Origin of the sequence: Sphingomonas sp. Root710 (genome assembly GCF_001429065.1) — a bacterium.
In the GTDB taxonomy this organism is placed as follows: domain Bacteria; phylum Pseudomonadota; class Alphaproteobacteria; order Sphingomonadales; family Sphingomonadaceae; genus Rhizorhabdus.
The window spans coordinates 1,464,211-1,577,241 of the sequence record NZ_LMIB01000001.1 but is presented as its reverse complement, the minus strand read 5'-3'; the positions used below and the strand labels follow the sequence as shown (position 1 = coordinate 1,577,241).

Sequence of the window (113,031 nt, the reverse complement as noted above, 5' to 3'; positions counted from 1 at the left end):
CACCAGCGCCCCTCCGATCGAGCCCGGGCCGACGATCAGATTGAAGACGCCCGGCGGCATGCCCGCTTCTTCGTAGATAGCGGCCAGCGTGGCGGCGATGGCGGCGGTATGGCTCGCCGGTTTCATGACGACCGTGTTGCCGAAGGCCAGCGCCGGGGCACTCTTCCATGCCGGAATCGCGATCGGGAAATTCCACGGGGTTATCAGCCCGACCACGCCGAGCGGATCGCGGAAGGTCTGTACGTCGACACCGGCCCGCACCGAGTCCAGCGTCATGCCATGGCGGCGGATCGCCTCCCCCGCGAAATAGCGCAGGATCCGTCCCGCCCGCACGACCTCGCCGATCCCTTCGGCGAGGGTCTTGCCCTCCTCGCGGCTGAGCAGCCGACCGAGATCCTTGGCGCGCGCCAAAACCAGCTCACCGGCCTTGTGGAGGCAATCGGCGCGAAATTCCGGGGTCGCATTCGCCCAGAGCGGTTGCGCTGTGCGCGCCGCGGCGACGGCCTGATCGACGATGCCGACATCGCTTGCGGGTAGGGTGGCGACCAGCTCGCTGGTATCGGAGGGATTGGTCCGCGCTTCGCCCCCAGCCGAACCGAGCCATTCGCCCCCGATAAGATGCCGGACCTGGATCGCCGCTTCGCTCATATGTTCCTCAATCCTGTATATATGTTCACGGGCCCGTCGCTATGGCCGCAGATTATGAATCGCGCTCAGGCGTCCTCGGGTGCCGTCAGCGGATAACCCCGGCTCGCATAATCGAACCCGCCAAGTTCGAGCGCCGACAGCGAGCCGTCCTGGGGGGAGGCATAATAGGCCCTGATCTCCTGGATCAGGCCGCGTTCGGAGAAGATGTACCATTCGTCGCCGCGCAGCATGACGTTGCTGTGCCGCTTGAAATGCGTCCATTCGATCACCGCGCGCCGGGTTTCGGGCTCACAGATCACATGGTCGACCGTCCAGAAGGAGCCCAGCGTCTCCACGGCGGCGCGCCAGCGGCGGGCGATGACGTCCGCCCCCACGAAGGGGCCCTCATACATTCCGGGCGGGAAATAATGGACACCGTCCGGTTCGAAATAGGCGGCGATCCGCGCCTCGTTACCCGAATTGCAGGCATCGAAATAGTCGCGGATCCACCGCTCCATGCCGTCCTTGGTCAATCTTTCCACGCGCTCTGCTCCTGCAGCACTAATTCACTGATAGTGGTTGTATTCATGATAGAGGAATGATAGCCGCCGTCTTCGAGGCTGGCAAGGCGCTCTTGAAAACTTGCCGGACCTCGATCGTGGGGAGGCTCGTGGATGCGGTTGGCAAGCTTTCGGTATCGGGGGCACATCGGTTTCGGCGTGGTCGAAGGCGACGGGATCATCGACATCTCGGCCCGCTTTCCCGGCACGACCCTCCGTGGACTGTTGCCCGAGCCGGACCGCATCCGGGACGCGAGCGCGCATGGCGAACTGTTCCCCGGCGGCGCGATCGAATGGTTGCCGCCGGTCACCGATCCGGGCCGCATCTTCTGTGTCGGACGGAACTTCAAGCGGGCGATGGCGACGCTAGGCCTGGAGCGGCCGGACTACCCGATCCTGTTCACCCGCTTCGCCTCGTCGCATGTCGGACATCGCCAGCCGATCGTGCGCCCGGCGGTGTCGGAACAGTTCGATTATGAAGGTGAGCTGTGCGTTGTCGTGGGCAAGGCCGGGCGACACATCGCCGAAGCCGATGCGTTCGATCACGTCGCCGGATATAGCTGCTACAATGACGGGTCTGTCCGCGACTATCAGCGGCACACGTCGCAGGATACGCCCGGCAAGAATTTCTGGCGATCGGGCGCGGTCGGCCCCTGGATCGTGACACGCGACGAGATCGCCGATCCCGCCGAGCTGTCGCTCAAGACGACCCTGAACGGCGAGACCGTCCAGTCCGACCGGCTCGATGACCTGCTGTTCACTGTGCCGAAGCTGCTCGCCTATCTGTCGCGCATCGCACCGCTCGAGCCCGGCGACCTGATCGCCCTCGGCACCCCGCTCGGTTCCGCGATCAACAGCAATCCGCAACGCTGGTTGCGCCCGGGCGACGAGGTCTCGGTCACCATCGACCGGATTGGCACGCTGACCAACCGGGTCGTGGACGAGGCCGAACTCGTCGCGGCCGCCTGACATCCCAAAAATGTCGATACCGACAAGGAGAAGGCAATGAATGACATGACCGCACCCGCGCTTTCGGAGATCGGCAAGTCCGTGATCGCGAAGGGGTTGAAGACCAATTATCTCGAAATGGGCGAGGGCAAGCCGATCATCCTGATCCACGGCTCGGGACCTGGCGTCAGCGCCTATGCGAACTGGCGTCTCGTGCTGCCGAAGATCGCGAAATATGCGCGCGCCATCGCCGTCGACATTGCGGGCTTCGGCTTCACCGAGCTCGAGCCCGGCGCGCACTACACGCTCGACTATTGGCTCGAGCACCTCACCTCCTTCCTCGACGCGCTGGGGATCGAGCGCGCCTCGTTTCTCGGCAATTCATTCGGCGGCATGCTCGCCACGCACCTCGCGCTGCGCGATCCTGCCCGGGTGGAGCGGATCGCGATGATGGGATCGAACTTGATGTCGTTCGAGATAACCCCCGCGCTCGACAAGCTGTGGGGGCAGCATGAGCTGAGCCGCGAGGTGATGACCGAGCACATGCGCTTCTTCCCCTGGGACAAGAGCATCATCACCGATGACCTGATCACCAGCCGCCTCAACGCCTGCGCGCGCCCCGATTATCAGGCGGCTTTCGCCTCGATGTTCCGGGCGCCTCGCCAGGAGTCGATCGATGCTCTGGCGCTCAGCGAAGAGCAACTGGGCCGGCTCGAATGCGAGGCGCTGCTGATCCATGGCCGCGAAGACGTCGTCGTGCCGCCCGAGGTGAGCATCCGCGCGCATCACGCCATTCCCCGGTCGCAGCTCCACATGTTCGGCCAGACCGGCCATTGGGTGATGATCGAGCAGACCCAGGCTTTCTGCGCCCTGATCGAGGAATTCTTCAGCAAATGAACTTGCCGGGCCGCGGGCATGACATGCTCGCGGCCCCGCAGCATGGGAGCCGTTTATGGACGCAGAACGCCAGGCCATTCTCTGGGAAGAGCGCGGCATCACCAGGACCCTGCTACGCTTCGGGCGCTCGCTCGATACCGGCGATTGGGACTCTTACCTGACCTGTTTCACCGAGCTGGTCAGCCTGAACTTCGAGCGGCTCACGGGCCATGCCGAGGTGCGGATCGAGACGAAGCTGATGTGCCGCTGGGCCGACCTGTTCCTGTCGCCGACGCGGCGGCATCACAGTTACAGTAATTTCGACATCACGCTGGATGGGCAGCGCGCCCATGCCAAGGTTTATTTCACCGCCCGCCATTGGAAGGCGACCGACCATGGCGAAAGCAGCAACACCCAATATGGCTGGTATGATTTCTGGCTGACAAAGGCTGGCGAGGACTGGAAGATCCATCGTATCAAGCACGACTTCCAATGGGTCGACGGCAATGGCGCGCTGTTCGACGTGACCGAGCCCGAACTGGCGCGGATCGCACAGCAGATCTTCACGGACGAGAATAAGCGCGCGGCGGTCGCCGCGCTGGCGGTTTAGCGGCGCCGAGGGGGCGGACGGCCTCTGGCCGTCCGCGATCCTCATAACAACCCTGCTGCCCGCATCTCCGCACCCAGCCGGGCGATTTCCGCCTCGCCCTGGGCCAGCGCCTCGGCGCATACATGTACCGAGTGGCTGCCGAGATGGAGCGGATGGGGCGACCGGTGCGCCGAGCCGATGATGAAGCCCGCGCCGTCGTCCGTGTCGAAGTTCAGCGGCGCGGCGCCGTCCTCGAAGACCAGCAGGTCGCCGGCAGTGGCATGCACGTCGCCATAGCGCAGGCTTCCCGCATATATCGCGAGCCAGCATAGCTCCTGGCCTTCCGGCGGCGTGAAACTCCACCGCTTGCCGGCCGGGAGCGATGCGTCGAGCAGGGTCGCGCCCGGTGCCGACGGGACCGGGCTGGTAAGACCGTCCCAGGCCCCGAGCAGGACCCGGACGCCATCCTTCCGCGGGATGGCCGCATCCGCGAAATGGGTGCTGGCGGGGGGCAGCAGATCGCGTCCGGGCGGCAGCAGCATCCAGAGCTGGAAGCCCTTGAGATTCTTGCTGCCCACCGGGGCGGCCGCGTGCCAGACGCCCTTGCCCGACGCCATCCACTCGACGCCGCCGGGCTTGAGGCCGCCATGGGCGCCGGTGGTCTCTCGATATTCATTCTCGCCGTCGATGATGATGGTCAGCGTGGCGATCCCCGAATGGGGATGCCAGCCGAAGCCGCCGCCGGGCCGGGGCGGGATGTCGGCGAGGTCGAGGAAGACGAAGGGCTTCAATATTTCGCCGAGGTCGCCCGGGCTGACGAGGCGCGTGATCGGCCCCAGCGACGTTCCGCGCGTCCGCAGCCGTACGCCGCGATCTGCTGTGGTCATGGCCTTGCTCCTGTCGCTCAAAGGTTCAGCGCGTCGAAATCAGCGGCGGCATGCCGCTCCAGCAGGGTGGTGCCTTCCGGGCCCGGGCGGTTGACGATCCGCCCGCGTCTGACGGCGTCGCGCGCGGCGATCCGGTCCGCCCAGCGGCGCAGATTGGGATATTCGTGCGCCGACAGGAATTCCGCCGCATTATAGGTACTGGTCAGGATCGCCCCATACCAGGGAAAGATCGCCATATCCGCGATCGTATATTCGTCGCCGACGATGAAGCGCCTGTCCGCCAGATGCGTGTCGAGGACATGGAGCTGGCGCTTGGTCTCCATCGTATAGCGGTCGATCGCATATTCGATCTTGATCGGCGCATAGGCATAGAAATGGCCGAAACCGCCGCCCACGAACGGCGCCGACCCCATCTGCCACATCAGCCAGTTCATCGTTTCCGCCCGTCTATAATGCTCGGTGGGCAGGAAGGCGCCGAACTTCTCCGCGAGGTAGAAGAGGATCGACCCGCTTTCGAACAGATGAGTCGGCGGATCGGTGCTGCGATCCACCAGCGCCGGGATCTTCGAATTGGGGTTGATCGCGACGAAGCCGCTGCCGAACTGATCGCCCTCGCCGATCCGGATCAGCCAGGCATCATATTCGGCGCCCGCATGACCAGCGGCGAGCAGCTCCTCCAAAAGGATCGTTACCTTCGCCCCATTGGGCGTGCCCATCGAATAAAGCTGCAACGGATGCTTGCCGACCGGCAGCACCTTGTCGTGCGTCGCGCCCGAAACCGGCCGGTTCAGGTTGCCGGACTGGGGCTTCCAGGACCAAATCGCCGGAGGGACATAGCCTGGCGGCTGGTTCAGCGAGGCGTCGTTGCCGGGCATCAGGCCGCTCGCGCCACCTTCAGCGCCCGGGTCCACCAGGACAGCTCGTCGAACAGCTCCTTCGCTCCTGCTTCGAGGTGTGGCAGCGGCACTTCGGAGAAGGGCTTGCGCTGGATGAGCAACTGGTTGGCGTCGGCCCCGGCGATGTGCACCCCGAAGCGCATCGGCGCCATTTGCAGTTCGACGCACATCTGCCGCAAATGCTCGACAGCGCGTGCCGCGCCCAGCGAACCATAGCCGAGATAGGCCGCGGGCTTGCGCGCCAGCTGGGGCCCGGTCCAGTCGAGGGCGTTCTTGAGCGCGCCGGTGATCGAGCGATTATATTCCGCTGTGACGAACAGATATCCGTCGAAACCCGCAATCGCTTCCTGCCAGGCGAGCGCAACCGGGTTCGTCACCGGCGCGCGCATCGGCGAGGTTCGGCTGTCGAACAGCGGCAGGTCATAATCACGCAGGTCGACGATCGCGAAATCCATGTCGTCGCGCTGCGCCGCGAGCCCTTCGATCCACGCGGCGGCCGACGGGCCGAAGCGGCCTTCGCGCGTCGTGCTGATGATGATCGCTATGCGGGGCTTCTCCATGATGGTCTCCAGTGATGATGGCTATGCCTGCGCCGGGCGGGGGGCCGTGCCGCGAGCGAGTGATGAGGGGCGCGGAATCGGTTACCAGGCGGTGGTGCCGCCATCGATCGCGAAGTCGGCGCCGGTGACCCAGCGCGCCTCATCCGACGCGAGATAGACGGCGGCGGGCACGACATCGGCGGGGGTGCCCGCGCGGGCCAGCATGATCTTGCCGATCATCGCCTCGGCCCATGCCGGGTCGGACATTTTCCGTTCGGTGGAGGGTGTCAGCACCAGCCCGGGGCTGATCGAATTGACGCGGATGCCATGCGGCCCGCCCTCCATCGCCATATGCTTCGACATCGCGATCACGCCGCCCTTGGCCGCGCTATGGGCGACTGCGGGCAGGACCTTGTAAGCGATCTTGCCCGAGACCGATCCGACATTGATGATCGATCCGCCGCCATGCTCGACCATGGTCGGCCAGACCGCGCGGACCGCGAAGAAGATGATGTCGAGTTCGTTGCGGATCGTGAACGACCAGTCCTCGGCGGACATGTCGGGCAGCCACGCCATCCGCACACCCCCGCCATTATTATAGAGGACGTCGATGCGGCCGCCGTGCGACAGCGCGAAGGCGGCGAGGGCGGCGGCGTTCTCCTGGGTCGAAAGGTCGAGCGGGTGCAGCGACTCCATCCTGCCGCCCTCGGCGCGGACGCGCTCAAGCGTCTGCTGGGCGGCATCGGCGTCGACGTCGCAGCCGATGACCAGCGCACCTTCCCGGGCGAAGACGAGCGCGGCTTCGCTGCCCATTGCGCCGCCGGTCCCGGTGATGATGCACGTCTTTCCGGCCAGCCGACCCGCCATGGTCCATCCTTCCCTTTTTGCGCTCGCGCGCTGCGGGCGGGAGGAGGCGATCCTTCCGGCCTGTCGCGCCTGCGTTCAATCCGGCTTGCATGATGTTCATGTTACAGTGTACTGTCAAGTTAGTGGTTGGAGATGCCGGGCAGGAATTTTGCCCTGGGTCGACCGACCGTGAGAGACATATGCTTCGGGGGCGGGCCCCGGACGCCCCGCCCCGAGGAGAGGCCGATGACCGACGCCGAAAAGTTGCAATGGCTTTATGACCGAGCCAGGATTACCGACGTGGTCAACCGCTTCGCCATCGCGCTCGACAGCCGCGACTGGGCGCTCCACCGCACCTGCTTCGCGGAGACGGTCACCTTCGATTATCCGCTCGCGGGCGGCCACCGGGTGCTCAAGGCGACCGATCTGGCGCGGACCTCGCCCCCCTTCTTTGAATGCTTCGACGCCACCCAGCATATCGCCGCCAACCATCACATCGAGATCGACGGTGACGAGGCGCTATGCGTCTCGACGCTGCACGCGCAGCATTTCCGCGCGGATGCGGAGGGCGGGCCGCTGCAAAAGCAGATCGGCGTCTATCGCAACCGGCTGAAGCGTGAGGGTGACGACTGGAAGATCTTTCACACCCAGCAGGTCGTCGGCTGGATGGAAGGTAATCAGGCGATGTACGAAGCCGCCCTCGCCGAACGTCGCCGGAAGATCGGGCCTGCCGGAGGCGACGCGTGATGATCGCCCGCCCGGCCATGTCATACAACGTCATCCACGCGGGATAAACATATGCAGACTGTGAGCGGGACGCATGACGAGGCTCAGGATCCGGTCGGGCGCGAAGCCTGGACGGTGCTCATCCTTCTGACGATCGCCAATTTCTTCAACGCGCTCGACCGGACGTCGCTGTCGCTGGTGCTCGAACCTATCAAGCACGAATTCGGCGCGTCGGACACCATGATGAGCATTCTTGCGGGCTTCGCCTATGCCGCGACCTATGGCGTCGCGGCGATCCCGCTGGCGGTACTGGCCGATCGGGGCGCGTCGCGGCGGGTGCTCGGCTTCTGCCTCGCGGTGTGGTCTGGCGCCACGCTGATGTGCGGTTTCGCGCAACGCTACACCCAGCTTCTCGTCGCGCGGGCGGCGGTCGGCATGGGCGAGGCGGGCGGCATACCTGCCTCGCTGTCGCTGATCTCCAGCCATTTCCCCAGCAAGCGGCGCCCCTGGGCGATGAGCATCTTCTACAGCGCCAACGGTCTCTCGCTGTGCATCGGGGTGCCGATCTTCAGCATGATCGTCGCGACTTGGGGCTGGCGCGCGGGATTCTACGTGTCGGGCGCCGCCGGTCTCCTGTTCGTGCCTTTCCTGTTCCGTTTCGTCCGGGAACCCCGGGCGCCGGTGGATGCGGGCGCGCAAGCCGACGCACCGCGCGAGAAGGTCATCCCCGCCCTTCGCGCAATGTGCCGCAACAGGCCCTTCGTCTTGGTCCTGCTGTCGCATTTCCTGGTGTTCACCGGCGTGGCGGCGAATACGACCTTCACGGTCGCCTATTTTATCCGCAACTATGGCCTCAGCTATGAGCAGGTGGCCGCACTTAACGGCGTGCCGTTCGGTGTCGCGGGTGTGGTCGGCGGTTTGGCGGGCGGGGCGCTGGTCGCGCGTCTCGTGCGGCGGTCCTCGGACCCCGATTGGATGAACCGGATATCGGCGGCTTCGGCGATTGCTTCCGCACTTTGCCTGGTGGTCGGCTTCTCGGGTCTGTCGCTGCCGATTAGCGCCGCGGGCTGCATCTTCGGCTATTTCTTCATCATGGCACGCTACGGCACCTCCTATGCGGCGGCGCTCGAATATGTGCCGTCGGGCTCCAAGGGCGCGGTCGGGGCGGTGCTGGTGATCATCCAGAGCGTGCTGGCCGGGTCGATCGGGCCGCTGCTCGTCGGGCTGGTCAGCGATCATCTGCGGCCGGTCCATGGCGAGCAACTCGCGCTCCAGATCGCGATGCTCGCAATCTGTCCGACCACGATGATCATCGGCGCGCTGTTCGGATTTCAGCCGCTGCGCGGCCATCGGCCGGAAGACCGGCCGGTCTGATCCGCGCGGGACAGGCCGGTCAGATCCGCAGCAGTTTCCGGGCGTTGCCTGCCAGGATGTCGGCGCGGGTCTCGGGCGACACGTCCAGGCCTTCGATGCTGGCGATCGCGTTGCGCGTGAATATGCCCTCGGCATGATCCATCGGCGCATCGGTCCCGAACAGCAGCCGCTCGGGCCCGAAGAACTCGGCGGCGCGCGCTAGCATCGGCGTGTCCACGCCGAAGGTCGCGGTGTCGCAATAGAAGTTTCGGAGATGATCGAGATATGGTGCCTCGACCACCGCGCCGATATCCAGTCCCATCTTCGCCTGGGTGAGGAACACGGTTTCGATCCGCGTGGTGTAGAGCGGGACGAGCGCGCCGCAATGATGGGCGATGAGCTTCAGCTTCGGGTGCCGGTCGAAGACGCCCGACAACGCGATGCGCAGCATGGCCGAACTGGTGTCGGACAGCCAACCGAAGATCTGCCACTCCTGATATTTGGAGCGCTGCTCGCCCGCATAGTCGGGCCAGAAGGGCGGGCGCGAGGGATGCAGCCACAGTGGAACGTCCAGTTCCTCCGCGCAGGCGAAGATCGGAGCCAGCGACGGCGCGTCCATCGGCACCGCGGTCGGCCCTACCGGCAGCACGCCGCCTACAAAGCCAAGCTCGCGGACCGCGCGACGCAACTCGTCCGCCGCACCATCGGGATTTGCGCTGGGCAGGACGGCGATGCCGAACAACCGTTCGCGATCGACGCCGATGTCTTCGGCGAGGGCGTCGTTGCCGATGACCGATGCCTCCAGGGCGCGGTGCGGGTTGCTTGCGACCGGAGGAACGACCTCGAGCCAGGGGATAGGTGAAAGAACATTGGCATCGACGCCGAGCCGATCCATCAGCGCCAGTCGCGCCTGCGCATCATAGACTTCGGGAAGCGATTTGAAGACGGCGCTGAACGGGCCTGGGCCACCCATCGCCTTTTCCAGATACCGATTGAGGGCGAGCGGCGCGAAATGCGAATAGGCGTCGATCCGGGTATAATTTCGCATGCTTTGTTCCTTATGACAGTATACTGTAACGTGAGTCGCGCCAGGGGTAAAGTGGTTGTCGAGCGGAGAAGCCGTGGGCTAGGACTGCCGGCGCGGGAGAACAGGAGTTGCTGTGGCGGGGAACGATCTATCGACGGGGGACGGCGAAAACCTGCCGGACTACCAGAACGCACTCGGCTTCCTGGTGCGCCAGCTCTATCAGATCGTCCTGGCGCTGTTCCTCGAAGTCTCCTCGGATATCGACGTCACGCCGGTGCAATATGCTGCGCTTCAGGCGATACGCGACAATCCCGATAATGATCAGCGGCTGATCGGCGGGCTGATCGCGGTCGATCGTACCACGATCAACGTGGTCAGCCTGCGCCTCGAGCAGAAGGGGTGGATCGTGCGCCACGTGATCGGCGGACGCCGTCTCCATCTCGAATTGACCCAGGCCGGCCGCCAGGTGCTGATCGACATGGCGAAGGTCATCCCCGCCCATGCCGAAAGGATTCTCGCGCCGCTCGAACCTGCCCAGCGCGACAGCTTCATGGCGATGCTCAAGACGCTGGTCGAACAGAATAACGACCTCAGCCGCGCTCCCCTCCAGGGCCAGGCGGCGGCGCACGCCAAGCGGACGAAAAGCGGCCGGAAGACCAAGGAGAGCTGATCGATTTCCGCGGTCGACGGTCCGGATCGCGTTGTGGAGGATGATGTGCAGAACCCAACCGACGACAAGACATGGGTCGTCGATTTCTTTCGGGATGTCGATGCGATGGATCGAGACCGGATCGGCCCATGGCTTAGTCCGAATTATGAAACCCGGTTGGGCAACCGGCCCGTCGTCCGCGGCAAGGAGGCCGCGCTTGATAATTCCGCACGCTTCTGGGCGACGCTCCGGTCGATGCGGCATCAGATCGAAGAGATCGTGATCGATGGCGACAAGGCGGTTTCGCTCGCGATCGTCACCTATACCCGGCTCGACGGCAGCGCGGTGAGCATGCCGGTCGCAACCTATTTGCGGCGCAGCGGTGAGCGGCAGGTCGACCGCGTCCAGGTCTATATCGATCTTGCCCCGTTGCTGGGGACATGAACCAAAGAGGGAGAACTCCAATCCTCCCCTGCTAGGCTTAGGGACGATTGTGGTTCAGGGCACCGGGCTCTGGCGTGCGACGCGGACGCCCGCCTGATGCTGGCGGACGATGCGGATATAGGAATCGACCAGTTCCTGATTAACCTGGTCCCAGCCGTAACGTTCGCTCGACTTCAGGCCCGCCTCGCCGATCGAGCGGCGCAGTCCGGCGTCCTCGCAATAGGTCTGCAGCGCGTCGGCGAAGGCGTGGGTGCGGCCCGGCTGGATCAGCCGCCCGGTAATGCCGTCATCGATCAGGCTCTCACTGCCGGTCGCGCGCGCGGCGACCACCGGCAGGCACGCCGCCATCGCCTCCAGCGTCACATTGCCGAAGGTTTCGGTGACCGACGGGTTGAACAGCATGTCCATCGACGCAACCGCGCGGCCCAGATCCTCGCCCTTCTGGAAGCCTGCGAAGATCGCGTCGGGCAGACGCTTCTCGAACCAGTCGCGTGCCGGGCCTTCGCCCACCACCAGCACCTTGTGCCTTATCTGGCGGCGCTGCAACTGATCGATCGTGTCGGCGAAGACGTCGAGGCCCTTTTCCATGACGAGCCGCCCGACGAAGCCGATCACGACGTCGTCGGGCGCGATGCCCAGCGATTGCCGCCATGCGTCGCTGCGCCGCTCGGGCTGGAAGATCGTCCGGTCGATGCCGCGCGACCAGATGCCGACGTCATAGCTCATCCGCTGTTCGCGCAGCAGTTGCGCCATCGATTCCGAAGGCGCGAAGATCGCGTCGCAACGGCGATAGAAACGGCGCAGCAGCGCCTCGACTACCGGTTCGAGGAAGGCGAGCCCATAATAGCGGAAATAGGTTTCGAAGCGGGTGTGGACCGATGCAACCACCGGCAGCTTGCGGCGCAGCGCCAGGCTCACCGCGCGATGGCCCAATATCTCCGGGCTGGCGACGTGCAGGATGTTCGGCGCGAAAGCGGTGATGTCGCGCCGCACGCGCCGGGGGATGCCAAGCGGGAAATGATATTCGGCGCGGCCCGGCACGGGCAGCGAAGGAATATGGACCAGATCACCGGTCGGCTGAAAGGCGGGCTGTGCCACCGTCGGAGAATATACGCGCACCGCCGCGCCCTGCTTGAGCAGATAGCCGACCAGTCGGTTCAGGGCCTGGTTCGCTCCGTCGCGGACATAATTATAGTTGCCCGTGAACAGGGCGACGCGAAGCTGAGATGCATCCATCGGCAGGCCTCTAGCCGCTCAGTTCCGAAAAGGCCAATCCGGAACAGCCGGGCGCGCCGGATGTTGTCGGACGGAAGAATGCCGTCATGCCGAACATGTTCCGCAAAGGCCAGAAGATCAGCTGGAAATGGGGTGCGCACAGCGCCCATGGCCATGTCGTCGAGCGCTTCGAGCGGCGCGTCCAGCGCACGATCGAAGGCGCGCGGATCGTCCGTCGGGGTAGCGCCGAAAATCCGGCCTATCTTGTCGAGACCGATGACGGCAAGAAGGCGTTGAAGCGCGGGTCCGAACTGACGGCCGCCTGAACGAAGGAAAGCCGATGGATCAACTGTTTACCAGGATCGCCGCCAGGATGGCCACGGCGGTGGGGCAGCCGCTCGCCTTCATCATCGCGGCGATCGCGATCGCTTTGTGGGGCGCGAGCGGGCCGATCTTCGGATTTTCAGATACCTGGCAACTGATCGTCAACACGACGACGACGATCATCACCTTCCTGATGGTGTTCCTTATCCAGAACGCCCAGAACCGTGACGCGGCGGCGATGCAGGCCAAGCTCGACGAACTGATCCGCGCGATTAAAACGGCGCGGAACGAATATATCGGGATCGAGCATTTGACCGAAAAGGAGCTTGAGAAGATCCGGGCCGCGATCGAGGAGGAATGCGCGCCGGCAGAGAATGGCCGGCCGCATCATACCGACAGCATCGCCCATCTGATCAGGCGGCGCTGACGTCCGCCATCCACGCCTTCAGATCCTCGCCCGCGCGTTCGGCGAACATCGCCTTGCGGTCGGCCTTGCGCTTGCGTCCGCCGCGCGCGCCCTCGACCGGCGGGAACAGGCCGAAATTGACGTTCATCGGCTGATAGGTGGCCGCATCTGCGCCGCCGGTGATATGGCCTAACAACGCGCCCAGCGCGGTGGTCCCGGGCGGCGGCGCGATCGGCTGGCCGAGCAGTTCGGCGGCGGCGAAGCGCCCGGCGAGCAGGCCGATCGCCGCGGATTCGACATAGCCTTCGCAACCGGTGATCTGTCCGGCGAAGCGGATATGCGGGCTGCTCTTCAGCCGCAACGTCGCGTCGAGCAGCTTGGGGCTCTGGATGAAAGTGTTGCGGTGCAGGCCGCCGAGCCGGGCGAACTCGGCATTCTCCAGGCCGGGAATGGTACGGAAGATGCGCGTCTGCTCGCCATGCTTCAGCTTGGTCTGGAAGCCGACGATGTTCCACAGCGTGCCCAGCGCATTGTCCTGGCGTAGCTGCACCACCGCATAGGGCCAGCGGCCGGTGCGCGGATCATCGAGGCCCACGGGTTTCATCGGTCCATAGCGCAACGTGTCGACGCCGCGCTCCGCCATCACCTCGATCGGCATGCAGCCGTCGAAATAGGGCGTGTCCTTTTCCCATTCCTTGAACTCGCCCTTCTCACCGTCGAGCAGTGCCTGATGGAAGGCGAGATACTGCTCCTTGTTCATCGGGCAGTTGATGTAATCCTTGGTTTCGCCCTTGTCCCAGCGCGAGGCCATCCAGGCGACGTCCATGTCGATCGAATGCTTATGGACAATCGGCGCGATCGCATCGAAGAAGGCGAGCGCGTCGGCGCCGGTCGCGTCGCCGATCGATCCCGCGAGCGCCTCGCCGGTCAGCGGGCCGGTCGCGACGATCGTCGGGCCGCTGCCCGGCAGAACATCGATCCGCTCGCGAACCAGTTCGATATTGGGATGGGTTTCGATCGCGCGGGTGACGCCTTCGGCATAGCCCTCGCGGTCGACCGCCAGCGCTGATCCGGCGGGGACGCGGTGCGCGTCGGCGGTCTTCATGATCAGCGAGCCGAGCGTTCGCATCTCGGCATGGAGCAGGCCCACCGCGTTGTTCGGGTCGTCCGACCGGAAGCTGTTCGAACACACCAGCTCCGCAAGGCTGTCGGTCTGATGTGCCGGCGTCGCTTCTATTCCGCGCATCTCGGACAGCCGCACACGGATGCCCGCTTCCGCCAATTGCCACGCGGCCTCCGACCCGGCCAGCCCGCCGCCGATCACATGCACCTGATAATCCATGCCAGCGCTCTAGAGCGCGATCGCCTGCGGAGGAAGGGTTTTGCTTATTGAGGTGCCGTGGCGATGGCGATCGGCGCGACCGTCGCGGACGTGGGCTCCGCGATGGCGGTCGCCTCAGCCTCGACCGGCGCATTGCAATTGTGCCGCGTCAGGAAGCGCGCGCGGATTTCGGTGGCCTGGGCGAAGCTGACGCCCTTTGCGGCGAGCGCGCGGCCGAACTGGGAAATTTCCACCCGCCGCGCCTCATCGCTGGGCAGGAATTGCGGGCAGACGAAGGCTGCATCGAGTTGGCGCAGCGTGGTGGCGAGCCCCGCGCGTGTCTGTGCCGCTGCGACGGCGGGGTTGATGGCGATGATCGCCGCTGTCAGCAGCCCCAGTCGTGTCGCGTGCATGTCCGGTCTCCCTGTCGCCCCCGGCGCAGACAACTATCGGAGGGGATGGGGGTTTCCCGGGAATCGGAGATTAAATCTCGGAGCCTTTCATTTGCACCCGGTCCAGGCCGAGCCACGCCGCCATCAGGTCCAGTTCCTCACCGAGTTGATCGATCGTCTCCGCGGGCGCGCCCTGCTCGAGATGGCGGGACTGGACCAGCAGCTGTCGCGTCTGCCGGTCGGCCTTCAGGTCGACGCGGGCTACCAGCCGGTCGCCGAGCAGGAAGGGCAGGACATAATAGCCGTGCTGGCGCTTTTCGGCGGGCGTGTAGATTTCGATCCGGTAGCGGAAATCGAACAATCTTTCGGCACGCGCCCGTTCCCAGATCAGCGGATCGAAAGGCACCAGCAGGGCGCGGGCCGAGACCTTCCGGGGAAGGCGTGCGTCGCGGTGCAGCCACGCCGGTTTGCGCCAGCCCTTGACCGACGCGGGGAGGAGCACGCCCTCTTCGGCGAGTTCCGTTATCGCCGCCTTGCTGTCGGCGACCCCGGTGCGGAAATAGTCGCGCAGGTCGCCCTCGGTTGCGATGCCGAGCGCCCGCGCGGCGCGCTCGATCAGGGCACGGTGGGCGGTGGCCTTGCCGGGGGTGGGAAGGGCCAGGATGCTTGCCGGGATCACCCGCTCGGTCAGGTCATAGACCCGTTCGAAACTGTTGCGGCGGGTGGCGGTGGTGATGTGGCCTGCCCAGAACAGCCATTCCAGCTTGCGTTTGCTGTCGCCCCATTCCCACCAGCCGCTGCGGCTCTTGCCCTCCTCGAAGTCCGAAGCGGCGAGGGGGCCTTCCCTGCGGATACGGTCGAGCACCGCCTCGACCTCTCCGCGCCGTTCGGTGGCGAACGGACGCAGCCCGGTCCAGCCGCGCTCGCCGCGGTCGGCCTCCGCCATGCGCCAGCGCAGCAGCGGGTGGAGATCGAGCGGCAGCAGCGACGCCTCGTGCGCCCAATATTCGAACATCCGCCGCGCCCGCTTCGGGCCCCAGGCGGCATGATCGAGCAGCGCGCGGTCATAATTCCCCAAGCGGGAGAAGGCGGGGAGATAATGGGCGCGCGACAGGACGTTGACGCTGTCGATCTGGTGCAGTGCGAGCCGCTCGACCGTCCGCTTGAGATGGGCCTGACCGACCGTCCTCGGCCGGGCCGCGCCGAACCCCTGCGCAGCCAGCGCGATCCGGCGCGCTTGCGCGGGCGATAGGCTTTCGGTCAAGACCGGCCCATGCGCGCCGCCGCCCAGGCATAATCCTCGGCGGCCTTGCGGTCGGCGGGATTCTTGAAGGCGCGGTCGGGATCGGGCGCGCTGCCCAGCGCGTGAAGCAATATCCACAATGCGAAACGCCGCCCCGAATCGCCCTCGGTGCCGAAGGCGATCATCGCCCGTTCACGCCCCGCCTCGATTGCGTCCTCGTCGAGCGTGTCGAGATCGTCAGTGCCGAAATAATGGAGAAGCAAGGAGTCCAGATCCATGCCGCCACCGATGGCGGCGCTTCTCCCGGGGTGCAAGCTCGATCTGAGGCTCCGGGGGAGAGCTACGCGCCCTTGAAAAGCTCCAGCACCTGATCGGCGAGGGTCATCGGGTCGAACGGCTTGGTGATAACGCCCAGCGCGCCCTGGGCGATATAGGCCTGGACGTCCTGCGGCCGGGCGCGGGCGGTCACGAAGATGACCGGCAGACCCGCAGTGTCGGGGTCGGCGCGCAACTTGTCGAGCAGTTCCGGGCCGGTCAGCCCCGGCATCATCACGTCGACCATCATCAGGTCGGGCCGCCAGCTGTCATTGTGCAGCATCTCATAGGCGGCGTCGCCCGAGATCGCGGTGCGCACCTCGACGCCGGGACGCAGCCGCAGCGCCATTTCGACGATCATCCGGATGTCGGCCTCGTCGTCGACATAGAAGATGCACAGGGTGTCGCTCATTGCGGGCCTCCATGACGGTCGACGATATCGAGCACGGTCGATGCGAGCTTGGGAAGCGCGCGGCGCGACTTGATGATCACCGCATCGGCAAGCGCGCCCGCCTTCTTGTCGACCTCTTGGGCCGAATACAGGATGACTGGCAAGGGCTGGTCCGATCTCTTCAGTTCGACGAGCAGATCCTCCCCGGATCCGTCGGGCAGGCCGAGGTCGAGCACCACCACGTCGGGGCGCCGCGCGGCCAGGATCGTGCGGGCGGCGGCGAGGCTGGCGGCGCTGAGCAACAATCCGCGCCCGGCCAGCGCAGTCGAAAAAAGCTCGCGCGTATCGTCGTCGTCGTCGACATGGAGGATCACCGCCTTGCGGGCGCCGGCGCGACGTAGCGCGCGCTGGATCAGCTGGATCAAGCGCGGCGGATCGAACGGTTTCTGCAGCCAGCCGGCATAGCTGTTGCTGTCGATTTCGCCGGTCGGCGGGGTGCCCGATATAACGATCACCGGCAGTTGCTGCGTTCCCTTGTCGGCCTTCAGGGCGCGCATCAGGTCCGTTCCATCGGAATCGGCAAGGGTCAGGTCCAGCAGCACGGCTTTATAGGTCTGCGAGCGGGCATGAGCGATGCCGTCGCGCACCGTGGTCACGAGGTCGCTGGCATAGCCATGAGCGGTCAGGATCGACTGGATGGTGAAGCCCGCGTCGCTGTCGTCCTCGCAAATCAGGAGACGCGCCGAACGGTCTCCCTCGACGACCTGGGCGCTGTCGCGCGGCACGCTGAAGGCGAAGCGCGCACCGCCTTCGGCCCGATTTTCGAAGGATATGTCGCCGCCATGGTTGCGGACGATCTCGCGCGATATGGCGAGGCCGAGGCCGGTGCCCGCGATCATCTTGCGGTCGGGCCGGGCGCCCTGGGCGAAGCGGTTGAAGATATGGCGGGCAAAGTCGGGATCGATGCCGGGGCCACGGTCGGTGATCTGGATGATGTGATCGTCGCCCCCGCCGATCAGGTCGAAGGTGATCGCCGATCCCTCGGGTGAGAATTTGATCGCGTTGGACAGGAGGTTGCTCGCCACCTGGATGAGGCGTTCAGCATCCGCGCACGCCATCACCGGTTCGTCGGGCATGGCCATGGCGATCTTGATGCTCCGCCGGTCCGCCAGCCCCTGCATCGCCTGGACGGTTCGCGTCATCACGTCGCGCAGGTCGACCACAGCATAGTCGAACGCCATGCGTCCTTTACGGATCTGGTCGATGTCGAGAATGTCGTTGATCAGGCGGATCAGCCGCTGGCTGTTCGTCTCGGCGATCTCGGCCAGCCGCTGCGCCTGCGCGGGGAGCTCGCCCGCCGCGCCGCTGCGCAACAAGCCCAGCGAGCCGACCACTGATGTCAGCGGCGTGCGAAGCTCATGGCTGACGGTGGAAATGAAATCGTCCTTGAGCCGGTCGACCTCCTTGCGGCTCGCGGCGTCGCGCAGCGCCGCGATGATGTGAAGGCCGTCGGGCAGGCGCATCGTCCCCAGGGTGATGTCGACCGACAGGGTCTCGCCCTGGCTGTCGCGGCCGGATACATCGAGCATTTCCGTCTTGCGCAGTCTGCCCTTGTCGATGCCTATCCGCTCCAGGAACGGGCCTTCGCCGGGCGCGATGTCGATCAGCGTGGAAATGTCGCGGCGAAGCAGGTCATCCGGCTGGAAACCGAACATCTGTTCGGCGGCGGGGTTGATCGTCTCGATGCTGCCGCTCGGGTTGATCACGATGATCGCGTCGGTCGTACCTTCGAAGATTGCGGTCTGGCGCGTCGCGGCCTCCTGATACTCCTGCCCCAGCCGGTTACGGATCCGCATCCCTCTGCCGATCAGCAGCCCGGCGATGGCCGCGGAAAGCGCGGTAATCGCGACATAGGCCCAGATCACCATGCGCGTGCGCTCGCTTCGCGCATTCTGATGGTTCTGGATGGCGTGCAGGTTGGTTCGCCCGCGCTTCTCGATGCGGGCGAAGATGGCGCGGATCTCGTCCATCAGCCCCTTGCCCACGCCAGCGCGCAGGCGTGTCGCGGCGGCGGCCGGGCCCGTACGGTCGTGAAGGTCGATCAGCGCCTGCATTTCGGTGAATTTCGCGTGGATCAGCCTGTCCGCCCGGCGCAGGTCGTCGGCGTCCGGCCCGTCGGCCGGGGTCAGCCGGATGACGTTGGCCCATTGCTCCCGGAAATGGCTGCGCGCTTCGATGTAAGGCGCGAGGAAAGCCTTGTCGCTGCTGATCAGATAGCCGCGCTGGCCCGTCTCCGCATCCTTGAGCAGCGACAACAGCTCCGCCACGGCCAGATTATATTCGACCGATTTGCCGGCTGCGACGCCAGCATTGCGAGCGCTCCTGATCTCGCCGCCCAGAAACAGAGCCATCACCGCCAGCAGGGCGGGCCCGATCAGGGCGAGCAGCGCGACAAACCGCCAGCTCGGACGGATTCGGGGGCTGGGCGGCCGGGCAAGGATCATGAAGGTTCGAGCAGCGGCCGCATCATCAGGATCGCCTGCGTCCGGTTGGTGACCCCCAATTTCCGGAAGATTGCCGAAAGGTGCGCCTTGATCGTGGCTTCGGACACACCGAGGTCGGCTGCGATCTGCTTGTTGAGGTCGCCGCTTGCCAGCGCCAGCAGCACGCGGCGCTGAGCGCCCGACAGGCTATCGAGCTTTTTGCGCAGTTGATCGACCTGCGCGTCGGGGCCGGCGGACGGCGGAAAGACCCGGCCGCCGTTCAGGATTATCTCGATGCCGGCGATCGTCATCTCGAGCGGTTGACGCTTGGACAGGAAGCCTGCCGCGCCGACCGCCTGCGCGGTCGACACCATCTGCGCGGTGTCGTGGGCCGAGATGATCGCGATCGGCGTCCGCCCCAGCAGGTGCTGGAGCTGGAAGAAACCGCCGAAGCCGTTGGCGTCGGGCAGCTCATAGTCGAGCAGCAGCAATCGATAGCGGCCATGCCGCTCGATCAAGGCCTGCGCCTCCGCGATGGTTCCCGCGACGTCCACCACATTGCCAGGATGACGCGCCCTTATGGCGAGCTGAATGCCTTCCTGGATCAGCGGATGGTCGTCCGCGATCAATATCCTCCCAGTAGTCACCCCGATCTACCCCGGCGATCAACATGGCCGAGACTAGGCCCCGGCACTTCCATCCACAAGCGCCCCCTAGCGACCGGTGGAAAAGCAGTTAAACTTTTGCTAATAAACAGTCTTGATCGCGGGAATAGCGATGGAAAACTCCGGGATTCTCCTAGTCGATGACGAGCCGGCCTACCGGGCCATCGTCGCCGCGCTGCTCCCTGCCATCGGGGTCGTCGACATCGCCGGCAATGGCGCAGATGCGGTCGCGGCGGTCCGCGCGCGGCGCTATGACCTTATCCTTGCCGACATAGAGATGCCGGGCCGGGACGGCTATCAGGCCGTTGCCGATCTTCGGGCCGCGGCCGATTGGGCGCGGGAAATCCCCATCATCGCCTTCACGACCCTGGGGCCCACGGCCGGGGAGCAGCATTTCATCGATCGCGGCTTCGATGGCCTGTTGTCGAAGCCCTTCGCCGCGAGCGACCTGATCGCGCTGGCCCGGCGCTGGTTGCCGGTCGAGCTGCCGGTTATCCCGGAAGGCGACCGGGCTTCGCAGCTGGCCGATCTGCTCGGCCGCGAGGCGGCCGACGCGATGATAGATCGGATGCGGATCAATCTCCTCGAAGCGGTCGAGGCGATCGATGCGGGCGGCGACGAGCGGGCGCTGGGGCATCGCCTGGGCGGCCTGGCGGGGACGCTGGGCTTTCCCGCGCTCAGCGCGGCGTGGCTCGCGCTGGAACATGGCGGCATCGCGCTATGGCCTACCGCGCGCGCGATCACCGAGGAAACGATCGTGCGGCTCGCTGTCCGTAACCAGGCAGGCTTTCCGGCCTGACGTAAGACTTTGGTGGCAAAAGCCCCGGCAAACGGCTCTTCCGAAACGCCAGGTTAAATAATCCATGGCCTGACGGCCCCGGCGTTCGAACGGGGGCTGTGATGGAAAAGATCAATCGGAAAGAGCGGGCGAAGATTCGCGCCCTGAAAGAGGCCTTGGCCGGACGCGCGATGAGCGATCTGCCCTGGCGGCCTGAGGCGGATCATCGCCTTGCTCTCTATCGTACGCCCGCAGGCGACCTGATGTGTCTGGCGCGCTGCGGCTCGCTGTCGAGCGAAACTCCCGTCACCATAGCACGCTGCGGCACCGCCCAGGGTTGCAATGGTGTCTGGCAGTGTCTCGCGATCAAACAGATCGGGTCGGCCGTCCAGCGTTGATTCCGTGCCGCTTACGTCGCGAATATACGACCAAAGAATATTCTCTGTGACTTAAGTATAACCGATCACAAATAATATAACCCGCTATTAAATACAATATTTACGCTCCTGAGCGATCAGCAAGACGCGTTTTTAATACGGGTATTTCCTAATTTACGAGGGTTTTTGTTTTGCGTTCTCGCGTGAAATTCAATCGTCTGACCTGTGCTTGTCGCACCGGGGTCTGCGCGGCGGGGGCGGCTACTGCTGCGGCGATCGCTGCGGGGGCCGCGACCGCCGCGATGACCCCGGCGGGTACGACGATCAGCAATGTCGCGCGCATCGAATATAGCCTCGGTGCCGGGGCAGTGTTGCGATCGTCGAACCGGGTCGACATCCGGGTGGGGGAGATCATCGATTTTTCGGTGACGCCCGCGCCGGCCTGCGGGCGCGCGACGGCGGCCGGCGTGGTCGCGGTCGGCTTTCGCATAACCAATCTCGGCAACGGACCGGAGGCTTTCATGCCCGGTTCGCCCATCGTGACCGGCGGCAGCAATTTCGTGGCCAGCGGCGTCGTGGCCGACAGCAACGGCAATGGCTGCTACGACCCCGGCGTCGATCAGCCCATTCCGTTCGGCGGCAAGACGCCGCCGCTCGCCCCCGGCCAGTCGTTCATCGTCTTCGTGATCGGCACGGGCGGCAACGGCCTGGGCCAGGTCATCCTCCCCGTCACGTCGGAGACCGGGGCCGGCGCGCGGGGTACGGCGGTGCCCGGCGGCGGGCAGGATGGCGGTGACGCGGTGATTGGCGACAGCGGGGGCGTCGTCGAGAACCCCGCGCCGGTTCCCGGCGGACTGGCCGCGAGTCTGGTCAAGTCGCAGAGCGTCCGCGCGCCGGACGGCAGCGCCGAGCCGCGGCGCGGCGCAGTCATTACCTATCGGATCGAAGGCAGTTTCGCGGGAACCGGCGTGGCGAGCGATGTCGCGATTGCCGACGCCATTCCGGCGGGCACCACCTATGTCCCGGCCAGCCTCACCCTCGACGGCGCCGCGCTGAGCGACGCGGCCGATGACGATCGCGGTCAATATGACGCTGCCGGCGTTGCGGTACGCCTCGGCGATGTCGCCGCTCCCGCCCTGCGCGCGATCACTTTCCAGGTTCGGATCAATTGAAACGGAGCATGTCCATGAAATGCAAGTCTGCCTTGCTGGCCGCGATCGCCATGACGCTGAGCGTCCCGGCCTTCGCGGGCGGCATTTCGCTCGAAACCAGAGTGCTCAAGGCCGAGACCGTCCGTCTCCCGGGCGGCGGCACAGCCGAGAAGATGGTGCCCGCGGCCCGGGCCGTTCCGGGTGATCCGATGGTCTATGTCCTCGCCTATCGCAACGATACGGCGCAGCCTGCGGCCGACGTGGTGCTCGACAGCCCGGTACCCGCTACGATGGTTTACCGCGGCGCGGGTGCAGGCATCGAACCCCAGCTTTCCATCGATGGCCACACCTTCGCGCGCCTCGCCGATCTTGTCGTCACCGGTCCCGGCGGCGTCCGGAGGCCCGCGCGGCTCTCCGACGTCACCCATGTCCGCTGGCACATCACCAACCCAATCGCGGCGGGGGCCGCGGGCGAGGTTTCCTTTCACGCAGCGCTTCGCTGATCGGGCTGAAAACAGGAGTAGTTATGAAGTTGCGTAAGCTTTCCAAGGGGATGGCCTTCTCGGGGACGGCGGTGTCGCTGGTCCTCTCGGGGGCTGTCCATGCCGCGGCGGGGACGACCGCAGGCACGACGGTGTCGAACACCGCCAGTGTCGCCTACACGATCGGCGGCGCCGCGCAGACGCCCGTCTCGTCGAACGCCGCGACCTTCCTCGTCGACCGCAAGGTCAACGTCACGGTGGCGCAGGTCGGCGGTACGGCGACGGTCGTGAGCTTCGGCGAGACCGACCGGGTCATCGCGTTCACCGTCACCAACAACACCAACGCGACCCAGGATTTCAAGCTGGTCGGCGTGCAGCAATTGTCGCTGGTGGCGACCCTGCTCGGCCATAGCGACAATTATGCGGTCGATAACTTCCGCGTGTTCGTCGATGCGAACGGCAATAATGTCTATGACGCCGGCACCGATACCGCGACCTATATTGACGAGCTTGCGCCCGATCAGAGCAAGACGGTCTTCATCGTCGCCGATATTCCCAGCACCGGGCCCAGCGATGCGGTGGCGGGCGTCGTCCTCACTGCGATCACGGCGGCTGGTGGCACCGGCGGGTCGCTCGGCGCGGACCTCATCGCCACCACGCTCGGCGACACCGCCAATGCGATCGACAACGTCTTCGCCGATGCGGCGGGCGCGGCCGATCTGGTCCGTGACGGCAAATCTTCGGCGCTCGGCGAATATGATATCGGTTCGACCGCGATCGACGTGACCAAGATAGCCACGACGATCAGCGATCCGATCAACGGCTCGCTGCTGCCCAAGGCAATCCCCGGCGCCGTCGTCGAATATTGTATCCAGATCAAGAACACCGGATCGGGGTCCGCGACCGATGTCGCCGTAACCGATAATATCCCCGCCAACGCGACCTACGTGGCGGGCAGCCTGTTCGTGAACGGCACCACCCTGCTCGGGGTGTGCAGCAATGACGGCAATAACGAGGACGACGACGCGACCGGAGCGGATGACAGCGATACCATCACCGGTTCGTTCGACGGTACCAAGATTGCCTCGAAAATCTCGACCCTGGCGGCTGGAGCGACGCGGACGACGCGTTTCCGGGTGACTCTGAACTGATCTAGTTCTTGTTCGAGATCGACGCCTTTCCCCCGTCCGTGCGGCCGGGGACCGGCGGAGCCTTGACCCGGCTCCTCCGTCCTCTGCCGCGCGTGATACTACTCGGCCTCGCTGCCGCCGTTTCGACGGCGGCGGCGGGTGCCGAGACCATTTCCAATATGGCGACGATGTCCTTTCGCGACGGCGGTGCCGCGCATGTGTTGACGTCGAACACCGTATCGATCGAGCGCGCGGGCGTCTTGCCCGCCTCGATCCGTTTCACCCGGCTTCCCGCCTCTTTCACCGGTCGATTGCCGGTTGCGCTCTGCCGCAACGGGCAGCACACCCTCGCCGACGCGGCACAGGATGGTCAGGCCTCGGCGCCGGCATCGATGTATCGCGACAGCCAAAGCTATGCGCCCAATGCGCCCGTGCTGATCGAGTTGACCAACCCCTCGGGCAATGACGATCCGTCGATCGCCGAGACCGCCGACGTCGTGATCTGGTCGGACCGGGGCGATGCCGAACATCTGACGCTGACCGAGACCGGCCCGGACAGCGGGATGTTCACCGGAGCAATCAGCGCCAAGGTCGCAATGGTCGCCTCCGAAGACTGCGTGCTGCAGACCAGCGCGCGCGAAAAGGTCACCGTGGAATTCGACGGTTCGAGCGACGGCACCAACAACGCCAGCGACGAGGCGCTTATCGATCCTTTCGGCCTGGTCTTCGATTCCCTGACCGGTCAGCCGGTCGACGGCGTCACCGTCTCGTTGATCAATGCCGACACCGGCCGCCCCGCCCAGGTGTTCGGCGACGACGGCGTCAGTCTCTATCCATCGACCGTCATCACCGGCCAGCCGGTTACCGACGACGGTGGCGCGGTCTACGCACCGGAAACCGGGCGATACCGCTTCCCCCTGATCGCATCGGGCCGCTACCGGCTCCAGGTCGATGCCCCGCCAGGCTACACCGCGCCATCGGCCGTCGCCCCCGCCAGCCTTTCGACGCTCGAAGGTCCAGCGGGTGCCTATATCGTCGTCGAGGCCTCCTATGGCCGCGATTTCGCGCTCGATCAGGTCGATCCGCTCCAGGTCGACATCCCGATCGACCCCAGCGCCGCGGGCCTGTCGCTCGACAAGATCGCCTCGGCGCGCACCGCATCGCCGGGCGACACCGTCCAATATCGGCTGCGCCTCGCCAATCGTGACGGATCGGCCACGATTCCGGGCGTCACCATCACCGACGTCCTGCCGCCGGGCATGCGCTATCGCCGCGGATCGACGCGCGGTGTCGCCGAGCCCGATGTCGGTGCGGATGGCCGCTCGCTGACCTTCCATCCGGGCGTCATGGCCCCGGGAAGCTCGCTCGAAATCCGCTACAGCGTCATGATCTCGCCCGGCGCACCGCTGGGTGAGGCGCTCAACCGTGCCGTCGCGACCGATGCCGACGGCAAGCGCAGCGCTACCGGCAGTGCCGCCGTGCGGATTCGACCCTTGCTGAACAGCGACGCGCTGACGATCGTCGGCCGCGTCACCGAGGGCGCGTGCGGCCTCACCGGCGATGCACGCAAGGGCGTCGCAAATATTCGCATCCTGATGGAGGACGGCACCTATGTCGTCACCGACAAGGACGGGCTCTATCATATCGAAGGCGTCCGCAAGGGCCGCCACGTCGTCCAGCTCGACACCCAGAGCCTGAAGGCCGGGCTGTCACCGGTCGATTGCGATCCCGACACCCGGTCGGCGGGCCGCGCCTTGTCGCGCTTCGTCGAAGGACAGGGCGGTACACTCCAGCGCGTCGATTTCAGCCTGCTGCGCGATCCGGCCAAGGCGGACGCCGCGGAAAACCGGCCTTCCGAGGCGGTCGCGGACGATGCGGCAGCGGCGGGCAACGGCATCGACTGGCTCGATTGGGCGGGCGATGAGGCCGGGGTCGACTGGCTGTTTCCGATGCTCGACCATAATCCGCGCGCTCCGGTGCTGCGCGTTGTCATCCGGCATGTTCCGGGCCAGGCGATCGACCTTCGCCTCAACGGTGCGCCCGTCGACGATCTGGCCCGCGATCAGGGCGACGGCAATGGCAAGGTCGCCATCGCCAAATGGACCGGCTTGCCGCTGCGTGAGGGCGACAACCTGCTCGAAGCGCGCGTCACGGATGCGTCGGGCAAGCTGGTCACCACACTCACCCGCACCGTCCATTATGCCAATGTGGCGGCGCAGGCCGAATATCTCCCCGCACGCTCGCACCTGATCGCCGATGGCATCAGCCACCCGACGATCGCGGTGCGGCTGACCGACCGTGACGGCGCGCCGGTGCGTAAGGGCACCCCGGTCAGCTTCGAGATCGATCAACCCTATATGGCGGCGGTCGAGGGCGACGCGCAGGACGCGAAGCCGCTCGAAGGCCTCGGCCGTGGCCTGCCAACCGCGCGCGTCGCGGGCGATGACGGCGTGGCCTTCATCGCGCTGGAGCCGACCGCGCAGGCCGGCGCTGCGCATATCGTCATCAAGTTCGAACAGAATGGGCAGACCCGCACGATGGAGCTTCGTCCCTGGCTGCAGGCGGCGGCGCGCGAATGGGTCGTCGTCGGCTTCGGCGCGGGCACGTTGGGCCACAACATCCTGTCGGGCAAGGCGCGCAAGGCGGGCCTGCTCAGCAAGCATGACAGCTTTACCGACGGTCAGCTTGCCTTCTACGCCAAAGGCCGGATCAAGGGCAGCTGGCTGCTGACCATGGCCTATGACAGCAACCACAAGCAGGACAAGGATCGTGGCCTGCTGTCGGCGATCGATCCCGATCGTTATTACACAGTCTATGGCGACGGCACGACGCAGGGCTATGACGCGGCGACGCGCGGCAAGCTCTACCTGCGCCTCGAGCGTCGCCAGTTCTACGCGCTCTACGGCGATTATCAGACCAACCTCACCCAGACACAGCTGACCCGCTTCAGCCGCACCCTCAATGGCGTGAAGGGCGAATTCCGGGGACGGGTCGTCTCCTTCACCGGCTTCGCCGCGAACAGCGCGGAAAGCTATGCGCGGGACGAGATCCAGGGCAGCGGCCTGACCGGCCCCTATCGCCTGCGTGGCCGGGCGATCCTGCCGAACAGCGAACAGGTGCGGATCGAGACCCGCGATCGCCTGCGCTCCGAACTGATCGTCGAGACGCGCAATCTGACGCGCCATATCGATTACGACATCGACACCGACCGGGGCACGCTGGTCTTCAAGTCGCCCGTCCTGTCACGCGATGCCGACGGCAATCCCGTCTTCATCGTCGTCGATTACGAGCTTTACGGCACCGGCGCGAAGCGGCTGGTGGCGGGCGGCCGCGCGGCGGTGTCGCTGCTCCACGACCGGGTCGAGATCGGCGCGACGATGCTGCGCGACGAGACCAGCGGCACCGCGACGGTCGGCGGCGTCGATCTGAAGGCGAAGGTCGCGAAGAACACCGAGCTGCGCGTCGAGGCGGCAGCGGGTGGGGAGGGCGGCAACAGTTCCGACCGCGCCTATGTCGCCGAGGTCGAGCATCATGACGCCCGGATCGACCTGCTCGCCTATGTCCGCCAGCAGGATGAGCATTACGGCGTGAGCCAGCAGAATGTCGTCGAGGCGGGCACCCGCAAATTCGGCGCCGACGGCCGGGTCAAGCTGACCAGCAAGATCGCGATAAACGCCGCCGCCTGGCATCAGCAGTCGCTGACCGGCCCGGCGAAGCGCGACGCGCTCGATGCGCGCGCCGAATGGCGCAGCGACGGCGTCAGCTTCCACGCCGGGGTCAAACTGGCGAACGATCGCGGCGTCGGCAACCTCGCCAAGAAGTCGCAGCTGCTGACCATGGGCGGGTCGAAGGATCTGTTCGACGGCAAGCTGCTCGTCGCCGCGGAGAACCAGTTCGCGCTGGGCGGCAACAAGGACAGCGTCGATTTTCCGGTCCGCCGGACGATCGACGCCAGCTACCGGTTCAGCGAAGCGGTCCGGCTGATCGGCGGTTATGAGATGGCGAAGGGTGAGCGCTATGCGGCGCGCGGCCTGCGCATCGGCTTTGACGTCGCGCCCTGGGCGGGGGCGAAGCTGACCAGCACGGTCAACCACGAGACGGTGGGCGAGAGCGGCCCGCGCAGCTTCGCGCAGTTCGGCATGTCGCAGTCGCTGCCGATCGGCGAGAAGTGGACGATCGACGCCTCGCTCGACATGAGCAAGACGGTCAGCGGGCGCATCCCGGCGGGCGCGGTGGTCAATCCGCTGCATCCGGTGGCGCTGGGCGGCACGCTGGGCCAGGACGGTAATATCAACGAGGATTACCGCTCGATCAGCCTGGGCGCGGCGTGGCAGTCGGGCAGCTGGTCATGGAACGGACGCGCCGAGCATCGCAACGGCGACAGCTCGACCCGCTGGGGCGTCAGCAGCAACATCCTGCGCCGGCTAGGCGAAGGCCGCACGATCGCTTCGACGCTCCGTCTCTATCGCATCCGGGACAAGAATGGCGCGGTGGCGGCGGCGATGTCGGGCGATGTGGCGATCGCCTGGCGTCCGCTCGACAGCCGTTGGTCGATCCTCAATCGCACCGAGCTGCGCCACGAGCGCGGCGACGCCGGGGTGGGCGCGGGCAATCTGCTTGGTGTCGGCACCGCCAATGGCGCCGACGCGCTGTCGACACGGATCATCGACAACCTCGCGGTCAACTGGCGCGACGGGCGTGAGGGCGAGGATCATCGCTGGGAAGCCTCGCTCTATTATGGCGTCAAATATGTCCGTGGGCGTTTCGATGACGACAAGTTCGACGGGCTGATAGACGTCACCGGCTTCGATCTGCGCCGCGACATCGGCCGCCGCATCGATATCGGCATCAGCGGCAGCGTCCAGCACGCCTGGACCGAAAAGGCCGTCGCCTTCAGCATCGGCCCATCGGTGGGCGTCAGCCCGGCGGACAATCTATGGATCAGCCTTGGCTATAATATGAAGGGTTTCCATGACCGCGATTTCGAGGACAACCGCTATCTGCGGCAGGGGCCCTATGTGACGATGCGCCTGAAGTTCGATCAGCAAAGCATGGCCGCGCTTGGTGGCAAGATCGGAGGGATGTTCCGATGAAGAACTTGCGCTGGCTCCTCCTCCTGCTGGGTGGGCTCGTGGCGCTGTCGGCCGACGCCGAGGCGGCGTTGACCGTCAGCAAGACGCAATCGACGGTCTGGGATACGGAGAACAAGTTCGTGCTGCCCAAGGCGATCCCGGGCGCGCGCGTCGAATATGTCATCACCGTGTCGAACGCTCTGTTCCAGAGCACCGCGCGCAACGTCACCATCACCGACGCGATCCCCGCGAAGACCAAATTCTATGTCGGATCGGTGGTGGTGACGATCGGCGCGCTGTCGAGCCTGACCTATCCGACCGGCGGCGCGCTCGAATATTCGAGCGATAACGGCTCGACCTGGACCTACACCCCATCGGCCGGCAGCGACGGCAGCGATTCCAATGTCACCAATATCCGCGTCAAGGTCGGGGGCAGCCAGGTCGCCGGAGACAGCTTCACCGTCGCCTTCCGTGCCGTGGTAAAATAGCAGCCATAGCGATTTCTAGGCAGATGCAATCATCTGCCGGCTCGGAAATCGCGGTCATTCAAAAAACTGGGACGGTAGACCTGATGCTATCAGATCGACCGTTCCAGACTTGACCCGGCCAGTCGCCGCCGCCAAGCGGCGTCGCGCGGCACCCTCGCCGCGAAGGGAATGCCGTGGCCGAGACCCATATCCTCACCCTGTCCTGCGTCGATCATCCCGGCATCGTTGCCGCGGTATCGACCTCGCTCGCCCGGCACGGCGCCAATATCCTCGAGGCGCAGCAGTTCGACGATCTGCTGACGGGGCGGTTCTTCATGCGGGTCGAATTCGCGCTGGTCGGTGGTGCCACCATCGAGCAGCTCGCGGCGGGCTTCGCTCCCGTCGCCGCCGATCATGGCCTCGACTATCGCTTCCGCCCTTCGGCGGCGCGCAAGCGCGTCCTGCTGCTCGCCAGCAAGTTCGACCATTGCCTCGCCGACCTGATCTACCGCTGGAAGATCGGCGAGCTGGCGATGGAGCCGGTCGGCATCGTCGCCAATCATCCGCGCGAGACCTATGCCCATCTCGATTTTGGCGGCATCCCCTTTCACCACCTGCCGGTGAGCAAGGATAACAAGCCCGCGCAGGAGGCGCGAATCAAGGCGATCGTAGAGGAAAGCGAGGCCGACCTGATCGTCCTCGCCCGCTATATGCAGATCCTATCGGATGATCTGGCCGGCTTCCTGTCGGGGCGCTGCATCAACATCCACCACAGCTTCCTGCCCGGCTTCAAGGGGGCCAAGCCCTATCATCAAGCGCATGCGCGCGGGGTGAAGCTGATCGGCGCGACCGCCCACTTCGTGACCGCCGACCTCGACGAGGGGCCGATCATCGAACAGGACACCGAGCGTGTCAGCCACCGCGACACGCCCGACGACCTCGTCCGCAAGGGCCGCGACATCGAACGCCGCGTGCTCGCCAGCGCGGTCCGCGCCTTCCTCGAAGATCGCGTCCTGATGAACGGCGCGAACACGGTGGTGTTCAGCTGAAACGGGCTGCCGGCGGGCGATTGCCGGGCCGCCGAAGCGACCGCAAACGTACGAGCTGCCGCCAGATATCGTCGTCGCTGGGCGGGAGAGATGGACGCGTTCCGGCGATCAGGATCGCGTCCGACAGGGCGCCGAGGCTGCACGGTTTGGCGACGACGGGATCCTCGCCACCCGGTTTGACTGGCAGGCCGGTCATATAGACGACGGGAAGCCCCGGCATCGACATGCGGGCTTTCGATGCCAGGGTCGTTCCGTCCATGTCGGGCATCAAAATGTCGGTGATCAGCAGGTCAATCGGGGGCGCTGCTTGCCGGGTGAGGTCGAGCGCCGATCTGCCGTCGGTACTCTCGAGGACATGATGGCCGAGTTCGCGCAACAGGTCCGCCGTGACCTGCAAGGTCAGGAAATCATCATCGACGCACAATATCTTCATGCGGCCTCCACAATCCCACCAAAGAAACTCGGATATCTGCCGCTTTTTCCGTATTCAGTAGTCGTGCGTAGGTCATGACCTACAGAGTTGTCAGCAATCGTCCCCGGCGTGACGCTGGTCCTGATTTGCCGGGCCCAGGATCGACGCTATCAGGGTTCTGGCCAATTTTCCGTAGCGGAAATTGCCATCATGCCGGTAACGGCCTGCTTTGGTTTGGGGCCGCTCCTGTAGGTCATCGGCCTACGCTACTTTGGCGGGGCCGTGCCTAAACCTGCGGCAGGTTAGGGTAATGTCGAAATCGGGGAGATCCCGCGGCCCGATGGAATGATGAAAGTCCGATGACAGACGAAATGATGGTAGGTTCGCGGGTCATAACCAGCAATAAACGGGTCCTTGTCGTCGATGACCACCCCATCGTCATCTATGGGCTGAAGTTGCTGCTCGGCGACAACGAGAATGTCACGATCTGCGGCGAAGCGAATGATGTTCCCAGTGCGTGCCAGAAGGTCGACGACCTCGTTCCGGATATCGTCATCCTCGATCTCATATTGGGTGGACAGGATGGGATCGATCTCATCCGCACCTTGCTCAAACGCAGGCCAGATCTGTTGATCATCGCCTATTCCTGCCAATATGAGCGGGTCGTCGGTCCGCGGGTCTTGCGTGCGGGCGCACGGGGCTTTCTCTCCAAGGTCGGGGGACTTCGAGAGATGGAAGCCGCCATCGCTGCCGTGTCGAAGGGCGATCTGTTCTTCGAGGGCCGCAGCCGGCCCGGCGCCGGGGCGGTGCTCGCTTTCAGCGAAGCCCAGGCGATCGACGCCTTGTCCGACCGCGAGATGCAGGTGCTTCAGCTCACCGGCCAAGGCTTGTCGTTGCAGCGCATCGCGCAGGAACTCTCGCTCTCCGCGAAAACGGTCGGCACCTATCGCGAGCGGCTCAAGATCAAGCTCGGTGTCGATCGGGTACAGGAACTCGTCCCCTTGTCACGGTATCTGCTGGCGCAGGGGCCAGCCGGCAACCGCCGGAAATCCTGATGATCCGTTCGACGACGCAGCCGCTCGACGGGAGCCGCTCCTTCGATGAGGAGATCATCCCCGTCAACCTTCGTCGCACGCAGATCGTAGGGTCCGTCGCGGCCGCGATGATGCTGGTCGAGGGGGCGCTCGCTATCGTCCGGCAGAATATACTGCTGCTCACGGTGGCCCTCGCCGGGGCGGCGCTGATGTTCGCCTTTGCCGTCGCCGCGCATCTCGCGCGCCGCCGCAGCCCGTTCGACCGGGCGGTGCCGCTCGGTTTCATCGTCGTCCTGCTGATCGTGGCGCAATTGCTGGCCGTGACGGGCTCGCGCGCAGACGAGCAAGCCTATGCCTATTCGATCGTCCTGCTCGGCTTGGCGGCGCTCTTCAAGGTGCGGCCGGGGATCTTCGGAGGAATCGTCCTCGTCACGAGTGTCATGTTGCTGGGCTGGATCGGCAGCCTGCATCTGCCTATCGGCATCGCGTTGCAAAGCGCCGGTACCGCCCTGTTCGCCGCGGTTTCGGCCGTGTTGATCCGCTATCTTCTCTACCGCGCCCGCGAGCGGGATCATGTCATGAGGGCGATCATCGCCGGGCAGAACAGGATGTTCGCCAACGCCAATCACGAACTGGCCCAGCGAAACCATGACATCCGGGAAACGATGGCGATCGCCGCGCATGATTTGCGCAGCCCGATGTCCGGACTGCACGGGCTTCTTGAGCTTGCCGCCAGCCGGCCGGACATGCCGCCGGACATGCTGCGCAGCGTCTTCACGGAAGCCGGCCAGAGCGTTGCGGACATGCTCGCCCTGATCGATAAGCTGCTGCAGGCGCACGAAGCCGAAGATCGCGGTGCCGTCGACCTGCGGGTCCACGACCTCCATGCACTTGCCGCCGCCGCGGTCGAAAGGATCGGGGTCAGAGCCGGTATGGCCGGGGTCGAGTTCGAACGGCTCGGGCAGGAGCCCGCCATATTGATCAGTACCAGCGACGAGGCCGTGGCGCAGATATTGGACAATCTCCTGTCCAACGCGGTCCGCTATTCGCCCCCCGGAAGCACCGTCCGCGTCGCCTGTGCGACCGTCGACGGCGATGCCGTCGTCGACGTGATCGACCAGGGCGTCGGCATTGCCGCGGAGGAGCAGACCCGGATATTCGCGAAGTTCCAGCGAGGGTCGCGTCCGCCGGTGGCCGGAGGCCTCGGCACCGGACTCGGCCTGTACATCGCCCAGCGCGCCGCGCTGCGCATATCGGCCCGGCTCGAATATCGGCAGCCGGCGAGCGGCGGCTCGATCTTTCGGCTGACGCTTCCCTCGATGGGCGGCGCCGAGGGATGAAGAGACTTCACCCCTTACGGCATCTTATTTCCTGAACGCCGCCAATATCTCCGCGCCGCGCTTCGCCTCCAATGCGCCGCATGCATTGATCTGCTCCACCGTGCGGTCGAGCGCGAGCGCGCCGCGCTTGTGCTTCTCGATCATCGGCCGGTAATCGGCCTCGACCGCCTTGGCCTTCTCGACCGAGCAATAGCGGATCGGCGTTGTCGGCAGGCGGTTGGCGGCGAATATGCCGCTGCCCTTCACCAGCACGTCATAATTCTTCACCGACCAGGCATAGGCCATGTCGCGCGTTTCGGGCTCCAGCGCCATGATCTGGATCACCGTGATCTTGTCGCTGACCCGCATCCGCTGGTCGTCGATATGGTCGAGCAGCCAGCGGCCATTGTCCGCTTTGCCGGTGCCTGCCAGCGCGGCGAGCGCGCTGTCGCGGAACAAGGTGTCGTCGCTGGCCATCGCCCGGTCGAACAGGCTCGCCACCGCAGTTGGCCCGCCCGCCGCCACATAGGCGCTCAGCCCGTCGTTGAAGAAAGCCTGGTCGAGCGCATCTTTGTCGCCGCCCAGCCAGGCGGTCGCAGCGGCGGCAAGGCGGGCGCGCAGCCCCTTGTCCTCGGCCTCGTCCGCGACCAGCGAGACGAGGTCGGCGCGCAGCTTCTGCCGGTCGCCATTCTCGCTCTCATACAGCCCCGCGCGCGGATCGAAGCCGATCGCGGCGAGCTTGGGCCCATAGGTGCCGGCGATGAAGGCGCGATAGCCGGGCAGCGCGTCGCCCGCGATCATGCCGCGCTGGCGCAGGCCCGCGAGCCGCTGTCCGCCATCGACCGCCGCACCCGAATAGTCATTCCCCGCCATCGCCTTCGCCGCATCGAGCAGAAGCGACGGCGCGACCTCGCCCGCGCGGAAGCCCGCCCACAGGCTGTCGGTCAGCGCCAGCGCCTCGCCCGATTCCAGCTTCGCCGCATCGGCGATCAGCGTCCGCCATTCGGCCTCGGGCAGCGAGAAGCGATAATAGCCGGTGCCGCCCGCATTGGGCATGATCGCGCCCTTGCCGGCCAGCTTCACCGTCGCGCTGGGCTGGTCGAGCAGACTGCAATCGCGGGTCTCGCCGATCCGCACGCACAGCGGGATGATCCAGCTCTGCTGCGGCAGGCTGCTGCCGAGCAGCGCATAGCGCTTCTGGCTGACGGTCACGCCGTCCGCGGTGCGTTCGACCCGCACCACCGGCACGCCTTGCTGGTCGACGAAGCTCTTCATCGCGGCGAGCAGGCGCGGGTCATGCGCGGAATCGGCCAGCGATCCGAAGAACTGGTCGGTCGTCGCATTTCGATAGGCGTAGCGGTTGAGGTGGAGGCGGACGCCGTCGCGGAACTTCGTATCGCCCATATAGGCGGCGATCATCGAGACGACATGGCCGCCCTTACCATAGGTCACCTGATCGAAGGCGCTGTCGATCTCGCCATTGGTCCTGATCGGCTGGTGGATCGGCCGCCCGGCCTTCAGCGCATCGACGTTCATCGCCGCGAAGCCCTCGTCCAGCGCGCCCGCCCAGATTTTCAGGTCGGGCCGCCATTCGTCGCCGATGCGATAGCCCATCCAGTTGGCGAAGCTCTCGTTCAGCCAGATGTCGTCCCACCAGGCGGGGGTGACGAGATCGCCGAACCACTGGTGCGACAGCTCATGCGCGACGACCATCCCGAAGGTCTTCTTCTGGTCGGTCGACGCACCCTTGTCGAGGAGCAGGATGGTGTCGCCATAGATGTCCGCGCCCGCATTCTCCATCGCCCCCGGCATCACCGGCGAACCGATCTGGTCCAGCTTGGGGAAGGGGAAGCCGGTGCCGAAATATTTCTCCAGCAGGGTGATGATCGGGCTCGTGTTTTCCAGCGCGAAGTCGAGCTTGTCCTTGTAAGGCTGGGTCCCGACGATGCGGACCGGCAGCGGTTCCTTGCGCTCGGGCGTCGCGGGCACCGCGCCGCTTGCGGTCGCATAGGGGCCGACGACGAAGGCGACCAGATAGGTCGGCAGCGGCCGGGTCGGCAGGAAGTCATGGCGGACGAGATCGCCGACCTTGGTCGTCTTCACATCGGGCGCATTGCTCAGCGCCGTGTAACCCGGCTTGGTGGTCAGCGAGACGGTGAACGGCGTCTTGTACCCCGGCTGGTCGAAACCCGGGAACGCCGCGCGCGCGTCGATCGACTGGAACTGGGTCCAGGCATACCACTGTTCCCCAACCTTGATCCGGTACAGCCCCGCCGGGCTGTCGCCGAACGCCGCGTCATAATCGAACACCAACGTCGCCTTGCCTGCGGGCAGTGGGCTCGCAAAATCGAGCCGCGCGACCCCGGTGGATTCGACCTGGCTATAGACCGCCTTGACCGTCTTCCCCCCAACCTTCGCGACCGCGCTCGACACCTTCAGCTCACGGCCATGCAGATAGAGCGAACTGGTCGCCCCGCGCAGCGTGACGTCGATCTCGGTATGCCCCGAGAAACGCTCCTGATCGGGCAAGACGGTCAGGTCGAGCCGATAGGCGCTCGGCGTCGCCGCATCGGAGAGAATGCCGAGCGGCACCGGCTCGGCGATCGGCGCAGCGGCGGGGAGGGCGGTCGAAAGCGCGGCCAGAGCGACGGCGGCGAGCAGATTTTTCATAGGATGTCCTCTTAGGGAGATGTGTTGGTCATATAGGTGACTAACACACCTCGCAAGCGCGGGTTTGTTCTACGACGCGGGAGCGTGAGCGGATGCATTCAGCCTTTGGAGGACTGGGGGAAACTCTGCGCTCGTCGTTTGTTCCGCTTCTCGAGCGATGCTCGGTACGTCGCAACAGTTTCCTCAAGGCTCGTCAGAAATGCGTCCATAAACATTCGCGAGCGCTTTGCAGCTCGTGTGCGAGAAATACCTTTTATGCGATCGCTGAGGTAGAGATAGGAGATTATGAAATAGAACCTCAATGCCAGCGGGTTACCATTATTATTAATGGTGGCCTTAGCGGGTCCGGCAAATAAAAGCGACAGGGCATCATGGAGTTGTGGCGTCGAGAATTTAATGTCGAGACGGCTATGAGCGCATGCATTCCGCATTGCCTTGATCACTTTTAGCATGTCCACGGTCTCTTGATCGATAGTTCCAGTGGCGTGAGCCAGCGTGACCTTGTGATCGAAGGAGCTGAGTAGCCCGCCCCCTCTTATGAGATTCTTTTGTTCTTGGTTCGATAGGCTCGTGAACGTTCCCATTAAGCGGGCAAGCAAGGCGTCCTCAATTAAGCTACCGAGGATGACAACGACACCTCGATCGCTCTCGTCCATCAGCATATCGGCTAGGTCGCCAATGTCGTCACTTAGCGCTCCTAGCTTTTGGTACGAACCAAGTGCCTCCAGAACCCGGGTGCGCCTTTCCTGATCGCCTTCCGGTCGACTCATGGCTTGATGAAAGACGGCGCATGAAACATGAAAGCCCCTCCAAGCAGACATCGTGCGGTAGCGCGACGAAGTAATCAACAGCAGGATTGCCACTCCGTCGGAACAGACACGAGTCGAAAAAAAGAAGAAGTGCTAACCGGCATACCGCCACTGCTGATTGTGAGGCTATTTGCTGGAGCCTTAGGCGGCGTATCGCCGGTCGGTTTGTTGAAAGGTCAGCCGATTACTGGAATAGCTATCGTTGCTAGTAGGCAACGGCGAGAAACGGAAAGCTAACCCGCCGCTCGAAACAAACTCGGCTGATCGGGCGGCGTCTCCCCCGCGATCACCACTCGGTCGCGTCCCGCCGCCTTCGCCTCCAGCAGCGCGCTGTCCGCCACGCTGAGCAGGCTCGCGCCGTCCGATTGCGCCGGATAGGCGGCGACTCCGATCGAGACGGTCACCGGGTGGAGCGGGCGGCCGCGATAGGCGAGGGCGACCTTGCGGATCGTCTGGCGGATGTCCTCGGCGCGCTCGGCGGCGGCGGTGGCGTCGCGGCCGGGCAATAGCATCGTGAACTCCTCGCCGCCGAAGCGGCAGGCGAGGTCGCGTTCGCGGGCGTGGCTCAGCAGCACCTGCGCCACATGCTGCATGACGAGGTCGCCCGCATCATGGCCGAACTCGTCGTTGAAGCGCTTGAAATGGTCGATGTCGATCATCAGGCAGCCGAGCGGCGTCCCCTGGCTTTCGGCCAGCGCGCGCTCGAGGTTGAACACTTCGTCGAGATGGCGGCGGTTCGACAGCCCGGTCAGCGGATCGCGCGTCGCCAGCGCGCCCAGCGTCGCGCGCAGCTGGATATTGGCAAGGGCGAGGCCGATATTCTCAGACATCAGGTCGAGATAGATCGACCGCTCGCCATAGCGCCCGCCGCCTTCTTCACGCGCTTCGAAATAGAGCATGCCGACGGTCCCGCCCTGCGCCATCAGCGGCACGCACAGGCAATCCTGCCCATCGATGTCGCCGATATGCTGGCAGCAGATATCCTCGCCGCGCGCATTGCTGCGATGCGGGTGGCCCCGGCGCAGGCCCCAGCAGAAGGATGGCGCGAAATCGGGCAGGCTCAGCGTGGGCTCCTGCCATTGGCCGATCGTGCTCAGCCGCCCGCGCGCATGGTCATAGACGAAGATATGCCCGGCCAGATCGGGGAAGATCTGCGGCGCATAGCAGGAGACGACATCGGCCAGCTCGGCCTCGACGTCGCAGCCCTGCATCCGGTGCATCATCCGCGCGATCAGGTCCTTGATCCGCCGGTCCTCGTCACGCTCGCGTTCCAGCCGCTCGCGCTCGATCGTGCTGCGGCGGAACAGGCGCAGCGCCTGTGTCACCTCGCCGATCTCGTCCTGGTGCTGGTCGTCGGGCAGGTCGGCCTCGAAGTCGCGCTCGGCCAGACGGGTGACGACGTTGCTCATATGCGTCAGCGGCCGGGCGACGCGGCGCGAGAGGATGAAGTAGAGCACCGCGAGGAACAGCGCCGCGGTGATCCCCAGCAGCGCTCTCGCGACATCGTCCCAGCGATCGGCGGTTTCGCGCGCGGCGGTCAGCTCACCCGCCGTCCGCGCCCGCATTGCCGCCTTGAAGCGGTTCAGCGATTGTTCGACATCGCCGTCGAGCGCCAGATAGCGGTCGCCATAGAGCAGGCCGGTTGCCGCGGCGCGATCGCCCCGGTCGACGGCTGCGATCGCCGCACGTTCGAGCGTTTCGACGTTGGCGAGATCGCGATCGGCCTCGCGCAGCGCTTCGGTCTCGGCGGGAGAGAGCGGCAGCGCGCGCAGCCGTACGGTCATCCGGTCGATCGCATTCGCTCCGTCGCGGTCGCGTTGCCAGGCCAGCTTGTGTGCGGGATCGCCGCGCATCGCATAGAGCCGCGCCTGATCGGTCAGCCGCTCGATGATGACGTCGATGTCCTCGGCGATCCGCAGATAGGCCGAACGCTCTTCGACCGCGGCGCGTTCGTCCTTGTCGGCATCGACCGCGAGCAGGAAGGCCGCGCCCGATCCGAAGGTCAGCAGCAGCGTCAGGCCATAGGCCCAGTTGGTAATCGTCGCGATGCGCATCGTCAGGCGTCTCTCCGGAAATGCCGTTAGATCATGCCGTTACGCACTTGCCCTCTCCGCAATATTGCGGAGCGTCAACAATAGGGCGTGGGGCTCGGCGGCGGCGCGCTGATGACGAGGCGGCGGCTGCCCCAGTAGTTGGTGTCGATCGCGATGCGCAGTGGCGAGGGCGGATGCCACAGGCGTTCGGCATCAGGCGTCAGGCACGAGTGCCAACCGGCATGGTCCAGCGCGGGTTTGATGTCCAACACCGCACCCTGATCGCGGGGATGCCACAAAGTCACATGATCGAAGCGCGCGGGGTTGCCCGCCAGGTCGATCGCGGCGCTTAGCGGGCCGACCCCCATCACCGTGACGCCATCCTTGCGGCAGCGGATGCCCTTGGTGTCTTCCAGGCAATTGCCAAAGCCCGCCGCCAGCGCGGTGGCGAGATTGCCCGACAACGGCAGCCCCTCGAACACCGCCGCTGGCTTCAGGGCCGGCTCCGGCGCGGGCTTTTCACCGCATCCGCTCAGGGCGAGCCCCGCCAGCACAAGGAAGAAACCACATCGCATCCCCCGTGGTGATGCGCATGTTTCGGGCGGCCCGCAAGGGTGGTGGTCAGCGAATGGCCACCTTCGCCGCCTCCACCTGCCATCCGCCGCCGAGCGCGCGGAACAGGTCGACCTGCGCATTCGCCACCCGGGCGTCGGATTCGGCCAGGTCGGCATCTGCCGCCGCCGAGGTGCGCTCGGCATCAAGGACGATCAGGAAGTCGGCCCGGCCCTCGCGCAGTTGGGCGCGGCTGATATTCGCGGCGATCTGGGCCTGGTTTGCGGCCTCGCGCAGCGCCTCACGGCGATCGAGTTCGTGCGCATAGGCCGACAAGGCGGTCTCGGTCTCCTGCAACGCGCCGAGCACCGTGCCGTCAAAGCTGGCGAGCGCCGCCTGCGTCGATGCCTTGGCCTGGGCGATCTTGGCGCGTCCCGCCTCCTGATTAGGGAAGTTCCAGCTCAGCAACGGGCCGACCAGCCAGCGCAGCAGCCCGCCGCCGAACATGTCGCCGAGCGAGGGTCCGGTCGATCCGATCGATCCCCCCAGTGAAATGCGCGGATAGAGGTCGGCAGTGGCCACCCCGATCCGCGCGGTCTCGGCGGCAAGGCGGCGCTCGGCCTCGCGGACGTCGGGGCGCCGCGCGAGCAGCCCGCGGCCGTCGCCGACCGGGATCGGCCGGTCGAGGCGCAAGGTGGTCTTGCGCTGGCCGACATCGGCGGGAAGATCGGCGGGCGCGCGGCCAGTCAGCGTCGCCAGCCGGAACAGCGCGGCGTCGCGCTGGGCGCGCAGCGGCGACAGGGTGGCGCGCTGCTGCTCGCGCAGCGCCGAGGCGCGCGACACGTCGAGCCGCGAGGTGCGGCCCGCCTCGAAGCGTTTGCCGGTCAGCGTCACCGTCTGATCGAGCAGGCCCAGCGTACGTTCGGCAACCTCCAGCCGCTCGGCGGCCGACGAGGCGTCGGCATAGGCGCGCGCAGTCTCGGCGACGATCGCGACCTTCACCGCGTCGCGCGCGGCTTCGGCGGCCTGTGCGTCGCCGCGTGCGGCCTCGACCGCGCGGCTCACCCGGCCGAACAGATCGACCTCATAGCCGACGCTCAATCCGGCATCGAACGACCAGTCCTCGCGCTTCGCGCCTGGCGCGCGCTGGCCTTCGGGCGAGCGGCCATAGGTTGCCCCTGCGCCGATGTTAGTCTGCGGCAGCCGGTCCGACCGGGCTTCGCGCAGCGACGCGCGCGCCTTGTCGAGATTGGCGATCGCCACCCGCAGGTCGGTGTTCGCCGCCAGCGCGTCGGCCACCAGCCGGTCGAGCACCGGGTCCTGATAGAGCCGCCACCACGCCCGGTCGGGCTCGGCCGCCGTCACCGGCGCGGCGGGCGCGCTGGTGAAGGGACCGGCGGCGCTCGGCGGGGTGGCCGGGCGGACATAGTTGGGCCCGGCGGCGGCGACCGTCAGCAGGCTGGCGGCGGCGAGCAAAAGTTTCTTGGTCATCTTATCCTCCCCTTATTCGGCGGGAACGAGCGCAGGATCGGCCTCGCCGCCCTTGCCCCAGCGGCGCTCGAACCGCTGGGCCAGGGTGCGCGCCGCGACATAGAAGGTCGGGGTGAAGACGAGGCCGAAGAAGGTCACGCCCAGCATGCCCGAGAACACCGCCGTGCCCAGCGCCTGGCGCAGCTCCGCGCCGGGCCCGCTCGCGATCACCAGCGGCACGACGCCCAGGATGAACGCGAAGCTGGTCATCAGGATCGGGCGGAGCCGGTCCTGCGCCGCGCGGACGGCGGCGTCGACCGGTGACAGGCCTTCCTCCTCGCCCTGCTTGGCGAACTCGACGATCAGAATCGCGTTCTTGGCGGCAAGGCCGACGAGCACGACAAGGCCGATCTGTGTCAGGATGTTGTTGTCCATGCCCCGCAGGTTCACGCCGGTCATCGCCGCGAGTAGCGTCATGGGCACGATCAGGATGATCGCCAGCGGCAGCATCAGGCTTTCGAACTGCGCCGCCAGCACCAGGAAGACGAACAGCACCGCCGCGGCGAACACGTACATCGCAGCGTTGCCGGCCAGCTTCTGCTGATAGGCGATCTCGGTCCATTCGGCGGTTACGCCGGCGGGCAGCTTCTCGGCGAGCTTGTCCATCGCTGCCAGCGCGGCGCCGGTCGAGTGGCCAGGCGCCGCCTCGCCCTCGACGTCGATCGACGGATAGAGGTTGTAGCGCAGCACGCGATAGGCGCCCGACTTGTTCTCGATCGTCGCGACCGCGCCGATCGGCACCATCGCCCCGCTGTTCGAACGGGTCTTGAGCTGCTGGATGTCCGAGACATCGTCGCGGAACGGCATGTCGGCCTGCGCGGTCACCCGATAGGTGCGGCCGAGCAGGTTGAAGTCGTTGACATAGGCTGAGCCCAGATAGACCTGCAGTGCCTCGAACACCCGGCTCGGCGGCACACCCAGCATGTCGGCCTTGGCGCGGTCGATGTCGGCATAGGCGCGGGGCGCGTTATTCTCGAACTTGGTATGAACCATCGCGAGGTTCGGGTCCTTGTGCGCCTCGCCGATCAGGCCCCAGGCGACCTGGTTGAGCTTGTCCAGACCCAGGCCCGCGCGGTCCTGCAGCACCATCTTGAAGCCGCCGCTGCTGCCGATGCCGCGGATGACCGGGGGCTGCACCACGAAGACCCGCGCCTGATCGAAGCCATGGGCGACCTTGCCTGCCTCGGCGATGATCGATTTCATGGTCTGGCCATGCTTGGCGCGCTCCTCGAAGCTGTCGAACACGAGGAAGGCGACTGCCGAGTTGGATGCGTTGGTGCCCGATGGCGGGTGGAAGCCGGTCAGCATCACCGCGCCCTTCACACCGGGGATTTTCAGCATCTTCTTGGACACCGCGCGCAGCGTCGCATCGGTCGAGGCGAGAGCGGTTCCCGGCGGGCTGAAGACCAGCGCGATCGCATAGCCCTGGTCCTGCGCGGGGACGAAGCCGACCGGGGTCGCGCCGAACACGGCGACCGTCAGCGCGACGAGCCCCGCATAGGAAAACAGCACGCGCTTAGGCCGCGCCAGCAGCTTGCGGGTGCTGTTCGCATAGAAGCCGCTCAGCCGGTCGAACCCCGCATTGAAGCGCTTGCCGCCGATATAGGCCATCCGCGCCCAGCGGCCCTTGGGCTCGTCCTCCGCCTTGGGCTGGAGCAGCCGGGCGGCGAGGGCAGGGGAGAGGGTCAGCGACAGGATCAGCGAGATGATCGTCGCGGACGAGATGGTCACCGCGAACTGGCGATAGAATTCGCCGGTCAGCCCGGTCAGGAACATCGTCGGCACGAACACCGCGCACAGCACCAGCACGATCGCGACCAGCGCGGTGGAGACCTCCTCCATCGACCGGTAGGCCGCCTGCATCGGGCTCAGGCCGTGTTCGAGATTGCGTTCGACATTCTCGACCACGACGATCGCGTCGTCGACGACGATGCCGATCGCGAGGACCAGGCCGAACAGCGAAAGGTTGTTGAGCGAATAGCCGAAGGCGGCGAGCACCGCGAAGGTGCCGATCAACGAGACCGGGATTGCGATCACCGGGATGATCGCCGCGCGCCAGCTTTGCAGGAAGACGAGGATCACGATCACCACCAGCACCACGGCTTCGAGCAGCGTGTGCTGGACGGCGCTCACCGACTCGCTGATGAACTGCGTCGGGTTGTAGATGACCTTATAGTCCAGCCCGCGCGGAAACTTCTTCGACATGGTGTCGAGCTCGGACAGCACCGCCTTGGCGGTGGCGAGCGCGTTCGATCCCGGGCGCTGGAAGATCGCGATGCCGAGCGACGGCTGGCCGCTCAGATAGGTGTTCACGCCATAATCCTCGGCGCCCAGCTCGACCCGGGCGACATCGCGCAGCCGGGTCAGCCGGCCATCGGCGTCGGCCTTTATCACCACGTCGGCGAACTGCTGCGGCGTGGTCAGCCGGCCCTGGGTCTCGACGTTGAATTCGAAGGCGCTGGAGCCCGTCTCGGGCGGTTTGCCGATCGCCCCCGCTGCGACCTGGACGTTCTGCGCACGCAGCGCCGCGACGATCTCGCCCGCGGTCATGTTGCGCGCGGCGGCGAGGCCGGGGTCGATCCAGATCCGCATCGCATAGTCGCGCGCGCCGAACAGGCGGACCTCGCCGACGCCGTCGATACGGGCCAGCCGGTCGCGCATCTGGGTCAGCGCGTAATTGGAGATATAGCCGCGATCGAGCGAGTTGTCGGGTGAGATCAGGTTCGCGACCAGGATGAAGTCGGGGGACGTCTTGCGGGTGACGACGCCCTGGCGGCGCACCTCCTCGGGCAGGCGCGGCTCGGCCAGCGCGACGCGGTTCTGGACCAGCACCTGCGCCTCGTCGAGATCGGTGCCCAACTTGAAGGTGACTGTCGTCACCAGCCGCCCGTCACCGGTCGCCTGGCTCGACATGTAGAGCATGTTGTCGACGCCGTTTATTTCCTGCTCGAGCGGCGACGCCACGGTTTCGGAGATCGTCTCGGCCGACGCGCCCGGATAGGTTGCGCTGACGGTGACGGTCGGCGGCACCACCTCGGGATATTGCGAGACCGGCAGGCCGAAATAGGCGAGCGCACCGACGATCGTGATGATCACCGCGATCACGCCCGCGAAAATCGGCCGCTGGATGAAGATGTGGCTCAGGCGCATATGTCTTGTCCCTGTTGGCCGGCGCGAGAAGGGCCGTTCGCCCTTCGGGGGGGGAAGGGCGTCAGGCTGCCTCGTGGGCAAAATGTTCGTTCGTCAGCGGGCTGCCGCTAATGTTGCCTGTGATGCGACGGGGGCGAGGGCGGTCGCGGCGGGGGCTGGCGCCGCCGCTTCGATCTTGCCTGCCATGGTCTGGACCTTGGGTGAGGCGGCGGCGAACTGGACGCCCGAGATCACCACCTTGTCCTGGGGCTTCAGCCCCGATCGTATCACGCGCAGGCCGTTGACCAGCGGCCCGGCCTCGACCGGCCGCGCCTCGACGCTGCCATCCTTGCCCGTCACCACATAGACGACCTTGCGCGCCTGATCGTTCACCACCGCCGCGTCGGGCACCAGCAGCGCCTTCTGCGCGCCACCCGAGGCCAGGCGCATATTGCCGAACATGCCCGGGGTCAGGAAATAGTCGGGGTTGGAGATCACCGCGCGGCCGCGGATCGTGCCCGATCCGTTATCCAGGGCGTTGTCGGTAAAGTCGACCTTGCCTTTCCATTTGTAATCGGCCTCGTCCTGGAGCCGGATCTCGACATGATCCGAACCCGCCTTCTGGCGCCGCTGCTTCAGATAAAGCGCTTCGGATCCATCGAAGGAGAAGTAGATCGGGTCGAGCGCATTGATCGTGGTCAGCACGGTCGCGCTGGACGCCGAGTCACCCGAGACGAGGTTGCCGATATCGACGCGGCGGTCGGACACGCGGCCCGAAATCGGCGCGCGCACCTGGGTGAACTCGACGTCGAGCCGCTTTGCCTGCACCTGCGCGCGGGCGGCGGCCAGCGCCGCTTCGGCGGACTGGACGGCGGCGCGCAGCGAGTCGACTTCCTCGGCGCTCACCGCCTGGTCGGCGATCAGCCGGTTGGCGCGGGCGAGTTCACTGCGGGCGAGCGTCAGCGCGGTCGCCGCACTGGCCACTCGGGCGCGGGCCTCGGCCAGCGACGCGGCGAAGGGGCGAGGATCGATCGTGAAGAGCAGCTGGCCCTTGCGGACGATGTCGCCGTCCTTGAAGTGGATCGAGGTCAGCGCGCCCGAGACGCGGGGACGGATCTCGACCGCCTGGCTCGCCTCGAACCGGCCGACATAATCGTCCCACAGCACGACATTCTGCTCGATCGGCTGGCTGACGGTGACGACCGGGATCGGCTGGCTGTCGGCCTTCGCCTTGTCGCCGCCGAACAGGCCGTAGCTGGCGAACAGGATGAGCCCTGCGATCGGCAGCGCAGCATAGGCGGCGCGCTTGCGCGTGAAGCGGGGCGGCGCGGGGGGAATCGGGTCGAGCGTCTCGACAGGATCGCCCTTGAGCTCGGAAAGATACATTTGCGTGTCCCTGCGCTTACAAAAATGTGACAGAACGGTACGTCCTGATCATGCAGGTACCGACCGGTCACATCTTTTGCAAGTGCGAACACTGCTGACACGATTGCAAAAATAACTATCGGGGGTGGAAGATATCCGCGCGGAACCCGGAAAACTGCGTAATCCCACCCCCTCCCACCGATAGGAGGGGATGGGCAAAACCCGTTATTTCGCCAGCTCGGCCTCGATCGCCGACGTGATGATCGCGTCATCCGGCGCGATGTCCGGCGCGAAGCGCGCGGCGACCTTGCCGTCCTTGCCGATCAGGAACTTCTCGAAGTTCCACAGCACGTCGGTCTCGTTCTCCGGCACGATGCCGTACCCCGCCAGCTTCTCTTTGAAGCTGCCGTCCTTGAAGGTCTTGTCGGGCTTCTCGGCGACCAGCTGCGCGTAGAGCGGATGCTGGTCGTCGCCCTTGACCGACAGCTTGGAGAACATCGGGAAATCGACGCCGTAATTGGTCGTGCAGAAATCGGTGATCTCGGCGTCGGTACCGGGCTCCTGCGCGCCGAAATTATTGGCCGGGAAGCCCAGGACGACGAGGCCTTTGTCCTTGTACTTGCCGTAGAGCGCCTCGAGCGCCTCATATTGCGGGGTGAGGCCGCATTTGGAGGCGACATTGACCGCCAGAAGCACCTTGCCGGCATAGTCGCCCAGCGTGGCGTCCTGGCCGTTGATCGTCTTGAGCGGGATGTCCTGGATCGCGGTCGCCATGGTCGGCTCCTTCTTGATGGGTGGCGGTGAGCATATCGGGCGGCGGGCTCGGTGGCGCAACCCCCCGAAGAGAGGGCGACATTGACGGAACCCGGCCGTGGCGGCAAAGCGAGCGCCATGAAGAAGCTCACCGGCCAGGATCGTTCGATCACTACCCATTGGCGGCCCGCCACCCAGGCGGTTCGCGGCGGCACCGTGCGCTCGCATTTCGGCGAGACCAGCGAGGCGCTCTTCCTCACCTCGGGCTATGCCTATGACTGCGCGGGCGACGCCGCCGCGCGCTTCGCGGGCGAGCAGAAGGGGATGACCTACTCGCGGCTCCAGAACCCCACCGTCGAAATGCTCGAGGAACGCCTCGCGCTGATGGAGGGGGCGGAAGCCGCGCGCTGCATGGCGTCGGGCATGGCCGCGATGACGGCGGCGCTGCTCTGCCAGCTGTCGATGGGCGACCATATCGTCGCGGCGCGCGCCGCCTTCGGCTCGTGCCGCTGGCTGACCGACACGCTGCTGCCGCGCTTCGGCATCGAATCGACCATCGTCGATGGGCGGGACAATGATGCGTGGAAGGCGGCGATCCGCCCGAACACGAAGCTGTTCTTCTTCGAGACCCCGGCCAACCCCACGCTCGACATCGTCGATCTGGCGGCGGTGTGCCGGATCGCGAAGGATGCGGGGCTGCTGACCGTCGTCGACAACGCCTTCGCCACGCCGCTGCTGCAGCGGCCGATGGACTATGGCGCGGACATCGTCGCCTATTCGGCGACCAAGATGATGGACGGGCAGGGGCGCGTGCTGGCGGGCGCGGTGTGCGGTACCGACGCCTTCATCAACAACACGCTGCTTGCCTTCACCCGCAACACCGGGCCGACACTCAGCGCCTTCAACGCCTGGGTGGTGATGAAGGGGCTCGAGACGCTCGATCTGCGGATCAACCGGCAGAGCGAGAATGCGATGAAGGTGGCGCAATTCCTCGATGGCCGGGTTCGCACCCTCTATCCGGGGCTTGCCAGCCATCCGCAGCACGAACTGGCGATGAAGCAGATGTCGGCCGGCGGCACGATCATATCGATCTTCGTGGACGGCGGGCGCACGCAGGCGCATGGCTTGCTCGATGCGCTCGAACTGGTCGATATTTCGAACAATATCGGCGATTCGCGATCGTTGATGACGCACCCCTGTTCGACCACCCATGCCGGGTTGTCGGCCGAGGTGCGTGCGGAGATGGGAGTCGAGGAAGGCATGTTGCGGCTGAATGTCGGTCTGGAAGACCCGCTCGACGTGATCGACGATCTCGATCGCGCGCTGAAAGCCGTTGGCCTGTGATCATGAAGGCCCTCTTCCCGCATACCGCGCAGACGCGCGGCGTCGTCGTGCGGGTCGCGGTGTCCTTCATGCCCGAACAGTCGGAACCGGCGCGCGGCCGCTGGTTCTGGTCCTATCATATCCGCATCGAGAATGAGGGGCAGCAGGCGGTGCAGCTCCTGACCCGCCACTGGCTGATCACGGACGGGCGCGGCGGCAAGCACGATGTGCGCGGCGAAGGCGTGGTCGGCGAGCAGCCGGTGATCGAGCCCGGCCAGTCCTACGACTATGTCTCGGGCTGTCCGCTCCAGACCCCTACCGGGTCGATGGAGGGCAGCTATCATATGGTCGCCGAGGACGGCTCGACCTTCGAGGCCGCTATCCCGCGCTTCCCGCTGATCGGCCCCGCAGTCGCCATATGAAGCGCACCCATCTCCCCCTCAACGGCCTGCGCGTCCTCGACGCCGCGGCGCGCCACCTGTCCTTCACCCGCGCCGCCGACGAACTGGCGGTGACCCCGGCTGCGGTCGGCCAGCAGATTCGCGCGCTCGAGGACACGCTCGGCGTCGTCCTGTTCCGCCGCACCGCCAAGGGGCTCGAACTGACCCCCGAGGGAGAGGCTGGGCTCGACGCGCTGCGCGCCGGCTTCCTCCAGTTCGAGGAAGCCGTCCGCGCGATGCAGGCTGGCCAGTCGTCGAAGACGCTGACCATCGCAGCGCCGCGCGACTTCACCGCCAAATGGCTCGCCCCGCGTCTGGCCGATTTCGGCCGCACCGATCCCGAGCTGCGTTTCGTGCTGCTGTCGTCGGACGAGGGGCTCGATTTCACCCAGGCCAATCTCGATCTCGCCATCTGCTATGCCGAGGGGCCGGGCGAGCATGAGGGCGTCCAGCTGGCCGAAGGCGCGCTCGTCAAGATCGGCCTCGCCGACGGCGCACCGATCGGCTGGCCCGGTGCGCCCGCCGATGACAGGAACGCCGCGCTGATGGTCGCCGACGCCGGCCTCGCGATCGACGCGGCGGCGGCGGGCTTCGGCACCGCGCATGTCCCTGCGTTGCTCGTCGAGCGCGACGTTGCCGAGGGCCGCGTCCGCGCCCATGGCGATGTCCAGCCGTCGGCACACAGCTATTGGCTGGTCGCGCCGACCCCGCAATGGCGGCAGAAGAAGGTCAAGGCCCTGGTCGCGACGCTGACCGCCTGACGCTGGCCCTGCTACCTCGATTGATGTAGAAGGCGGCATGCACAAGCTCTTGATTATACCTGCTTTCGTTGCGCTCGCTGGTTGTGTCAGCACCGCGAAGACGGTCGTCACAGCCCCGTTCAAGGTGGTCGGCCAGGGCGTCGACTGGGCCACCACCAGCCAGGACGAGGCCGATCGCAACCGCGGCCGCGACATGCGCAAGCAGGAAGAACGCGACCGCAAGGAGCGCAAGCGCGCCGAAAAGGAATGGCGCCGCCAGCATCGCGACGATTGAGCACGACTTTACATAGCTGATGGGTTATATAATAAATCGGCTATGGAAGATTCGCTCAGCCGAAAACTCGCCGCGCTCGCCGATCCCACCCGGCGCGCCATCATCGCGCGGCTGGCAAGGGGCGACGCGACCGTCTCCGAATTGCAGCAGCCCTTCGACATCAGCCAGCCCGCCATTTCTCGCCACCTCAAGGTACTTGAGGCGGCCGGGCTGATCGAGCAGGGCCGCGCCGCGCAGGCGCGCCCGCGCCGCCTGAAGGTTGATGCACTGCGCGAACCCTCCATCTGGTTCGACGAGGTCGCGGTGCTGTGGCGCGATAGTTTCGATCGGCTCGATGCGCTGCTTGCCGAAGACAAGGAAGGATGATCCTGATGGCCGATGAATTCACGATCTCACGGCTCTTCAAGGCGCCGCGCCAGAAGGTCTGGGATGCCTGGACGAAGCCCGAACTGCTGGTGCAATGGTTTGGCCCGAAGGGCACGCGCGCGACCGCCGTTACCGCCGATATCCGCCCGGGCGGTATGCTGCACAGCTATATGGACGCGCCTGACGGCCGCCGCCTCTGGGCGAAGTTCGTCTATCGCGAGCTCACACCCCCGTCACGGCTGGTCTATGAGCACAGCTTCTCCGATCCGCAGGCGAACATCGCCGGTTCGCCCTTCTCGCCCAACTGGCCCCGGGTCCTGCTGACCACCATCACTTTCGACGAGGAGGGGGCCGACACTCGTATGCGGCTGCACCAGACACCGCTGCGCGCGAATGCCGCGCAACGAGCCGAGTTCATCGCCGCGATCGACTCGATGCACGGCGGCTGGGGCGGCAGCTTCGACGAACTGGACGAGTTTCTGGCTACCACCTGACGATCCAAATCCGATCCAATGCGGCTTGACCCTGCGGGGCTTAGCCCTTCTAGAGGGCCAGGGAACAACATTCGGCGGGGGCGTCGTGAAATATCTGGTTGGAGCAGCCTTGCTGGCCGTGCTGTGCGCGCCTGCGACCGCACAGGAATCGAGCGCGTGGGTCGTCGGCGGAGCGCCGTCGACGGTGCTGCGCAGCGGGACGCCGATCAGCCTGCGGACGACGAGCGAACTCACCACAAAGGGCAAGCATCTCAAGGTCGGCGATCGCTTCACGCTGGAGGTCGGCGAGGCGGTGCTGCTCAACGGCCGCGTCGTCATTCCGATCGGCAGCCCGGCGGTGGGCGAGGTCACCTCGATCCGCAACAAGGGCATGTGGGGCAAGTCGGGCAATATTGAGACGCGGCTGCTCTATGTGACCGCCAATGACCGGCGGCTGCGCATCTCGGGTTCGGTCAACGACAAGGGCAAGAAGAATGGCGGCGGCGCGATCGCCACCTCGGCGATCGTCTTCCTGCCTGCCGGCTTCTTCATGACCGGCACCAGCGCGCTCATCCCGCCCGGCACCGTCGTCAACGCGATCCTCGAAGAGGACGTGCCGGTGATATTCGCCGATCAGACGCCCGCCGCGCCGGCGATGACCATCCCGGCGCCTGCCGTCGCGCCCCAGCCTGCGGGCGGGGCGGTCATCCCCGCCAACGCATCGACCGCGTCGGCGCAGCAATGGTAGGCTGATCAGCCGACGCCGATCCGCGTCATCGCCGCCGCCTGCCGGATCAATCCCGGCGCGCGCGCGAAGATGCCCAGCAGCGGCCCGGCGATCCACGGCGTCCCGCCCCAGTGCATCAGCAGGTTCGCCAAGCTGACCGGGCGGCGCGCCTGCGCGGCGAAGCCCGACTGGAAGCGCTCGGCCGCTTCGGCCCCGCCCTGCAGGAAGCAATGCGCCGCGCGCGCCGCACTCGCCAGCGCGATGGCGATGCCGTCGCCGGCCAGGCTGGCGATCACCGCCGACTGGTCGCCGAGCCGGAACAGCCCCGGCGCTCCACGCTTCGCGCGCCAGCCATAGGGGACGCGCGCGACGCTCGACCAGGCACTGCCCGCCGCCGCCGCGCCGAACCGGTCGGCGAGGCGTGGCGCTTCGCGCGCCAAGGCTTCGATCAGCCGTGCGGGCTGGCCCTCCGCCGCCTTCAGCCGCGACTGCGCGACCGACAGGCACAGGTTGACGCTGCCATCCTCCTGCCGCAGCAGCCCGGCATAGCCGTTGCGGAACAGGTGCAGCTCGATCATCCCGTCGAGCGCGGCGTCGAGCGCCGGGGATGGTTCCAGCCTTATCCGCAGCCCCAGTGCGGGATCGCTCTCCGGCGCGACCGGGCGGGCTGCCCCGCGCGCGTCATGCTTGCCCGTCGCCAGGAACAGGGCGTCGCCGCCTATGACGGTCTCGTCGCTCAGGTGCAGGCAGCGGGCAGCCGGGTCAACGCGCCGGATCGTCAGCCCAAGCTCGATCATCGCCCCCTGCGCCTCGGCCTGCCCCAGCAACGCTGCGTCGAGCGTGCGGCGCGACAGCCCGGCGGCCTCGAAGGGCAGATCGGCCTCGACCGTGCGGTGCCCCGCGATCAGCCGCGCCCGCCTTATCGGCCGTGCGCCGAGCACTGCTGGATCGATTCCGAGGCGGCGGAGCAGCGCGATCGCGTCACCGCCCAGGAAACCGCCGCACACCACCTCCTGCGGCTCGCGATTGCGCTCGATCACCACCGGCATCGCGCCGCCGCGCGCCAGCAGGATCGCCGCTGCCGCGCCCGCCGGCCCGCCGCCCGCGATCAGCGCAGCCGTTCGACGCATATCCGGAACGGGAAACGGCGGACGACACGGGCCTGATGCTCCAGCCCGGCTTCGGCGAGGACCGGCAGCCATTCGCGCGGCCGGAAGGCGCGGGCGATCGACAATTGTCCGTCCTGCCGCACGATCCGGTGCCAGCGCATCACCGTCGCGAGAAGTGGAAAGCCGAGATAGGCGAAGCGGTGGCGGTGGAGATCGTTGACCAGCCAGCCGCGCTGGGCCCAGGCTTCCATCGTGCGCAGGAAGCCCAGCAGCTGGTCATGGCTCATATGATGCGCGACGAGGCTGGAGATGATCAGGTCGAAACCGCGCCCGACCTGATCGAGATAGTCGCCGGTCAGATATTCGATGTTGAGCGCGTTGGGCGTCGCGGCCCGCGCGACCTGCTCGCTGTTCGGGTTGAGGTCGACCCCGGTCAGTTCGGCTTCGATCCCGCGCTTCTCCGCCCAGCGCGCGATGGCGCGCAGCATGTCGCCATCGCCATAGCCGACATCGAGCAGGGTGAAGCGTTTCCGATCGCCCACCGCCCGCGCGATGAAGCCGATCGTCGGCCGCGCCGCGAAGGTCCAGCGGTTGACCGACGCGAGGTCGGTCAGGACGTGTGCATATATGGCGGGGTCGAGGTCTGGCGCATCCATCTGCTCCTCTTGCTGTGCGGGATGAAGGAGCGAGCGCATCAGATGCTCGTGATCGCGAAGCCCTCGGCGGCGAGGCCGGGCCCGAAGGCGACCGCGACGCCGTCGACCGGGCTGGCCGAGGCCAGCATTCCCGCCAGCACGAACATCAGCGTCGATGACGACATGTTGCCATTGTCGCGCAACGTCCGCCGCGACGCGTCGAGCGCTGCGCCGTCGAGTTCCAGCCCCTGCTCGACCGCGTCGAGGATCGACCGCCCGCCGGCATGGACAGCCCAGCTCGGAATATCGCGCGCTGCCCGGTTGCCTAGGATCGCGCGCCGCATGTCGGGCGTCTCAAGTGCGGCGGATATTCGCCCCGGCACCTCGCCCGACAGGTGCATCACGAAGCCCTGGTCGCCGATGTTCCAGCGGATCAGCTCGTCGCTGTCGGGCAGGGTGGCGGCGAAGAAGCGGTCGATCGCAATGCCGCCGGGTTCGCTGCTCACCAGTGCCGCAGCGGCGCCGTCGGCGAATTGCAGCTGGGCGAGCAGGCTGGCGATCTCCGGCGCATCCTGAAGGTGAAGCGAGCAAAGCTCGACCGTCACGACTAGGATGCGGGCGTCACTGTCCGACCGGGCGATATGATGCGCGACCCGTAGCGCCGCGACCGCCGCATAGCAGCCCATGAAGCCCACCAGCGTCCGTTCCACCGATCCGGCGAGGCCGAGCCGGCGGGCGATGATCTGGTCGATGCCCGGCGCGACGAAACCGGTGCAGCTGGCCACGACGAGATGGGTGATCCCGCTTATGTCGGCGCGGCTGGAAAGATCGGCGATCGCCTTCAGCGCCAGCTCGGGCGCCTCGCGGACATAGGTCGCCATCCGTTCGGAGGTCGGGGGCATCGCGCCGCCATAATAGCCGCCGCTGTCGACCTGGGTGCTGCCCGCTTCCGGATGCTTTAGCACGCTCCAGCGATGCTCGATCCCTGACCGCCCGGCCATTCGCAGGAACAGCGCGCGTTCACGCCCTTCGAGCCGCTCGCTCGCCCAGTCGATAAAGGTGCGGTGGACGTCATGAGCGGGCACGGCGGTGCCGATCGCATGGATATGGGCGGTCATCGGGATTGAACGCGCGGCATGGGCGATATGTCCCATGCCCGACAGGTTCGCACAACACTTAGTGATCGCCGCACGCTCCCCACCATCGTCATTCCCGCGCAGGCGGGAATCCACTTGGCCGCTTGGTCGACCCTCTATTGGTTCGGAGCCCGCTTCCCGGTGGATTCCCGCCTGCGCCGGAATGACGAAGAAGGATAAGAAACAAACGGAGCCGCAGGTTCCGCAAGGCCGAACGGCCGCCCGAGCTTATGCGAGGATCGTAGGGGACCAGCGGACTGCCGGGGGCAGTCCGCCGCCGAAGATCGGCTCGCAAAGCGAGCCGTGGGCCGGGCCGGATGGCCCGCGCCCGGCGTCTGAGGGCGCCCGCCTACGGCGGGCTAACAAACTACGCGTCGATCACCTCGTCGTCCACCGCCGCCGCATTGGCCTGGATGAAGGCGAAGCGATGCTCCGGGTTCTTGCCCATCAGCCGCTCGACAAGGTCGCGGGTGCTCGCGCGTTCCTCATATTCCTGGGGCAGGACGACGCGCAGCAGGGTGCGGGTCTTCGGGTCCATCGTGGTTTCGCGCAGCTGGATCGGGTTCATCTCGCCCAGGCCCTTGAAGCGTGCGACGTCGACCTTCTTGCCTTTGAACTCGCCATTCTCGATCTCGGCGCGGTGGGCGTCGTCCATCGCATAGAGGCTCCTGGTACCCGCGGTGAGGCGGTAGAGCGGCGGCTGGGCGAGATAGAGGTGCCCTTCGCGGACGACGTCGGGCATCTCCTGGAAGAAGAATGTCATCAGCAGCGTCGCGATATGCGCGCCGTCGACATCGGCGTCGGTCATGATCACGACGCGCTCGTAGCGCAGCAGGTCGACATTGCACTTGTCGCGGCTGCCGCAGCCGAGCGCCTGGATCAGGTCGGCGATCTCCTGGTTCGCGCCGATCTTCGCGCTGTTGGCGGAGGCGACGTTCAATATCTTGCCGCGGATCGGCAGGATCGCCTGGGTCTTGCGGTCGCGCGCCTGCTTGGCCGATCCGCCCGCGCTGTCGCCCTCGACGATGAAGATTTCGGTGCCATCGGGCGCATCGTTGGCGCAGTCGGTCAGCTTGCCGGGCAGGCGCAGCTTGCGGCCGCTGGTCGCGGTCTTGCGCTTGATCTCCTTTTCCGCCCGGCGGCGCAGGCGATCGTCCATCCGGTCGAGCACGAAGCCGAGCAGCGCCTTGCCGCGCTCCATATTGTCGGCGAGGAAATGGTCGAAATGATCGCGCACCGCATTCTCGACGAGCCGCGCGGCGTCGGGCGAGGTCAGCCGGTCCTTGGTCTGGCTCTGGAACTGCGGATCGCGGATGAACACCGACAGCATCTGTTCCGAACCGGTGACGATATCCTCGGCGGTCACATCCTTGGCGCGCTTGTTGCCGACCAGATCGGCGAAGGCGCGAATGCCCTTCACCAGCGCGTTGCGCAGGCCCGCCTCATGCGTACCGCCATCGGGGGTAGGGATCGTGTTGCAATAATAGCTGTACGATCCCTCCGACCATAACGGCCAGGCGACCGCCCATTCGACCGATCCGTTATTCTCGCCGGGAAAGACTTGCTTGCCGGTGAAGAACTGGCTGGTTGCGCATTCGCGGCTGCCGATCTGCTCGCGCAGATGGTCCGACAGACCGCCGGGAAACTGGAAGATCGCCTCGGCCGGGGTATCGTCGCCGATCAGCGCCGGATCGCATTTCCAGCGTATCTCGACCCCCGCATAGAGATAGGCCTTGGAGCGGGCGAGCCGCATCAGCCGGCCCGGCTTGAAATGCGCGCTGGCGCCGAAAATCTCGGGATCGGGGATGAAGGATACGCTGGTGCCGCGCCGGTTGGGGGCCGCGCCCAGCTTCTCGAGCTTCGTCACCGCATGGCCCTGCGCGAAGCGCTGGCGGAACAGCTCCTTGTTGCGCGCGACCTCGACCACCGTCTCGGTCGACAGCGCGTTGACCACCGACACGCCGACGCCATGCAGGCCGCCCGAGGTCGAATAGGCCTTGCCGTCGAATTTGCCGCCCGAATGGAGCGTGGTCAGGATGACCTCGAGCGCCGACTGCTTCGGGAATTTCGGGTGCGGATCGACCGGGATGCCGCGGCCATTGTCGATGATCGTCAGCCGGTTGCCCGCCTGCAGCGACACTTCGATCCGGTTGGCATGCCCCGCGACCGCCTCGTCCATCGCATTGTCGAGCACTTCGGCGGCGAGATGATGATAGGCGCGCTCGTCGGTGCCGCCGATATACATGCCGGGGCGGCGGCGCACGGGCTCCAGCCCTTCGAGCACCTCGATCTGCGAGGCGTCGTAATTGCCGGAGCTGGTGGACGGAGCGGAGGCGAAGAGATCGTCGTCGGACATTGGCTGTGACTATAAGTCGGCTTCGCGGAAAAAGGGAAGTGGTTTCCCTTCTGTTCCCCCTCAGCCCTCGGCCGTCACGCGAAAATCACCCGCAACGCACCCGCACGACATTGCCACTGTCATCGACCTCGATGTTCAGCCGGTCCGCCCGATAATCCTGCGTCACCGCCTGACCGGGACGGATCACCCGGACCGACGTCGCGCCCACGGCGGCGCGGGCCTCCTCGGCGACCGCGTCACCGGGCTTACCGATGAAGCCCTCAGCCCGGCTGAGGTTGCACGCCAGCGGCTGGATCGCACTGCTCTCGGGCACGGCCTGCCCGGGATCGGACATGGTCGCGGTACATCCGGCCAGGGTGGTGGCGGCCAGTCCGATCAATATGCTACGCATGGCAAACCCCTCTCGTTTCACAGCTGCGCCTTTCTTGCTCGCGCTCTGGTAGGGCGCAAGTGGTGGTGAGCGATCCAGGAGCATTCTCGCCTAGCGGTAGAGGGTCAGCCCCTTGGGGAGCTTCTTCGGCTTTTCACCGTCCAGCCGCATCCCGATCGCTTCGATCGATGCTTGCAGAGCCTTGGGTTCATAGGGTTTGGACAGGCAGCCGAAGGCGATGTCGGGCGCGTCGATCGGGCAGGTCGCGGTGACGAACAGCAGGGGGATGTCGGCTGCCTTTGCTGCCAGCGCCACATCGCGTCCGTCGCTGTCGTTGAGGCGGACGTCACATAGGATCAGGTCGATACCGCCCGCCTCGATCTGCGCAACTGCTTCGGCGGCGGTATCGACCGTCGCGACGATGGTGTAGCCTTGCGTCATCAGGAAATGCTCGTTGTCGAAGGCGATAAGCGGCTCGTCCTCGACGATCAGAAGCCGCTCGATCCTGCCCTTCGCTCTTCCAAACAGCATCCCGGTCTCCCCGACATCGGCGGCGCAGGCTTGACCCCGCACCGCTTTGGCCCGACCACGGGCAATATCCTTGTTCGGAGACGCCCGTGGCCAAGCGCCTCACGCTCTACATATTGCTGGCGATGGTCGCCGGCATCGTCGTCGGCATCGCGCTCAATGCGACGATAGCCGATCCCGTTACGCTGAAGAACGTCACCGGTTATATTTCGATCCTCACCGATCTTTTCCTGCGGCTGATCAAGATGATCATCGCGCCGCTGGTCTTCGCCACTCTGGTGTCGGGCATCGCTCATATGGGCGACACGGCGGCGCTGGGTCGTGTCGGCGCACGCGCGATCGGCTGGTTCCTCGCGGCCAGCCTCCTGTCGCTGACGCTTGGCCTGATCATGGTCAACCTGCTCCAGCCCGGCGTCGGCGCGCATCTCGTCCTGCCGCCCGACGGCGCGGGGCCCGAACTGGCCAAGGCCGATTTCACCCTCAAGAATTTCATCGTCCATCTCGTCCCGAAGAGCTTCTTCGAGGCGATGGCGGACAATGAGATATTGCAGGTCGTCATCTTCTCGGTCTTCACCGGCGTCGCCGCCACCGCCGTCGGCGAACGCGCCGCGCCGCTGATCCGCGGCGTCGAGGCGCTGGCGCAGGTGATGTTGCAGATCACCGACTATGTGATGCGCTTCGCCCCCTTTGCGGTGTTCGCGGCGGTGACGACCGCGCTGGCCGAACAGGGGCCGACGATCCTGATCAGCTTTGGCAAGTTCATGGGCAGCTTCTATCTGGCGATGCTGGTGCTGTGGGCGATCCTGCTGACCCTGTGCTTCCTCATGGTCGGGGGGCGGTCGAAGCTGCTGATCCGCTATATCCGCGAGCCGATCCTGCTGGCGTTCAGCACCGCTTCGTCCGAAGCCGCCTTTCCGCGCACGCTCGAGGCGCTCGACCGCTTCGGGGTGCCGCCCAAGATCGCCAGCTTCGTGCTGCCGCTCGGCTATTCGTTCAACCTCGACGGGTCGATGATCTACTGCACCTTCGCGACGATGTTCATCGCGCAGGCCTATGGCATCGACCTGAGCATCGGCCAGCAATTCACCATGCTGCTGATCCTGATGGTGACGTCGAAGGGCATCGCCGGGGTGCCGCGCGCCAGCCTCGTCGTCATCTCCGCGACGCTGGCCTTCTTCGATATTCCCGAGGCCGGGCTGCTGCTGATCCTCGCGGTCGACCATTTCCTCGACATGGGCCGCTCGGCCACCAACGTCGTCGGCAACGCCGTCGCCAGCGTTGTGGTCGCGAAATGGGAAGGCGGGCTCGACGTCATCGAAGCCGCCGAGATCGAGCCGCCCAAGGCGCCGTAAGAATCCTCCCTATCGGGGGACTTCGATCGCTCAGATATCCTGCGTCAGCCGCCCATAGAGCTCGGGCCGCCGGTCCCGGAAGAAGCCGAAGGCGGCGCGGTGGCGCTTGGCGAGGTCGATGTCGAGCGTGGCGACCAGCACGCCGGTTTCGTCCTTGCCGAACTCGGCCAGCATGTCTCCGCGCTCGTCGCAGATGAAGCTGTGGCCATAGAAGGTCTGGCCATTTTCGGTGCCGATCCGGTTGGCGGCGACCACGGGCACGACGTTCGACACCGCATGGCCGATCATCGCCCGCCGCCACAGCCGGCTTGTGTCGAGCTCGGGATCATGCGGCTCGTTGCCGATCGCGGTCGGGTAGAACAGGATCTGCGCGCCCATCAGCATCATCGCGCGCGCGGTCTCGGGATACCATTGGTCCCAGCAGATGCCGACGCCCAGGATGGTGTCCTGCGCGGGCCATATCTTGAAGCCGGTATTGCCGGGCCGGAAATAGAATTTCTCCTCATAACCGGGGCCGTCGGGGATATGGCTCTTGCGGTAGACGCCCATGATCTTCCCGTCGGGATCGATCATCGCCAGGCTGTTGTAATGATGCTGGCCGTCCAGCTCGAAGAAGCTGGTCGGGATATGGACCTTGAGCTCGGCGGCGAGCGCCTGCATCGCCTTGACGGCCTTGTGTTCGCCGGTCGGCTTCGCCCGTGCGAACAGGCCCTCATCCTCGACCTGGCAGAAATAATGACCTTCGAACAGCTCGGGCGGCAGGATGACCTTTGCGCCCTGCTTCGCTGCGTCGCGGACGAGCTTGGACACTTCGGCGATGTTGGCGTCGATATCGTCGCTAAAGGCCAGCTGCAGTGCGGCGACGGTGATCTTGGTCATCTGCTTCTTTCCTTCAGGCCGCGGGAAGCTGCTGGCTGATGCAGTGGAAGCTGCCGCCGCCGGTCAATATATGATCGGCGCGGAAGCCGACAACAGCGCGCGTAGGGAACAGCGCCGCGATCGCGGCGACCGCCGCCTCATCGTTCGGCGTGCCATAGAGCGGCACCACCACGGCGGCGTTGCCGATATAGAAGTTCATATAGGAGGCGGGGATGATCTCGCCGTCGCGCTCGACCGCGCCGGGGGAGGGGATGCCGACCACCTTCAGCCCGAACGCCTCGGCGCGGGCGCGGGCATCGGCATAGACGGCGGCGTTGGGATCGTCCGCGCCCGCCGGTTCGGGAATGGCGATCGTGCCCTCGGCCACGAAGCGGGCGAGATTGTCGACATGGCCATCGGTATGGTCGTTGGCGAGACCGTCGCCCAGCCACAGCAGCCGGTCGACGCCAAGCCCCTCAGCCAGCCGCGCCTCGATCGCCGCGCGATCGAGATCAGGATTGCGATTGGGGTTGAGCAGGCATTGCTCGGTGGTGACGCCCAGGCCGGTACCGTCGACGTCGATCGCGCCGCCCTCGAAGATCCAGTCATGCTCGCGCACCGGATGGCCGGTCCGCTCCGCGAGCCGCGCGCCGACGCTTTCGTCGCCGGGCAGCTCATATTTGCCGCCCCACCAGTTGAAACCGAAATTGGCGGCGGCGCGGCCCGCCGGCCCCGTGACGATGATAGGCGCGCTGTCGCGCAGCCAGATGTCGCCGAACGGCTCGACGATCACCTCGGCGGCCTCGCCCGCCAGTTCGCGGGCGCGGTCGGCGGATTCATCGTCGGCGGCGACCAGAATCACGCGCTCGCCACGCCCGCCCGCATGAACGGCGCGGGCGAACTCGATCACTTCGCCCCGGGCGGGCTCGATGTCATCCTCCCACAGCTCGGCGTGGCTGGGAAAGCCGATCCAGACGGCGTCATGATGGGCCCATTCGGCGGGCTGGCGATATTCGGTCATGGCGCGCAGATAGCGATGGCGGATGACGGATCAAAGGCCTGATCGGCTGATGCCGGCCGGCACAAACAAAAAAGGCGGCCGATGGCCGCCCTTCCTGTTGGTTTTTTCGCCAGGCTTAGGAGCTGCTGTCGCCGCCGCCGCTCGACGCCGCCGTCGCGACACCGGCCGCCGCGGCAACGCCCGCAACCGCGCCTGCGACACCCAGGCCGCCCGCCGCAGCGGCACCAGCCGCCGCACCGGCGCCAGCAGCACCGGCACCCGCGCCAGCCGCAGCACCCGCGCCAGCAGCGCCACCGCCGCCAGCAGCACCGGCTCCCGCAGCGCCTTCAGCTACCTGGAGGTTCTTGCGAACGAGCTTCTTGCCCACGCGCATATTCTTGCCGATCGCCTTGATCGCGGCCGGGCTGAGCGCCGTACCGGCGGGCTTCGCAGAGGCGGTTCCGGCCGCCGCAGGAGCAACCGAAAGCATCACAATCGCGAGCGACGCAGCAATCTTACCAAAGCTCTTCACAACGGCCTCCTTATAGGTCGCGGCCAGCCTTAACCGTAACGGCTGCCGATTGCAATGCGGAATTCGATCCAAAACCTAAGTCTAAATTCGTTACGACTTGATTTATAAAGGCTATTCCCACGTGAAAGTTCCATGTTGCACGCCATGGCCTTCGCCACCGCGAGCGTCGTCCGAATCCTTATAGTGCGGATCGGGGAGCGCGGCTGTGCTGAACATCACCACACGCAGCAAGCGCCGTTCGCCCTCATTCCCGTCGCGCCAAAGATCGGCTAGGTGGGGGCATGGATCTCGAACAGGCTCTCGCGTCCCGATCGGCGCACTGGCTGGTCAGTGGAGCTGCGGGCTTCATTGGCTCGCATCTCGTCGAAACCCTGCTTCGCGCTGGGCAGTCGGTCCGCGGGCTGGACAATTTCTCGACCGGCCACCGGGGCAATCTCGAGGATATTCGCCAGAAGGTCGGCGCGGACGCCTGGGCGCGCTTCACATTCGTCGAGGCGGATATCCGCGACCGGCAGGCCTGCGCCGCCGCCGTCGAGGGGGTCGACTATGTGCTGCACCAAGCCGCGCTGGGCTCGGTGCCGCGCTCGATCGCCGATCCGCTGACCAGCCATGACGTCAACGCCACCGGTTTCGCCAATGTCATCGACGCGGCCCGTCAGGCCGGGACGAAGGGCTTTGTCTATGCATCGTCGAGTTCGGTCTATGGCGACGAGCCCAACCTGCCGAAGGTGGAGGAGCGTACCGGACGGGTGCTTTCACCCTATGCGCTCACGAAGCTCCATAACGAGCTGTATGCCGAGGTCTATCGGCGCAGCTATGGCTTTGGTTCGATCGGGCTGCGCTATTTCAACGTCTTCGGCCCGCGGCAGGACCCGAACGGTGCCTATGCTGCGGTCATTCCGCGCTGGACCGCGGCGATGATCGGCGGGGAGCAGGTCGTCATCAATGGGGATGGCGAGACGAGCCGCGACTTCTGCTTCGTCGCCAATGCGGTCCAGGCCAATCTGCGCGCGGCGCTGTTCGGTCCGGCGGGAGAGGCGCTGGCCCTCAACGTCGCGGTGGGCGACCGCACCAGCCTAAACCAGCTGTTCGAACTTCTCCGCGACGGCCTTGCCGGGCATGGCGTCAGCTATGACCACGCCGCCACCTATGCCGCTTTCCGCGCCGGCGACGTGCGGCATTCGCTCGCCGATATCGGCGCGGCGGAGCGCCTGATCGGCTATCGCCCGACGCATCGGATAAGCGAAGGGCTGAGCGAGGCATTGCCTTGGTATATCGAGAGCGCCAAAGTGCGCGAACGTTAGAATGGCGATGGGGCTTTGCGGGGGATGGTGGTGAACAGCGGGAATGACGTGAAGGTCGGAGTCATCGGGCTGGGCTATGTCGGCCTGCCGCTCGCCGTTGCACTGGCCCGCCATTTCCCGACGGTGGGCGTGGATATCGACGCCGCGCGGGTCGGCGAACTGCGCGGGGGGCATGACCGCACCAACGAACTGAGCACGGACAAGCTCGCGGCATCTTCGCTCCGCCTGTCGACCGATATTCAGGAGGCTGCCGACGCCGACGTCCTGATCGTCACCGTGCCCACGCCGGTTGACCACGCCAACCGCCCCGATCTCGGGCCGGTGATGTCGGCCACGCGCAGTCTCGCCAAGATCCTCGAGCCGGGCCGTGGCACGATCATCGTCTATGAAAGCACCGTCTATCCGGGCGTGACCGAGGATTTGTGCGGTCCCGAGATCGAGAAGGTTTCGGGTCTCCGGCGCGGCGTCGACTTCTTTCTCGGCTACAGTCCAGAGCGCATCAATCCTGGCGATCGCGAGCATACCGTCGATCGGATCACCAAGGTCGTCGCGGGCGAGAACGCCCAGGTCCTCGACAAGCTCTGCGCGATCTATGGCGCGGTGACGACGGGTGGAACCTTCCGTGCCGCCTCGATCAAGGTCGCTGAGGCTGCCAAGGTGATCGAGAATGCCCAGCGCGACATCAACATCGCCTTCGTCAACGAAATCACCCAGATTTTCGGCAAGATCGACATATCGATCTGGGACGTGCTCGCCGCGGCAGGCACCAAATGGAATTTCCTGAAGTTCGTGCCGGGCCTCGTTGGCGGCCACTGCATCGGCGTCGATCCCTATTATCTCAGCTATCTCGCCCAACAGCTCGGCCATTACCCGCGCGTCATCCTGGCGGGGCGCGGGATCAACGACGGCATGGGATCGTGGATTGCCGACCAGATCCACGAGCGGATCGGCAACGGTTCACGCGTCCTCATGCTCGGGCTCACCTTCAAGGAAAATGTTCCCGATCTGCGCAACTCGCGGGTGATCGATGTCGTCCGTAGGCTCGAATGGCTGCGGCACGAGGTGGTGATCCATGATCCGCTCGCCGATCCGGTGGAGGCCAGGCACGAATATGGCGTCGAGCTCGCCGGATCGCTCGACGGCGGATTCGACGTGGTGATCGGCGCGGTGTCGCATGCCGATTATGCCGGGTTGCCGGCGGACAAGCTCGCCGGGCTGGTCCGCGAAGGCGGGCTGGTGGCCGACCTCAAGGGCATGTGGAGCGGACTAGATCTGCCCGGATCGGTGCAGCGCTGGTCGCTCTGAAGCGGGGCAGGGCACCCGCCGCGATGGGCGGGCCGGCGCAGGCCGCCGTCGCACTGCTGATCGCGCTCGCCGCCTTCCTGTTCGTCGTTGGCGGCGCACCGCTGGCGCCGACCAATATAGCGTGGCTGTCCGAAAGCGACGCCGCGACCAACTATCTCGGCTGGGCCTTCTACCGTGACAGCCCCTGGGCCTGGCCGCCCGCCGCCAATCCCGCCTATGGCATGGACATCGCGGGCAGCATATTGATGGCCGACGCCAATCCGCTGCTGGCGATGCCGTTCAAGCTGCTGTCGCCGCTGCTGCCCGAACCTTTCCAATATTTCGGCTGGTGGCTGCTCGCCTGTTTCCTGCTGCAAGGCCTGTTCGCTCAGGGCATCGCGGCGCGGATCACGCCGCACGCCGAACAGCGGCTGGCGATCACCGCGCTCTTCCTGTTCGCGCCCTGCTTCCTGATCCGTATCGCGACCCCGGCGACCTTCCACCTGACGCTGTGCGGCCAGTGGCAGATATTGGCGGCCTTCTGGCTCTATCTGTCACCCGGCCTGAGGCGCCGCGCGGGCGGCTGGGCGGCGCTGCTCAGCGTGGCGGTGCTGACCCACCCCTATCTGCTGGCGATGGTCGCCGCGATCTGGATCGCGGACCTGTTGCGCGCTCTGCTCGCAGGGCGGGAGCCGCCCGCCGTCGTCCTGCGCGGGGCCGCGCTGGCGATCGGGCTTCCGCTCGCGATCGGCTGGGCCAGCGGGGTCTTCTGGCTTGCCCGGCCCGCTGGCGGCGCCATCGCGACGATGAAGGTCGAATGGGGCTTCGGCATCTACAAGATGAACCTGCTCTCGCCGTTCGATCCACGGGGCTGGTCCTGGCTGCTGCCCGATCTGCCGTCACGGCCCGAGGAGATCGAGGGCTTCGCCTATCTCGGGCTCGGCGTGCTGCTGCTCGCCGTCGCGGCGGTGATCCTGTCGCGCCGGGCGTGGAGCGCGGCACGGCCGCGGCTCGCCCACGTCCCGCTCGCGCTGGCGCTGCTCGGCTTCGCGGCCTTCGCGATCACGCCCTATCTGGCCATCGGCCTGCACGTGACGAAGCTGCCCTGGCCCGAGCCGATGATCGGGCTTGGCAATCTGTTCCGCAGCAGCGGGCGCTTCGCCTGGCCGCTTGTCTATATCGCCATGGCTGGAATTTGCTGGGCCGTCGTCCAGGGCGCGTCGCGCCGCACCGCATCGATCCTTCTCGCCGCGGCCGCGCTGATCCAGGTCGGCGACGGCAGCGCCGGCTGGCGCGGCTATGCGCAGACCTTCGCCCGCTCCGGTCCGGTCTGGCCGACGCAGCTGACCTCGCCCTTCTGGGATCAGGCGGGGCATCGCTACAAGGCGGTCCGCCTCGCCGCGCCGCGCAACCGGCTGCCCGCCTATCGCGACATCGCCGCCTGGGCGCATCGGCACGGCCTCCAAACCGACGCCGTCTATCTCGCGCGCTATGACGGCGCGGCCTTCGATCGGATGGTACAGCTTCGCGCGCAGGAGCTGCGCACTGGACGGCTGGCGCGGGACACATTGTGGATCATGGACGGCGTGCCCGCCGACGTCGCGGCGCGCATGTCGCGCCGGGCGGGGGATGTGATCCAGACGATAGACGGCGTGCGTCTGTTCGCGCCAGATTTCGGACAACGGCCAAGTGTAACATCTGCGCTTGCCCGACCGGCACGAAGATGATGCCGATCCGGCGGGCTACTTTCCCCCCGCCGGCCGATTGACGAAGATAGCGTTCCCAGTGCCGAGTACCACAGCGCCCATGACCCCCATCAAGCCGAGCCGAACCACCCTCCGCGCGATCCGCGGCGCGGCGCTCCCCGGCTATGATCCGGCGGCCGTCCGCTCCGGCATCGTCCATATCGGCCTGGGCGGTTTTCACCGTGCCCACATGGCGCGCTACACCCATGCGCTGATGAATCTGGACGCCGATGCGCTCGGCTGGGGGATCATCGGCGCAGGCCTGCTGCCCGGCGACGCGCGGCTCCATGATGCGCTTGCCTCGCAGGACTGGCTCTACACCCTGGTCGAGCGCGACGGCGTCGGGGAGAATGTCAGCCTGATCGGATCGCTGACCGGCATGATCCTCGCTGCGCGGGACAGCGCCGCCCTGCTCGATGCGATGGTCAGGCCCACGACGCGGATCGTCAGCCTCACCGTCACCAGCCATGGCTATTGCCTGTCATCCGCCAGCAAGGGGCTCGATGTCGGCCACCCGCTGATCGCCGCCGATCTCGCCGATCCCGAACATCCGCACAGCGCGATCGGCCTGATCGTCGAAGCGCTGCGCCGCCGGATGCTCGGCGGCGTGCCGGCGTTCACGGCCATGAGCTGCGACAATATCCAGCATAATGGCCGGGTGCTGTCGCAGGCGGTGCTCGACTATGCCGCGCTGCGCTCGCCCGATCTCGTCGCCTGGATCGCGGCGGAGGCGCGTTTCCCCAACACGATGGTCGACCGTATCACCCCGCTGACCCGGCCCGGGGATATCCAGCATCTCGCCGGACACCATGGCATCGACGACGCCTGGCCGGTGTTCAGCGAGAGCTTCACCCAATGGGTGATCGAGGATGATTTCGCCGACGATCGCCCCGATTGGGACCGGGTCGGCGCACAATTTGTGCCCGACGTGACCCCCTATGAGCGGATGAAGCTCCGCCTGCTCAACGCCAGCCATCTGGCGATCGCCGGGCCGGCGCGGCTGATCGGCTATCGCTATATCCATGAGGCCATGGGCGACGATCTTCTGCGCCGTTACATGCGCGCGCTGATGGACCGCGAAACCGGGCCGACGCTGTCGCCCGTGCCCGGCGTCGACCTGCCCGCCTACAAGGCGGCGCTGATCGATCGCTTCGCCAATCCGGCGGTCGAGGATCGCGTCGACCGCGTCAACACCGACGCCGCGCTCAACTATCTGCTCGATCCGATCCGCGACCTGCTCGCGGCGGGCGATCCGATCGATCTGCTCGCCTTCGGCGTCGCGGCCTGGATTCGCCGCGTGCGCGGCCGCGATCAGGAAGGCCGGCCGATCGAGGTCTGCCATCCGCTCGCCGCGCTGCTTCGCGAACGGGCGGAAGCGGGGCAGGCCGATCCTTGCCCCGTGCTGGCCATCGAAACACTGTTCGGCGACCTCGCCGCGCATCCCGCTTTTGCCGGCGCGGTAGGCAAACAGCTGGCGGCGATCTATGCGGTGGGCATGCGCGCCGCGCTGGCGGCGCTGGCCCGCGAACTGGATTTTTGAAGATGATCGACGAGACGCGGCTGGTGGCCGGGATCGAACTGGGCGGCACCAAGAGCATCGCGCTGGTCGCGCGCGGGCGCGAGATCGTCGAGATCGCCCGCATTCCCACCGCCGAGCCCGGTCCCACGCTCGACGCCTTGTCGGCGCAGCTCGACGCCTGGCAGGGCGCTCACGGCCGGGTGGAAGCGATCGGCATCGGCAGCTTCGGGCCGATCGGACTCGACCGAGGCCGCGCCGATTACGGTCACATCACCTCGACGCCCAAGCCCGGCTGGGCGAATGTCGATGTCGTCGGCCATGTTGCCCGGCGCTTCGATGTTCCGATCGGTTTCGACACCGACGTCGCCGGGGCGGCGCTCGCCGAATATCACTGGGGTGCGGGGCAGGGCTGCGACGTCGTCCTTTATCTGACGATCGGCACCGGGATCGGCGGCGGCGTGGTCGTGCATGGCGCGCCGGTTCACGGACTGGTTCATCCCGAGCTTGGCCATCTGCGCGTGCGCCGCGCGCCCGGCGACGATTTCGCCGGGGTCTGTCCCTTTCATGGCGATTGTCTCGAAGGGCTCGCCGCCGGCCCCGCGATCGGAGCGCGCACCGGTATGGCCGGTGCGGATGTGGGTGACGATCATCCCGTCTGGGCTCTGGTCGTCGACGAACTGGCCGAGGCGATGGCGATGCTGATGCTCACCCTGTCGCCGCGGCGCATCCTGATCGGCGGCGGCGTGTTCCAGCACCGGCAGCCTCTGCTGGACCGCATTCGCGCGCGGACCGCCGATCTGCTCGGCGGCTATGTCGCGGGGGTCGGAGTCGCCGAACTGAGCGGCATCATCCGCGCGCCGGGGCTCGGCGACAAAGCGGGGCCGCTCGGTGCGGTGGCGCTTGCCTACGGGGCCTGACGCAGCAGCGAGTCGATCGAGCGGTCGAAATGGCCGTTCATCGCGCTGACTGCCGCCTCGGGATCGCGATCGGCGATCGCCTGCGCCAGCGCGCGATGCCGCGTCAGCACCATGGCCTTCTGGTCGTCGGTTGTTCGCGTGCGCCAGGCGGCGGGCACCGCCAGATGCATCATCGGCGCGAAACTGCGGACGATCTGCAGGAAAAGCGCATTGTGGCTCGCCTGGGCGATCGCCTGGTGAAAGGCGACGTCGGCGGCGGCTACCTTTTCCATGTCGTCGCCGGCTTCGGCCATCGCTTCGGCCAGCGCGATGATATGCGCGGCTTCCTCATCGCTGCGATGTTCGGCGGCGAGCATCGCGGTGCGAATCTCCAGCGTCCGCCGCACGTCCCAGATTTCGGGCATCGAGACCTGCGACGTCGCCACGGCATGGTCGAGCGACGCCGCCATCACCGACCCGTCGATCGCGCCGACCCGGGCGCGGCGGCCATTGGCGACGTCGATCAGCTTGAGCGCGGCCAACGCGCCGAACGCCTCGCGCATCACCGCCCGGCTGACGCCCAGCAGCGCGGCGAAATGGCCTTCGCCGGGCAGCGTGTCGCCGACCTTCAGGTCATTGTCGCGAATATGGTCGCGAACCGCCTGAACGGCCTGCTGAACCAGCGACACTCCCTCGGCGGCGATCATGCCGCCAGTCTTTCGGCGCGATATTGGCTGGGGGCGACGCCGAAGCGGCGTGCGAAGGCGCGGGTGAAGCTGGCGTTGTTCAGATAGCCGCAGCGATAGCCGACCGACGCAACGGGCAGGTCGGTCGACAGCAGCAGCATCCGCGCGCCTTCGAGCCGCTTTTCGGCCAGCGCGTCTGCGATCGAACAATCGAACATGTCGCGGAAGCCGCGCGTCAGCTTGGCGCGGTTGAGCCCGCAGGCGCGCGACAGCTTGTCGAGCGTCAGCTTCTCGGCCCAGCGCTCGTCGATCATCGACCGCGCATTGAGGATGCGCCGGCTATCCTCCTGCGACAGATGGCCTTCTCCCAGCACCGGCACCAGCGCGCCGTCGCTGATCAGGCGCAGCGTGTCGCACAGCAATTCGATGCACTTGGCGAGCCGATAGGGTTCCAGCGCCGCCTCGGGCATGGTGCAGTCGCGAATGGCGATGGCGATCTCGCGCAGCTCGCGGGTGATGTGGAAGCAGCTTTCCCGCCCCTCGGGCAAAGCGCCGAACAGCCGTTCGATCGCGTTGGCGGAGATGATCAGCAGCAGCTGTCCGTCCTCCAGCGCGGCGGGGGTCGGCGCGGCGTTCCAGCGGACCGTGGCGGGGGTGCCGACGCAGCCGAGCGTATAGCTGAACGCGACAGGTTGCGCAGGCCAAGGCCGCTGCGGCAGCGCACCCGTGCCCACCATCGCGGCCATCTCATGGGAAACCTGAACCCAGTTCCGCTCGACCAGCATCGCGCATCCTCTCATCATTACAAGAAGGCTATACCTTTCTGATAGGTAAGGCAAGACCTATCTGAAAGGTTCGGTCATGCGGCGGCCGAGGTGGAACTGCGGGGCGCGTGCCGCATCGCGACCGGGAAGGCGAAGGCCGCCAGCGCGGTCGTGGCGACGCCGACGATCGCGAGCGCCATGCCCAGCTGCGACTCGCCGCCGAGCAGGCCGCTGACGAGCGTGACGAGCGTCGGCGCGACACCGAAGCCGACGATGCCTGCCAAGGCGACGAACAGGCCGATGCAGAAGCCGCGCAGCTCATTGGGCAACAGCACCGCGATCGCGACGCTGACGATCAGCCCTGCGGCGGTGCCGCAGAACAGGAACAAGCCGAGCATCGCCGCGAACGTCGGCACGCTGGGCGCGAGCGGGAACAGCGCCATCGGAACCGACAGCGCGGTCGCCGCGACCGCGCCGATCAGGATACCGCCACGGCGCGACGAGCGGTGGCCCCAGTCGGCCGCCAGCCCGCCGATGATCGATCCGGTCACGCCTGCGCCGAACACGACCAGCCCCATCCATTGCGCGAATTGCTGCGGCTGCAGTCCATAGCCGCGGCTCAGCACCGGCGCCGCCCAGATGCCCGCGGCGGTGTCGATCATCGCCACTGAAAGCTGGCCGACGAACAGCGGCAGGATGAAGGCGCGCCGCTCCCACAACTCGCGCATCGCCACCGCGAAGCGCGCATCGGCGCCGGCCACGGTCTCGCGCCGCGCGGGCTCGCGCAGCAGCAGCAGCGGGAATATCATCGCCAGGCTGATCGCCGCGACGATCATGTGGACGCCGCGCCACGGCGCGGTGACTCCCAGCCAGTCGGGCATCGCCATGCTGCCCAGCAACCCGAACAGCCAGCCGCCGAGCGCGAACGCCCCGGCATTGCCGCCCCATTTGCCCAAGGTCAGGATCAACATCGCGCTGCCGCGTCTGGTGGGGATACACATGTCGGCCGCGATTGAGATGGCGGCGGTGACCGAGCAGAAGCCGCCGACGGTGACAAACATCCGCGCGATCATCAGGCTGGTCATCCCGCTCGCGGTGGCGGTCAGGAACAGGCCGATCGTCCAGCTGGCGGCGAGCGCCACCAGCAGCCATTTGCGGTTGACCTTGTCCACCGCGCGCCCGATCGGCACCGAGAGCAGCATGAGCGGCAAGGCGCCACCGACGCCCTGGATGAAGCCGATCTGAACATCGCTCAATCGCAGTTCGGCCTTGGCGGCTTCCTGAACGATGCTGAACAGGAAGATCGACATCGTGCCGATCACCAGCGACAGTGCGATCAGCAGCAGGGCGGGGACAGCCGCCAATAAGCTTCGGTTCCCGTCCTGATCGATCGTCATGTAGCTGCTTTCGGTGAGAGGAAGCGCTTCAGCGCGGCGCGGCTCGTCCGTACCGCCTGGGCGGCGATCTGCGCGTCGGGAGCGTTTTCGAAGCCGTGGAAAGCGCCGGGATAGATGTGGAATTCGATCGGCACGCCGGCGCGGCCCAGCCGCCGGGCATAGTCGATATTTTCGTCCACGAAGAGGTCGAGCGCGCCGATGTGCATGAAGGTGGGGGGCAGGCCGCGCAGGTCGGTGGCCCGGGCAGGGGCGGCATAGGGCGAGACATCATCCCCGCCGGGGGGCTTGCCGAGCAGCGACGCCCAGCCAAAGCGGTTGTTCTCGACTGGCCAGACGAACTGACCGGCATAGTCGTGCGGTTCGGACCCGCTGCCGGTGCGATCGTCGAGCATCGGATAGATGAGATGCTGGAAGTTGAGCCTATATTCGCCCCGGTCGCGCGCCAGCAGCGCCAACGCCGCGGCATAGCCGCCGCCCGCGCTTTCGCCCATCACGCCGATCCGGCTGATGTCCAACCCCTGCGCTTCGGCATGGGCGTAGACCCAGGCGAGGCCGGCATAGATGTCCTCGATCGCGCCGGGGAAGGGCGTCTCGGGGGCGAGGCGATATTCGACCGAGACGATCGCGCAGCCCAGTTCGGCGACGGTCGGCCGGTTGAGTCCGTCGAAGGTCTCGGTGGTGCAGGCGATATAGCCGCCGCCATGGATGTGGTAGATCACCGGCAAAGGCCCGGAGGCGTTGCCGGGGCGGTAGATGCGCAGGCCGATATCGGGCGCGCCCGCGGGGCCGGGGACGGTCAGCGTCTCGATGCTGACGCCGTCACCTTCGGGCACCGGTATCGCAAGGGCTGCCGCGCGATGTTCGGCCAGCGTTTCCGTGGAAAACAGGCGGGTCGGCATCAACTCCAGCAAGGGGCGCAGTTCGGGGTCGACGAGGTGAAGGCTGTCCATGGCGGCTTCTCTCCAGCTGGCAAAATGAAGGAGCCCGGCGCGGGCCGGACTCTTCCTCTAAAGCTGGAATATCTTGCCGGGATTGAACAGGTCCTGCGGATCGATGGCGCGCTTGATCAGCCGCATCATGTCCACCGCGTCGCCAAGTTCGTCGACCAGGAACTGCTGCTTGCCGAGGCCGATGCCATGTTCGCCGGTGCAGGTGCCATCCATCGCCAGCGCGCGGGCGACCAGCTTGTCGTTGATCGCCTCGACCTCATGCATCTCCTCGGGCCTGTTCGGATCGATCGCGAAGATGACGTGGAAATTGCCGTCGCCGACATGGCCGACGATGGTCGAGGGCACGCTCGCCTGCGCCAGATCCGCCTTGGTCTCGACGATGCATTCGGCCAGACGGCTGATCGGCACGCAGACGTCGGTGCTCCAGCCGAGTGAGCCCGGCCGCTGGTTGATCGACGCATAATAGGCTTCGTGCCGCGCCTTCCAAAGCCGGTTGCGCTCCTCGGGCAGGTTCGACCAGCGAAACTCGCTGCCGCCATTATAGCCGGCGATCTCCTTGACCGTCTCGACCTGCTCCTGGACGTAGCGCTCCGAACCGTGGAACTCGAACATCAGCGTGGTCAGTTCGGGATAATCGAGCTTCGAATAGGCGTTTGACGCCTTCATCTGCATGTCGTCGAGGATCTCGATCCGCGCGACGGGAACGCCGATCTGGATCGATTGCACCACCGTGTCGACCGCACCCTTCAATGTCTCGAATGAACAGACCGCCGACGAGATCGCCTCGGGAATGCCGTGCAGGCGCAGGGTGATCTCGGTGATGATACCGAGCGTGCCTTCGGCGCCGATCATCAGCCGGGTCAGGTCGTATCCCGCCGCCGATTTGCGCGCGCGCCGGGCGGTGCGGATGATCTTCCCCTCGGGCGTCACCACGCGCAGCGACAGGATCGCCTCGCGCATCGTGCCGTAGCGGACGGCGTTGGTGCCCGATGCGCGGGTCGACGCCATGCCGCCGATCGTGGCGTTGGCGCCCGGATCGATGGGGAAGAACAACCCTTGGTCGCGCAGATATTCGTTGAGCTGCTCGCGCCGCACCCCCGCCTGGACGGTGCAGTCGAAATCCTCCTGGTTGACCTCGATGATCGCGTTCATCTCGCCCAGGTCGATCGTCAGCCCGCCCCGTACCGGGGTGATGTTGCCTTCCAGCGACGTGCCCGCACCAAAGGCGACGATCGGCACGCCGCCCGCGACGCATATCTTCACCAGTGCCGCGACCTCCTCGGTCGAACGGACGAAGGCGACCGCGTCGGGCAGCACCGGATCGAAGTGGGTCTCACTCGATCCGTGCTGGAGCCGGATCGCCTCGCCGGTCTGGAGCCGCTCGCCGACCACCGCGCGGACTTCGTCGAGGAAGCCCGGCGGCAGCGGCTTGCGATCACAGGGGATGATCGGAGCGCTCATGATCAGAAGGCGAAGCTGGCGCGGACGCCGTAGCGGCGACGATCGCCGATGATGCCGAGGTCGGAGGCCGGCAGGCCAGCGAGTTGCAGCGTCGTCTTTTCGATATAGCTCTCGAAATAATCTTTGTTGAACAGATTGTTGACGAAGGCCGCCAGCTCGAACGGGCCATGCTTCCAGCCGATCGAACCGTTGACCAGCGTATAGCCCTTCAGGAAGGTCGGCGTCGTCTGGTTGAGTGTTCCGGCGAGGCGCTTGCCCTTCCCCACCGCGCTGGCGCTGAATGTCAGCGAATCCTCGCCGATCGGCACGACATAGTCGGACGACAGATTATACATGATGTCGGGCTGGAAGGTCAGCCGATCGCTCGACAGAGTGCGGCCCGTGACCGCAGTATATGGCGTCGTATCGGTCAGCCGCGAATGCTGATATGTCAGCCCAGCCGAGATCGTCCATTGCGGCGTCGGCTTGATCGCCGCTTCGAGTTCGAGGCCGTAGCTCTCGACGTCGCCGCTGTTGAGGTCGACCGTGACGAGACCGGCGGGGACGGCGGGGGCGATCGAGTTCAGGCCGATATAGTCCTTATAATCGTTGTAGAAGACCGCGCCCGACAGACTCAGCCCGCGCGCTGCATATTTGGTGCCCACTTCGTAGGTCCAGACGGAGTCCCCCTTATAGGTGCGGAACGGCGCGTTGGGCGCATTGAAACCGCCGCCGCGATAGCCGCGCGCGATCGACGCATAGGTCATCAGTCGGCTGTCCCAGTGCCGGGTAACGGTCAGCTTCGGCTGCACCTGATCCGACTTTATCTGAGCCGGGGGGATAGCAGCGCCTTGGATCGTCCCGGTCGCCTTGCGATTCTCATGATCGTATCGCAGGCCGGCGGCGACTTCCCAGTCGGCATTCGGCTTCCAGAACAAGGTGCCGAAGGCGGCATAGGTGTTACCGACCCGACGATCGAACTGCCGGATCTGGGCGTTTCCGGCGATGACGATCGTCCGCAGCAAATTCACGTCCAGCGTTTCGCGGCTGTAGAACAGGCCGAACAGGCTAGAGAATTGATCGCTCCACGTGCTGTCGAGGCGCAGTTCGGTCGTGGTCGTGCGCAGGCGATCTGTCCCGTTGTCGCGCACCGCGTTAAGCGCGCCGAAATCGGCGTCCGAGTCCGGCGAGCGGGTATTGCGCAGGTCATAGGCTGCCTGCAGCGTGACTTTGGTGCTCAGGGCGTCGATAGGCGCTTCGATCTTCGCGTTGATGCCGCGATATTTATAGGTGGTGATGCCGCGCGTGTTGAACTCATTGGTGCGCAGATAATCGGTCGGGCCGGCGACGCGGGCATAGGGAACGTTGGTGCCCTTGATCCAGTCATAATAGCCGCCGACGGTGATCGTCACATCCTCGCTCGGGGTGGCGCGGATCGTCGCGTTGACCGAATCGGTGTTGAGCGGGTTGGATTTACCGCCGATCGTGGTGTTGTTGATGAACCCGTCCTGCTCGCGGTGCGAGGCGGCGATCCGGATGGCGAGCTTGTCGGCGATGATCGGGCCGGACACCGAGCCCGAGACGAGCCAGCTGTTGTCGGGACCGGCATAGCTCGCCTGGCCACGCGCTTCGAACTGGTTGCTCGGCTGGCGGGTGATGACGTTGATCGCGCCGCCCAGCGTATTCTTGCCGTACAGCGTCCCTTGCGGGCCGCGCAGTACCTCGATCCGCTCGACGTCGAGTAGCGGGTTGTTGAGATAGGCGGTGTTCGGGCGATAGATGCCGTCGATGAACAGGCCGACGCCTGGTTGCACGGTGCCGACCAGCGTTACGCCAACGCCGCGAATCGAGACGAAGGCACGGCCCGCGCCGTCGCTGCTGATGTTCAGGCCCGGCGAAAGCAGAGCGGCTTCGCGGACCGAGTTGATGTTGCGCTTGGCCAGTATGTCGCCCGAGATCGCGCTCACCGCGACGGGAACGTCGAGCAGCGTCTCGTTGCGCTTACGGGCGGTGACGATGATCTCCTCCGCGCCGTCGCTGGCTTCGGCGCCGGCGGGCGCGGCCTGCGCGAAGACTGGTGAGGCGTTGAGCGCGGCAAGGGCGCAGCCGGAAATGAGGAAGGTGGTAAACCGCATCTGATGTCCTCTCCTGAACGGCGTCCCTAAAAGAAGGGTTGGCCAGTTTGAGAGGACCTATCAGATAGCTAACCTATCGGAAAGGTCGGGATTGTCCTTAGTCTGTGCCGATCGGCTCGATCGCTTGGCCGGACGGCTCAGGGCAGGAAGGGCGCAGCGGGCATCGGCGCTTCCGGGCGTGCCTCACCCGCGACTACGGAGTAGACCAGCCGCGTCTCGCGATCGAACGGCGCCCATGGCAGGCTGCCGTCGGTCGCGAAGTCGACCCAGATGCGGTGAAGCCGATCGGCCAGCGCCTGCGGCGGCGCTTCGCCGGCCAGTCCCCGCGGCCCCGTCACGGTCGGCAGGGTATCGAACACGAACGGCAGTTCGATCCCGTGGCACGCGCCGAGCTCGCCGCTGAAGGCAGGCGAGCGCCAGTCGAACTCATAGGCATGGGTCCGCCCCTTATGCTCCTCGGCAAAGCGGCGTGCGGGCCAGCGGAAGACGAGGTCGCTCATCGCGTCGCACAGCGCCTCGCCCGGCTTCTTGCCTGTCCCCAGCCCATAGGCCTTCAGCGCCTTGCGGGCATTGGGCATCGACTTGCCGAGCAGATGGGCGGCGAGCCAGCCCCAGATCTTCGCGCGGATCCCGGTGGGAACGAGGTAGAGGTTCATCTCCTCGGCATTGCTGCCGATCAGCAGGTCGACATCCGCGCCCGCGCCATGGCGCAGCGCGTCGAGCGGCTTGTAGGGCAGTACGTCGTCGCCATGCACCGGCACGAAGCGGCTGATGCCGAACACCGGTTCGCGGCCTTCGGCGTCGCGCAGGTCGATCCGCGCGGTGGGCAAGGAGATCTTCTCGACCGCATCGAGCGCGACTTCGGGCGCAACGCTGGCAAAGCCCTCGCGATCGGCGCTGATCTTCAGCAGCTTCGCGAGCTTGTCGGCCAGCCGGCTGGCGACCGGAATGTCGCGGGTCATCCCGCCATGACCGCTCTGCACGATCGCCCGGGTGAACAGGCCCTTGGCGAGCGGGGAGGCGATCAGGTCGGCGATCGCCATCGCGCCCGCCGATTCGCCGAACACGGTCAGGTTGGTCGCATCGCCGCCGAACGCCGCGGCGTTGGCGCGCACCCAGTGCAGCGCCGCGATCATGTCGCGCAGCCCCAGATTGGTCGGCACGCCGGGGATCGGCAGAAAGCCGTCTATGCCCATGCGGTAATTGATCGCGAAGCAGACGATGCCGTCGCGCGCAAAGGCGCCGCAGTCCTGAATGGGGGCATCCTTGCTGCCCAGCACGAAGCCGCCGCCATGGATCCATACCATCACCGGGCGGCCGGTCGCGTCGTCGTCGGGGGTCCAGACGTTGAGCGACAGATAGTCGTCGCCGCGAATCCAGCCCTTGCCGATCAGCGGTTCGACGTCGAGGCCCGGAAAGGGCTTCACCCGCTGCGGCGCATTGGGGCCCGGATCGGTTGCATCCCTGACTCCATCCCACGCCACGGGGGGCTCGGGATGGGCGAAACGAAGCGCACCTACCGGGGCGGCGGCATAGGGAATGCCCAGAAAACGGCGGATGCCACCCTTTGAAAGGCCTCGCACCTTGCCTGCGGTCGTCGTTGCGATCGCTTCAGACATATCCTGCTCCATCACGCTGCAACACGCATTCGATGCGAATGCAGCCCCAACTTAACCCCATCGCCTGGCCACCGCTTCGCCCGCCAGTTTGCCGCCCGGCAATTTCTCCATGCTCCGGCTGCGCCTTGAAATCGCTTTGCGGCGTTTCCTTATTAGCAGCAGCAGCGACGGCGTCGAAACGATACCGCCGCTGATCGAAGGAGAGATGCCGTCATGAATTCTGGCCGATCGCGCAACTGGATGTGGGCGGACGCCGTCGATCTGCTCGATCGGGTCCAGCGGCTCCACCAGCAGAGCTTCGCCCCGATGCGCCCGTCCGGCGGGGCGATCGGATGGGAGCCTCCGGCGGATATGCTCGAAACCGACCGCGAGGTGCTGGTGCTCGTCGCGCTCCCGGGCGTCGATCTGGAGCAGACCGAAGCCTTCATCGAAGATGGCGTCCTCGTCGTGCGCGGCTCGCGGATCCTTCCCGCCGAGTTGCGCACCGCCAAGATCCATCGGCTCGAACTGCCGCAGGGGCGCTTCGAGCGCCGCCTGCCGCTACCCGCGGGCCGCTATGGCGCGGTCGCCCGGTCGAGCGCGCATGGCTGTCTCCTCGTCACTCTGCACAAGACCAATGGAGGGCAGCGGGCATGACCGACGCTTTGACCGGCAACGCCGCCGTGCAGGACAAGCCCGAAGCGGCTCCCGACGCGTCGCAGTCGAGCCTGCGCCCCTTGCCCGCCGACGCGATCATCATCGTGCCGGTGCGCAACTTCGTGATGTTCCCCGACGTCGTGATGCCGCTGACCATCGGCCGGGCCGCATCGGTCGAGGCGGCGCAGGCGGCGGTGCGCGAGAGCCTGCCCGTCGGCATCCTGGCCCAGCGCGATCCCGAGTTGCAGGATCCAGGTGCAGTAGACATGCATCGCATGGGCACGGTCGCCAATGTGCTGCGCTACATCACCGGACCCGACGAGACCAACCATCTGATCGTCCAGGGCGAAACCCGCTTCCGCGTCGTCGAATATCTCGACGGCTGGCCGTTCCTGGTGGCGCGGATCGAGCGGATCGCCGAGCCCGATGCCAAGGGCGCCGAGGTCGAGGCGCGTTTCATCAATCTGCGCCAGCAGGCGCTGGAGACGGTGTCGCTACTCCCGCAATCGCCGCAGGGGCTGCGGGAGGCGATCCAAAATATCGGCTCGGCGGGCGCGCTCGCCGACATCACCGCCGCCTATATGGATATCCCGCCCGAGCAGAAGCAGGAGATATTGGAGACGGTCGCGCTCGAACCGCGGCTCGACCGGGTCCTGGCTTTGCTGGCGCAGCGGCTGGAAGTGTTGCGCCTGTCGGCCGAGATCGGCAAGGGCGTGCAGGAAAAGCTCGGCACCCGCCAGCGCGAGCATCTGCTGCGCGAACAGATGGCCGAGATCCAGCGCCAGCTCGGCGAGGACGAGGGCAATTCTGCCGAGATGGCGGAGCTCCGCGAGGCCATCGAGCAGGCCGGCATGCCCGAGGATGTCGAGAAGCAGGCGCTGCGCGAGCTGCGCCGGCTCGAACGCATGCCCGACGCCGCCGCCGAACATGGCATGATCCGCACCTATCTCGACACGCTGATCGATCTGCCGTGGAAGACGCCCGAGCATAAGCCGATCGAGATCGACGCGGCGCGCGCCCAGCTCGACGCCGATCATTATGGCCTCGACAAGATCAAGCGGCGGATCGTCGAATATCTCGCGGTGCGCAAGCTTGCGCCCGAGGGCAAGGCGCCGATCCTCTGCTTCGCGGGCCCGCCCGGCGTGGGCAAGACCTCGCTCGGCCAGTCGATCGCCAAGGCGATGGGGCGCGAGTTCGTGCGCGTCAGCCTGGGCGGCGTCCATGATGAGGCCGAGATACGCGGCCACCGCCGCACCTATATCGGCGCGTTGCCCGGCAACATCATCCAGGCGATCCGCAAGGCGGGCACCCGCGACTGCGTGATGATGCTCGACGAGATCGACAAGCTGGGCCGCGGCGTCCAGGGCGATCCTTCGGCGGCGATGCTCGAAGTGCTCGATCCCGAGCAGAACGGCACCTTCCGCGACAATTATCTCGGCGTGCCCTTCGATCTCAGCCGGGTGGTGTTCATCGCCACCGCGAACATGCTCGACACCATCCCGGGGCCGCTGCGCGACCGCATGGAGATCATCTCGCTCGCCGGCTACACCGAGGAGGAGAAGCTCAACATCGCCCGGCGCTATCTCGTCCGCCGCCAGCTAGAGGCGAATGGCGTGACCGCCGAACAGGTCGAGATCGACGATGCCGCGCTCGGCGCGATCATCCGCTACTACACGCGCGAGGCCGGTGTCCGCAATCTCGAGCGCGAGGTCGGCAAGGTGATCCGCCACGCCGCGGTGAAGATCGCCGACGGCAGCGCCACCCATGTCGCGATCGGCGAGGCGGGCGTGGAGGACGTGCTCGGCGGCCGCATCTTCGAAAATGAGGTCGCGCAGCGCACCAGCGTGCCCGGCGTCTCGACCGGGCTCGCCTATACGCCGGTCGGCGGCGACATATTGTTCATCGAGGCGACCAAGATGCCGGGCAGCGGCCGGCTGATCCTCACCGGCCAGCTCGGCGACGTGATGAAGGAAAGCGCGCAGGCGGCACTCAGCCTGGTCAAGAGCCGGGCCGACCTACTGGGCATCGACGCGGCCGCGCTCGAAAAGAGCGACATCCATGTCCATGTTCCCGCCGGGGCGACGCCCAAGGACGGGCCGAGCGCGGGCGTGGCCATGTATATGGCGCTGACCTCGCTGCTCACCGGCAGGACGGTGCGCAGCGACACCGCGATGACCGGCGAGATATCGCTGCGCGGGCTGGTGCTGCCGGTCGGCGGGATCAAAGAGAAGGTCGTGGCCGCGGCGGGGGCGGGGATCACCCGCGTCATGCTGCCTGCCCGCAACCGCCGCGATTTCGACGACATCCCCGCCAATGCGCGCGAGAAGCTCGAATTCATCTGGCTCGAAAAGGTCGAGGATGCGATGCGCGAGGGGCTGGACGCCTGAGCTTTCCGGCGCCTTAATGCCCTCCCGCGCCCGGCTGTAGCGTCGTCTTCGGGCGGGGTGAGGTCCACACCCAGGCGGCGATCGCGATCATCGCCAGTCCGGCGATCAGGAAAACCTTGTCGGTCGCCAGCGTCACTGCCTCGCGATCGACCAGCTGGGCGATCATCGCCCGCGCCTGTTCGGGCGACAGGCCGCTGGCGATCAGCGTGCTCGTGGTAGCGTCGCCGTTGAGCTTGCCGGCGAGCTCGCTGTTCGCGACGCGGGACTGGTCACCCCAATAAGTCATGACGATCGAGGTCGATGCAGCCAGTGCGATGGTGCGCACGAAATTCTGCAGGCCGGCCGCGGAAGCCATCTCGTTCGGCGGGATCGAGCCCAGCGACACCGACGTGGCAGTGATGAAGAAGAAGGGCATGCCCAGGCCCATCACGAATTGCGGCGTGATGAGCGTGGCGAAGTCCGCCCCGCTGGTCCAGGTCACCCGCAGCAACGTCGCGCAACCGACCCAGATCAACGCCCCCGATAGCATGATGCGCGGATCGACATGCTTCAGCAGCAGCGGCGGGAAGCGGGCGACGAACAACCCTGCCATGCCCGAGGCCGCAGTCGCGATGCCCGCCTGGGTCGCGGTATAGCCCATCGAGAGCTGCATCCACTGCGGTATGATCACCGTGCCTGCGAAATAACATCCGAACCCGATCGCCAAAGTCAGCACGCCGACGGTGAAGCTGCGATGGCGGAAGATCCGCAGATCGACGATCGGATGTTCCTCGGTCAGCTCCCAGACCACGAAGATCGCAAAGACGATCACTGCGGTAAGGCCAAGCGCCAGCACCGTGGGATCAGCGAACCAGTCATGCTCGCGCCCGATGTCGAGCATGATCTGCAAGGCGCTGATCCAGGTGACCAGCAGCGCCAGGCCGACGCGATCGATCGGCCGCTTCGCAGTCGGCGTTTCGATCGGGCGCAGCATCGTGTGCGCAGTGATCGCGCAGAACAGCACGATGGGCACGTTGATGAAGAAGATCCAGTGCCAGCTGAAATTGTCGCTGATCGTGCCGCCGATGACCGGCCCCAGCACCGGGCCGATGATCGTGGTGATCGCCCAGATGCCCATCGCCTGGGATCGCTTCTCGGGCGGAAAGAGGCGCATCATCAGCGTCTGGGTCAGCGGCATGATCGGCCCGCCGCACAGACCCTGGCCAATGCGGCAGGCGACGAGCATGCCCAGCGTCAGCGACATGCCGCACAGGATGGAGAACAGGCCGAAACCGAGGGCTCCGAGCACGAAGCAGCGCACCGCGCCGAATCGCTCGGCGAGCCAGCCGGTCAGCGGGACGCAGATCGCTTCCGCGACGGCGTAGGAAGTGATCACCCATATGCCCTGGCTGGCCGAGATGCCCAGGCTGCCGGCGATGTGCGGCACTGAGACATTGGCGATGGTCATGTCGAACATGACCATCAGGTTCGCCGATGCCAGCGCGATCGCCGCCAGCATGCGGCGGCGGCCGGTCAGCATGTGCGAAGGATCGGTCTCGGCCATGTCGCGATCAGTTTCCGGAGACGTCGATTTCGACTTCCATCGACAACCCGACGCGCAGCGGATGCTCGGCCAGTTCGCGGGGGTCGAGCGCGATGCGGACCGGCACGCGCTGGACGACCTTGATCCAGTTGCCGGTCGCGTTCTGCGCCGGGATCAGCGCGAAGGCCGCGCCGGTCCCGCCCGAGAAACCCTCGACCCGGCCATGATATTCGACGCCGCCGCCATAGAGGTCGGCGGTCAGGGTCGCGGGCTGGCCGGGCTTCACGCGGCGCAGCTGGCGTTCCTTGAAATTGGCGTCGACATAGACGTTGGCCAGCGGAACGATCATCATGATCGGGCTGCCCTGGGCGATGCGCTGGCCGACCTGTACCTGGCGGCGGGTGACGACGCCGTCGACCGGCGCGCGGATCACGGTGCGGTCCAGATCCAGCTGGGCAGCGGCGAGCTTCGCCTTCGCGGCAAGCACCATCGGATCGGTTTCGACCGTCGATCCGCTGGTCATCGCGCGATTGGCGGCAAGCTCCCCGGCGGCGGCGCCCTGGTTCGATCGCGCCTGGGCCAGACCCGCGCGGGCCGCGGCGAAGGCTTTGCGTGCGCTGGTCAGCTCTTCGCCCGAAACCGCGCCCGACGGCTGTAGAGCGAGCCGGCGGTCGAGATCGATGCGCGCCTTGTCGTAATCCGCCTGTGCGCGGACGATGTCGGCGCGGCGTGCGTCGAGCTGCGACGCCAGCGCGCTGCCGGTCGCCGATGTCTGGCGGAACATGCGCCGCGCTTGCGCCAGTTCGGCTTCCGCGGCGGCATAGCTGATTCGCGCGTTGGCGTCGTCGAGGCGGACCAATATGTCGCCAGCCTTCACCGTCTGGGTATCACGGACTTGCACCGCCACCACCTGTCCGGCGATCAGCGGGGTGACCTGCGCCACCTCCGCATTCACATAGGCGTTGTCGGTGCTGACATGGTCGCGGCCGATCAGCAGATACCACAGGCCCCACAGTGCGATCGCTCCCGCGATGCCCAGGGCGAGCCGGGTCAGCCATGTCTTGCGCGCCTGCTGGCGTGCCGCGCGCTGCGCATCGGCGACGCCGGTGGACTGGGGATCGGCTGCCGGGGGCGTGGGATCGGCTTCAGCCATGGATGGAATCCTTGTCATTGGAAGCAGTGGTAGCAGAAAATCCGCCGCCCAGCGCCCGGACGAGCGCAATGTCGATCGCAAAGGCCCGTGCGTCGACGCTGGCGGCGGCCAGACGGACCTGCAGCAGCCTTTCCTGTGCGGTCAGCACGTCGAGATAGGTCGAAAGCCCGCCCTCATAGCGTTTGCGGGCGATGGCATAGGCTTCCTCGGAATCGGTAAGCGCCTGGCGCAGCTCGCCGATCTGGTCGGCGACGGCGCGTCGTCCTGTCACCGCGTCAGCGACCTCGCGATAGGCCGTCAGCACGGTCTTGTCATAGCTGGCGACCGCCTCGTCATAGCTTGCCCGCGCGCCGCGATAGCGCCCGCTGAGCGCGCCGCCGTGAAAGATCGGCAGGCTGACCGCCGGCCCGGCATTGCCATAGATCGACTGCCGGTCGGTGAGGTTGGCGAGGCCGAGCGATTGCACCCCGATCAGCGCGCCGAGGCTGATCGCCGGATAGAAGTCGGCACGTGCAACCTTGATCCGGCTGGCGGCGGCTTCGGTGCGGGCGCGGGCCGCGGCGATGTCGGGGCGGCGGCCGACCAGATCGGTCGTGAGCTGGGCGGGCAGGGCGAGCGGATGAAGCGCCCCCAGGGCAGGGCGCGTGATGGCGAGGCCGCGGTCGGGACCCGCGCCGATCAGCGCCGCTATCTGGTGGCGTGTGGTGATGATCGCGTCGTCGATGGCGATGAGGTCGGCGCGGGCCTGCGGCACCGCCGCATCGGCCTGCTTGAGTTCGGCGCGGGTGTCGAGACCGGAGCGCACCCGGTCGGACACCAGCTTCTGGGTGGCGAGGCGCAGTTCGACCGCCGACGCGCGTACGTCGCGTTCGGCGTAGAGGCGGGCGAGATCGGCATAGGCCGCGGCGATGCCGGTGGTCAGCATCAGCCCCGCGAGGTCCCGGTCGATTCGCGCTGCCTCGGCGTCCGAAGTCGCGGCGGCGAGCTGCGCGCGGTTGCGGCCCCACAGGTCGATGTCGAAGCCGAGGTTCAGGCTGGCCTGGCCGACATCCTGCCAGCCGCCGGGCACGAATTGCGGCGGGATGCCCAGATTTTTGCTCTGCTTCTCCAGCCCCGCCTGCGCGCGGGCGTCGATCGAAGGCAGCAGCGGGGCACCGGCGGTCTGGGCCGCACCTTGCGCCGCCCGCAACCGCGCGGCGGCGATGGCGACGTCGGGTGAACCACGCAGGCCCTCTTCGATCAGCGCGGTCAGCTGGGGATCGCCATAGCCGCGCCACCAGTCGCCGGCGGGCCAGGCGGCTGGGACGGACTCGGCCTTGAGACTCTGCTCTGCCGCAATGCTTGACGCCGCGCGGAGTGTCGGCTTCGGCCCGAGATCTGGCGCGGCTGCGCAGGCCGAAAGCCAGGCGGCGAGACCGACCGGGAGAACAGCGCGAAGAGGACTGTGGCGGCGAACGTTGGGCATGGTGAAACCGTACTATCTAGTATGGTTCGCCCTCTGCGCCTCGCTTACCCCCTTGTCAATAAAAAACTGTACTATATAGTACGGTTATGGAGTTGGTGCAGGAAAAGTCCGGGCTTGGCCGCCGCGAGGCGCGCAGGATGGATCGCCGCGATGCGATCCTGGCGGTAGCCGGTCCATATTTTCTTCAACACGGCTATGCGGGCACGACGATGTCGGCGATCGCCGCGGAGGTCGGCGGATCGAAGGCTACTTTGTGGAGCTATTTCGCATCCAAGGAAGAGTTGTTCGAGGCGGTTCTCGATCGCAAGACTGCTGCCTATCGCGCCGAGCTGTCACTACTGCTCGATGCGTGCGGCAATCCGGAGCGGACGCTTCGAAGCTTCTGCCTCTCCTATGTGGCCAAGATCACCGGACCCGAAGCGATCGCCCTGCACCGGCTGATCTATAGCGAGGTCGACCGTTTCCCCGAGATCGGCAAAATATTCTATGAACGTGCGCCGCTTGCCACCTGGCGGCTGGTGGGGGGCTTTATTGCGACGGCGATGGAGCGCGGGCTGCTGCGCGAGGACGATCCCATTCGCGCCGCCAGGACGCTGACCAGCCTGTGCATGTCGGAAACCCATCAGCTGCTGCTGCTCGGCCGCTTGAGGGAGCCGGCCCCCGAACGCATCGCCGCCGATGCCGATGCGGCTATGGACATCTTCATGCGGGCCTACCGGCCCTGACCGCAATCGTCGCCCTGCCCGGCGCCACAACGAAAAAGGGCGGCCCGAAGACCGCCCTCTTGTCTGTCCCGATGGGAACCGGATCAGCGCGAATAGAATTCGACGACCAGGTTCGGTTCCATCTTCACCGGATAGGGGACCTCGTCCAGCGTCGGCACGCGAACATAGGTGACCTTCGCGGCGCCGTCCTGGGCGATATATTCGGGAATGTCACGCTCTGACAGGCCCTGCGCTTCGAGCACCAGCGCCATTTCCTGCGCCTTCGAGCCCAGCGTGATTTCATCGCCCGGCTTCACCAGACGCGAGGCGATATTGCACTTCACGCCGTTGACGCGGATGTGGCCGTGGCTGACCAGCTGGCGCGCGGCGAAGATCGTCGGTGCGAACTTGGCGCGGTAGACGACGGCGTCCAAGCGACGCTCGAGCAGGCCGATCAGGTTCTGCGAGGTGTCGCCCTTCATGCGCGACGCTTCGGTGTAGTTCTTCTTGAACTGCTTCTCGGTGACGTCGCCGTAATAGCCCTTGAGCTTCTGCTTCGCCTTCAGCTGGATACCGTAGTCCGACAGCTTGCCCTTGCGGCGCTGACCGTGCTGGCCGGGGCCATATTCACGCTTGTTGACCGGGCTCTTCGGACGACCCCAGATGTTCTCGCCCATCCGGCGGTCGAGCTTGTACTTGGCGCTCGTACGCTTCGACATGATATCTTCCTTCAATCGCTACAACGTTGCCCGCCTCCGCCGAAGCGGGGACGGGGTCGATCCCGGTATGTCGCTCTGCTGGATCGCCGCCAAATCGCTTTGGGGGAGGGCAGGGCCACCGCTTCACCGGGGTGCGGGGCCGATTGCGAAGGCGCGCCTATGGCCGCGAAGAGGCGGATAGTCAACCCCGTCCGGGAACGCTAAGGGGCGCGGCATGACCGACAAGACACCCGTTCCCGCCGCCGAATGCACCGACATGCAGCAGGTCCGCGCCGCGATCGATGGACTCGATACGCTGATCGTCAGCCTGCTGGCCGAGCGCATGCGCTATATCGAGGCAGCGGCGCGCATCAAGAAGGATCGCGATCTCGTCCGCGACGAGGTCCGCAAGACCGAGGTCATCGCCCATGCCGTCAAGGTGGCGAACGACCGCGGCTTTCCGCCGCGGCTCGCCTACCGGCTGTACGACATGCTGGTCGAAGGCTCGATCGCGGAAGAACTGGAGCTGTTCGACTCTAGGCCTTAGGGGCAGCCGGTTCTTGCCCCGGGAGGTCGTCATGGTGCGCGTCGAGCAGCGCCTCGGGCCGGTTCTCGGGCGCGATGCCATAGCTCGGCGGCCAGGCTGCGGGCGGCAGGTGGTGCGTGCCGAAGATCTTGTCGTAGATCGGCAGGGTCGAGGCATAGTTGCGGTTGACATGGTCGACGCGCGAATGATGCCAGTGGTGAAAGCGCGGCGTCGACAGGATATGCTCCAGCCAGCCGAGCCGCACCCGCAGGTTCGAATGGATGAAGAAGCCCCAGAAGGTGCCGATGATCAGCACGATCACCGGAACCAGGCTTCCCGACCCGGCTCCCGGTGAACCGAAGCCGGCGGCCGTCACCAGCGTCAGCCCGATCATCCGCGTGAAAATGATGTCGATCGCGTGGGCGCGGCTGTTGATCAGCCAGTCCATCCGCACCGGCTCATGATGGATGGCATGGAAACGCCATAGCCAGGGCACCTGGTGCATGATGCGGTGCCCCCAGTAGAAGCCGAACTCGCCGATGACGAAGGCGATCGCGATCTGCGCCGGAATCGGCAGGCTGATCACCCGGAACAGATAGGTGTCGGGCATCAGTTCCCGCGACACCGCCGCGATCGCGCCGAGCGGGACGGCGAGGATGAGCGTCGGGATCAGCCCGGTCATGAAGAAATAGCCGAGATCGGCCAGGATATGAGGACGCAGCGTCGGCTGGCGGATGACGCCGAACAGCCGCTCGAGCGGAACGAAGATCGCGGTCAGCACGAACAGCCACACGATCAGGCTGCGCATGGTGAGCAGCAGATGATGGATCAGTTCGGGAGACATTCCGCTCCATGCTCCGCGTCATGTGCCGGGACGGGGCCGATCATAGGGGCCGGGCGCCGGCCTGTCACCGCCGCGACGCGGCAATGCCGTCAGATGATCTGCCTGTTCAGCGCGCGGCGTTCCGAGAAGGCGTTGCGGCGGGTCCGCATCACACCGCCGACGAGGCCGAAGCCGATCAGCATCATCGCCCAGGTGGTAGGCTCGGGCACCGACTGCAGCGACAGCCCGTCGATCAGCGCGAAGGGCGGCTGGCCGAGCGGGGTGCCATAGGCCAGCAGCGACAGGGTCTGGGTGTTCGACGTCGCGGTGAAGGTCAGTTCCTCGTAACGCCACGGCACGAAGCCGTGGTTGGGGACCGCGACGGTGCCGGTCGACATGATCTCGCCGGTGCCGGGCGTGAAGGTCGAATAGCCGTCGCCATTATTGTCATAGCTGGTGGTGAAGGCGCAGGTGCCGAAGCAGACCGTCCAGGCGTCGGTCGTCGCGCCGTCGAACGTATATTGCTGGCCCGCTGCCCACCAGAAGGACAGCGTATATTGATGGCCGATTTCCAGGCCGGAGACCGTCTGCGAGATGGGGCCGTTCTGATAGGCGCCGTCCGACACGACGAAGTTGCCGCCGGTGGGGCTGGGGCCGATACCGTTGCTTACGCCCGTGCCGGGCATGCCCCACAGCGTCAGATAGGACGGGCTCTGCGGGCTACCTGATGCCGAGGCCGCCATGTCCGGCGTGAATATGAAATTATAGCCATTGTTGGTCCAGCCTTGCACGTCCTGCGCCGGCTGGCCGGTGTTCTGATCGACGAAATACTGGCCCCAGGACGTGCCCGGATAGACCGGCTGGCCGGTGCCGCCGTCGATGTAGAAGAAGGAAGTTGTTTCGAAGTCGCCGTTGGTGAGCAGGTTGGCAGCCTGCGCGGGCGCAGCGGCGACAAGCGTCAGCAAAGCCGTCAGCAGCGCGAACAGCCCCCCACGCATCACCACAAGTCCCCCGAACGCAAACACATGCAACCGTCTGTACGATAAAAGGGCTAACAATGCAAGAATCCGCAGAGTTTTGCGGTTTACAGGAAGTTTACATTGTGCGAGACTTGGCTTTATTCCGTATAAACTGCGCAACGCCGCCGCTTTTAGCGTTTTCGCGGGCGTTCTAACGTGCTCAGCACGCCGCGCATCGTTCTGATCTCCTGCGCGTTCCAACCTGGTTTCGTCAGCATGCCGCGCAGCATGCGCTTCGTCGTCGGCGTGCGGTCGGGCGGGAAAAAATATCCGGCTTCGTCGAGCAGCTGTTCGAGATGGCCGATAAGGCCGTCGAGTTCCTGCTGTGACGCGGGCGGGTCGAGGTCGACCGACGGGGGCGAGGCGAGCTTCTCGCCCTTCGACCATTCATAGGCAATTAGTATGACCGCCTGCGCGAGATTGAGGCTGCCGAACTCGGGATTGATCGGCACGGTGACGATCGTGCGGGCGACCGCGACGTCGTCGGTCTCGAGTCCCGAGCGCTCGGGACCGAACAGGATCGCCGCGCGCCCGCCGCTGGTCCGGATCTCGGCCGCGGCCTCTTCCGGGGTGACGACCGGCTTGGTGACGCCGCGCTTGCGCACCGTGGTCGCATAGACCTGGGCGCAGTCGGCGGTCGCCTCGGCGACGCTGTCATAGACCCGGGCACGCTCGAGGACGATGTCCGCGCCCGACGCGGCGGGGCCGGCGTCCGGATTGGGCCACCCGTCACGCGGGCTGACGAGCCGCAACTCGGTCAGCCCGAAATTGAGCATCGCGCGCGCCGCCTTGCCGATATTCTCGCCCAGCTGCGGGCGGACCAGAACTATTACGGGCGACAGCGCCCCTTCACTTCTCTCCTCCCGCTCATCCTGAGGAGAGGCTGAGCCTGTCGAAGCCTCGTCTCGGAGGACGTTCGAGCGTTTTGCCAAACGAGAAACCGCAGCCCAGTTGCCTTCGATAAGCGCCTGTTTCTTCAATCTGGACCAACCCTTGATTTGTCGTTCGGCGGCGAAGGCCTGATCGCGTTCCGGAAACTGTTCGGACCAGACGAGCGAGACAGGCCTGCGTTTCTGCGTGTAACCGGGCAGCGTTCCGGACACATGCTGGGCCATCCGGACATCGAGATCGTCGGTATGGCCAACGTAGAGACTGTCGTCGGCACAGCGCAGCATATAGGCCCAAAACGTCACGGGCGGTCCTTCGATACGGGTCTTCGCCTGCGCTCAGCCCCTACTCCGGATGAGCGGAGGGAGGTCGTCGAACATATGCCGATCGCGTCTTCCCCCAGCCGCTCATCCTGAGGAGCCACTGAGCTTGGCGAAGTGGCGTCTCGAAGGATCCTTCGATACGGGTCTTCGCCTGCGCTCAGCCCCTACTCAGGATGAGCGGGGGAGGGAAGAGGGGAGCGTGGGTCAAGCTATCACCTTCTTATTCCCGCTCATCCTGAGGAGCCCGTGAGCCGGGCGAAATGCTTTAAGTCGTCATATCCCCCGGACATGACTGAAGATTGCTGGGGGCAATCTTCACCTGAGCATCGTCTTGAAGGAAGGATCAGCCGTCCCGGCCCGCCTCGCTGACCGCGCCCGCAAAATCCTCGAAATCCTTGGCCTCGCGGAAGTCCTTATAGACGCTGGCAAACCGGATATAGGCGACGCTGTCGAGCGCCTTGAGCCCGTCCATAACCATGCCGCCGACCGCACTGGCCGGGATCTCGCTGTCGCCGCTGGTCTCGATCTGCCGCTGGATCGCGGTGGCAAGCCGTTCGATCCGCGCGGGATCGACCGGGCGCTTGCGGCATGCGATCTGGATCGAGCGTTCGAGCTTCGACCGGTCGAACGGCTCGCGCCGCCCTTCACTCTTCACCACCGTCATCTCGCGCAACTGGATGCGCTCGAAGGTCGTGAACCGCGCGCCGCACCCTTCGCATTGCCGCCTGCGCCGGATCGCCGCCCCATCGTCGGTGGGGCGGCTGTCCTTAACCTGGCTGTCGTCATGGGCGCAGAAGGGACAGCGCATTACGGCTTACAGCTCCGGATAGATCGGGAAGCGGTCGCACAGCGCTTCGACGCGTGCTTTCACATGTGCCTCGGTCTGGCCATTGCCTTCCGGGCCGTTCTTGGCGAGGCCGTCGAGCACGTCGGCGATCATGTCGGCGATGTCGCGGAACTCGGCGGGGCCGAAGCCGCGCGTCGTGCCGGCGGGCGAACCGACGCGGATGCCGCTGGTCTTGACCGGAGGCAGCGGATCATTGGGCACGCCATTCTTGTTGCAGGTGATGCCTGCGCGCTCGAGCGCTTCGTCGGCGTCACGGCCGGTCACGCCGATCGGGCGCAGGTCGACCAGCGCCAGATGCGTGTCGGTGCCGCCCGAGACGAGATCGGCGCCGCGCTCCTTGAGGCGGGCGGCGAGCACCTTGGCATTCTCCACCACGGCGGCGGCATAAGCCTTGAACTCGGGCTGCAGCGCTTCGCCGAACGCCACCGCCTTGGCGGCGATGACGTGCATCAGCGGGCCGCCCTGAAGCCCCGGGAACACCGCCGAGTTGATCTTCTTCGCGATCGCCTCGTCGTCGGTCATGATCATGCCGCCGCGCGGGCCGCGCAGCGTCTTGTGGGTCGTGGTGGTGACGACATGGGCGTGGCCGAACGGAGTCGGATGCACCCCGCCCGCGACCAGCCCCGCGAAATGCGCCATGTCCACCATGAACAGCGCGCCGACCTCGTCCGCGATTGCGCGGAAGCGGGCGAAGTCGATGTGGCGCGGATAGGCCGAGCCGCCGGTGATGATCAGCGTCGGCTTATGCTCGCGGGCGAGCGCCTCGACCTGATCGAAATCGATGCGGTGGTCGTCGGGGCGGACGCCATATTGGACGGCGTTATACCATTTGCCCGACAGCGCCGCCTTTGCGCCATGAGTCAGATGGCCGCCCGCATCAAGGCTGAGGCCCATGATCGTGTCGCCGGGCTTGGTCAGCGCCAGCATCACCGCGCCGTTGGCCTGCGCGCCCGAATGCGGCTGGACGTTGGCGAAGCCGCAGTTGAACATCTGCTTGGCGCGGTCAATCGCGAGCTGCTCGACGACGTCGGACGGGTGGCAGCCCTGATAATAGCGCTTGCCCGGATAGCCCTCGGCATATTTGTTGGTGAACACCGAGCCCTGCGCTTCCAGCACCGCCTTGGAGACGATGTTCTCCGACGCGATCAGCTCGATCTGCTTCTTCTCGCGGGCGATTTCCTGGGTCAGGCCGCCGAACACCGCCGGATCGGCCTCGGCCAGGCCGCGCGTGAAGAACCCGTCGGGCTGGACGTCGGACAAGGTGGCGGCGGGGTTGCTGCTCATGCGTGTTCCTTGTGGAAGCGGGGGTGGGTGAGTTTGTCGACGCGCCGGGCGTGCCGGTCGCCGCCGAACGGCGTCGCGAGGAAGGCGGTGATGCAGGCCTTGGCCTGCTCGATGCCGATCAGCCGCGCGCCCAGTGCGATGACGTTGGCGTCATTATGCTCGCGCGCCAGCGTCGCGGAGAGAACCTCGTTGACCAGTGCGCAGCGGGCAGCCGGATGGCGGTTGACCGCGATCGAGATGCCGATCCCCGATCCGCACAGCGCGACGCCCTTGGCCGCTTCGCCCGCCGCGATCGCCTCGGCGATGCGATAGCCATAATCGGGATAGTCGACCGATGCGCTACTGTCGGGGCCGAGGTCGATCACCTCATGGCCCGCCTCTCGCAGCCAGGCGACGAGCATGGCCTTGAGGTCGAAAGCGGCGTGATCGGATGCGATGGCGATGGTCTCGGCCATATCCTGTCCAGTGCTTGCGAGTCGGGTGTTGGCCGGTCTCTAGGGACGATAGCGCATTATCGCAATGGCCGCGCGCGGATCATCCGCGCCGCGCGGCCGCTTTCGCATCTTTGCGGTTGACCTCGGCGTCGATGATCTCCTTTGAAGGGTGCGGGGGCTGTTTGCGCTAAAGGAGTTGACCGATGACCATCCGCACGTCCGCCAGCCTGGCTGCCCTCATGCTGCTGGCCGCCTGCGCCCGGGGCGAGGACGCCCATCCGGTCGACAATGTCAGCGTCGCCGACAATGCCGCCGCCGCCGACGAGACGATCGACGACGTTGATCCGGTCGGCAATGGCGCGGAAGCGGCACTGCCCACCGACGCCTGGGTCGGCAAGTGGATCGGCGTCGAGGGCCTCGTCCTCGACATCCAGCCCGCGGGCGAGCGTGGCCGCTATGTATTGAGTGTGACCCTGCTCGACGGCACCAAGAGCTATGAGGGCGCCGCCGACGGCGACCTGATCCGCTTCACCCGCGACGGGCGGCCCGAGAGCATCCGCGCCGCGACCGGCGATCAGACCGGCCTCAAATGGCTCGCCGGCAAGCAGAATTGCCTGATGATCCAGCAGGGCGAAGGCTTCTGCCGCGATAATGCCGCGACCCCGCTCTCCGGTCAGTCTTGAAATAGCCCCTGTTCGGGACTAGGGGCGCGGCGATGACCAAGCCCGCCCCGCTGATGTCCGCACAGGAGTTCGCCGATCGCGCGCGCCACATCGTCGAGACGATGAAGGGCCACGCCGCGCATCGCGCGATCGATCTCCTGACCAACGACGTGCTGCGCGGCCTGGGCTATGGCGAAGGCATCGAGATTTTCGAGGCGGCGGTCGGCCACTGGCACGAGGCCGATCAGGTCTATCCCCATAGCGGCCCCTGTCCCGACTGCGAACGCGACGCCGAGGCGCGCGCGGCGGCCTGAGGTTTCTTGCAATTTGAAAGCAAGCACCGGGAAGCACGCGCGCTTCGCCGATGGCACATGATCGCATGACGATTATATGCGAAAGGTGCAGGCCATGACCCCGACGATCGACGATCCCCGCTGGCAGGCGGTGCTGACGCGCGATGCCGGCGCGGAAGGCCGCTTCGTCTATTCGGTCGCGACCACCGGCGTCTATTGCCGCCCGGCCTGCGCCGCGCGCACCCCCAATCCGCGCAACGTCGGCTTCCATGCCGGTCCCGCCGCGGCGGAGGCGGCGGGCTTTCGCCCCTGCAAGCGCTGCCGCCCCGACGAGGCCCCGCTTGCCGAGCGCCAGGCGGCGTTGATCGCCGCGGCGTGCCGGCGGATCGAAGCCGCCGAGGAGTCCTTGTCCTTAGGCGAACTCGCCGACGGGGCGGGGCTCAGCCCGCATCATTTCCACCGCCTGTTCCGCGCGGTCACCGGCCTGACCCCCAAGGGCTATGCCGATGCCGAACGCGCCCGCAAGGTGCGCGAGGCGCTGGGCCAGGGGGCGCAGGTCACCGAGGCGCTCTACGACGCCGGTTTCGGGTCGAGCGGGCGCTTCTACGCCGCCGCCGATGGTGCGCTCGGCATGGCCCCCGCCGCCTATCGCAAGGGCGGGGCGGCGATGGAGATCCGCTATGGGATCGGCCACTCCTCGCTGGGCCGCGTGCTGGCGGCGGCGAGCGATCGGGGCATATGCTCGATCATGTTCGGCGACGACGATGCCGCGCTGGTCGCCGATCTCGAACGCCGCTTCCCCAATGCCCGCACCATCGCCGCCGACGGCGATTTCGCCGAGACGCTGGCGCAGGTCGTGGCGGCGGTAGAGGAGCCGTCGCGCGGTCTCGCCCTGCCGCTCGACATTCGCGGCACCGCCTTCCAGCGCCGGGTGTGGCTGGCGTTGCAGGCGATCCCGGCCGGCGAGACGCGCAGCTATGGCGATCTCGCCGCGGCGGTCGGCGAACCGCGCGCGGCGCGCGGGGTGGCGGCAGCCTGCGCCGCCAACCGGATCGCGGTCGCCGTGCCCTGCCACCGCGTCGTCCATCGCGACGGATCGCTGTCGGGCTATCGCTGGGGCGTCGAGCGCAAGCGCACCCTGCTCGACCGCGAAGCACGGGGCTGAGCGGACTTTCAGTGACCCACTTTGTCGTCATCCCCGCGGAAGCGGGGATCCATAACCTCCGAACCGTAAGACGTTCGAGCTTCAGAGAATATGGATTCCCGCCTTCGGCAAAGCCGAAGTTTATCCTGAGCGCCTGCAAGGCAGTCGAAGGGCGGGAATGACGAAGAGAATGTTGGGCATGACAATATAGTCACATTGTCCGGATGGCTCTGACGCGCCCGGCGCGATAATCCATCCGCATGAGCCCGGTCATGTCCACGCATCTGCCGCTCCGGCATATACTCCTCGCGCTGGCGGTGGTCGTGGTGTGGGGCACCAATTTCGTGGTGATCCGCGTCGGCCTGAACGAACTGCCGCCGCTGCTCTTCGCGACGCTGCGTTTCTGTTTCGCGCTGCTGCCCGCCGCCTTCTTCATCCGGCGGCCGCAGGTGGCCTGGGCCTCGCTCGCCGCTTATGGCGTGCTGATCGGCTTCGGTCAGTTCGGGCTGGTCTACATCGCGATGAACGGGTTCATCTCGCCGGGGCTGACATCGCTGGTGGTGCAGAGCCAGGTCTTCTTCACCATCGCCCTCGCCATGGCGTTCAACGGCGAACGGGTGCGTTTCTTCCAGATTGTCGCGCTGCTGCTGGCGACGATCGGCATCGGCATCATCATCGAACATGGCGACAGCAGCGCGACCCCGCTCGGCCTGATCCTCGTGCTGATCGCGGCGGCAAGCTGGGGCGCGGGCAACCATGTCGCCAAGGCGAGCGGGGTGACGAACATGCTCGGCTTCGTCGTCTGGGCCAGCCTCTTCTCGATCCCGCCTTTGTTCGCCGGCGCGCTGATCATGGAGGGATGGCCCGCGATCGCAGCCGCGCTGGCACACGCCGGGCCGAAGGCCTGGGCGGCGGTGCTATGGCAATCGGTCGGTAACACCCTGTTCGGCTATGTCGCCTGGGGCTGGCTGCTCGCGCGTCATCCGGCGGCGGTGATCACGCCGATGGCGATGCTGGTGCCGATCTTCGGCATGGGCGCGTCGGCGCTGCTGCTGGGGGAAAGCCTGCCGATGTGGAAGCTCGGCGCGGCGGCGCTGGTGATCGGCGGTCTGGCGCTCAACGTGCTGTGGCCCCTCGCGGCGCGGCTCCCCGGCTATCCATGGCGGCGGGGTGCGGCGAGCTAAGCTATACGCTTAAGCAATTGGGGCGACGCTTGAAGCGCCGCCCCATAATGGCATCGTTAGGGCCTGATCGCGTCGTGCGGCAAATGTGGCGCCGCATCCTCGCCATGGCGGGTCTTCCATAGCGAGAACAGCACGCCGCCGGCTATCAACGCCGCAGTGACACCAAGGCTGAGGACCGGCGGGAACTTGCCGCCATCCAGTACGAAGTCCGACACGAAAATCTTCGACCCGATGAACACGAGCACCGCCGCCAGCGCATATTTGAGATAGTAGAAGCGGTGAATCATCGCCGAGAGTGCGAAATAGAGCGCACGCAGGCCGAGGATCGCCATGATGTTGCTGGTGTAGACGATGAAGGTGTCGGTGGTGATCGCGAAGATCGCCGGCACGCTGTCGACCGCGAAGACGAGGTCGGCGAGATTGATCACGACCAGCGCCAGAAACAGCGGTGTCGCCGCGCGCACCAGCTTGCCGGTCTTTTCGTCCGGCATTTTCACGAAGAACTTCTGGGCGTGGAGATCCGGCGTTACGCGCATGTGGCCGCTGATCCAGCGCACGACAGGGTTGTTCGCGATGTCGGGATTGTGGTCGCCCGCGAAGAACATCTTCACGCCGGTGAAAATCAGGAAGGCGGCGAAGATGTAGAGCACCCAATAGGCCTGCTCGACCAGCGCGGCGCCCCCGGCGATCATCAGGCCGCGCAAAACGATCACGCCGATGATGCCCCACAGCAGCGCCCGGTACTGGTATTTCGCGGGAATCGCGAAGAAGCTGAAGATCAGGCTGATCACGAAGACATTGTCGATCGACAGCGCCTTTTCGATGAAGAAGCCGGTATAATATTGCATGCCGAGCGTCGCGCCGCGCTCGATCCAGATCCAGGCGCCGAACGCCATCGCGATCACAATATAGAAGGCGGTGAGCTTTAGGCTCTCGCCGATGCCCATCTCGCGGTCCTCCTTGTGGAGGAAGCCGAGGTCGAAGGCGGTGAGCGCGGCGACGAGACCCGCGAACGCCAGCCAGAACCAGACGGGTGTGCCGAGTAGGTCGGCAGTGAGAAATTCCATGAAGCTGCTCCCATGCTAACAGCGAAGGCGGAGGCGCCGAAGCGCCCCCGCCAGTTGTCAGGCGCTGGTTGCCCGCCGGCCCATCGCCGCAGCGAGCCGGTCCTTCACCGCGAGCTTCATTTTCTTGAGTTTCAGGATTTCCAGCGGATCGATCCACCGCCGCTGCCGCGCTTCGCTGAGCAGGCGGTCGAGCTTCTGGTGGTGTTCCATCAACCGGAACAAACGGTCAGACATATGTCGTCACTCCCTAATCGAACGAGTTGGTTCGATCGGACGGAGCCGACGGGGCCTAAGGTGAGACAAGTAACCCGGGCCAGCATCGGCAACATCCGATGCGGTCCGACATCACGCGCGCATTGCCCTTAGGGCCGATGCGACGCGCCAGAGGGGCCCGGTCCGCAGTCGCTACATGGTGTCGATGCAGAATGGGTTCAATGGGTCGAGGGCAAAATAAAGCGACCCCAGTCGCGGCGCTATAAATCCGCTGCGTTCGGGTAGGGCAAAATGCCGAAGGTCTGCTGCACAGCCCCATTTCGGAACATTGTGGATCGATGCGGATCAGGTGACAGCTGTCTACCCAAAATCCGCCAGAGGTATAGATTGGCGTGATGGTTTTACGCACTAGCGTTCTTTCGATGCTGCTCCTCGCAATGCTTGTTGGATGCAGCCCTGATCCCATGCCGCCGGAGGCGGCTCTTCGCCATTGCATGATATTGCAGGCCCGGAAGTTGGCCAAGGATAAGGGCCGCCGACCGACCTTCGATGAAGCGAAGGGGTTTGCGAGGAGCTGTGATGTTTTGAAGGTGAGGCCTGCGGAGGTGAACACGTTGGCCTGTGCATTCAGTCAACAATGGAGCAGGTGTGGCAGGCCCTTTCCAATTGATTGACTGGGATGGAAGCTAACCACCCCATTCCAGCCATTAAGATATACGGCTGAAACCTGAGGCGCCGGAACAGCCTCGCCCCACCCTAGGGCCGGTAATGATTATAATCGCGCGTATACCAGGTGCTCAGCGTCACGCGGTCGGCGCCGATCACCTCGTTGACCCCATGGGTGGCGCGTTCGTCGCTGGGATAGAAGACCACCGATCCGGTCTTCGGCCGGCTCAGATAATAGTCGCCATGCTCGTTCCTGATGAAGGTCTCGCCGCCCGAATAATCGTCGTTGCAATAGGTGACCGCTGAATAATGGCGGCATTTCAGCGTGTCGCCGTCATGCGCATAGCCGTCGTCCTTATGCTCGGCCATCTTCTTGCCCGGCCGCCACAGCACCAGGTCGGTGAAATGCGGGAACACCACCTGGCGGAAGGACAGGCAGATGAACTGGCTGACCATGATCCGGTAGGCGCCCACCAGTCTGCGCAGCTCCGCGTCGTCCCAGCGCTCGTAGGAAAAGGTGTCGCTGTCGTGCCAGGGCAGTTTGGACCCGTCGATATCCTCGGCGGCGCGCGCGGTGCGGCCGCGGATCAGCGCGCAGAGCCGGGCGCAGAGATCGGGATGCAATGCGCCGTCGAAACGATGGATCAGCGCGGAGCCGGTCTCCACTTTCTGTACCAAGGTTCGCCTCCGCGATGCTGCCCGGCTTCGACGCATAGATCGGCGCTCGGGGCGGAGGCAAGCTTGACTCCGGCAGCGCGGAGGAGTGATAAGAACAAAATAGGAACATATGAACGAGTCGCGGAGCATATTGGCCGCCCTGAGATCGCGGATCGGCGCGATCGAGGGGCCGAGGCCGTCGGAGACGGTGCTGTTCTCGCTGGGCAGCGCGGCGCTCGACGCGCAGCTGGGCGGCGGCTTGCCGCGCGGGCGGCTGCATGAACTGTTCGCCGCCGAGCCCGATGACCGCGCAGCGCTGGCCGGGACCGGGCTGATGCTGGCGATGCGGCTGGGCGCAGGCCCCTTGCTCTGGCTGCGCCAGGATAGCGGGGTGCGCGCGGGCGGCATGCTCTACGGGCCGGGTCTCGCCGATCTCGGTTTCGATCCGGCGCGGCTTATCGAGATCGTCGCACCCGACGAGGCGGCGCTGCTGCGCGCGGCGGGGGATGCGGTGCGCTGTCCCCAGGTCGCGGCGGTGCTCATCGAGCCGTGGAAGGCGGCGCGCGGCTTCGACCTGACGGTGAGCCGCCGCCTTGCCGTCGCGGCGGAGAAATCGGGCGTCACCGTGCTGCTGCTGCGCGCCGAAGCCGATCCGATTCCCAGCGCCGCCTATAGCCGCTGGCGGGTCCGCGCGCTCGCGTCGGCGGCGCTGGAAGCGGGGGCGCCCGGCCATCCGGCGATCGATGTGGAATTGCTGCGGCATCGCGGGGGGCTTGCCGGGGTGCGCGCCTGTCTGGAGTGGAACCGTGACGAGCATGTCTTCCGGGACGCGGCGCTACCTGGCGCTGTGCTTCCCCTTTCTGGGCCCCGACCGGCTGGCGCGGGCGATCCGGATGGGGGAGGAGCGGCCCGGCTTCACGCCTGACGATCCCTTCGCGCTGGTCGAGAAGGTGAAGGGAGCGATCCGGCTGGCCGCGGTCAACCGCGTCGCGCTGGGGCTCGGTCTCGCGCCGGGGCTCAGCCTCGCCGATGCGCGCGCGCGCTTTCCCGGCATCGGGGTCGCCGATCTCGATCCCCGCGCCGACGCCGCCTGGCTCGAACGCATCGCCGATGGCTGCGACCGCTATACCCCGATGGTCGCGCTCGATCCGCCTGACGGGCTGATCCTCGACATCAGCGGCTGCGCGCATCTGTTCGGCGGCGAGGCGGGGCTGCGCGACGATCTTCTCGTGCGGCTGAAGCGGCTCGGCATGGAGGTGCGCAGCGCGCTCGCCGACACCCCCGACGCCGCGCATGCGCTGGCGCGCCATGCTGCGCAGACCCTGGAGATGCTGCCAGTCGAGGCGCTCGAACTCGACGGCGAGGAAACGGTCGGCCTGCGCCGGGCGGGACTCAAGCGGATCGGCGATCTCGAGGCGCGGCCATCGCAAGTGATTGCGGCGCGCTTTGGCGAGGCGGCATCCGACCGGCTCGACCGGATCGCGCGGGGCCGCGACATCCGCATCACCGCCCGGCGGCCCGAACCGGCGCTGTTCCTCGAACGGCGCTTCGCCGAACCGATCGGTCGGACCGAGGATGCGCTTGCCGCGATCGGCCAGCTCGTCGAGGCGGCGGCCCGGCGGATGGAGGAGGCGCATCGCGGCGGACGCCGCTTCGAGGCGCAGCTGTTCCGCACCGATGGTCTGGTGCGCAGCCTCCGGATCGAGACCGGCTTGCCGGTGCGCGACGTCGCCCTGGTGATGCGCCTCTTCAACGAGCGGCTCGACGCGCTCGCTGATCCGATCGATCCGGGTTTCGGCTTCGATCTGGTGCGGCTGTCGGTGCCGCGCTTCGAAGCCTTGTCGCCGCTCCAGCTTCCGCTCGAAGGCGGCGCGGTGGCCGAGGGCGAACTCGCCCAGCTGCTCGACCGGCTGTCGACCCGGCTCGGCCGCAATCGTGTGCGGCGGCTTGGCCCGCAGGACAGCCATATCCCTGAACAGGCCTGTTTCGCCTTTCCCGCGGTCGAGGCGGGCTCCATGGGGGATTGGTCGCAGCCCGAACCCGAAGAGCCGCCGCTGCGCCCGACCCATTTGTTCGATCCGCCCCAGCCGATCGAGGTGGTGGCGGGCGTCCCTGATGGCCCGCCGCAGCGCTTCCGCTGGCGGCGCGAGCTGCATGAGGTGACGCTGGCGGAAGGGCCCGAGCGGATCGGCGCGCTGTGGTGGAAGCGCGCCGACAATGGCGGGGTGGCGCGCGACTATTACCGGGTGGAGGACCGCCATGGCCGCCGCTTCTGGCTGTTCCGGCACGGCCTCTACGGCCGCGAGGCGAAGCCCGTCTGGTACATCCACGGGTTGTTCGCATGAGCGGGGCGCAACCCTTTGCGGAAATGGTCGCCGCGACCAATTACAGCTTCCTGCGCGGCGCGTCGCCGGCCGAGGACATGGTCGCGGCGGCGCTCGCGGCGGGCCATGCGGGCATGGGCATCGCCGACCGCAACACGGTGGCGGGCGTGGTCCGCGCCTGGAAGGCTCTGCGCGACGCGCGGGAGAAGGCGCGCGAGGAGGGGCATCCCGATTTCCCCTTCAAGCTGGTCAGCGGTACGCGGCTCGTCTTCGCGGACGGCACCCCCGACATCGTCGCCTATCCCGCGACCCGCCGGGGCTGGGGGCGGCTGACCCGGCTGCTGACCGTCGGCAACCGCCGCGCGGTCAAGGGCGACTGCATCCTGCTGATCGACGATCTGCTCGCCCATCTCGACGATCTGCTGCTGATCGTGATGCCGGGGGAAGGCGGGCTGGTGCTGGGCGAGGAAGGCGCGCGCTTCCACCCCGACTGGCATGGTCCGTTGCAAAAAACACAAAAAACGAGCGAACGACCCCATGCACCCGGGAATGACGCGACTTTCCCTGTATCATCCCATCCCATCCAGCCACCTTTTTCGTCATTCCCGCGAAAGCGGGAATCCATGGATGGCGTCCGGTTGAGCAATGCATGTTCTGTGACCGTTGATTCCCGCTTTCGCGGGAATGACGGAAGAGATGGGGCGAACGCTGATTGCGTAAAGGTACAGCCAAAGCTGGGATCAGTTTCTCTTGTCACGATCGATGGTGTCCGGGTCGAAGAGGCGCCGGAAGCCGAAACAGACCTTCGCCGCGATAACGTGCTGAGGAAAACGCTCTCCACCCTCACCCGAGTCGCCCCGAACCGCGTCTGGCTGGGCCTCACCATGCCCTATGCGGGCCGCGATCGCCGCCGCCGGGTGAAGCTGGCGCGGATCGCCGCCGACCTTTCGGTCCCGCTGATCGCCACCAACGACGCGCTCTACGCGACCGCCGAGCAGCGCCCGCTTCATGATGTCGTCACCTGCATCCGCCTGGGGCTGAAGATCGAGGGGGCAGGCACGAGGCTGGCGGCCAATGCCGAACGCCATCTCAAGCCGGTCGAGGAGATGGCGCGGCTGTTCGCCGACTATCCCCGGGCGCTCGCGGAAACCACTCGGCTGCTCGACCGGATCGGCTTCGACCTGGGCGACCTGCGCTATGAATATCCGCACGAGCCGGTGCCCGAAGGCTGGACCCCGCAAGGCTGGCTCGAACATCTCGTCCGGGAAGGGATAGGCTGGCGCTATGGCGCAAATCCTGGCCGCAAAGTGTTCGACCTGGTCGAGACCGAGCTCAAGCTCGTCCGCCAGGCGCGCTATGCTTATTATTTCCTGACCGTCCACGATGTCGTCAAGGAAGCGCGCCGGCTGAAGATCCTCTGCCAGGGGCGGGGGTCGGCGGCCAATTCGGTGATCTGCTACGTGCTGGGCATTACCGAGGTCGATCCGGTCGCCAACAGGCTGCTCTTCTCGCGCTTCATCTCCGAGGACCGCAACGAGCCCCCCGACATCGACGTCGATTTCGAGCACGAACGGCGCGAGGAGGTGATGCAATATGTCTATCGCCGCTATGGTCGCCACCGCGCCGGGATCGCCGCCACCGTCATCCATTACCGGCCGCGCAGCGCGGTGCGCGAGATCGCCAAGGTACTGGGGCTCAGCGAGGATGTCGCGACCCGGCTGACCTCGACGATCTGGGGCAGCTTCTCGTCGCAGATGGAGGAGAAGCGCTTCGGGGAGACCGGCTTCGATATCGGCAATGTCGAGATCGGCCGTCTCAACCTGCTGGTCGGCCAATTGCTGACCTTCCCGCGCCACCTGTCGCAGCATGTCGGCGGTTTCGTGCTGACCGAGGACCGGCTCGACGAGACCGTGCCGATCCACAATGGCGCGATGGAGGGGCGCACCTTCATCGAATGGGACAAGGACGATATCGACGCCCTCAAGCTGATGAAGGTCGATATCCTGGCGCTCGGTATGCTGACCTGCATCCGCAAGGCCTTCGCCCTGATCGAGACGCATATTGGCAAGCAGTACACGCTGGCGACCATCGAGCCCGACCAGCCCGACGTCTACGACATGCTCTGCAAGGGCGACAGCATCGGCGTCTTCCAGGTCGAGAGCCGCGCCCAGATCAACATGCTGCCGAGGATGCGCCCTCGCGAGCTTTACGATCTCGTCATCCAGGTCGCGATCGTCCGGCCGGGGCCGATCCAGGGCGGCATGGTCCATCCTTATCTGCGGCGGCGGCAGAAGATTGAGAAGGTCGTCTATCCGTCGCCCGCCTCACCGCATGACCCGAACGAACTGCGCGACGTGCTCGGCAAGACGCTGGGCGTGCCGCTGTTCCAGGAACAGGCGATGAAGCTGGCGATCGTCGCGGCGGAGTTTACGGATGCCGACGCCAACCGCCTGCGCCGTGCAATGGCCACCTTCCGTAATGTCGGCACCATGCCGCAATTTGAGATAAAGATGGTCGAGGGTATGGTTCGCCGCGGATATCCGCGCGATTTCGCCGAATCCTGCTTCAAGCAAATCCAAGGCTTCGGCAGTTATGGCTTTCCCGAAAGCCACGCCCAGTCCTTCGCGCTGCTCGTCTATGCCTCCTCCTATATCAAGTGCCGCTATCCGGCGGTGTTCGCCTGCGCCCTGCTCAATTCGCAGCCGATGGGCTTCTATGCTCCCGCCCAGATCGTCCGCGACGCGCGCGAACATGGCGTCAAGGTCCGCGCGATCGACATCAACCGCGGCGGTTGGGACAATAGTCTCGAAGACGCCGTCCGATCCTCTTCCTCGTCATTCCCGCGAAAGCGGGAATCCATGGACGGCGGCGCGAGGAACCTCTTGCGAACCGTAACCGTGGATTCCCGCTTTCGCGGGAATGACGGAAAAGGGGAGGCCTCCTCCCAACTGGCTCTCCGCATCGGCTTTCGCCAGATCGATGGCTTTCGCGAAGCCTGGGCCGAGGCGATCGTTTCGGCGCGCGGGCAGGGGCGCTTCACCAGCATTGAGGATGTCGCACGCCGGGCCAATCTGCCGCGCCGCGCGCTCCGCCTGCTCGCCGACGCCGACGCCTTCCGTTCGCTGGGGCTCGACCGGCGGACCGCGCTGTGGGAAGCGCGGCGAACCCCCGATGGCGAGCTCCCTCTGTTCGCCGCCGCGCGAGCGCGCGAGCTGGGCGAGGAGCCCGATGCGCTGCTCCCCGCCATGCCGCTGTCCGAGCATGTCGTCGCCGATTACCAGCTCACCCGCCTGTCGCTCAAAGGCCATCCGATGCAGTTCCTGCGCGAGAGCTTCCGGCGCGAAGGGGTGCTGAGCTGCGCCGAGGTGGCGAGCGGCCGCAACGGGCGGCGCGCCAAGGTGGCCGGGGTCGTCCTCGTCCGTCAGCGGCCCGGCGAGGGCAAGGCGATCTTCATCACGCTGGAGGACGAGACCGGCATCACCAACGTCCTGCTCTGGGCACGGACCTTCGAGGCGCAGCGGCGGCAGGTGATGGCGTCGCGGCTGATGGTAGTGGAGGGCGAGATTCAGAAGAGCCCCGAGGGGGTGGTGCACCTGATGGGCGCGACCGTCCACGACCGGACCGCCGAACTCGACCGGTTGTCCGAGGACCATCGCGCCGAGATCGAATTGTCGCGCGCCGACGTGTTCGAACATCCGCAAATGCCGCGCCATCACGTCCCGCGCGGCAGCCATCCGCGCGATGTCCGCATCCTGCCCAAGTCACGCGACTTTCATTGAGCGGAGGCGGCATTCCTGGTGCCTGGAACAGGCGGAGTGACCGGCGGCGGGGGAAGCAGCCGCGTCTCGAACACATCGCCCGCCGGCAGGCCCGCGCGCAGTTCGGCGGGGTTCTGCAGCCAGCGCAGCGCCGCCTTGTCGCCGTCGAGCATCGCCCGCCAGAAGGCAACGCTGATCGCGATCACGGTGTTTCGGATGTGCACCGGCGGTTCGCCGTTGAGCATCGTCGGAAAGAGCTGCCCGGCCAGCATCTCGTGCGTCGCGCCGTTGAGCACGAGCAGATATTTGTCGCCCGGCGGCATCATCCGGAACGGCTCCTGGCGCTGGAGCGCGGTGACCGGATACACCGTCGGCACCGCATCTTCGGTGCCGGTGATCGACAGAAACGGAATGCGGATCCGGGAGAAGGCCTCGGCGGGGGAGCCGATCAGCGGCGGCGACGGGCTGAACCCGATCGCGGCGCGGACGCGCGGGTCGCTCAGCGGCGGCTCGAGCACGAAGGGGAAGCGCTGGCCCGCGATCGCCTGCACCGTCTGCGCGCCGAAGCTGTGCCCCGCCATGCCGATGCGTCTGGTGTCGATCCGCGCCAGATCGCATTTGCCCTCGACGACGCGCCGCCCCAGTTCGCCGATCACGAACTGGATGTCGCCGGCGCGCGCGATCAGCTGATCTCCGCCCAGCGCCGAGCGGAAGCCGGGCTTGCCGAAGATCGCGCTGTCGCTGCCCGGATGCTGGACGTTGACCACCGCGAAGCCCGCCTCGGCCCAGCTGTGCGCCCAGATCGTCCCGGCGTCGAGCGAGCCGCCGAGACCATGGCTGTACAGTACGACCGCCACCTTGCCGCTGCCCGCCGGTATGCGAATCCGAACCGGAACCGTGCGGCGATGCACCGGATCGAGCCACGCGGCGTCGCAGAGCGTGACCGGAACGGCAGCCGCCGCGGGCAGGGACAGGCAGAACAGGCTCGCCACGAGCCACAACAACAAGCGCATAGCCTCCTGATAATGCAGGACGGGCCCGATCGAAAGTGTTGAGGAGGCGTAACGCAGTGCGGCATATATGCAACGTCATCAGGGTAAATGACGTAGGAGCGATCGGGAGTTTCCACCAAGGGTCTAGGATATTGCAGCGCCGAAGGCGCCTTTGTAACAATAGTGTCAATAAAGCTCAGCATGGCTGCAACAGCCAGCAGGCAGGGAGATACCCTGCCGTCCAGCTTTGACAAAAACCAAGGGGACTTTCGATGAAGAAACTGCTGCTAGGCTGCGCTCTGTCCGCACTCGCCGCCTCTACTGCCCAGGCTCAATCCACGGGTTCGATCGATTTCGAAAGCGAGATCGTGGTGACCGGCGCGAATATCGACAAGGGCGTGGGTGGTATCGTCGCCCCTGATACCTCGAAGGCCAAGGCCGTCATCACGCAGGAATTCATCACTCGCCAGACCCCGGGTCAGTCGGTGAACGACCTCATCAACCAGCTTCCCGGCGTCAGCTTCCAGAACAACGATCCGTTCGGATCGGCGGGCGGCAAGATGTTCATTCGCGGCTTCGACAATACGCGCATCTCACAGACCTTCGATGGCATCCCTCTCAACGACACCGGCAATTATGCGCTCTATTCCAGCCAGCAGCTTGATTCGGAACTGATCGAGCAGGTCAACGTCAACCTCGGTACGACCGATGTCGACGCACCGACCGCCGCCGCTTCCGGCTCGACCGTCAACTATCGTACCCGCACGCCCACCGACGATTTCCACGTTCGCGCGCAAGGGTCGGCGGGGCGCTTCGATTTCTTTCGTATCTTTGGTGTCGTCGATACCGGCGTTTTTACGCCATGGGGCACGAAGGCGTTCCTGGCTGCCAGCAAGTCGTCGAACGATGCGATCTTCGGTCACTATGGCAAGATCGATAAGAAGCAATTCAACGCCAAGATTTATCAGCCGCTCGGCGATAACGGCGACTTCATATCGATCGCCGGCCATTATAACGAAAGCCGCAACAACTTCTTCGGTTCGGTGCCGATCCGTGTCGACACCACCCAGTCACCGATCAATGCCGCACCGCGTCTCCCAGGGCCCGATGCAGGTAACCGTTTCCCGCTGACCCGCGACGAGCGCTTCTACACCACCGCACGCTGCACCATTCCCGCCGGAGTGGCGGGCGTCGCCGATGCCGCTAGCGGTTGCGGTTCCTCTTTCGACTATCGAACCAATCCTTCGAACACCGGCAATATTCGTATCAACTCGCGCTTCACGCTTAGCGACAAGCTGACGCTGACGGTCGATCCGAGCTATCAATATGTGAAGGCCAATGGCGGCGGCACGTTCGTCGCCAGCGAGAGGACGACCGCGATCGGCGGCGGGAACTATACCGGTTTCATCCAGGCCGCCTCGTCATCCAACCCGTCCTACTTCTTTGGCCGGGATCTCAACAATGACGGCGACGCGCTCGATAGCGTGCGTATTCAGGCGCCCAGCCAGACGCGCACCGATCGCTTCGGCCTGATCGCTTCGCTGCGTTATGATCTGGACGACAGCAATACCTTCCGCGTCGCGTACAGCCTCGATTATGGCAAGCATCGTCAGACTGGCGAGAGCGGGTTGCTCGACGATGCAGGGCGCGAAATCGCCTTCCCGGCAGACAATCCCCTGGCCGATGTTTCGGACAACGTCCTCAACAAGCGTGACCGGAAGTCGAAGGCAATCCTGAACCAGTTCTCTGCAGAATATCGCGGCCAGTTCATGGAGGACAGGCTGACGGTCAACGCTGGCGTCCGCGCACCATTCTTCAAGCGCGATCTGCAAAATAATTGCGCCACGCTCACCGTGTCGGGCAGTGTCGCCTGCTTCGGCGCAAACACCGCGGCGGCGGCTGCCTACGCGGCCGCCAATCCAACCGTTCAGGGCCCGCAGCGCCGCGTATTCAAATATGATAAGATCTTGCCGAATGTCGGCCTGACCTTAGTCGTCGCGCCGAAAGCCAGCCTTTTTGCGAGCTATTCCAAAGGTCTGCAGGTTCCCGGCACCGACAATCTATACAACAGCTTCTTCTTTGCCCGGACGGTCGCAGAAGCCAACCCTAGCCCCGAAACGACCGACAATGTCGACATCGGCATACGTTATCGCTCGGGCAAATTGCAGGCCCAGGTTTCGGGCTGGTACACGCTGTATCAAAACCGCCTGGCGCAGGCGTTCGATCGTGATCTGAACCAGAGCATCTATCGTAATTTGGGGAAGGTCACGAAATACGGCGTCGACGGCAGCATCGCCTATTCGCCGATTCCCGAAATCTCGCTTTATGGTTTCGGCTCGTATCTCAAGTCCAAGATCAAGAACAATGTCGACCTCACGGCGACCACGCAGGCACTGACCGCTGGAAAGCGGGAATCGGGCGCGCCGATCTATACTGCCGGCGGCCGGATCGAAGCCAATATCGGTCCGATTCAAGCCGGCATCCAGGCCAAGCGGACTGGTTCGCGCTACATGAATGATCAGAATTTGCCGGTTATCCAGACGGTCGTCATTGGCGGCGTCTCGACCCCTTATCAGGTATTTGGAGCCAAAGCGCAGGGCTATACGCTGGTCGATCTCGACGCTCGGCTGTCGCTCGAATGGGCCGGGCTCAACGATCAGACCTATCTGCAGCTCAATGTCACCAACCTGTTCGACAAGCGCTATGTCGGTGCTTTCGACGGTACGCTGCTCAACACCAACATCACTTTCGGGCAGATCGGTGCGCCGCGCACGGTGATTGGCACGATCGTCATTGGCTTCTAAGCCGATACGGCACGAACGTGGAAAAGCCCCGTCGCCAGCAGGCGGCGGGGTTTTTTCTGTGTCGGGAAGCCGCTAGTCCTGCGTCAGCAATTCAGGAGAGCCGCCAATGAAAACCCGTGCAGCCGTCGCTTTCGAGGCGAAGAAGCCTTTGGAGATCGTGGAGTTGGACCTCGAGGGCCCGAAGGCGGGCGAGGTGCTGGTGGAGATCATGGCGACGGGGATCTGCCACACCGATGCCTATACGCTCGACGGCTTCGACAGCGAGGGTATCTTCCCATCGGTGCTGGGGCATGAGGGCGCGGGCGTGGTGCGCGAAGTGGGCGCGGGTGTCACCAGCGTGAAGCCGGGCGACCATGTGATCCCGCTGTACACGCCCGAATGCCGCCAGTGCAAAAGCTGCCTCAGTGGCAAGACGAACCTGTGCACCGCGATCCGGGCGACGCAGGGCAAGGGGCTGATGCCCGATGGCACGAGCCGGTTCAGCTACAAGGGCCAGACGATCTTCCATTATATGGGCTGCTCGACCTTCTCGAACTTCACGGTGCTACCCGAGATCGCGGTGGCGAAGATCCGCGAGGACGCGCCGTTCCAGTCGAGCTGCTACATCGGCTGTGGTGTCACGACGGGGGTGGGCGCGGTGGTCAACACCGCCAAGGTGCGTGGGCGCGGGTGTCACCAGCGTGAAGCCGGGCGACCATGTGATCCCGCTGTACACGCCCGAATGCCGCCAGTGCAAAAGCTGCCTCAGTGGCAAGACGAACCTGTGCACCGCGATCCGGGCGACRCAGGGCAAGGGGCTGATGCCCGATGGCACGAGCCGGTTCAGCTACAAGGGCCAGACGATCTTCCATTATATGGGCTGCTCGACCTTCTCGAACTTCACGGTGCTRCCCGAGATCGCGGTGGCGAAGATCCGCGAGGACGCGCCGTTCCAGTCGAGCTGCTACATCGGCTGTGGTGTCACGACGGGGGTGGGCGCGGTGGTCAACACCGCCAAGGTGCAGGTCGGCGACAATGTCGTGGTGTTCGGCCTGGGCGGGATCGGCCTGAACGTGATCCAGGGTGCACGGCTTGCTGGCGCCAACAAGATCATCGGCGTCGACATCAACCCGGCGCGCGAGGAATGGGGCCGCCGCTTCGGCATGACCGACTTCCTGAACTCCAAGGGGATGAGCCGCGAGGACACGGTCGCGAAGATCGTGGCGATGACCGACGGCGGCGCGGACTAYACYTTCGACGCGACCGGCAACACCGAGGTGATGCGCACCGCATTGGAAGCCTGGGGGGTGGGCGCGGTGGTCAACACCGCCAAGGTGCAGGTCGGCGACAATGTCGTGGTGTTCGGCCTGGGCGGGATCGGCCTGAACGTGATCCAGGGCGCCAGGCTTGCTGGCGCCAATAAGATCATCGGCGTCGACATCAACCCGGCGCGCGAGGAATGGGGCCGCCGCTTCGGCATGACCGACTTCCTGAACTCCAAGGGGATGAGCCGCGAGGACACGGTCGCGAAGATCGTGGCGATGACCGACGGCGGCGCGGACTACACCTTCGACGCGACCGGCAACACCGAGGTGATGCGCACCGCATTGGAAGCCTGCCACCGCGGCTGGGGCACCAGCATCATCATCGGCGTGGCGGAAGCGGGCAAGGAGATCGCCACCCGTCCGTTCCAGCTCGTCACCGGCCGGAACTGGCGCGGCACCGCCTTCGGCGGCGCCAAGGGCCGCACCGACGTCCCCAAGATCGTCGACATGTACATGACCGGCAAGATCGAGATCGACCCGATGATCACCCATGTCATGGGCCTCGAAGACATCAACAAGGGCTTCGACCTCATGCACGCCGGCGAATCCATCCGCTCCGTCGTCGTGTTCTGATGCCCATCCTCCCCGCTTCGCCGGGGAGGATCTACACTGTCAGGCGGGTGGTGGCCTTTACCTCTTCCAGCACAGCATAGGTGCGGGTCTCGCGCACGCCGGGCATCGCGGTGAGGATATCGCCGAGGAAGCTGCGATAGGCGGCCATGTCCGACACGCGGACCTTGAGCAGATAGTCGAAGCCGCCCGCGACCATATGGCATTCGAGGACCTGCGGCACGCTGCGGACATGGTCCGAAAAGGCGGTGAACACATCGTCGGTGGTTCGGTCGAGCAGGACTTCGATGAAGATCATCAGCGCCTGGTCGAGCTTCTCGGGATCGAGCAGCGCGGTATAGCCGGTGATCACTCCGCGCTCGCGCAGCCGCTTCACCCGGTCGAAGCAGGCGGCCGGCGACAGGCCGCAGCTCTGGGCAAGCGCCTGGTTGGTGATCCGCCCATCCTCCTGCAAAGCGCGCAGCAGGCGGCGATCGGTCGCATCAATCGGAACATGCTTCGGTTCATGTGGCATAAAACTGAAGTTCCTTCGAATTGAAATATAATAATACGAAGCACATTCGACACAATAGGTCATATCATGTGGTTTCATCGGCGAATGACTGCCGATCCCGGAGGCTGTGATGGCAAGCGTGATATCGAACTGGGACATGATCGACGCCGGCAAATATGCCGATGAAGGCGCGGTCGTCCGCAGCCTGCTCGAGCGGCAGCCGCTGAGCGGCCGGGATCGCGCTGATGTCGTCGCCGAAGCGGCCGCGCTGGTCGAGGCGGCGCGCGGTGCCACCAAGAAGCAGGGGGTGGTCGAAAGCTTCCTCCAGCAATTCTCGCTCGGCACGCGCGAGGGGCTGGCGCTGATGTGTCTCGCCGAGGCGCTGCTGCGCACCCCCGACGCCGATACCCGCGACCGGTTGATCGCCGAGAAGATTGGTTCGGCGGACTGGGCGAGCCATCTCGGCCAGTCGGACAGCCTGTTCGTCAACGCCTCGACCTGGGGGCTGATGCTGACCGGCAAGCTGATCGACGTCGACGACGAGGCGAAGACCGATCTCGGCGGCTTCCTCAAGCGGGTCACTGCGCGGGTCGGCGAACCGGTGATCCGTCAGGCGGTGTCCGCTGCAGTAAAGATGATGGGCGAGCAGTTCGTCCTCGGCCGCACCATCGGCGATGCCCTGAAGCGCGCCAAGCGCGAGGGATATCTCTGCTCGTTCGACATGCTCGGTGAGGGCGCGCGCACCGCCGCCGACGCCGCGCGCTACGAGAAGATATATGCCGACGCGATTGAGGCGGTCGGCAAGGCGTCGAACGGTGCGGGGCCGGAGCTTGGCCACGGCGTTTCGGTCAAGCTGTCGGCGCTGTGCCCGCGCTATGAGGCGGTGCAGGAGGCGCGCATCTGGGAGGAGCTCTATCCGCGCATGAAGCGGCTGGCGCTGATCGCGGCGCGCTATGACCTCAACTTCGCGATCGACGCCGAGGAGGCCGACCGGCTGGTGATCTCGCTCAAGATGATCGAGCGGCTGGTGAATGAGACCGAACTGGGCGACTGGAAGGGCCTCGGTGTCGTCGTCCAGGCTTATCAGAAGCGTGGCCTGTCGGTGATCGAGGCAGTCCGAAAACTGGCCGAGGCCAGCGGGCGGCGGATCATGGTCCGCCTCGTCAAGGGTGCCTATTGGGACAGCGAGATCAAGAAGGCGCAGGTAGCGGGCCGCCCCGATTATCCGGTGTTCACCACCAAGGCGGCGACCGATCTGTCCTATCTGGTCTGCGCGAAGGCGCTGATCGACGCTTCCCCTTCGCTCTATCCGCAATTCGCCAGCCACAATGCCCACACCCTCGCGGCGGTGCGCGGGATGGCCGACGGCGCGGGCGCGACGATCGAACATCAGCGGCTACACGGCATGGGCGAGGCGCTCTATGCCGCGGCCGGGAAGCGCTATGGCGATCTGCGTCTGCGCGCTTATGCGCCGGTCGGCGGGCATGAGGAACTGCTGCCCTATCTGGTCCGCCGTCTGCTCGAAAATGGCGCGAACACCAGCTTCGTTCACGCCTTGCTCGATGAGCGCGTGCCCGCGGATCTGGTGGTGGCCGATCCGGTCACCGTGGTGGCCGGGCATCCCGATCGTCATGCCCGGATCGCCTTGCCTGCCGACATCTATGGCGCGCGGAGGAACCCGCTTGGCCGCGACTATTCACTGATTGAGGAGCGGATCGCCATGGCGAAGGCCGTCACCCTGGTTGCTGGTGAACGTGAGACGGCAGGGGCGATCGTCGAGGGACGGCTGGTTCCTGGCCCCGCGCAGCCGGTGACGAGCCCCGCGGACCGCAGCCGGGTGATCGGCCATGCCGCCGATGCCACCCCTGCCGATGTCGATCGCGCGATCGCCGCCGCGCGTAAGGCGCAGCCGGGATGGAATGCGATCGGCGGCATGGGGCGTGCGCCTGTCCTTCGCGCAATGGCCGATGCGTTGGAGGCGCAGACCGACGCTTTGATCGCGCTGCTGTCGCTCGAAGCCGGCAAGACGCTGAACGATGGCGTGGCCGAGGTGCGCGAAGCCGTCGATTTCTGCCGCTATTATGCCGACCTGGCCGAGCGGCAGTTCGGCGCCCCGACGATTCTGCCGGGGCCCGTCGGCGAGGTGAATCAGCTCGAGCTTTCGGGTCGGGGCATCTTCGCCTGCATCAGCCCGTGGAATTTCCCGCTTGCCATCTTCACCGGCCAGATCGCCGCTGCGCTGGCGGCGGGCAATGCCGTCCTCGCCAAGCCCGCCGAGCAGACTCCGCTGATCGCGGCGCGCGCTGTGCGGCTGTTTCACGCCGCCGGTCTTGATCCAGCGCTGCTCGCACTGTTGCCCGGCGACGGCGCGACGGTCGGCGGTGCGATCGTCAACCATGCGGGGATCGATGGGGTCGCCTTCACTGGTGGCACCGATACCGCCTGGGCGATCAACCGCCAGCTGGCCGCGCGCAACGGGCCTATCGTCCCCTTCATCGCCGAGACCGGCGGCCTGAACGGCATGTTCGTCGATACGACTGCGCTCAAGGAGCAGGTCGTCGACGACGTGATCATGTCGGCGTTCGGTTCGGCGGGACAGCGCTGTTCGGCACTGCGGCTGCTGTTCCTGCCTAAAGACAGCGCTGATGAAACCATCGCGACGCTGAAGGGAGCGATGGACGCGCTGGTGATCGGCGAACCGAGCGATCCGTCCACGGATGTCGGTCCGGTGATCGATGCCGAAGCCAAGGCGGCGCTGGCCGCGCACAAGCTGCGGCTGGAGCGCGAGGCCAGGATTCTCCACAGCTGTACCGCTCCCGAGGACGGCGACTTCTTTGCTCCGCTGATGGCTGAGATCCCATCGGCCGATTTCCTTGAGCGCGAAGTGTTCGGCCCGATCCTGCATGTCGTCCGTTATGACCCCGCCGATCTGGCGAAGGTCGCGGGCGGTTTGGCTGCGCGCCGCTATGGCCTGACTCTGGGCATCCACAGCCGTATCGAACGCTTTGCGGAGGAGGTTCGCGCGCTCGTTCCAGCCGGCAATGTCTATGTGAACCGGTCGATCATCGGCGCGGTGGTCGGGGTGCAACCCTTCGGCGGCGAAGGCCTGTCAGGCACCGGCCCCAAGGCGGGCGGGCCGCACGCCCTGTTGCGCTATGCCACTGAGCGGGCGCTGTCGGTCAACATCACCGCGCAAGGGGGCGACCCGGCGCTGCTCAACCTGTGAAGCCACCGGAACGCCGCGCGCGTTTCGCATCGCGAAGATTAGGAGGCGTCCCAGCAGGCCGCAATCGCAGGTGCCGATATTTTGCATGCAGGTCGCCCCTATTCTTGTCCCGGGGCCTATTGCATGACTGCATGACGGGCGCGTGACAGTGGAACGGCGGGGATGGAGCGGCGATGCTGATCATGACGGTGGCGGGCGGGCTGCTGGGTGCGATCGTCGGCAGTTTCATCGCGACGATCGTGATGCGCTGGCCGCAGGGGCGATCGGCGGTGGCGGGGCGTTCGGCCTGTGACGGATGCGGCGCGCCATTGCCCCCGATCCGGTTGATACCGGTTGCCAGCTATGTGGCGCAGCGCGGCCGGACTGCCTGTTGCGATGCGCCGGTCGACCGCATTCATCTGCTAACCGAAATAGCCGCGGCGATCATCGGCGCGGCGAGCGTGGCCGTCTCGGTCAATGTCTTCTCCGCACTGGCGGGCGCCATCTTCGGCTGGCTGCTCCTCGCGCTGGCGCTGCTCGATGCGCGCCATTTCTGGTTGCCCGATAAGCTGACCTTCGTGCTGGCGGCTACGGGGCTGGCTGCGGGCGTTGCCGGACTGGCCCCGTCCTTTGCCGACCGGTTGATCGGCGGCGCCGTGGGCTTCCTGCTCTTCGCCGGCGTCGCCTGGGGCTATCGGCTGCTGCGGCATCGCGACGGGATGGGGGGCGGCGACGTCAAATTATTCGGTGCGATCGGACTGTGGCTGGGCTGGCGGATATTGCCCTTTGCCCTGCTCGGCGCGGCGCTCGTGGGGCTGGTGTGGAGCCTGGTGCAGATAGGGCGCGGGCGACGGCTGACGGGATCGTCGAGCGTGCCCTTCGGCACCTGCCTGGCGATCGCGGCATGGATCGGCTGGATCAGTGCCGAAGCCGCACTGTTTTGACCTAAACCGGAAGCGGGCTAAAGGGGGCTATGGCAATTTTTCCCCGTCTTCTTCCGCTTCTGGCTGCGCCGTTGATCCTGGCGGCAGCCAGCCCGGGCGACGGCGATTTCGCGCTAGAGGCGCTGCGTGCGGAAGATGCGCGGGTTGCCGCCGTCGCCTATCGAATCGCTGTCGGTAATCGCGACCTCTGCCCCCGCCAGTCGCCTTGGTTCGGGCTGGTGGTGCACGA

At 66.0% G+C, this 113,031-nt stretch carries 103 protein-coding genes and 1 pseudogene (2 of these 104 cut by a window edge); 49 read left to right on the top strand and 55 right to left on the bottom strand.

Features of this window, described 5'->3' with window-relative positions:
* Positions 1–648, bottom strand: partial view of an aldehyde dehydrogenase family protein gene (locus ASE00_RS07385; RefSeq protein ID WP_056378626.1) — the start only. Its footprint begins 798 nt before the window's first position; the window shows 648 of its 1,446 coding nt (coding positions 1–648); it begins with the start codon at positions 646–648; its stop codon lies off the left edge, out of view.
* A gap of 65 nt (positions 649–713) precedes the next feature.
* Positions 714–1,169, bottom strand: a complete 456-nt coding sequence (locus ASE00_RS07380) for a nuclear transport factor 2 family protein (RefSeq protein ID WP_200957883.1) — start codon at positions 1,167–1,169, stop codon at positions 714–716.
* 132 nt (positions 1,170–1,301) lie between these two features.
* On the opposite strand from ASE00_RS07380, the gene ASE00_RS07375 reads away from it, so the two are divergent.
* From ASE00_RS07375 to ASE00_RS07365, 3 genes are read left to right on the top strand one after another with little or no spacing between them, the layout of a single operon-like run.
* Positions 1,302–2,156 carry a fumarylacetoacetate hydrolase family protein gene (locus ASE00_RS07375; RefSeq protein WP_056378622.1) on the top strand — a complete coding sequence of 285 codons (855 nt, stop codon included), beginning with the start codon at positions 1,302–1,304 and terminating at the stop codon, positions 2,154–2,156.
* A 36-nt stretch (positions 2,157–2,192) separates the two neighbouring features.
* On the top strand, positions 2,193–3,032 hold the full coding sequence (locus ASE00_RS07370; protein ID WP_056378620.1) for an alpha/beta fold hydrolase: 840 nt from the start codon (positions 2,193–2,195) through the stop codon (positions 3,030–3,032).
* 55 nt (positions 3,033–3,087) lie between these two features.
* Positions 3,088–3,621 (top strand): nuclear transport factor 2 family protein, encoded by a 534-nt coding sequence (locus ASE00_RS07365; protein ID WP_056378619.1) that lies wholly within the window; start codon positions 3,088–3,090, stop codon positions 3,619–3,621.
* A gap of 41 nt (positions 3,622–3,662) precedes the next feature.
* On the opposite strand, the gene ASE00_RS07360 is transcribed toward ASE00_RS07365, so the two are convergent.
* The 4 genes from ASE00_RS07360 to ASE00_RS07345 all read right to left on the bottom strand — a co-directional run bounded on the left by ASE00_RS07360 (position 3,663) and on the right by ASE00_RS07345 (position 6,789).
* Complete coding sequence (locus ASE00_RS07360; protein WP_056378617.1) at positions 3,663–4,487, bottom strand: pirin family protein; 825 nt, start codon at positions 4,485–4,487, stop codon at positions 3,663–3,665.
* 17 nt (positions 4,488–4,504) lie between these two features.
* On the bottom strand, positions 4,505–5,362 hold the full coding sequence (yghU, locus tag ASE00_RS07355) for a glutathione-dependent disulfide-bond oxidoreductase (protein WP_056378615.1): 858 nt from the start codon (positions 5,360–5,362) through the stop codon (positions 4,505–4,507).
* Positions 5,362–5,943: an NADPH-dependent FMN reductase gene (locus ASE00_RS07350; protein WP_156405307.1), complete on the bottom strand. Its 582-nt coding sequence runs from the start codon at positions 5,941–5,943 to the stop codon at positions 5,362–5,364. Before ASE00_RS07350 ends, yghU begins: the two co-directional genes overlap by 1 nt.
* 81 nt (positions 5,944–6,024) lie before the next feature.
* A complete protein-coding gene (locus tag ASE00_RS07345; RefSeq protein WP_056378611.1) occupies positions 6,025–6,789 on the bottom strand; it encodes an SDR family NAD(P)-dependent oxidoreductase in 765 nt (254 codons plus the stop codon).
* Positions 6,790–7,014: 225 nt separating this feature from the next.
* Here ASE00_RS07345 and ASE00_RS07340 point away from each other — a divergent pair, with 225 nt between their 5' ends.
* Both ASE00_RS07340 and ASE00_RS07335 read left to right on the top strand, forming a co-directional pair.
* The gene (locus ASE00_RS07340; RefSeq protein ID WP_162256420.1) at positions 7,015–7,515 is read left to right on the top strand and encodes a nuclear transport factor 2 family protein; all 501 of its coding nucleotides are present in this window, start codon (positions 7,015–7,017) and stop codon (positions 7,513–7,515) included.
* Between the two features lie 51 nt (positions 7,516–7,566).
* Positions 7,567–8,868 carry an MFS transporter gene (locus tag ASE00_RS07335; protein WP_056378608.1) on the top strand — a complete coding sequence of 434 codons (1,302 nt, stop codon included), beginning with the start codon at positions 7,567–7,569 and terminating at the stop codon, positions 8,866–8,868.
* 19 nt (positions 8,869–8,887) lie between these two features.
* Here ASE00_RS07335 and ASE00_RS07330 read toward each other — a convergent pair whose 3' ends face one another.
* Positions 8,888–9,895, bottom strand: coding sequence for an amidohydrolase family protein (locus tag ASE00_RS07330; RefSeq protein ID WP_056378606.1), 1,008 nt, complete (start codon positions 9,893–9,895; stop codon positions 8,888–8,890).
* 112 nt (positions 9,896–10,007) lie between these two features.
* Here ASE00_RS07330 and ASE00_RS07325 point away from each other — a divergent pair, with 112 nt between their 5' ends.
* Both ASE00_RS07325 and ASE00_RS07320 read left to right on the top strand, forming a co-directional pair.
* A complete protein-coding gene (locus ASE00_RS07325) occupies positions 10,008–10,544 on the top strand; it encodes a MarR family winged helix-turn-helix transcriptional regulator (protein WP_056378604.1) in 537 nt (178 codons plus the stop codon).
* Between the two features lie 45 nt (positions 10,545–10,589).
* Positions 10,590–10,967 carry a nuclear transport factor 2 family protein gene (locus ASE00_RS07320; protein WP_156405306.1) on the top strand — a complete coding sequence of 126 codons (378 nt, stop codon included), beginning with the start codon at positions 10,590–10,592 and terminating at the stop codon, positions 10,965–10,967.
* A gap of 54 nt (positions 10,968–11,021) precedes the next feature.
* Here the strand turns inward: ASE00_RS07320 and ASE00_RS07315 are convergent, their stop codons facing one another.
* Positions 11,022–12,203, bottom strand: a complete 1,182-nt coding sequence (locus ASE00_RS07315) for a glycosyltransferase family 4 protein (RefSeq protein WP_056378600.1) — start codon at positions 12,201–12,203, stop codon at positions 11,022–11,024.
* An 86-nt stretch (positions 12,204–12,289) separates the two neighbouring features.
* Here ASE00_RS07315 and ASE00_RS07310 point away from each other — a divergent pair, with 86 nt between their 5' ends.
* Together ASE00_RS07310 and ASE00_RS07305 are read left to right on the top strand one after the other, a co-directional pair.
* Positions 12,290–12,508: a DUF2945 domain-containing protein gene (locus ASE00_RS07310; protein ID WP_056378598.1), complete on the top strand. Its 219-nt coding sequence runs from the start codon at positions 12,290–12,292 to the stop codon at positions 12,506–12,508.
* A gap of 14 nt (positions 12,509–12,522) precedes the next feature.
* Positions 12,523–12,933, top strand: a complete 411-nt coding sequence (locus tag ASE00_RS07305; RefSeq protein ID WP_056378596.1) for a low affinity iron permease family protein — start codon at positions 12,523–12,525, stop codon at positions 12,931–12,933.
* Here the strand turns inward: ASE00_RS07305 and trmFO are convergent.
* From trmFO to ASE00_RS07270, 7 genes are all read right to left on the bottom strand, one after another.
* Complete coding sequence (gene trmFO, locus ASE00_RS07300) at positions 12,920–14,254, bottom strand: methylenetetrahydrofolate--tRNA-(uracil(54)-C(5))-methyltransferase (FADH(2)-oxidizing) TrmFO (RefSeq protein WP_056378594.1); 1,335 nt, start codon at positions 14,252–14,254, stop codon at positions 12,920–12,922. The two genes, ASE00_RS07305 and trmFO, sit on opposite strands and share 14 nt — an antisense overlap.
* A gap of 44 nt (positions 14,255–14,298) precedes the next feature.
* Positions 14,299–14,646 carry a hypothetical protein gene (locus ASE00_RS07295; protein WP_056378592.1) on the bottom strand — a complete coding sequence of 116 codons (348 nt, stop codon included), beginning with the start codon at positions 14,644–14,646 and terminating at the stop codon, positions 14,299–14,301.
* A 70-nt stretch (positions 14,647–14,716) separates the two neighbouring features.
* Positions 14,717–15,889, bottom strand: coding sequence for a winged helix-turn-helix domain-containing protein (locus tag ASE00_RS07290; RefSeq protein WP_056378590.1), 1,173 nt, complete (start codon positions 15,887–15,889; stop codon positions 14,717–14,719).
* Positions 15,886–16,146 (bottom strand): hypothetical protein, encoded by a 261-nt coding sequence (locus ASE00_RS23845; protein WP_056378588.1) that lies wholly within the window; start codon positions 16,144–16,146, stop codon positions 15,886–15,888. Before ASE00_RS23845 ends, ASE00_RS07290 begins: the two co-directional genes overlap by 4 nt.
* A 62-nt stretch (positions 16,147–16,208) precedes the next feature.
* Positions 16,209–16,595, bottom strand: coding sequence for a response regulator (locus tag ASE00_RS07280; protein WP_056378586.1), 387 nt, complete (start codon positions 16,593–16,595; stop codon positions 16,209–16,211).
* The gene (locus tag ASE00_RS07275; RefSeq protein WP_056378584.1) at positions 16,592–19,078 is read right to left on the bottom strand and encodes a CHASE3 domain-containing protein; all 2,487 of its coding nucleotides are present in this window, start codon (positions 19,076–19,078) and stop codon (positions 16,592–16,594) included. The genes ASE00_RS07280 and ASE00_RS07275 overlap by 4 nt, the downstream gene beginning before the upstream one ends.
* Positions 19,075–19,686 (bottom strand): LuxR C-terminal-related transcriptional regulator, encoded by a 612-nt coding sequence (locus ASE00_RS07270; RefSeq protein WP_235538561.1) that lies wholly within the window; start codon positions 19,684–19,686, stop codon positions 19,075–19,077. The genes ASE00_RS07275 and ASE00_RS07270 overlap by 4 nt, the downstream gene beginning before the upstream one ends.
* A gap of 148 nt (positions 19,687–19,834) precedes the next feature.
* Here ASE00_RS07270 and ASE00_RS07265 point away from each other — a divergent pair, with 148 nt between their 5' ends.
* The 8 genes from ASE00_RS07265 to purU all read left to right on the top strand — a co-directional run bounded on the left by ASE00_RS07265 (position 19,835) and on the right by purU (position 30,228).
* Positions 19,835–20,521, top strand: a complete 687-nt coding sequence (locus ASE00_RS07265) for a response regulator (protein ID WP_056378580.1) — start codon at positions 19,835–19,837, stop codon at positions 20,519–20,521.
* 101 nt (positions 20,522–20,622) lie between these two features.
* The gene (locus tag ASE00_RS07260) at positions 20,623–20,898 is read left to right on the top strand and encodes a hypothetical protein (protein WP_056378578.1); all 276 of its coding nucleotides are present in this window, start codon (positions 20,623–20,625) and stop codon (positions 20,896–20,898) included.
* A 182-nt stretch (positions 20,899–21,080) separates the two neighbouring features.
* Positions 21,081–22,049: a hypothetical protein gene (locus ASE00_RS07255; protein WP_156405305.1), complete on the top strand. Its 969-nt coding sequence runs from the start codon at positions 21,081–21,083 to the stop codon at positions 22,047–22,049.
* A 14-nt stretch (positions 22,050–22,063) separates the two neighbouring features.
* Positions 22,064–22,531 carry a hypothetical protein gene (locus ASE00_RS07250; protein WP_156405304.1) on the top strand — a complete coding sequence of 156 codons (468 nt, stop codon included), beginning with the start codon at positions 22,064–22,066 and terminating at the stop codon, positions 22,529–22,531.
* Positions 22,532–22,554: 23 nt separating this feature from the next.
* Entirely contained in the window at positions 22,555–23,661 is a 1,107-nt protein-coding gene (locus tag ASE00_RS07245; protein WP_082594501.1) for a DUF11 domain-containing protein, read from the top strand.
* A 62-nt stretch (positions 23,662–23,723) separates the two neighbouring features.
* Positions 23,724–28,733, top strand: a complete 5,010-nt coding sequence (locus tag ASE00_RS07240; protein ID WP_156405303.1) for a DUF11 domain-containing protein — start codon at positions 23,724–23,726, stop codon at positions 28,731–28,733.
* Positions 28,730–29,200, top strand: a complete 471-nt coding sequence (locus ASE00_RS07235) for a hypothetical protein (protein ID WP_056378569.1) — start codon at positions 28,730–28,732, stop codon at positions 29,198–29,200. Before ASE00_RS07240 ends, ASE00_RS07235 begins: the two co-directional genes overlap by 4 nt.
* Before the next feature lie 173 nt (positions 29,201–29,373).
* A complete protein-coding gene (purU, locus tag ASE00_RS07230) occupies positions 29,374–30,228 on the top strand; it encodes a formyltetrahydrofolate deformylase (RefSeq protein ID WP_056378567.1) in 855 nt (284 codons plus the stop codon).
* Here the strand turns inward: purU and ASE00_RS07225 are convergent.
* Positions 30,221–30,661 carry a response regulator gene (locus ASE00_RS07225; protein WP_056378565.1) on the bottom strand — a complete coding sequence of 147 codons (441 nt, stop codon included), beginning with the start codon at positions 30,659–30,661 and terminating at the stop codon, positions 30,221–30,223. The genes purU and ASE00_RS07225 overlap by 8 nt on opposite strands.
* Before the next feature lie 338 nt (positions 30,662–30,999).
* On the opposite strand from ASE00_RS07225, the gene ASE00_RS07220 reads away from it, so the two are divergent.
* Both ASE00_RS07220 and ASE00_RS07215 read left to right on the top strand, forming a co-directional pair.
* On the top strand, positions 31,000–31,695 hold the full coding sequence (locus ASE00_RS07220; RefSeq protein ID WP_056378562.1) for a response regulator: 696 nt from the start codon (positions 31,000–31,002) through the stop codon (positions 31,693–31,695).
* A complete protein-coding gene (locus tag ASE00_RS07215) occupies positions 31,695–33,014 on the top strand; it encodes a sensor histidine kinase (protein ID WP_056378560.1) in 1,320 nt (439 codons plus the stop codon). Before ASE00_RS07220 ends, ASE00_RS07215 begins: the two co-directional genes overlap by 1 nt.
* A gap of 24 nt (positions 33,015–33,038) precedes the next feature.
* Here ASE00_RS07215 and ASE00_RS07210 read toward each other — a convergent pair whose 3' ends face one another.
* From ASE00_RS07210 to ASE00_RS07175, 8 genes are all read right to left on the bottom strand, one after another.
* A complete protein-coding gene (locus tag ASE00_RS07210; RefSeq protein ID WP_056378558.1) occupies positions 33,039–35,663 on the bottom strand; it encodes a M1 family metallopeptidase in 2,625 nt (874 codons plus the stop codon).
* A 98-nt stretch (positions 35,664–35,761) separates the two neighbouring features.
* A complete protein-coding gene (locus ASE00_RS07205; protein ID WP_156405302.1) occupies positions 35,762–36,526 on the bottom strand; it encodes a hypothetical protein in 765 nt (254 codons plus the stop codon).
* Positions 36,527–36,705: 179 nt separating this feature from the next.
* Positions 36,706–38,526, bottom strand: coding sequence for a diguanylate cyclase (locus ASE00_RS07200; RefSeq protein WP_056378554.1), 1,821 nt, complete (start codon positions 38,524–38,526; stop codon positions 36,706–36,708).
* Between the two features lie 74 nt (positions 38,527–38,600).
* Positions 38,601–39,080 (bottom strand): hypothetical protein, encoded by a 480-nt coding sequence (locus ASE00_RS07195; RefSeq protein WP_056378551.1) that lies wholly within the window; start codon positions 39,078–39,080, stop codon positions 38,601–38,603.
* Between the two features lie 46 nt (positions 39,081–39,126).
* On the bottom strand, positions 39,127–40,548 hold the full coding sequence (locus ASE00_RS07190; RefSeq protein ID WP_056378549.1) for an efflux transporter outer membrane subunit: 1,422 nt from the start codon (positions 40,546–40,548) through the stop codon (positions 39,127–39,129).
* Positions 40,549–40,560: 12 nt separating this feature from the next.
* Entirely contained in the window at positions 40,561–43,737 is a 3,177-nt protein-coding gene (locus tag ASE00_RS07185; RefSeq protein ID WP_056378547.1) for an efflux RND transporter permease subunit, read from the bottom strand.
* 93 nt (positions 43,738–43,830) lie between these two features.
* The gene (locus ASE00_RS07180; RefSeq protein ID WP_056378545.1) at positions 43,831–45,102 is read right to left on the bottom strand and encodes an efflux RND transporter periplasmic adaptor subunit; all 1,272 of its coding nucleotides are present in this window, start codon (positions 45,100–45,102) and stop codon (positions 43,831–43,833) included.
* 204 nt (positions 45,103–45,306) lie between these two features.
* The gene (locus tag ASE00_RS07175; RefSeq protein ID WP_056378543.1) at positions 45,307–45,855 is read right to left on the bottom strand and encodes a glutathione peroxidase; all 549 of its coding nucleotides are present in this window, start codon (positions 45,853–45,855) and stop codon (positions 45,307–45,309) included.
* A gap of 117 nt (positions 45,856–45,972) precedes the next feature.
* On the opposite strand from ASE00_RS07175, the gene ASE00_RS07170 reads away from it, so the two are divergent.
* The 7 genes from ASE00_RS07170 to ASE00_RS07140 all read left to right on the top strand — a co-directional run bounded on the left by ASE00_RS07170 (position 45,973) and on the right by ASE00_RS07140 (position 50,219).
* Positions 45,973–47,178, top strand: a complete 1,206-nt coding sequence (locus tag ASE00_RS07170) for a trans-sulfuration enzyme family protein (protein WP_056378541.1) — start codon at positions 45,973–45,975, stop codon at positions 47,176–47,178.
* Between the two features lie 2 nt (positions 47,179–47,180).
* Complete coding sequence (apaG, locus tag ASE00_RS07165) at positions 47,181–47,579, top strand: Co2+/Mg2+ efflux protein ApaG (protein WP_056378540.1); 399 nt, start codon at positions 47,181–47,183, stop codon at positions 47,577–47,579.
* The gene (locus ASE00_RS07160) at positions 47,576–48,358 is read left to right on the top strand and encodes a LysR family transcriptional regulator (RefSeq protein ID WP_056378538.1); all 783 of its coding nucleotides are present in this window, start codon (positions 47,576–47,578) and stop codon (positions 48,356–48,358) included. The genes apaG and ASE00_RS07160 overlap by 4 nt, the downstream gene beginning before the upstream one ends.
* Positions 48,359–48,395: 37 nt before the next feature.
* A complete protein-coding gene (locus ASE00_RS07155; RefSeq protein ID WP_056378536.1) occupies positions 48,396–48,632 on the top strand; it encodes a hypothetical protein in 237 nt (78 codons plus the stop codon).
* Positions 48,633–48,674: 42 nt separating this feature from the next.
* Positions 48,675–48,998: an ArsR/SmtB family transcription factor gene (locus tag ASE00_RS07150; RefSeq protein WP_056378534.1), complete on the top strand. Its 324-nt coding sequence runs from the start codon at positions 48,675–48,677 to the stop codon at positions 48,996–48,998.
* Between the two features lie 5 nt (positions 48,999–49,003).
* A complete protein-coding gene (locus ASE00_RS07145; RefSeq protein WP_056379421.1) occupies positions 49,004–49,492 on the top strand; it encodes an SRPBCC family protein in 489 nt (162 codons plus the stop codon).
* A gap of 85 nt (positions 49,493–49,577) precedes the next feature.
* Positions 49,578–50,219, top strand: a complete 642-nt coding sequence (locus tag ASE00_RS07140; RefSeq protein ID WP_082594500.1) for a hypothetical protein — start codon at positions 49,578–49,580, stop codon at positions 50,217–50,219.
* Positions 50,220–50,224: 5 nt separating this feature from the next.
* Here ASE00_RS07140 and ASE00_RS07135 read toward each other — a convergent pair whose 3' ends face one another.
* The 6 genes from ASE00_RS07135 to ASE00_RS07110 form a co-directional block, all read right to left on the bottom strand.
* Positions 50,225–51,328, bottom strand: coding sequence for an NAD(P)/FAD-dependent oxidoreductase (locus ASE00_RS07135; protein ID WP_056378532.1), 1,104 nt, complete (start codon positions 51,326–51,328; stop codon positions 50,225–50,227).
* Complete coding sequence (locus tag ASE00_RS07130) at positions 51,307–52,002, bottom strand: methyltransferase domain-containing protein (RefSeq protein ID WP_056378529.1); 696 nt, start codon at positions 52,000–52,002, stop codon at positions 51,307–51,309. The genes ASE00_RS07135 and ASE00_RS07130 overlap by 22 nt, the downstream gene beginning before the upstream one ends.
* On the bottom strand, positions 52,002–53,060 hold the full coding sequence (locus ASE00_RS07125) for a type III polyketide synthase (protein WP_056379417.1): 1,059 nt from the start codon (positions 53,058–53,060) through the stop codon (positions 52,002–52,004). The genes ASE00_RS07130 and ASE00_RS07125 overlap by 1 nt, the downstream gene beginning before the upstream one ends.
* Positions 53,061–53,445: 385 nt before the next feature.
* A complete protein-coding gene (gene parE / locus ASE00_RS07120) occupies positions 53,446–55,434 on the bottom strand; it encodes a DNA topoisomerase IV subunit B (protein ID WP_056378527.1) in 1,989 nt (662 codons plus the stop codon).
* An 85-nt stretch (positions 55,435–55,519) separates the two neighbouring features.
* The gene (locus ASE00_RS07115) at positions 55,520–55,825 is read right to left on the bottom strand and encodes an I78 family peptidase inhibitor (protein WP_056378525.1); all 306 of its coding nucleotides are present in this window, start codon (positions 55,823–55,825) and stop codon (positions 55,520–55,522) included.
* 90 nt (positions 55,826–55,915) lie between these two features.
* On the bottom strand, positions 55,916–56,335 hold the full coding sequence (locus ASE00_RS07110; protein WP_056378522.1) for a response regulator: 420 nt from the start codon (positions 56,333–56,335) through the stop codon (positions 55,916–55,918).
* Between the two features lie 86 nt (positions 56,336–56,421).
* Here ASE00_RS07110 and ASE00_RS07105 point away from each other — a divergent pair, with 86 nt between their 5' ends.
* Positions 56,422–57,684 carry a dicarboxylate/amino acid:cation symporter gene (locus ASE00_RS07105; protein ID WP_056378520.1) on the top strand — a complete coding sequence of 421 codons (1,263 nt, stop codon included), beginning with the start codon at positions 56,422–56,424 and terminating at the stop codon, positions 57,682–57,684.
* A gap of 30 nt (positions 57,685–57,714) precedes the next feature.
* Here ASE00_RS07105 and aguB read toward each other — a convergent pair whose 3' ends face one another.
* The 3 genes from aguB to ASE00_RS23355 form a co-directional block, all read right to left on the bottom strand.
* Positions 57,715–58,563, bottom strand: coding sequence for an N-carbamoylputrescine amidase (gene aguB, locus ASE00_RS07100; RefSeq protein WP_056378518.1), 849 nt, complete (start codon positions 58,561–58,563; stop codon positions 57,715–57,717).
* Positions 58,564–58,576: 13 nt separating this feature from the next.
* Complete coding sequence (locus ASE00_RS07095) at positions 58,577–59,563, bottom strand: agmatine deiminase family protein (RefSeq protein ID WP_056378516.1); 987 nt, start codon at positions 59,561–59,563, stop codon at positions 58,577–58,579.
* A 115-nt stretch (positions 59,564–59,678) separates the two neighbouring features.
* Positions 59,679–60,074: a hypothetical protein gene (locus tag ASE00_RS23355; RefSeq protein ID WP_156405301.1), complete on the bottom strand. Its 396-nt coding sequence runs from the start codon at positions 60,072–60,074 to the stop codon at positions 59,679–59,681.
* A gap of 281 nt (positions 60,075–60,355) precedes the next feature.
* Here ASE00_RS23355 and ASE00_RS07085 point away from each other — a divergent pair, with 281 nt between their 5' ends.
* From ASE00_RS07085 to ASE00_RS07065, 5 genes are all read left to right on the top strand, one after another.
* On the top strand, positions 60,356–61,378 hold the full coding sequence (locus ASE00_RS07085) for an SDR family oxidoreductase (protein ID WP_056378512.1): 1,023 nt from the start codon (positions 60,356–60,358) through the stop codon (positions 61,376–61,378).
* 24 nt (positions 61,379–61,402) lie between these two features.
* The gene (locus tag ASE00_RS07080) at positions 61,403–62,683 is read left to right on the top strand and encodes a nucleotide sugar dehydrogenase (protein WP_056378510.1); all 1,281 of its coding nucleotides are present in this window, start codon (positions 61,403–61,405) and stop codon (positions 62,681–62,683) included.
* Complete coding sequence (locus ASE00_RS07075) at positions 62,635–64,389, top strand: DUF6311 domain-containing protein (protein ID WP_162256419.1); 1,755 nt, start codon at positions 62,635–62,637, stop codon at positions 64,387–64,389. Before ASE00_RS07080 ends, ASE00_RS07075 begins: the two co-directional genes overlap by 49 nt.
* A 79-nt stretch (positions 64,390–64,468) precedes the next feature.
* Positions 64,469–65,947 carry a mannitol dehydrogenase family protein gene (locus tag ASE00_RS07070; protein WP_056378506.1) on the top strand — a complete coding sequence of 493 codons (1,479 nt, stop codon included), beginning with the start codon at positions 64,469–64,471 and terminating at the stop codon, positions 65,945–65,947.
* Between the two features lie 2 nt (positions 65,948–65,949).
* Entirely contained in the window at positions 65,950–66,843 is an 894-nt protein-coding gene (locus ASE00_RS07065; protein WP_056378504.1) for an ROK family protein, read from the top strand.
* Here ASE00_RS07065 and ASE00_RS07060 read toward each other — a convergent pair.
* The 7 genes from ASE00_RS07060 to ASE00_RS07030 all read right to left on the bottom strand — a co-directional run bounded on the left by ASE00_RS07060 (position 66,831) and on the right by ASE00_RS07030 (position 75,813).
* On the bottom strand, positions 66,831–67,529 hold the full coding sequence (locus ASE00_RS07060) for a FadR/GntR family transcriptional regulator (RefSeq protein WP_056378502.1): 699 nt from the start codon (positions 67,527–67,529) through the stop codon (positions 66,831–66,833). The two genes, ASE00_RS07065 and ASE00_RS07060, sit on opposite strands and share 13 nt — an antisense overlap.
* On the bottom strand, positions 67,526–68,293 hold the full coding sequence (locus ASE00_RS07055) for a helix-turn-helix domain-containing protein (protein ID WP_056378499.1): 768 nt from the start codon (positions 68,291–68,293) through the stop codon (positions 67,526–67,528). Before ASE00_RS07055 ends, ASE00_RS07060 begins: the two co-directional genes overlap by 4 nt.
* Before the next feature lie 74 nt (positions 68,294–68,367).
* Entirely contained in the window at positions 68,368–69,669 is a 1,302-nt protein-coding gene (locus ASE00_RS07050) for an MFS transporter (protein ID WP_056378497.1), read from the bottom strand.
* On the bottom strand, positions 69,666–70,619 hold the full coding sequence (locus tag ASE00_RS07045; protein ID WP_056378496.1) for an alpha/beta hydrolase: 954 nt from the start codon (positions 70,617–70,619) through the stop codon (positions 69,666–69,668). Before ASE00_RS07045 ends, ASE00_RS07050 begins: the two co-directional genes overlap by 4 nt.
* A 57-nt stretch (positions 70,620–70,676) precedes the next feature.
* Positions 70,677–72,080: an FAD-binding oxidoreductase gene (locus ASE00_RS07040; RefSeq protein ID WP_056378493.1), complete on the bottom strand. Its 1,404-nt coding sequence runs from the start codon at positions 72,078–72,080 to the stop codon at positions 70,677–70,679.
* Positions 72,081–72,082: 2 nt separating this feature from the next.
* Positions 72,083–74,194, bottom strand: a complete 2,112-nt coding sequence (locus tag ASE00_RS07035; RefSeq protein ID WP_056378491.1) for a TonB-dependent receptor — start codon at positions 74,192–74,194, stop codon at positions 72,083–72,085.
* 137 nt (positions 74,195–74,331) lie between these two features.
* Positions 74,332–75,813, bottom strand: coding sequence for a carboxylesterase/lipase family protein (locus tag ASE00_RS07030; protein WP_056379415.1), 1,482 nt, complete (start codon positions 75,811–75,813; stop codon positions 74,332–74,334).
* A gap of 213 nt (positions 75,814–76,026) precedes the next feature.
* Here ASE00_RS07030 and ASE00_RS07025 point away from each other — a divergent pair, with 213 nt between their 5' ends.
* Together ASE00_RS07025 and lon are read left to right on the top strand one after the other, a co-directional pair.
* Positions 76,027–76,449, top strand: a complete 423-nt coding sequence (locus ASE00_RS07025) for an Hsp20/alpha crystallin family protein (RefSeq protein ID WP_056378489.1) — start codon at positions 76,027–76,029, stop codon at positions 76,447–76,449.
* Complete coding sequence (lon, locus tag ASE00_RS07020) at positions 76,446–78,836, top strand: endopeptidase La (RefSeq protein WP_082594499.1); 2,391 nt, start codon at positions 76,446–76,448, stop codon at positions 78,834–78,836. Before ASE00_RS07025 ends, lon begins: the two co-directional genes overlap by 4 nt.
* A gap of 13 nt (positions 78,837–78,849) precedes the next feature.
* Here the strand turns inward: lon and ASE00_RS07015 are convergent, their stop codons facing one another.
* Genes ASE00_RS07015 through ASE00_RS07005 form a run of 3 tightly spaced genes read right to left on the bottom strand, consistent with a single transcriptional unit; the run spans position 78,850 to position 82,976 of the window.
* A complete protein-coding gene (locus tag ASE00_RS07015; protein WP_056378487.1) occupies positions 78,850–80,379 on the bottom strand; it encodes a DHA2 family efflux MFS transporter permease subunit in 1,530 nt (509 codons plus the stop codon).
* A 7-nt stretch (positions 80,380–80,386) separates the two neighbouring features.
* On the bottom strand, positions 80,387–81,511 hold the full coding sequence (locus tag ASE00_RS07010) for an HlyD family efflux transporter periplasmic adaptor subunit (protein ID WP_056378485.1): 1,125 nt from the start codon (positions 81,509–81,511) through the stop codon (positions 80,387–80,389).
* Entirely contained in the window at positions 81,504–82,976 is a 1,473-nt protein-coding gene (locus ASE00_RS07005) for an efflux transporter outer membrane subunit (RefSeq protein WP_056378483.1), read from the bottom strand. The genes ASE00_RS07010 and ASE00_RS07005 overlap by 8 nt, the downstream gene beginning before the upstream one ends.
* 86 nt (positions 82,977–83,062) lie before the next feature.
* Between ASE00_RS07005 and ASE00_RS07000 the strand changes: the two genes are divergently transcribed.
* Positions 83,063–83,701 carry a TetR/AcrR family transcriptional regulator gene (locus ASE00_RS07000; RefSeq protein WP_056378481.1) on the top strand — a complete coding sequence of 213 codons (639 nt, stop codon included), beginning with the start codon at positions 83,063–83,065 and terminating at the stop codon, positions 83,699–83,701.
* Between the two features lie 83 nt (positions 83,702–83,784).
* Here ASE00_RS07000 and rpsD read toward each other — a convergent pair whose 3' ends face one another.
* On the bottom strand, positions 83,785–84,399 hold the full coding sequence (rpsD, locus tag ASE00_RS06995) for a 30S ribosomal protein S4 (RefSeq protein WP_056378479.1): 615 nt from the start codon (positions 84,397–84,399) through the stop codon (positions 83,785–83,787).
* Positions 84,400–84,613: 214 nt separating this feature from the next.
* On the opposite strand from rpsD, the gene ASE00_RS06990 reads away from it, so the two are divergent.
* Entirely contained in the window at positions 84,614–84,925 is a 312-nt protein-coding gene (locus ASE00_RS06990) for a chorismate mutase (protein ID WP_056378476.1), read from the top strand.
* Here ASE00_RS06990 and ASE00_RS06985 read toward each other — a convergent pair.
* The 6 genes from ASE00_RS06985 to rpiB all read right to left on the bottom strand — a co-directional run bounded on the left by ASE00_RS06985 (position 84,915) and on the right by rpiB (position 90,543).
* A complete protein-coding gene (locus ASE00_RS06985) occupies positions 84,915–85,748 on the bottom strand; it encodes a sterol desaturase family protein (protein WP_056378475.1) in 834 nt (277 codons plus the stop codon). The genes ASE00_RS06990 and ASE00_RS06985 overlap by 11 nt on opposite strands.
* Before the next feature lie 89 nt (positions 85,749–85,837).
* The gene (locus ASE00_RS06980; protein ID WP_056378473.1) at positions 85,838–86,725 is read right to left on the bottom strand and encodes a PEPxxWA-CTERM sorting domain-containing protein; all 888 of its coding nucleotides are present in this window, start codon (positions 86,723–86,725) and stop codon (positions 85,838–85,840) included.
* A 152-nt stretch (positions 86,726–86,877) separates the two neighbouring features.
* Positions 86,878–87,939, bottom strand: a complete 1,062-nt coding sequence (locus ASE00_RS06975; protein WP_082594498.1) for a TrmJ/YjtD family RNA methyltransferase — start codon at positions 87,937–87,939, stop codon at positions 86,878–86,880.
* Positions 87,940–88,300: 361 nt separating this feature from the next.
* The gene (gene nrdR, locus ASE00_RS06970) at positions 88,301–88,765 is read right to left on the bottom strand and encodes a transcriptional regulator NrdR (protein WP_056378471.1); all 465 of its coding nucleotides are present in this window, start codon (positions 88,763–88,765) and stop codon (positions 88,301–88,303) included.
* 6 nt (positions 88,766–88,771) lie between these two features.
* Positions 88,772–90,088, bottom strand: a complete 1,317-nt coding sequence (glyA, locus tag ASE00_RS06965; protein WP_056378469.1) for a serine hydroxymethyltransferase — start codon at positions 90,086–90,088, stop codon at positions 88,772–88,774.
* On the bottom strand, positions 90,085–90,543 hold the full coding sequence (gene rpiB / locus ASE00_RS06960; RefSeq protein WP_056378467.1) for a ribose 5-phosphate isomerase B: 459 nt from the start codon (positions 90,541–90,543) through the stop codon (positions 90,085–90,087). The genes glyA and rpiB overlap by 4 nt, the downstream gene beginning before the upstream one ends.
* A 182-nt stretch (positions 90,544–90,725) precedes the next feature.
* Here rpiB and ASE00_RS06955 point away from each other — a divergent pair, with 182 nt between their 5' ends.
* From ASE00_RS06955 to ASE00_RS06940, 4 genes are all read left to right on the top strand, one after another.
* Positions 90,726–91,205 carry a hypothetical protein gene (locus tag ASE00_RS06955; RefSeq protein ID WP_056378464.1) on the top strand — a complete coding sequence of 160 codons (480 nt, stop codon included), beginning with the start codon at positions 90,726–90,728 and terminating at the stop codon, positions 91,203–91,205.
* A 32-nt stretch (positions 91,206–91,237) separates the two neighbouring features.
* Positions 91,238–91,498: a hypothetical protein gene (locus ASE00_RS06950; RefSeq protein WP_056378462.1), complete on the top strand. Its 261-nt coding sequence runs from the start codon at positions 91,238–91,240 to the stop codon at positions 91,496–91,498.
* 94 nt (positions 91,499–91,592) lie between these two features.
* Complete coding sequence (gene ada / locus ASE00_RS06945) at positions 91,593–92,642, top strand: bifunctional DNA-binding transcriptional regulator/O6-methylguanine-DNA methyltransferase Ada (RefSeq protein ID WP_156405300.1); 1,050 nt, start codon at positions 91,593–91,595, stop codon at positions 92,640–92,642.
* 251 nt (positions 92,643–92,893) lie between these two features.
* Positions 92,894–93,805 carry an EamA family transporter gene (locus ASE00_RS06940; RefSeq protein ID WP_235538560.1) on the top strand — a complete coding sequence of 304 codons (912 nt, stop codon included), beginning with the start codon at positions 92,894–92,896 and terminating at the stop codon, positions 93,803–93,805.
* Between the two features lie 56 nt (positions 93,806–93,861).
* Here the strand turns inward: ASE00_RS06940 and ASE00_RS06935 are convergent, their stop codons facing one another.
* The 3 genes from ASE00_RS06935 to ASE00_RS06930 form a co-directional block, all read right to left on the bottom strand.
* The gene (locus ASE00_RS06935) at positions 93,862–94,872 is read right to left on the bottom strand and encodes a TerC family protein (protein WP_056378456.1); all 1,011 of its coding nucleotides are present in this window, start codon (positions 94,870–94,872) and stop codon (positions 93,862–93,864) included.
* 57 nt (positions 94,873–94,929) lie between these two features.
* Positions 94,930–95,106 (bottom strand): DUF465 domain-containing protein, encoded by a 177-nt coding sequence (locus tag ASE00_RS22835; protein WP_082594497.1) that lies wholly within the window; start codon positions 95,104–95,106, stop codon positions 94,930–94,932.
* A 735-nt stretch (positions 95,107–95,841) separates the two neighbouring features.
* Entirely contained in the window at positions 95,842–96,429 is a 588-nt protein-coding gene (locus ASE00_RS06930; protein WP_235538559.1) for a 2OG-Fe(II) oxygenase, read from the bottom strand.
* A 109-nt stretch (positions 96,430–96,538) separates the two neighbouring features.
* On the opposite strand from ASE00_RS06930, the gene ASE00_RS06925 reads away from it, so the two are divergent.
* Genes ASE00_RS06925 through ASE00_RS06915 form a run of 3 tightly spaced genes read left to right on the top strand, consistent with a single transcriptional unit; the run spans position 96,539 to position 102,511 of the window.
* Entirely contained in the window at positions 96,539–97,333 is a 795-nt protein-coding gene (locus tag ASE00_RS06925) for an ImuA family protein (protein ID WP_056378452.1), read from the top strand.
* Positions 97,224–98,753 carry a Y-family DNA polymerase gene (locus ASE00_RS06920; RefSeq protein ID WP_082594496.1) on the top strand — a complete coding sequence of 510 codons (1,530 nt, stop codon included), beginning with the start codon at positions 97,224–97,226 and terminating at the stop codon, positions 98,751–98,753. Before ASE00_RS06925 ends, ASE00_RS06920 begins: the two co-directional genes overlap by 110 nt.
* Positions 98,750–102,511 (top strand): error-prone DNA polymerase, encoded by a 3,762-nt coding sequence (locus ASE00_RS06915; protein WP_056378448.1) that lies wholly within the window; start codon positions 98,750–98,752, stop codon positions 102,509–102,511. Before ASE00_RS06920 ends, ASE00_RS06915 begins: the two co-directional genes overlap by 4 nt.
* Here the strand turns inward: ASE00_RS06915 and ASE00_RS06910 are convergent.
* On the bottom strand, positions 102,505–103,503 hold the full coding sequence (locus ASE00_RS06910; RefSeq protein WP_235538558.1) for an alpha/beta hydrolase family protein: 999 nt from the start codon (positions 103,501–103,503) through the stop codon (positions 102,505–102,507). The genes ASE00_RS06915 and ASE00_RS06910 overlap by 7 nt on opposite strands.
* A 251-nt stretch (positions 103,504–103,754) precedes the next feature.
* On the opposite strand from ASE00_RS06910, the gene ASE00_RS06905 reads away from it, so the two are divergent.
* The 3 genes and pseudogenes from ASE00_RS06905 to ASE00_RS24420 all read left to right on the top strand — a co-directional run bounded on the left by ASE00_RS06905 (position 103,755) and on the right by ASE00_RS24420 (position 108,163).
* Positions 103,755–106,286 carry a TonB-dependent receptor gene (locus tag ASE00_RS06905; protein WP_056378446.1) on the top strand — a complete coding sequence of 844 codons (2,532 nt, stop codon included), beginning with the start codon at positions 103,755–103,757 and terminating at the stop codon, positions 106,284–106,286.
* Positions 106,287–106,392: 106 nt separating this feature from the next.
* Positions 106,393–106,947, top strand: a pseudogene (locus ASE00_RS23350) (alcohol dehydrogenase catalytic domain-containing protein); the annotation flags it as partial.
* A complete protein-coding gene (locus ASE00_RS24420; RefSeq protein ID WP_414819831.1) occupies positions 106,946–108,163 on the top strand; it encodes a zinc-binding dehydrogenase in 1,218 nt (405 codons plus the stop codon). The pseudogene ASE00_RS23350 and the gene ASE00_RS24420, both read left to right, overlap by 2 nt.
* 31 nt (positions 108,164–108,194) lie before the next feature.
* Here the strand turns inward: ASE00_RS24420 and ASE00_RS06890 are convergent, their stop codons facing one another.
* The gene (locus ASE00_RS06890; protein ID WP_056378443.1) at positions 108,195–108,674 is read right to left on the bottom strand and encodes an Lrp/AsnC ligand binding domain-containing protein; all 480 of its coding nucleotides are present in this window, start codon (positions 108,672–108,674) and stop codon (positions 108,195–108,197) included.
* Between the two features lie 109 nt (positions 108,675–108,783).
* Between ASE00_RS06890 and putA the strand changes: the two genes are divergently transcribed.
* From putA to ASE00_RS06875, 3 genes are all read left to right on the top strand, one after another.
* On the top strand, positions 108,784–111,879 hold the full coding sequence (gene putA, locus ASE00_RS06885; protein WP_082594495.1) for a bifunctional proline dehydrogenase/L-glutamate gamma-semialdehyde dehydrogenase PutA: 3,096 nt from the start codon (positions 108,784–108,786) through the stop codon (positions 111,877–111,879).
* Between the two features lie 173 nt (positions 111,880–112,052).
* Positions 112,053–112,802 (top strand): prepilin peptidase, encoded by a 750-nt coding sequence (locus ASE00_RS06880; RefSeq protein ID WP_156405299.1) that lies wholly within the window; start codon positions 112,053–112,055, stop codon positions 112,800–112,802.
* A 29-nt stretch (positions 112,803–112,831) separates the two neighbouring features.
* On the top strand, positions 112,832–113,031 hold the 5' portion of the coding sequence (locus tag ASE00_RS06875) for a M48 family metallopeptidase (RefSeq protein WP_156405298.1). 775 nt of this gene lie beyond the right edge of the window; 200 of the gene's 975 nt are visible here — the first part of the coding sequence; its start codon is at positions 112,832–112,834; its stop codon lies beyond the right edge, outside the window.

What these genes read in the sequence shown, in the direction of transcription:
- ASE00_RS07375 (WP_056378622.1), top strand. Translation starts at nt 1,302, where the DNA reads ATGCGGTTGGCAAGCTTTCGGTATCGGGGGCACATCGGTTTCGGCGTG.
- ASE00_RS07370 (WP_056378620.1), top strand. Translation starts at nt 2,193, where the DNA reads ATGAATGACATGACCGCACCCGCGCTTTCGGAGATCGGCAAGTCCGTG.
- ASE00_RS07365 (WP_056378619.1), top strand. Translation starts at nt 3,088, where the DNA reads ATGGACGCAGAACGCCAGGCCATTCTCTGGGAAGAGCGCGGCATCACC.
- ASE00_RS07360 (WP_056378617.1), bottom strand. Translation starts at nt 4,487, where the DNA reads ATGACCACAGCAGATCGCGGCGTACGGCTGCGGACGCGCGGAACGTCG.
- yghU (WP_056378615.1), bottom strand. Translation starts at nt 5,362, where the DNA reads ATGCCCGGCAACGACGCCTCGCTGAACCAGCCGCCAGGCTATGTCCCT.
- ASE00_RS07350 (WP_156405307.1), bottom strand. Translation starts at nt 5,943, where the DNA reads ATGGAGAAGCCCCGCATAGCGATCATCATCAGCACGACGCGCGAAGGC.
- ASE00_RS07345 (WP_056378611.1), bottom strand. Translation starts at nt 6,789, where the DNA reads ATGGCGGGTCGGCTGGCCGGAAAGACGTGCATCATCACCGGGACCGGC.
- ASE00_RS07340 (WP_162256420.1), top strand. Translation starts at nt 7,015, where the DNA reads ATGACCGACGCCGAAAAGTTGCAATGGCTTTATGACCGAGCCAGGATT.
- ASE00_RS07335 (WP_056378608.1), top strand. Translation starts at nt 7,567, where the DNA reads ATGCAGACTGTGAGCGGGACGCATGACGAGGCTCAGGATCCGGTCGGG.
- ASE00_RS07330 (WP_056378606.1), bottom strand. Translation starts at nt 9,895, where the DNA reads ATGCGAAATTATACCCGGATCGACGCCTATTCGCATTTCGCGCCGCTC.
- ASE00_RS07315 (WP_056378600.1), bottom strand. Translation starts at nt 12,203, where the DNA reads ATGGATGCATCTCAGCTTCGCGTCGCCCTGTTCACGGGCAACTATAAT.
- ASE00_RS07310 (WP_056378598.1), top strand. Translation starts at nt 12,290, where the DNA reads ATGCCGAACATGTTCCGCAAAGGCCAGAAGATCAGCTGGAAATGGGGT.
- ASE00_RS07305 (WP_056378596.1), top strand. Translation starts at nt 12,523, where the DNA reads ATGGATCAACTGTTTACCAGGATCGCCGCCAGGATGGCCACGGCGGTG.
- trmFO (WP_056378594.1), bottom strand. Translation starts at nt 14,254, where the DNA reads ATGGATTATCAGGTGCATGTGATCGGCGGCGGGCTGGCCGGGTCGGAG.
- ASE00_RS07295 (WP_056378592.1), bottom strand. Translation starts at nt 14,646, where the DNA reads ATGCACGCGACACGACTGGGGCTGCTGACAGCGGCGATCATCGCCATC.
- ASE00_RS23845 (WP_056378588.1), bottom strand. Translation starts at nt 16,146, where the DNA reads ATGGATCTGGACTCCTTGCTTCTCCATTATTTCGGCACTGACGATCTC.
- ASE00_RS07280 (WP_056378586.1), bottom strand. Translation starts at nt 16,595, where the DNA reads ATGAGCGACACCCTGTGCATCTTCTATGTCGACGACGAGGCCGACATC.
- ASE00_RS07275 (WP_056378584.1), bottom strand. Translation starts at nt 19,078, where the DNA reads ATGATCCTTGCCCGGCCGCCCAGCCCCCGAATCCGTCCGAGCTGGCGG.
- ASE00_RS07265 (WP_056378580.1), top strand. Translation starts at nt 19,835, where the DNA reads ATGGAAAACTCCGGGATTCTCCTAGTCGATGACGAGCCGGCCTACCGG.
- ASE00_RS07260 (WP_056378578.1), top strand. Translation starts at nt 20,623, where the DNA reads ATGGAAAAGATCAATCGGAAAGAGCGGGCGAAGATTCGCGCCCTGAAA.
- ASE00_RS07250 (WP_156405304.1), top strand. Translation starts at nt 22,064, where the DNA reads ATGAAATGCAAGTCTGCCTTGCTGGCCGCGATCGCCATGACGCTGAGC.
- ASE00_RS07245 (WP_082594501.1), top strand. Translation starts at nt 22,555, where the DNA reads ATGAAGTTGCGTAAGCTTTCCAAGGGGATGGCCTTCTCGGGGACGGCG.
- ASE00_RS07235 (WP_056378569.1), top strand. Translation starts at nt 28,730, where the DNA reads ATGAAGAACTTGCGCTGGCTCCTCCTCCTGCTGGGTGGGCTCGTGGCG.
- ASE00_RS07225 (WP_056378565.1), bottom strand. Translation starts at nt 30,661, where the DNA reads ATGAAGATATTGTGCGTCGATGATGATTTCCTGACCTTGCAGGTCACG.
- ASE00_RS07220 (WP_056378562.1), top strand. Translation starts at nt 31,000, where the DNA reads ATGACAGACGAAATGATGGTAGGTTCGCGGGTCATAACCAGCAATAAA.
- ASE00_RS07215 (WP_056378560.1), top strand. Translation starts at nt 31,695, where the DNA reads ATGATCCGTTCGACGACGCAGCCGCTCGACGGGAGCCGCTCCTTCGAT.
- ASE00_RS07210 (WP_056378558.1), bottom strand. Translation starts at nt 35,663, where the DNA reads ATGAAAAATCTGCTCGCCGCCGTCGCTCTGGCCGCGCTTTCGACCGCC.
- ASE00_RS07200 (WP_056378554.1), bottom strand. Translation starts at nt 38,526, where the DNA reads ATGCGCATCGCGACGATTACCAACTGGGCCTATGGCCTGACGCTGCTG.
- ASE00_RS07195 (WP_056378551.1), bottom strand. Translation starts at nt 39,080, where the DNA reads ATGCGATGTGGTTTCTTCCTTGTGCTGGCGGGGCTCGCCCTGAGCGGA.
- ASE00_RS07190 (WP_056378549.1), bottom strand. Translation starts at nt 40,548, where the DNA reads ATGACCAAGAAACTTTTGCTCGCCGCCGCCAGCCTGCTGACGGTCGCC.
- ASE00_RS07185 (WP_056378547.1), bottom strand. Translation starts at nt 43,737, where the DNA reads ATGCGCCTGAGCCACATCTTCATCCAGCGGCCGATTTTCGCGGGCGTG.
- ASE00_RS07180 (WP_056378545.1), bottom strand. Translation starts at nt 45,102, where the DNA reads ATGTATCTTTCCGAGCTCAAGGGCGATCCTGTCGAGACGCTCGACCCG.
- ASE00_RS07175 (WP_056378543.1), bottom strand. Translation starts at nt 45,855, where the DNA reads ATGGCGACCGCGATCCAGGACATCCCGCTCAAGACGATCAACGGCCAG.
- ASE00_RS07170 (WP_056378541.1), top strand. Translation starts at nt 45,973, where the DNA reads ATGAAGAAGCTCACCGGCCAGGATCGTTCGATCACTACCCATTGGCGG.
- apaG (WP_056378540.1), top strand. Translation starts at nt 47,181, where the DNA reads ATGAAGGCCCTCTTCCCGCATACCGCGCAGACGCGCGGCGTCGTCGTG.
- ASE00_RS07160 (WP_056378538.1), top strand. Translation starts at nt 47,576, where the DNA reads ATGAAGCGCACCCATCTCCCCCTCAACGGCCTGCGCGTCCTCGACGCC.
- ASE00_RS07155 (WP_056378536.1), top strand. Translation starts at nt 48,396, where the DNA reads ATGCACAAGCTCTTGATTATACCTGCTTTCGTTGCGCTCGCTGGTTGT.
- ASE00_RS07150 (WP_056378534.1), top strand. Translation starts at nt 48,675, where the DNA reads ATGGAAGATTCGCTCAGCCGAAAACTCGCCGCGCTCGCCGATCCCACC.
- ASE00_RS07145 (WP_056379421.1), top strand. Translation starts at nt 49,004, where the DNA reads ATGGCCGATGAATTCACGATCTCACGGCTCTTCAAGGCGCCGCGCCAG.
- ASE00_RS07135 (WP_056378532.1), bottom strand. Translation starts at nt 51,328, where the DNA reads ATGCGTCGAACGGCTGCGCTGATCGCGGGCGGCGGGCCGGCGGGCGCG.
- ASE00_RS07130 (WP_056378529.1), bottom strand. Translation starts at nt 52,002, where the DNA reads ATGCGCTCGCTCCTTCATCCCGCACAGCAAGAGGAGCAGATGGATGCG.
- ASE00_RS07125 (WP_056379417.1), bottom strand. Translation starts at nt 53,060, where the DNA reads ATGACCGCCCATATCCATGCGATCGGCACCGCCGTGCCCGCTCATGAC.
- parE (WP_056378527.1), bottom strand. Translation starts at nt 55,434, where the DNA reads ATGTCCGACGACGATCTCTTCGCCTCCGCTCCGTCCACCAGCTCCGGC.
- ASE00_RS07115 (WP_056378525.1), bottom strand. Translation starts at nt 55,825, where the DNA reads ATGCGTAGCATATTGATCGGACTGGCCGCCACCACCCTGGCCGGATGT.
- ASE00_RS07110 (WP_056378522.1), bottom strand. Translation starts at nt 56,335, where the DNA reads ATGCTGTTTGGAAGAGCGAAGGGCAGGATCGAGCGGCTTCTGATCGTC.
- aguB (WP_056378518.1), bottom strand. Translation starts at nt 58,563, where the DNA reads ATGACCAAGATCACCGTCGCCGCACTGCAGCTGGCCTTTAGCGACGAT.
- ASE00_RS07095 (WP_056378516.1), bottom strand. Translation starts at nt 59,563, where the DNA reads ATGACCGAATATCGCCAGCCCGCCGAATGGGCCCATCATGACGCCGTC.
- ASE00_RS07085 (WP_056378512.1), top strand. Translation starts at nt 60,356, where the DNA reads ATGGATCTCGAACAGGCTCTCGCGTCCCGATCGGCGCACTGGCTGGTC.
- ASE00_RS07080 (WP_056378510.1), top strand. Translation starts at nt 61,403, where the DNA reads ATGGTGGTGAACAGCGGGAATGACGTGAAGGTCGGAGTCATCGGGCTG.
- ASE00_RS07070 (WP_056378506.1), top strand. Translation starts at nt 64,469, where the DNA reads ATGACCCCCATCAAGCCGAGCCGAACCACCCTCCGCGCGATCCGCGGC.
- ASE00_RS07065 (WP_056378504.1), top strand. Translation starts at nt 65,950, where the DNA reads ATGATCGACGAGACGCGGCTGGTGGCCGGGATCGAACTGGGCGGCACC.
- ASE00_RS07060 (WP_056378502.1), bottom strand. Translation starts at nt 67,529, where the DNA reads ATGATCGCCGCCGAGGGAGTGTCGCTGGTTCAGCAGGCCGTTCAGGCG.
- ASE00_RS07055 (WP_056378499.1), bottom strand. Translation starts at nt 68,293, where the DNA reads ATGCTGGTCGAGCGGAACTGGGTTCAGGTTTCCCATGAGATGGCCGCG.
- ASE00_RS07050 (WP_056378497.1), bottom strand. Translation starts at nt 69,669, where the DNA reads ATGACGATCGATCAGGACGGGAACCGAAGCTTATTGGCGGCTGTCCCC.
- ASE00_RS07045 (WP_056378496.1), bottom strand. Translation starts at nt 70,619, where the DNA reads ATGGACAGCCTTCACCTCGTCGACCCCGAACTGCGCCCCTTGCTGGAG.
- ASE00_RS07040 (WP_056378493.1), bottom strand. Translation starts at nt 72,080, where the DNA reads ATGAGCGCTCCGATCATCCCCTGTGATCGCAAGCCGCTGCCGCCGGGC.
- ASE00_RS07035 (WP_056378491.1), bottom strand. Translation starts at nt 74,194, where the DNA reads ATGCGGTTTACCACCTTCCTCATTTCCGGCTGCGCCCTTGCCGCGCTC.
- ASE00_RS07030 (WP_056379415.1), bottom strand. Translation starts at nt 75,813, where the DNA reads ATGTCTGAAGCGATCGCAACGACGACCGCAGGCAAGGTGCGAGGCCTT.
- ASE00_RS07025 (WP_056378489.1), top strand. Translation starts at nt 76,027, where the DNA reads ATGAATTCTGGCCGATCGCGCAACTGGATGTGGGCGGACGCCGTCGAT.
- lon (WP_082594499.1), top strand. Translation starts at nt 76,446, where the DNA reads ATGACCGACGCTTTGACCGGCAACGCCGCCGTGCAGGACAAGCCCGAA.
- ASE00_RS07015 (WP_056378487.1), bottom strand. Translation starts at nt 80,379, where the DNA reads ATGGCCGAGACCGATCCTTCGCACATGCTGACCGGCCGCCGCCGCATG.
- ASE00_RS07010 (WP_056378485.1), bottom strand. Translation starts at nt 81,511, where the DNA reads ATGGCTGAAGCCGATCCCACGCCCCCGGCAGCCGATCCCCAGTCCACC.
- ASE00_RS07005 (WP_056378483.1), bottom strand. Translation starts at nt 82,976, where the DNA reads ATGCCCAACGTTCGCCGCCACAGTCCTCTTCGCGCTGTTCTCCCGGTC.
- ASE00_RS07000 (WP_056378481.1), top strand. Translation starts at nt 83,063, where the DNA reads ATGGAGTTGGTGCAGGAAAAGTCCGGGCTTGGCCGCCGCGAGGCGCGC.
- rpsD (WP_056378479.1), bottom strand. Translation starts at nt 84,399, where the DNA reads ATGTCGAAGCGTACGAGCGCCAAGTACAAGCTCGACCGCCGGATGGGC.
- ASE00_RS06990 (WP_056378476.1), top strand. Translation starts at nt 84,614, where the DNA reads ATGACCGACAAGACACCCGTTCCCGCCGCCGAATGCACCGACATGCAG.
- ASE00_RS06985 (WP_056378475.1), bottom strand. Translation starts at nt 85,748, where the DNA reads ATGTCTCCCGAACTGATCCATCATCTGCTGCTCACCATGCGCAGCCTG.
- ASE00_RS06980 (WP_056378473.1), bottom strand. Translation starts at nt 86,725, where the DNA reads ATGCGTGGGGGGCTGTTCGCGCTGCTGACGGCTTTGCTGACGCTTGTC.
- nrdR (WP_056378471.1), bottom strand. Translation starts at nt 88,765, where the DNA reads ATGCGCTGTCCCTTCTGCGCCCATGACGACAGCCAGGTTAAGGACAGC.
- glyA (WP_056378469.1), bottom strand. Translation starts at nt 90,088, where the DNA reads ATGAGCAGCAACCCCGCCGCCACCTTGTCCGACGTCCAGCCCGACGGG.
- rpiB (WP_056378467.1), bottom strand. Translation starts at nt 90,543, where the DNA reads ATGGCCGAGACCATCGCCATCGCATCCGATCACGCCGCTTTCGACCTC.
- ASE00_RS06955 (WP_056378464.1), top strand. Translation starts at nt 90,726, where the DNA reads ATGACCATCCGCACGTCCGCCAGCCTGGCTGCCCTCATGCTGCTGGCC.
- ASE00_RS06950 (WP_056378462.1), top strand. Translation starts at nt 91,238, where the DNA reads ATGACCAAGCCCGCCCCGCTGATGTCCGCACAGGAGTTCGCCGATCGC.
- ada (WP_156405300.1), top strand. Translation starts at nt 91,593, where the DNA reads ATGACCCCGACGATCGACGATCCCCGCTGGCAGGCGGTGCTGACGCGC.
- ASE00_RS06940 (WP_235538560.1), top strand. Translation starts at nt 92,894, where the DNA reads ATGTCCACGCATCTGCCGCTCCGGCATATACTCCTCGCGCTGGCGGTG.
- ASE00_RS06935 (WP_056378456.1), bottom strand. Translation starts at nt 94,872, where the DNA reads ATGGAATTTCTCACTGCCGACCTACTCGGCACACCCGTCTGGTTCTGG.
- ASE00_RS22835 (WP_082594497.1), bottom strand. Translation starts at nt 95,106, where the DNA reads ATGTCTGACCGTTTGTTCCGGTTGATGGAACACCACCAGAAGCTCGAC.
- ASE00_RS06925 (WP_056378452.1), top strand. Translation starts at nt 96,539, where the DNA reads ATGAACGAGTCGCGGAGCATATTGGCCGCCCTGAGATCGCGGATCGGC.
- ASE00_RS06920 (WP_082594496.1), top strand. Translation starts at nt 97,224, where the DNA reads ATGTCTTCCGGGACGCGGCGCTACCTGGCGCTGTGCTTCCCCTTTCTG.
- ASE00_RS06915 (WP_056378448.1), top strand. Translation starts at nt 98,750, where the DNA reads ATGAGCGGGGCGCAACCCTTTGCGGAAATGGTCGCCGCGACCAATTAC.
- ASE00_RS06910 (WP_235538558.1), bottom strand. Translation starts at nt 103,503, where the DNA reads ATGCGCTTGTTGTTGTGGCTCGTGGCGAGCCTGTTCTGCCTGTCCCTG.
- ASE00_RS06905 (WP_056378446.1), top strand. Translation starts at nt 103,755, where the DNA reads ATGAAGAAACTGCTGCTAGGCTGCGCTCTGTCCGCACTCGCCGCCTCT.
- ASE00_RS06890 (WP_056378443.1), bottom strand. Translation starts at nt 108,674, where the DNA reads ATGCCACATGAACCGAAGCATGTTCCGATTGATGCGACCGATCGCCGC.
- putA (WP_082594495.1), top strand. Translation starts at nt 108,784, where the DNA reads ATGGCAAGCGTGATATCGAACTGGGACATGATCGACGCCGGCAAATAT.
- ASE00_RS06880 (WP_156405299.1), top strand. Translation starts at nt 112,053, where the DNA reads ATGCTGATCATGACGGTGGCGGGCGGGCTGCTGGGTGCGATCGTCGGC.